Below are 112,345 nucleotides of genomic sequence, written 5' to 3'. Positions count from 1 at the left end.
TTTCCGTTCAACCAGCAGCACATCGCCGACGCGCTGGGGCTGTCGCTGGTGCACACCAACAAGACGATGCGGCGCTTGCAGCGCCTGGGCCTGTACAAGCTCGACGGCGGCTGGCTGCGCATCCTGGAGCCGCACGCGCTCGAAACACTGGGCGACTACTTCGAGCGCCCTTTGCGCCCGGTGCCGATGATCTGAGGGGGCGGTCGCCTCAGCGCGCCGCCACCAGCTGCCGCAGGTCGCCCTGGTAGGCCTGCAGCCGCCGCACCGCCTGCTCGCGCTGCGTGGCGCTGGTGGTGTTGTGCAGCGCCGCCAGGTTGCGGCAGCCTTCCTGCAGCAGCGCCTGCTGCTGCTCGCGCCAGGGGCCGGGCGGCGGATCGGCGATGCGCTGGATGTAGGCATGCAGCGCGGCGCGGGCCTCGGCCGGCGAGGCCCGCGGTCCGCCGTTGCTGCCCTGGAAGCCGCGCAGCAGCACCAGCGCCTCCTGCTGGCGCTGGCGCCGCTCCTCGTACGCCAGCTTCGGGCTGAACACCGACTGCGCCACCTGCTGGCGCAGCAGCGCGCGCTGCTCGGCCGTGAGGCGGCCGTAGAAGTCTTCCTGGCGCTCGAGGAACTGGTCGTAGCGCTTCTCCTGCACCTGCGCGGGGCTGCGGTCGAGCCAGTCCTTGCGGTAGTCGGTGTTGTTCTTGGCGTACTTGCGCTCGAGCTGCTGCAGCTGCGCGTCGCTCAGGCTCAGCGCGAGTTCGGCGCTGGCGGCCTCGGCGCGCTCGGTGACGGCGAGCAGGCGCTCGCGGACGCGGTCGGCCAGCTGGCAGGCCTGGGCCGGCGTCACCTCGGCGCTCGCCAGGCCCTGGGCCTCCTGCAGCAGGCCGATGATGCGCGGCAGCTCGTTCTGGCGGTGCCAGGCCAGCAGCTGGGCGAGCTCGTCGCGCACCTTGGGGGTCTGGGCACCGTCGAAGTCGAAGTAGCCGTCGAGCCACCAGTAGCTCAGCTCGGGCAGGTTGTTGTAGGCGAGCTTGACCGCGCTGCAAGCCCCCAGGGCAGCGGCCAGCAGCAGCACACCGATAATTCGGGCCAGTCCAGCACAACGAATCCGGGAAGAAAAGCGCATGAATCAGACTCCGCAGCAGAGCAACCAGGGACCGGTCGACGTCGTCATCATGGCGGCCGGCAAGGGCACGCGCATGAAGAGCAAGCTGCCCAAAGTGTTGCATCGTTTGGCCGGCCGCGCCTTGCTGGCCCACGTGACCGACACCGCCGCGCGCATCGGCGCGCGCCACGTCGTGGTCGTGACGGGCCACGGCGCCGAGCAGGTCGAAGCCGCGATCAAGGCCACGGCCGTGAACGCCGCCGCCCTCGGCTTCGCGCGCCAGGAGCCCCAGTTGGGCACCGGCCATGCCGTGCAGCAGGCCACGCCGCAATTGCCGGACGACGGCACCGTGGTGATCCTGTCGGGCGACGTGCCCCTGATCGCCGAAGACACGCTGCGCACCCTCATCGCCGCCAGCGGCGGCGAGCGGCTCGCGCTGCTGACCATCGAACTCGACGACCCCACGGGCTACGGCCGCATCATCCGCACCCAGGCTGGCGGCGAGGTGACGGCCATCGTCGAGCACAAGGACGCCACCGAGGCGCAGCGCGCCGTGCGCGAGATCAACAGCGGCGTGATGGCCGCGCCCGCGCGGCTGCTCAAAGGCTGGCTCGCGCGCCTGGACAACAAGAACGCTCAGGGCGAGTACTACCTGACCGACATCGTGAAGTTCGCGGCCGACGACCGCGTGCCGGTGGTGGCGCATGTCACGACCGACGCGCTGCAGGTGGCGGGCATCAACAGCCCGGCCCAGCTCGCGGCGCTGGAGCGCGCCTGGCAGCTGCGCCAGGCCAACGCGCTGATGGAACAGGGCGTGCGCCTGGCCGACCCGGCGCGCTTCGACCTGCGCGGCACGCTGAGCTGCGGCGCCGACGTCGACATCGACGTCAACTGCGTGTTCGAAGGCACGGTGTCGCTGGGCGAAGGCGTGCGCATCGGCGCGAACTGCGTCATCGCCAACGTGCGCATCGAGGCCGGCGCGGTGATCCACCCCTTCACCCACATCGATGGCGAGAAGGCCGGCGTGACGGTGGGCGCAGGCGCGCTGGTCGGGCCGTTTGCGCGGCTGCGGCCCGGTGCCCAGCTGGGCGCCGAAGTGCACATCGGCAACTTCGTCGAGGTCAAGAACTCCACGCTGGCGGCGGGCGCCAAGGCCAACCACCTGGCCTACCTGGGCGACGCCACGGTGGGCGAGCGCGTGAACTACGGCGCGGGCAGCATCACGGCCAACTACGACGGCGCCAACAAGCACCGCACCGTGATCGAGGCCGACGTGCACGTGGGCAGCAACTGCGTGCTCGTGGCCCCCGTGACCATCGGCGCGGGCGGCACCATCGGCGGCGGCTCGACGGTGAACAAGTCGACCGAGCCCGGCGCGCTGACCGTGGCGCGGGGCAAGCAGGTCAGCTTCGCGAACTGGAAGCGGCCGCAGAAGTTGCCGAAGAACTGACGGCGGCTTCGGGCTCTGGTTCGGGGCAGACGCCCTGCCCCGGACCTCACCACCCCGTCAGCAGGCGCACGAAGCGCATCACCGGCCGCGCCGCCACCGGCGCCGTGGCCCGGGCCGCGCGCTGGGGCGCATGCACCCGCAGGTGCACCGCCGTCACCGCCGACACCTCGATCCACCCGCCCTGCGGCACGCAGTGCATGTCGCCCTCGCCGAGCAGCGTCTCGGTCATGAACACCGTCTCGCCCAGCCAGCCCGGCGGCGACACCACGCGGGCGCGGCCCTCGGCCAGCTGCAGCCAGGCGCCCGCATCGACGGCGGTGCGCAGCGACTGGCCGGGTTCGAGGACGATGGAATCGGGGGCTTCGGACAGGGTGGTGATCATGGCGGACCTCGGGTGGATGTGGGCTTCATCGTAGGAATTCCGTCGCCCGAAAAACAGGCACACCCGATGGCTATTGCGACCGGAACAGCCGGGCCGCCACGCCATCTGTTATGGTCTTTTTCCCAGTCAACTGCATCTGTTTTCGGATGCCCGATGCGGGGAACATCGACCCATGGACTCGCTACCGCTCTACCGCCAGCTCGCGGCGCACTACGTGGACGCGATCCACGCCGGTTCGCTCAAGGCCGGCGACAAGCTCCCCTCGCTGCGCAGCCTGATGCGGCTGCACGACATCAGCCTCTCGACCGCGCTGCAGGTGTGCCGCGCCATGGAAAGCGAAGGCTGGGTCGAGGCGCGCGACCGCTCGGGCTACTTCGTGCGCCGCCCGCAGCGCCTGGCCATCGCGGCCATGGAAGAACCCGTGTCCGGCCTGCCGCCCGACCCGGCGCAGTTCGTCAACATGCGCACGCGCATGGCCAACTTCATGGCGCGCGGGCGCCTCAACGACGTGAAGCTCAACTTCGCGATCTCGCGCGCCGCCCCCGAGCTCTACCCGGCCGAGGCGCTGCGCAACGCCATGACGCGCGCGCTGCGCCAGCGCCCCGAGTTGCTGACCACGGCCTCCTCGCAAAAAGGCCACGAGCAGTTCCGCCAGGTGGTGGCCCAGCGCAACCTGCGCGTGGGCATGACGGTGGCGCCCGACGACGTGCTGGTCACCAACGGCTGCATCGAGGCGCTGAACCTCGCCCTGCGCGCCATCGCCAAGCCCGGTGACACCGTCGCCGTCGAATCGCCCACCTTCTACGGCCTGCTGCAGGTGCTCGAGAGCCTGGGCCTGCGCGGGCTGGAGATTCCCACCAGCCCGCAGACCGGCATTTCGCTGGAGGCGCTCGACCTGGCCATCCACACCTACGACGACATCAAGGCCGTGGTGGTGGTGCCGCACCTGCAGAACCCCATCGGCAGCGTGATGCCCGACGCCCACAAGCAGCGGCTGGTGCAGCTGTGCGAGAGCCACGGCATCGCGCTGGTCGAGGACGACACCTACAGCGACCTGGTGGAAACCGAGGTGCCGCCGCGCGCCATCAAGTCCTGGGACCGCACGGGCAACGTGGTGTATTGCGCCTCGCTGCACAAGGTACTGGCGCCGGGCCTGCGGCTGGGCTGGATCACGGCCGGGCGCTGGCACGCGCAGGTCGAGATGCTCAAGTACGCGCAGACGCGCAACAACGAGGCGCTGGCGCAGATCGCCGCGGGCGAGATCATTGCCAGCGGCGGCTACGACCGCCACCTGCGCCGGCTGCGCGAACGCCTGCACACGCAGCGCGACCAGACGGCCGACGCCATCGCCCGCTACTTTCCGGCCGGCACGCGGCTCAACCTGCCGCGCGGCGGCTTCCAGCTGTGGGTGGAGCTGCCCGATCGGTTGTCGTCGGTGGCCGTGTTCGAGGCGGCCCTGCGCGAGCACATGCTGGTGGCGCCGGGCGCGCAGTTCTCGAACGCCTCGCGCTTCGACCACTACCTGCGCATCAACTGCGGCTGGCCCTTCAGCGAAGCGGTCGATGCGGGGCTGCGGCGGCTCGGGCGGATCGTCGAGGAAGGCTGCGCCGCGCAGAAGAACCAGCCAGCCACACTGGTCCGGTCGCCGCGCGCTGCAACTCAGTCCAGCAGCGCCAGGGCCGCGTAGTCGCCCACCTTGTCGCCGAGCCCGGCGGGCACCAGCAGCACGCCGCGCGTGAGCGGCGGCAGCTTGCCATCGACCTGCGCCTGCAGCCGCGGCAGCACGAAGTCGCGGTGGTGCCAGAACACGCTGCCGCCCAGGCTGATGCGCTGCAGGTCGAGCGTGATGACCAGGTTGTAGAGCATGCGGCCGATCACGCGGCACAGCGCGTCGGCCTTCTCGAGGGCCGCGGCGTCACCGGCCGCGGCGGCCGTGAACAGATCGGCCGCGGGCTGGCCGAAGCGGTGCGCGATCGAATTGCCGCCCGCCAGCGCTTCCACGTCGCCCAGGTTGCCGCAGCCGCACAGCGCGCCGCTGTCGTCGTCGACCACGAAGCTGTGGCCCGCGTGGCCGGCGTTGCCGTTCTTGCCGCGCAGCGCCTTGCCGTCGACGCACAGGCCCACACCCACGCCGGTGCTCCAGGTGGCGTAGGCGCAGTTGTCGAGCCCCTTCAGCGCGCCCCAGTGGCGCTCGGCCTCGAGCGCGGCCACGGCGTCGTTCTCGACGCGCACGCGGGCGAAGCGGCGCGCCAGCGGCGCCTCGACGATGGCCGTCATCCAGTTGTTGGGCAGCCCGCGCGAGGGGCCTGCGATGCCGCCGCAGATGTTGGGCGTGGCCAGCTCGACCATGCCGTCGTGCAGTTCGAAGGGCCCGGTCGACGACACGCCCACGCGGTCGATGCTCGCCGGATCGATGCCCTGCTCCGCGCACACCTCGTCGATGAGCCGCAGGATCTGCACCGCCACGGCGTCGTTGTTGCCGATCTTGGCGGTGGGCTCGCTGCGGCGGCCGATCAGCGGCGCGTCGCTCGAAGCGGAAAGGCTCACGGCGACCTTGGTGCCGCCGATGTCTACGCAGGCTCTCATTGCGGGGTTCTCTTCTTTCTCAGGCGTTTCTCAGAGCAGCCGCGCCACCAGCGCCGCGATCATGCTGAGCACCACCGTGCTCGCGATCGGCAGCTGCCAGTCGCGGCCGAAGGCGCGAAACTCGAAATCGCCGGGCAGCCGTCCGAAGCCGAAGCGGCGCAGCCAGGCGGTCAGGCCGCTCATGAGCACCAGCGCCAGGACAACGACGATCAGCCAGCGGAACATGCCGACAGTCTAGGCCGCGAGCACGGCCAGGGCTTGTCGGTGAAGTTCGGGTGTGGCTGCAGCAATCACGCGCTGGTCGGGATTCAGCCCCAGCGGCCGGCCCTCCCAGTCGGTGACGACGCCGCCCGCGGCCTCGATCAGGCCGGCCGGGCCCAGGAAGTCGTAGGGCTGCAGCCCCGTCTCGACCACGAGGTCGATGGTGCCGCCCGCGAGCTGCGCGTAGCCGTAGCAGTCGCCGCCGAAACGGCGCATCGCGCACTGGCGGCTCAGGCGGTCGAAGGCGCTCCAGTCGGCCGGCGAGAAGATGTCGGGCGAGGTGGTCACGATGCGGGCCTTGGCGATCTCGGTGCAGCCGCTCACGCGCACGGGCTGGCCGTCGCGCGTGGCGCCCTTGCCGGTCTCGCCGATCCAACGTTCCTTCAGCACCGGCATGTCGACCATGCCCAGCACCACGCGACCGCCCTGCAGCACGCCGATGAGCGTGCCCCACAGCGGCGAGCCGGTGATGAAGCTGCGCGTGCCGTCGATCGGGTCGAGCACCCAGATGCGGTCGGCGTCGAGCCGCTCGGGGCCGTGCTCCTCGCCGAAGATGCCGTCGGTGGGCACGCGTGCGCCGAGGATCTCGCGCATCGCCGTTTCGGCGGCGCGGTCGGCCAGCGTGACCGGGCTTTCGTCGGCCTTGGTGATGATGTCCAGCGGCGTGCGGAAGTAGCGCATCGACTGGGCGGCGGCGGCATCGGCCAGCGCGCCGGCGATCGCGGAAAGGTCGGGGGCGGAAGAGCTCATGGGAAGGAGAACGCGTGCCAAAAGCTGCGATTAGACCCGAGCCCGCGCCCGTTTCGCCATCGCCGGGGCATTCGTCCGCCCCACCCCTTCCAACCGCCTGCTAGCGCTGCTGGCCCCAGCGCCGCACCGTGAGCCGCTCCAGCGTGCGAAAGCCCAGGCTTTCCACCAGCAGGCCGATCAGCACCACCAGCGCCAGGCCCGCGAACACGCGGTCGGTGTACAGCTCGTTGCGGTTCTGGAAGATGTACCAGCCCAGCCCGCCCTTGCCCGACGAGGCGCCAAACACCAGCTCGGCCGCGATCAGCGTGCGCCAGGCAAAGGCCCAGCCGATCTTCAGCCCCGACAGGATCGACGGCAGCGCGGCCGGCACCAGGATCTGCAGCACGTAGCGCAGCCCCTTCAGCCCGTAGTTGCGCCCCGCCATGCGCAGCGTCTCGGGCACGCCCTGGAAGCCTGCATAGGTGTTGAGTGCCAGCGGCCACAGCACCGAGTGGATCAGCACGAACACCAGGCTGCCCCGGCCCAGCCCGAACCACAGCAGCGCCAGCGGCAGCAGCGCGATCGCGGGCAGCGGGTTGAACATCGAGGTCAGCGTGTCCAGCAGGTCGCGCCCGATGCGCGTGGACACCGCCAGCGTCGTGAGCCCGAAGGCCAGCAGCACGCCCGCCAGGTAGCCCTGCAGCAGCACGGCCAGCGAGATGCGCACCTTCTCGACCAGCTCGCCGCTGGCCAGCCCCTCGGCCAGCGCGCGGGCGGTGGCGGTGAAGGTGGGCAGCAGCAGGTCGTTGTCTTGCCAGCGCGCCGCCAGCTCCCACAGCACGGCGATGACGGCGAGGATCAGCCCCTTGCGCAGCCAGGTGTGCGAGGTGAGGCGCGTGGCCAGCGGCAGCGCGCGCTCCACCGGCAGTTCGGTGAAGGGTTCGAGCGTGCGTTCGTATTCGGGGCGGATGGGTGGCGTCAGGGTGCTCATGGGGTGCCCTGTTCTTCCTCGAACAGCATGTCGTGGATGCGCCGCGCCGTCGCCTGGAAGTCGGCGCCGCCCAGGCTGTCCAGCGAGTAACCGTGGCTGTTGAGCTCGGCGCGCATGCGCCCCGGATGCGGCGACAGCAGCGCCACGCGGTTGCCGACCACCAGCGCTTCTTCGATCGAGTGCGTGACGAACAGCAGCGTGAAGCGCACCTCATCCCACAGTTCGAGCAGCTCCTGCTGCATGCGGCGGCGCGTGAGTGCGTCGAGCGCGGCAAAGGGCTCGTCCATCAGCAGCACGCGCGGCTGCATCGCCAGCGCACGCGCGATCGCCACACGCTGCTTCATGCCGCCCGAGAGCTGGTGCGGGTGCACATCGGCGAATTTCGAAAGGCCCACCTTGTCCAGGTAGTGCAGCGCGCGCTCGGCCGCTTCCTTGCGCCCCAGCGTGCGCGACGCGAGCAGCGGGAACATCACGTTCTGCTTCACCGTCTTCCACGGCGGCAGCTGGTCGAACTCCTGGAACACGACGATGCGGTCGGGGCCCGGCTGCGACACGCGCCGGCCGTCGAGCCGGATCTCGCCCTCAACCGGCGGGATGAACCCGGCCACGGCCTTGAGCAGCGTGGACTTGCCGCAGCCCGAAGGCCCGAGCAGCACGAAGCGGTCGGCGGCATGCACGTCGAAGCTCACGCGGTGCGTGGCGCGCACCACGCGCTCGGGCGTGCGGTACTCGAGGCTGACGCCCTCGACCTGCAGCAGCGCCTCGTGCACGTACGGCGGTGCCGCGTCGCCCGTGGCCACCACGCCGCGCCGCCGGGCCGGCCGCTGCGGCGCCACCGCGCCGCCGAGGAAGGCCGCGGCGGGCGGCCCCGCCAGGCGCTCGAGCCGGGACAGCATCGCGTCAGTTCCCCGAGGCCGTGTGCGCGTCGTCGAAGAAATAGTCCTTCACCGACGCCGGCTTGTTCTTGATCGCGCCCACGCGGTGCATGAACTCCGCGAACACGTAGGTGTTCTGCGGCGCGGTCTTGAACTGCACCTCGGGGTTCTTGATGATCTTCAGCAGCAGCTCGCGGTCGAGCTTGGCGTTGCTCACCTTCAGGTAGATGTCGGCCGCCTTCTCGGGGTTGGCCGTGACGAACTTCGCCGCCTCGTCGAGCGCATCGACGAAGGCCTTGTAGGTCTTGGGGTTCTCGTTGCGGAATTTCTCGGTGGCGTACAGCACCGTGGCCGACGACGGCCCGCCCAGCACCTGGTACGAGTTGAGCACGATGCGCGCATTCGGGTTGCCCGCGAGCTCCTGCTCCTGGAACGGCGGATTGCCGAAGTGCCCCGTGATCTCCGTGCCGCCCTTGATGATCGCCGCCGCCGCATCGGGGTGCGGCAGCGCCACGCTGATCTTGTCGAGCTTGTTGAACTCCTTGTCGCCCCACAGCTTGGCCGACGCGATCTGCAGCACCCGCGACTGCACCGACACGCCCACGGCGGGCAGCGCGATGCGGTCCTTGTCCGTGAAGTCGGCGATCGACTTCACGTTCGGGTTGTTACTCACCAGGTAGTACGGGAAGTTGCCCAGCGAGGCCACGCCCTTCACGTTCTGCTTGCCCTTCGTGCGGTCCCACAGCGTGAGCAGCGGCCCCACGCCCGCACCCGCGATCTCGATGTTGCCCGACAGCAGCGCGTCATTCACCGCCGAGCCGCCCGAGAGCTTGACCCACTCCACCTTCGCATCGACCCCTGCGGCCTTCGCGTGCTTCTCGATCAGCTTCTGCTCCTGCGCCACGTTGAGCAACAGGTAGACGATGCCGAACTGCTCGGCGATGCGAATCTGCCCTTCGGCCTGCGCGGCCAGGCTGCCGGCGAGAAGGCCGAGGCCAGTGACGAGCGCGGCGGCGCGGCGGGTGAAGCGGTTCATTGGAAAGTCCGGAAAAGAGAAAGGAGGAAATCAGAAAGGCGTGTCGCCCACGATGGTGGTGCGGTTGAGCCGGCGGCGCAGGTGGTCGGGCGTGCCTGCCGCGAGGTGCATCAGCGAGCGGTTGTCCCAGAACACCAGGTCGTGCGGCGCCCACATGTGGCGGTACACGAACTCCGGCCGCGTGCTGTGCGCGAACAGCTCGGCCAGCAGCGCATCGCTCTCGCCTTGCGGCAGGCCGACGATGCGTGTCGTGAAGTGCTCGCTGACGAACAGCGCCTTGCGCCCCGTCTCCGGGTGCGTGCGCACCACAGGTTGCACGGCGGGTGCGACCTGATCGATCTGCGCCTGTGAGAGCTTCGGCCGCCACGGGTTCTTCGCGCGCAGTTCCTCGTACTTTGCGAGGTAGCTGTGCTCCGCCTTCAGCGGCAGGATGCGTTGCTGCAGCTCGGCAGGCAGCGCCTCCCATGCCAGGTGCTGGTCGGCGAACAGCGTGTCCCCGCCTTCGCTCGGCAGCTCCTGCGCGTGCAGCAGCGAACCCAGGCTGGGATTGGGCTTGTACGAAATGTCGGAGTGCCAGTACACGCCCGCATCGCCAAGACCGATCGGCTCGCCGTTCTCCTTGATGTTCGAGACGATCAGGATCTCGGGGTGGTTCTTCAGCTGGAACTGGTGCAGCACGTGGATCTCCAGCGGCCCGAAGCGGCGGCTGAAGTCGATGTGTTGCGCGGGCGTGATGCGCTGGTCGCGAAAGACCAGCACGTGGTGGTCCAGGTGCGCGCGGTGGATGCGTTGGAAGTCGGCGGCGTTGATCGGCTCAGCGATGTCGAGCCCGACGATCTCCGCACCGACAGGCGCATCGAAAGGCCGCACCTCGAAGGGCTGCGCGGGCGCCTCTGTGGTGGAGGTAGCGCGGGAAAGAACGGCAGTCATGCCGCGAATGTAGAAGCGCGCCCTCCATTCCCCAACGAAGTCTTTGTTGCTTGCTTATGACCAACTCTTTCCGTTGAAAGCACAAGCCCCAGGCCGAGCGCAGCGACGGCCCGCCCGGCATCCAAGCCCCTCTGGCTGCGCCGAGGAGCGCAGCGTTTCGCGGATCAGGGCTCGCCCTTGTTTGAGCGAAGCGAGTTTGGGCGAGACCCCGCGAAACGCGAGCACCGCAGGTTGCCCGCAGCGAAGCGGAGGGACGCAGACAGTGGGGTCGCCTTTTCTTTGCTTACTTTCTTTTGGCGAAGCAAAAGAAAGTGAGTCGCCCGCCGGGGCGAGACCCGGCCCCGGGAAGCAATCACTCAGCCAAGACCAAAGATCTCAGAGCGTATGACTCCGATCCCCTTCAGAGAACCCGACGGCATCCCAAGGCTCACCCACAGCAAACCCCACCACCTTGAACAACTCCCCCATCTCATGCTCATGAATCAACCGAGCCGCCATCCCCCGCTGCGCCACAGTCCCCCGCTCCATCCGCCCCAAGATCCCGCAATTCAAAAGAAACCGCGCCTGGCTCGTATAGCCAAGAACAGCAAGCCCCGCCTCCTGCCCCGCCACAGCAATCCCCGTGAAGTCGACGTGCGCCGTGATGTCCTTGTACCCCACCTCCGACAGCGGATCGCCATCCGCCTGATGCCCCCGATGGCACATCACCGTCCCCATGTGCCGCTGCGGGTGGTAGTACTCGCCCTCGGGAAACCCGTAGTCGATGAGAAAGGCCGCCCCCTTCCCAAGCCGATCCGCCAGCGTCGCAATAAAAGCCTGAGCCTGCGGATGCACCTCCGTGAGGTAGTCATGCACCCCAGACACCTCGACCGGCGGCCGCAACTCGGTAGCCCGGTCCGCCCACGTCCACCCATCCCCCGCCGGATTCCGCACCACCCCCCGCTCGAACCAGGCCCCCTTCACCCGCGCCAACAACTGCACCGGCATCGCATCGAGCACCTCATTGCCGACCACCACGCCCTGCATCGACTCAGGCAGCTCCCCAAGCCACTCGACCCGCCCCGCATACCCCGCCAGCGCCTGCTGCTGCCGCTCCCGCAAGGTGCCCGACAGGTCGACGATGCGATAGCGCACATCGCCGCGCCCCATCTCGCCCAGCGCATGCAGCAGCTGCACCGCCAGCGCCCCCGAGCCCGCGCCGAACTCCCACACCGTGTCGGTGCCGGTCTTCTCCAGCGCCTCCAGCACCTGCACCGCGAGCGTGTGGCCGAACATCGGCGTCAGCTCGGGCGCGGTCACGAAGTCGCTGCCGGACGAGGGCATGTGGCCGAACTTGGCCGAAGTGTTGGCGTAATAGCCCAGCCCCGGCGCATACAGGGCCAGGGCCATGAAGCGGTCGAAGCCGATCCATCCGCCCGCGCGCTCGACGGAGCGGGCAATCAGATGGTCGAGGGCGATGGGTAAACTGTTTGTCGTTGGCGTCGTCACGGCGCCATTGTCCTCTTCCTGTCTTCTGTCTTCTTCCTCCGAATGAGCGCCATCCCACCCACCTCCCCCGATCGCCGCCGCACCGTCCTCGTCACGGGCGCGGGCCGCCGGCTGGGCCGCGAGATCGCGCTGGCGCTCGCCGCGGGCGGCTGGCAGGTGGCGGTGCACTACCGCAGCTCGCGCGCCGAGGCCGAGCAGACCGTGGCCGACTGCGCCGCGCGCTCGGGCGACTCGGCGCTGTTCGAGGCCGACCTGGCCGACGAGCAGGCCACGCGCGCCCTGCTGCCGCGCGTGGCGGCACGCTTTCGTGCCGTCGATGCCGTGGTGCACAGCGCCGCCCTCTTCGAACACGACGACGCCGCCAGCTTCAGCTACGCGCTCATGGAGCGCCACGCGCGCAGCAACACCGGCGCGGCCATCCTGCTGGCGCAGGCGCTGCACGACCACCTGGCCCGGCGCGACGCGCACGGCGGCGCCGTGGTGCACCTGCTCGACCAGAAGCTGTGGAACCCGAACCCCGACTTCCTGAGCTACACGCTCTCCAAGGCCGCACTCGAAGCCGCCACTCCCATGCTCGCGCTGGCGCTCGCGCCGCGCGTGCGCGTGGTGGGCGTGGCGCCCGGCCTCACGCTGGCGAGCCACATGCTCGACGACGACAAGTTCGCGCAGCTGCACAAGCTGTCGCCGCTGGGCCGCTCGTCCACATCGGACGACGTGGCCGCCACCGTGAAGTTCGCGCTGGAAAACAGCTCGATCACCGGCACCACGCTGCTCGTCGACGGCGGCCAGCACCTCATGAAATTCGAGCGCGACTTCTCGCTCATGTGACGAGCACCACCACCATGTCCACGAACACACCGCACGGCCACCAGACACTCACCCTCCAGGGCCTGCGCTTCGACGCCAACCTGGGCATCCTGGAGCAGGAAAAGACCGCGCCGCAGCCGATCCTGGTGGACGCCGAGCTCAACCTCGGCCCGCAGCCGCTGCTGCCGCAGGACGACGACATCTTCCACGTGCTGGACTACCGCAAGGTGCGCCGCATCATCATCGACGAGTGCACCGCCGAGCACGTCAACCTGCTCGAAAGCCTGATCGGCAAGCTCGCGCAGCGCCTGCTGCAACTGCCCGGCGTGCGGGGCGTGCGCGTGAAGATCGCCAAGCTCGAAATCTTCGACGACTGCGAAGTCGCCATCCGCATCGAAGCCGGGGAATGGTGATCCAAGGCAAAATCGGGGCTCTTTCCCCCGATTTGCCCGAAGTAGCCCCCCAATGAACGCCGTCTGGATCGACGATACGCCCGAAGCCGGTGCGCCCTCCAACTCGCTGAAGATCGAACGCGAGACGCACAAGCTCGAAAAGCGCCTGTGCCGCCAGGTCGGCCAGGCCATCGTCGACTACAACATGATCGAAGAGGGCGACAAGGTCATGGTGTGCGTCTCGGGCGGAAAAGACAGCTACGCGCTGCTCGACATCCTGCTCAAGATGAAGGCGCGTGCGCCCATCCACTTCGACATCGTCGCGGTCAACCTCGACCAGAAGCAGCCCGGCTTCCCCGAAGAGGTGCTGCCCAAGTACCTGAGCGAGCTCGGCGTGGCCTTCCACATCGAGAACCAGGACACCTACAGCATCGTCAAGCGCGTCATCCCCGAGGGCAAGACCACCTGCGGCCTGTGCAGCCGGCTGCGCCGCGGCATCCTGTACCGCGTGGCCGACGAGCTGGGCGCCACCAAGGTCGCGCTGGGCCACCACCGCGACGACATGCTGCAGACCTTCTTCCTCAACATGTTCTTCGGCGGCAAGCTCAAGAGCATGCCGCCCAAGCTGGTGAGCGACGACGGCAAGCACATCGTGATCCGTCCGCTGGCCTACGTGGCCGAAAAGGACACGGTGCGCTGGGCGCAGCACCGCGAGTTCCCGATCATTCCCTGCACGCTGTGCGGCAGCCAGGAGAACCTGCAGCGCAAGCAGGTCGGCGAGATGCTGCGCGAGTGGGACAAGAAGTACCCCGGCCGCGTGGAAAACATGTTCACCGCGCTGCAGAACGTCGTGCCTTCGCACCTGCTGGACGGAACGCTGCACGACTTCCAGGGTCTGAAGGCGACGGGCGTGGCCGACGAGAACGGCGACAAGGCCTTCGACACGCCCGCTTTCGACCTGCTCTCCCAGGCACCCTCGGCCCTGCGCATCGTCCAGGGCTAAGAAGGTGTAAACGAACCCGACATGTCCGCTCATCCCGCCCAGACACGCCCCCTCTTCGTTGCAAATGCTCGCCATAGCTTGAGCTATGGCTGCGCTTTGCGCCTCGATGAGACGCGCCTGGACGGGCTGCTCGGCCACGCCGGATTCATTTACACCTTCTGACGGGCAACCCAGGGGACTTTGAGGGCCGCAGGCCCGGAGACCCTTATGTATCGTGCGTTTTCAGCTCTATTTTTGGTAGCAACCCTGAGCGGCTGCGCCACCTCCTGGGTGGTCGACAGCAACGTCAAGAGCTTTGCCACGCCGGGCACGACCGTGCCGCCCGGCGCCACCTACCGCTTCGAGCGCCTGCCTTCGCAGCAGGCCGACACGGCGCGCCAGGAAGGCCTGGAGGCCATGGCCGCGGCCGCGCTCGACAAGGTCGGCCTGCGCCGCGACGACACAAGGCCGCAGTACACGGCGCAGATCGGCGCGCGCGTCACGGCGGCGCTGTCGCCCTGGGCCGATCCGTGGCTGTACGGGCCCGGCCCCTGGGGCTACGGCTATGGCGGCTACTACGGCCACCGCTGGTATGGCAGCGGCTGGTACGGCGGCCCGATGTTCACGCCGCCGGCCAACCCCTGGTACCAGCGCGAGGTGAGCCTCGTGCTGCGCGAGGCGGGCGGCAGCCACCGCGTGGTGTACGAGACCCGCGCGCGCAACGACGGCCCCTACAGCTCGAGCGCGGCGATCCTGCCGGTGATGTTCGAGGCCGCGCTGCAGGGCTTTCCGAACCCGCCGCCGGGCGAGCGCCGCGTGAACATCGAGCTCACGCCGGCTGCCAAGAAATGACGCACTTCTAGAATTCGGACGGATGGAAGCCAATCTCACCCGCCTGATCGCCGTGCGCCACGGCGAAACCGCCTGGAACGTCGACACCCGCATCCAGGGCCACCTCGACATCGGCCTCAATGCCACCGGCCTCTGGCAGGCGCAGCGCGCCGGACAGGCGCTGGCCGACGAGCCGATCGCGGCGGTCTACGCCAGCGACCTCTCGCGCGCCTGGCAGACCGCCCAGGCCATCGCCGAGCCCCACGGCCTCGCCGTGCAGCCCGACCTGGGCCTGCGCGAGCGCGCCTTCGGCCGCTTCGAGGGCATGAGCTTCGCCGAGATCGAGGCCACGCTGCCCGAGGACGCGCGCCGCTGGCGCGAGCGCGACCCCGAGTTCGAGCCCGAAGGCGGTGGTGAGAGCCTGCTGACCTTTCGCGACCGCGTGACCGGCACCGCCTCGGCCATCGCCGCGCGCCACCCGGGCCAGCTGGTGGTGCTGGTGGCCCACGGCGGCGTGATGGACGTGCTCTACCGCGCTGCCACGCGCCAGGAGCTGCAGGCGCCGCGCACCTGGCAGCTCGGCAACGCGGCCATCAACCGCATGCTGTGGACGCCCGAGGGCTTCAGCCTCGTCGGCTGGAGCGACATCGCGCACCTCGCGACGGACGCGCCGCTGGACGAGACCACGACCTAGTGGGGTGAGCCGCTTGCCTCTCTTCGCCCCGGGCAAGACGCTCCCATGAGAAAAACGAATCCCACGCCCTCGGCCTACGCCAGCTGGGATGCCTCCCAGTCGCTGTCCGCGCCGTGGATCGACGCCACGCACCTGGGAAGCTTCGTCACCCTGGAGGCCGGCGACACCATTGCGCGTGAAGGCGAACGGCACGACTACTTCTATCTCTTGCGGTCGGGCTTCGTGCATTCCACGATCCACCGGAGCAACGGCTCGGAGTTCCTGCTCGAGATCTTCGGGCCGGGTGCGATCTTCGGCGAAGGCCCGGCGTTTGCCGACAGCCCCCGGCCCACGACGACCCGGGCGGTCGCGCCGGCCGTTCTCAGCCGCTACCGCCCGGCGGATGTCGCGCAGCAGTTCTCGGCGCTGCCCGAACTCGCGACCTCGTTGATCCAGCTGCTCGGCTTCAAGAACCACATGATCGTTGCCAAGCTCGCCGGCGTGGCCTCGGCGGCGCCCAAGGAGCGGGTCATCGACTTGCTGCTGCGGGTGGCACGCCCGCCATCGGCGCAGGCACCGAAACAACTCACCGTGGATCTGACGCACGAGCAGATCGGCGCCATGACGGCCCTGAGCCGCGTCACCGTCACGCGCACGTTGAATGCGCTGGCGAGAGAAGGGCTCATTGAAACGCGGGCCCGGCAGGTCAGCATTCCGAATGCGCCAGCCCTGCATCGTTTCCGCGACGCGACACCGTAAGGAAAAAGCCCGCTTCCTGTATCGCTGGATACCGTCGACACCCTCTCCCCCTCGCGATCATTCATCCCGTCACACACATGGGAAGAGCAGCGGCGGAGGGAATGGAGAGAGCCGTTGAGGAGAGAGGCCGGAGCGCCTTCAATGGGCGATGGTCCGGGTGTGGCTTAGCGCTGGACTGCACAAGTCCTTCCTGGCCGGGTGGCTCACGCTCATGGCCATCCGGCATCTTTTGAATCGCCGTCAGGCGTGCGAGGCCGCGTGCCCCGCCGCAGCCTCGGCCTTCGCCTCGCCCGGCAGCTCCACCATCGGCCCGCTGCCGCTGTAGCGGTCGAGCGCCAGGTAGATCGCGGGCGTGATGTACAGCGTGATCACCTGCGAGAAGATCAACCCGCCCACCACCGCCACGCCCAGCGGCTGACGCAGCTCGGCGCCGGCACCCAGGCCCAGCGCGAGCGGCAGCGCACCCATCAGCGCGGCCAGCGTGGTCATCAGGATCGGGCGGAAACGCAGCCGGCAGGCCTCGCGGATCGCGTCGACCGGCTGCATGCCTTCGGTACGCTGCGCGTCGAGGGCGAAGTCGATCATCATGATCGCGTTCTTCTTCACGATGCCGATCAGAAGCAGGATGCCGATGGTCGCGATCAGCGTGAGGTCGAAGCCGAAGAGCTTCAGCGAAATGAGCGCCCCCACCGCCGCCGAGGGCAGGCCCGCCAGGATGGTGAGGGGGTGGATGTAGCTCTCGTACAGCACGCCCAGCAGCACATAGATGACCAGCACCGCAAGCACCAGCAGCACGGCCTGGCTGCCCTGCGAACTCTGGAACACCGCCGCGTCGCCGCCGTAGGTCGTGATGATCGACTGCGGCATCTTCAGCTCGTCCTTGAAGCGGTCGATCTTCGCGGTCGCGTTGCCCAGCGGCACATCGGGGCCGAGGTTGAACGACACCGTCACCGCCTGCAGCTGGCCCTGGTGGTTGACCGAGGTCGGCCCCACGGTGCGCTTGACGGTCGAGAACGCCGACAGCGGCACCAGCTTGCCGGTGGTGCTGCGCACCGACAGGCGCGCCACGTCTTCCTCGAACTGGCGGTCGCTGTCGGCCGCCGACAGGATCACCTGGTAGGTGTTGCTGGCGCCGTAGATGCTGCCGATCTGGCGGTCGCCGTACGCGTTGTACAGCGCGGTGCGCAGGTCGCCCACGGCCACGCCGAGCACGCCGGCCTTGTCGCGGTCGATCTCCAGCGTGGCCTGCAGGCCGCGGTTCTGCGAGTCGCTGGTCACGTCGCGGAAGTCGGGATCGGCGCGCATGCGCTCCATGAGTTTGGTCGACCACGGCACCATCTCGCCGGCGTTCACGCTCTGCAGCGTGTACTGGAAACGCGCCTTGCTCTGGCGTCCGCCCAGGCGCAGGTTCTGCACCGGCTGCATGTACACGGCAATGCCCGGGATCTCGCGGAAGCGCTGGCGCAGCGACTCGAGCACCTTGGCCATCTTGGGGCGCTCGCTGCGCGGCTTGAGCACCGCGAACAGCCGGCCCGAGTTCTGCGTGGCGGTCGGGCCGCCCACGCCGACGAAGGAGCTCACGTAGTCCACGCTCGGGTCGGCCTTGAGCGCGGCGGCCACGCGGTCCTGCAGCGCCTTCATGGCGGTGAACGAAATGTCCTCGGCCGCCTCGGTGGTGATCTGGATCTGGCCGATGTCTTCCTCGGGGAAGAAGCCCTTGGGGATGCTGATGAAGAGCCAGGCCGTGACCACGAAGGTCAGCCCCGCCATGACCAGCATCAGCGCGCGGTGCCCGAGCGTCCAGTCGAGCGTGCGCATGTAGCCGCCGTGCACGGCGCGGTAGCCGCGCTCGAAGGCACGGCCGATCGCCGTGCCGGGCTCGGGGTGCTCTTCTTCGTGGTCGAGCGCGCCGGCCTTGCGCGGCACGTGCTTGAGCAGCCGGCTCGCGAGCATGGGCACGAGCGTGAGCGACACCACGGCCGACACCAGCACGGCCAGCGCCACCACCACGGCGAACTCGTGGAACAAAAGGCCGATCACGCCGGGCATGAAGAAGATCGGGATGAACACGGCCACCAGCGAGATCGAGATCGACACGATGGTGAAGCCCACCTCGCGCGCGCCGCGCAGCGCGGCGGCCATCGGCTCCATGCCCTTCTCGACGTAGCGCATGATGTTTTCGAGCACCACGATGGCGTCGTCCACCACAAGGCCCACGGCCAGCGTGATGCCCAGCAGCGAGACGTTGTCCAGGCTGTAGCCGAAGGCGTACAGCAGCGCCACGGCGCCGATCAGCGAGATCGGGATGGTGGCCGCCGGGATCAGCGTGGCCACCAGCCGGTGCAGGAACAGGAAGATCACCAGCACCACCAGCGCGATGGTGCCCAGCAGCGTGAGCTGCACGTCGTGCACCGCCTCGCGGATCGAGATCGAGCGGTCGTTGACCATCTGGATCTCGACCGACTGCGGCAGCTCGGCCTTGAAGCGCGGGATGAGCGCGCGCACCGCGTCCACCACCTGCACGGTGTTGGCGTTGGGCTGGCGCTGCACGGCCAGCGAGATGGAGTCTTGCCCGTTGAAGCTGCTGGCGGTCTTGACCGACTCGAAGCTGTCTTCGAGCGTGGCCACTTCGTCCAGCCGCACCGGCGCGCCGTTGCGCTGCGCGATGATCAGCTTGGCGAAGTCGGCCGCCTTCATGAGCTGGCGGTTGGCCTGGATGGTGAGCGTCTGGCGCGGGCCGTCGAGCGTGCCGACCGGGGTGTTGGCGTTGGCCGAGTTCACCGCCTTGGCCAGCTCGTCGAGCGTGATGTTGCGCGCGTTGAGCAGGTCGGCGTTGGCCTTGATGCGCACCGCGAAGGCCTTGCGCCCGTACACGCCCACCTGCGCCACGCCGTCGATGGTCGAGAGCGTGGGCGAAATGAGGTTCTCGGCGTAGTCGTTGAGCTCCGACGGGTTCATCGACGGCGAGATCAGCGCGATGAACAGCACCGGCGCATCGGCCGGGTTCACCTTGCGGTACGAGGGCAGCTGCGTGAGTTCCTGCGGCAGCTGGCGCTGGGCGCGCAGCAGCGCGGCCTGCACATCGACGGCAGCGGCGTCGATGTCGCGGCTGCTGACGAATTCGAGTGTGAGCGAGGTCACGCCCTGCGTGTTCACCGAGCTGATGGTCTGCAGGCCGGGGATGGTCGAGAACTGCTTTTCGAGCGGCAGCGCGACCGAGCTCGCCATGGTGTCGGGGCTGGCGCCCGGCAGCTGCGCGTTGACGTTGATGACCGGCGTGTTGTAGCTCGGCAGCGCCGCGACCGGGATGCTGAAGTACGCAAAGATGCCGATGACCACGACGGCCGCCGACAGCAGCACCGTCATCGCCGGACGGCGGATGCAGAGCTCTGAAATGTTCATGCGCGTTCTCGTGCCGGCTGAACATCCGACGAAGCGGCGCTGCCGGGCGTGACGCCCGTGGTGCCGTTGGCAGGCGCACCGCCCGGTCCGGCCGGTGCCTTCACGTCGATGCGCACCTTGCCGCCCGGGCGCACGTTCTGGCTGCCTTCGATCACGACCTGCTCGCCGGGCGTCACGCCGCTCACGGCCACCTTGGTGCCGAAGGTGTGCAGCACCTTGACCTGGCGACGTGCCGCATTGCGCTCGGCATCGACCACGTACAGCGTGGCGCCATCGGACAGCATCATGAGCGCCGCGGCCGGCACCACGGTGACGCCGTTGAGCATGCGCACCGTGATGCGCGTGTTGACGAACTGGCCGGGCCACAGGCTCTGGTCGGCGTTGGCGAACACGGCCTTGGCGCGCACGGTGCCGATCTGCGGGTCGACCGTGTTGTCGACGAAGTCGAGCGTGCCGAACAGCGGCTCGCGCCGGCCCGTGACCAGCGCCTCGACCTTGGCGCGCGTGCGCGCCGCGGCCAGCAGGTCCTGCAGGTTGCCTTCGGGCACCGGGAAGCTCACGGCGATGGGGTCGAGCTGGGTGATCGTGACCAGCGACAGCGTGGGCTGCACCAGCGTGCCCGGGTAGATGTTCACGGCGCCGATGCGCCCCGCGATGGGCGCGCGCAGCGTGGCGTAGCCCAGCGCCACCTGCGCCGACTGCACGGCGGCGCGGTCGGCCGCGACGGCGGCGCGCTGCGCCTGGAGCTGCGACAGCGTGGCGTCGGCCGCGCTCTTGGCAATGAAGTTCTGTGCCACCAGGTCCTGGCTGCGCTTGTACTGGCGCTCCAGGTCGGCCATGGTGGCCTCGTCCTTCTGCTGCTGGGCCCGGGCGCGCGCGAGGTTGGCCTGGTCGTTGCGGTCGTCCAGCGTGAAGAGCAGTTGCCCTTCCTTCACGAACTGGCCTTCCTTGACGTGCACCGCGCTCACGGTGTTGGTGACCTGCGGGCGCAGGTCGACGCTGTTGAGCGAAACCACGCTGCCGTTGACCTGCACCGTCACCGGCACGTCCTGCTTCTCGGCCGTGGCCAGCGTGACCAGCGCGGCGGGAGGCCCGGCGTTCGCGGACTTGGCATCTTTCGCGGCCGGCCGATCGCCCGACATGCGCCACCAGCCGCCTGCGACGGCTACGATCAACACGCCCGCGAGGGCGAAGGCGGCAGATTTCTTCATGGGTTCTTGTGCACTTTGGGCTGACAGCAGCTATTGGAGCAGTGGCCGACGCACGGTGTTCACGGGCGCCGTAAAGAAATGTAAAGCAGGCCGACGCAAAGCCCCCGCACCACCCGCTGCACCCGGTATGAGGGAAAACACCCCCTCGCTAAAATCGCCGGTCCACAGCCTCTGGATATACCCCATGAACCGCTGCAAGACACCCACGAAAACGCTCACTTCCCTTGCCTTCTGCGCCGCCCTTGCCGGCGCCGCAGGTCTTTTCTCCCTCCAGGCCAGCGCCCAGGACGAGGTGCCCCGTCCGCAGACCCAGAACGAGTCGCTCAATGGCGGGCGCAACTTCCCGATCGGCACGCTGCGCGGCAAGTTCATGGTGACCAGCGCCCCCGACGTCGAACTCGACGGCCGGGCCGACCGCCTGGGCGCCGGCGCGCGCATCCGCAGCCCGCAGAACATGCTGGTGATGCCCGGCGCCATCATCGGCCAGAAGTACCTCGTGAACTACACGCGCGACGCCGCCGGGCTGCTGCGCGAGGTCTGGATCCTGACGCCCGACGAGGCCATGGCCAGCCGCGAATCGCTGAACAAGCCGTTCCTGAACATCTGGCCGTTCACCTCGAACGACACGCTGAACACGCAGTAACGCGGCCGGGCCGCAAGCAAGCAAAAATCCGCGGGCGCCACGCGCGCCTCGCAGCCCTTCCTCTTTGCGAAGGGCACAGAGAGCTCCCCATGAAAAAAGTATTCATCAAGACATTCGGCTGCCAGATGAACGAGTACGACTCGGACAAGATGGCCGACGTGCTCCACGCCGCCCAGGGCTACGAGCCCACGCAGAACGTGGACGAGGCCGACCTCATCCTGTTCAACACCTGCTCGGTGCGCGAGAAGGCGCAGGAAAAAGTGTTCTCCGACCTCGGCCGCGTGAAGCACCTGAAGGCCAAGGGCGTGAAGATCGGCGTGGGCGGCTGCGTGGCGAGCCAGGAAGGCCAAGCCATCATCGCGCGCGCGCCGTACGTCGACATCGTGTTCGGCCCGCAGACGCTGCACCGCCTGCCCGAGATGCTGAACGACCGCGAGCGCCTGGACCGCCCGCAGGTGGACATCAGCTTCCCCGAGATCGAGAAGTTCGACCACCTGCCGCCCGCGCGCGTCGAAGGCGCCACCGCCTTCGTGTCGATCATGGAAGGCTGCTCCAAGTACTGCAGCTACTGCGTGGTGCCCTACACCCGCGGCGAGGAAGTGAACCGCCCGCTGGACGACGTGCTGGTCGAAATTGCCGGCCTGGCCGACCAGGGCGTGCGCGAGATCACGCTGCTGGGCCAGAACGTGAACGCCTATCGCGGCAAGATGGGCGACACCGCCGAAATCGCCGACTTCGCGCTGCTCATCGAGTACGTGGCCGAGATCCCCGGCATCGAGCGCATCCGCTACACCACGAGCCACCCGAACGAGTTCACGCCGCGGCTCATCGAGGCCTATGCCAAGGTGCCGCAGCTCGTCTCGCATTTGCACCTGCCGGTGCAGCACGGCAGCGACCGCATCCTCATGGCCATGAAGCGCGGCTACACGGCCATGGAATACAAGAGCACGGTGCGCAAGCTGCGCGCCATCCGCCCCGACCTGGCCCTGTCCAGCGACTTCATCGTCGGCTTCCCCGGCGAGACCGACGCCGACTTCGACAAGATGATGAAGCTCATCGACGACTGCCAGTTCGACAACAGCTTCAGCTTCATCTTCAGCCCGCGCCCCGGCACGCCGGCCGCCGCGCTGCAGGACGACACGCCGCACGAGGTGAAGCTGGCGCGCCTGCAGACGCTGCAGCGCGTGATCGACGGCAACGTGCGCCGCTTCGGCGACGCGCTGGTGGGCAGCACGCAGCGCGTGCTGGTCGAGGGCGCCTCGCGCAAGGACGCGAACGAACTCATGGGCCGCACCGCCTGCAACCGCGTCGTCAACTTCGAAGGCGACGCCCGCCTCGTGGGCCAGATGGCCGACCTGCGCATCACCCGCTCGCTGGCGTACACGCTGCGCGGCGAGGTGGTCACGCGCGAATCGGCCCTGGCTGCCGCCACGGCGCTCGCCCACTGATGGCGAAGCGACCGTCCGTTCGGGGCTCGTTCCAGCAGCTCCTGCTGTTCGCCTTTTTGCTGATCACCGCGCTGCTGGTGGGCGTGGCGCTGCGCTCGGTGCTGCAGTACGACGCGCTCGTCACGCAAAGCCGCGACGCCGCCGCGCGCGCGCTGCGCCTGTCGGGCGCCTCGCAGTCGCTGGCCGAGCGCAGCGCGGCCATGGAACGCGCGGGACGCCAGTCGCTGGTGCTCAACGACGCCGTGCTGCGTCGCCGCTTCGACGAGGCGGCGCGCGAAGCCCACCAGGTGCTGGAGCGTCTGGAACGCAACGGCCTGCCGGCCGCCGGCATCGACATGTGGCGCAGCCAGCTCGGCGTGATCGAAGGGCTGCTCGGCGGCAGCCCCGACAGCGCCCTGGCGCGCGAAAGCACGATGGCGATGCAGTTCCGCGAACTCGACGCCCTGAACACCAACATCGCCCAGCAGGCGCAGTTCCTGATCGAAACGCAGAACGACGCGCTGGCCAAGCGCATCGAGAATGCGCGCCGCCGGCTGATGCGCGAGGTGGTGGCCGCCAGCGTGCTGGCCGTGTCACTGGCGCTGGCCTTCGGCATCTGGCTGGCGCGCCCCTTCAAGCGGCTCGAGAACGCCATCGTCGGCCTGGGCCAGAACCGGCTCGACGAACCGATCGACATCCGCGGCCCGGCCGACGTGCGGCGCGTGTCGCAGCAGCTCGAATGGCTGCGCCTGCGCCTGACCGAGCTCGACGCCGACAAGGCGCGCTTTCTGCGCCACGTGTCGCACGAGCTGAAGACGCCGCTGGCGGCGCTGCGCGAAGGCGTGTCGCTGCTCGAGGACGGCGTGACCGGCCCGCTGAATCCGGCGCAGCTCGAGGTCGCGCAGATCCTGCAGCAGAACACCGTGTCGCTGCAGAACCAGATCGAGGCGCTGCTGCGCTTCAACGCCGCCGCCTTCGAGGCGCGCGAGCTGCGCCGCGAGCGCACCGAGCTGCTGCCGCTGATCGAGGAGCAGATCGAGGCCCAGCGCCTGCAGTGGCAGGCACACGGCCTGCGCGTGCGCGCCGAGGGCGAGCCGATCACGCTCACGGTCGACCGCACCAAGCTCGGCACCGCCATCGCCAACCTGCTGTCGAACGCGATCCGCTTCTCGGCCGCCGGCGGCGTGATCACGCTGGCCGTGTCGGGCACGCCCGAGGCGGTGCACATCGACGTGTGCGACGCCGGCCCCGGCATTGCCGTGAACGACCGCGACCGCATCTTCGAACCCTTCTTCCGCGGCGAGCGCCAGCCCGAGCACACGGTGAAAGGCACCGGCATCGGACTTTCCATCGTGCAGGAGTACATTGCAGCCCATGGGGGCCGCATCGCCCTGCTGCCGGACGGCCCCGGTGCACGCTTTCGCATCGAACTGCCGCGCACGACCTGACCCCGGACACCCCCTCCAACACCGCCCCGCGCTTTTTCGACCCATGTTCCTTTCGTTCGTCCGCAGATCCACCTTCGCCGGGGCCATGGCCGTGCCATGCGCCCTGTTGCTGGCAGCCTGCGCCTCCCAGCCCAAGCCGCCGGCCGAAGCCGACGCGCTGCCGCCGCCCGTGGCCGCGCCGCGCGTGGTGCCGGTCGAGGCCGAGCCCCGCGCGCCGGCCACGCAGCCGGCCTCGCTGTTCACGCAGCTCACGCAGGGCCCCCTCGCGACCATGCTGGCCTATGCCGACAAGGTGCGCCCGCTGGGCGGCGCCGACCTGAGCGCCGAAATTGCGCGCGTCAGCGAACAGGGCGAGACGCCCGCGGCGCAGATGCAGCTGGCGCTCCTGCTCGCGCAGACCCGCGTGCCGGCCGACCTGGCGCGCGCGCTGGGCCTGCTGCAACGCGTGATCGCCAACCCCGCGCCCGAGGCGCAGCCGCTGCATCCGCTCGCGCGGGCACTGGCGGCGCGCTATGTGGAGCAGCGCCGCGTCGAGGACGACCGCGACAAGCAGGTGCAGCAGCTGCGCGACAGCCAGCGCCGCATCGACCAGCTCAACGACCGCATCGAGGCGCTGCGCGCCATCGAGCGCAGCTTCGCCCGGCCCAACACGCCGGCCCCCACGCCATCCAACGGAAGCCGAACGAATCCATGAGTACCACTGGTGCCCGCCTCCTCGTGGTCGATGACGACCCGGACATGCTGCGGCTGCTCTCGATGCGGCTGGTGTCGGCGGGCTACCAGGTCACGGCCGTCACCTCGGCCGAGACCGCGCTCACGCAGCTCGAGATCGAGCACCCGCAGCTGGTGCTCAGCGACGTGCGCCTGCCCGGGCGCGACGGGCTGCAGCTGTTCGACGAGATCCGCAAGCGCCACCCGACGCTGCCGGTGATCCTGCTGACTGCGCACGGCACCATCCCCGACGCGGTCGAGGCCACGGCGCGCGGCGTGTTCACCTACCTCACCAAGCCCTACGACGCGCGCGAGCTGCTCGAGAAGATCGCGCAGGCATTGGCGCTCGGTGCCCCGACCACCACGCCCAGCAAGACCGGCGACGACAGCTGGCGCTCGGAAATCGTGAGCCGCAGCAACCGCATGGCCGAGCTGCTGGCCGAGGCGCGCATGGTCGCCAAGTCGGACGCCTCCGTGCTGCTGCGCGGCGACTCCGGCGCCGGCAAGGAACTGCTGGCGCGCGCCATCCACAAGGCCAGCGCACGCGCCGACAAGCCCTTCGTGGCGGTCAATTGCGGCGCCATTCCCGAGGCGCTGCTCGAATCCGAGCTGTTCGGCCACATGAAGGGCGCCTTCACCGACGCCCACGCGAACCACAAGGGCCTGTTCCAGCAGGCCGACGGCGGCACGCTGCTGCTCGACGAAATCGGGGACATGCCGCCCGCGCTGCAGGTCAAGCTGCTGCGCGTGCTGCAGGAGCGCGCGGTGCGTCCGCTGGGCGCGAGCCAGTCGATCGAGGTCGACGTGCGCATCGTCTCGGCCACCCACCGCGACCTGGACGCCGCGATGGAAGCCGGCCAGTTCCGCGAAGACCTCTATTACCGCCTGAACGTGGTGACGCTCACGCTGCCGCCGCTGTCGGCGCGGCGCGAGGACATTCCGCTGCTGGCCAACCACTTCCTGCAGAAGCTGTCGACCAAGTACGGCAAGCGGCTGTCGGGCTTCGCGCCCGAGGCGCTGAAGGCGCTGACCACCGCCGCGTGGCCGGGCAACGTGCGTCAGCTCTACAACGTGGTGGAGCAGGTCTGCGCGCTGTCGGGCTCGCCGCTGATCCCGCTGGCGCTGGTGCAGCGCGCGCTGCGCGTGCCGAGCGTGGAGGTGCTCACCTACGCCGAAGCCAAGCAGCGTTTCGAGCGCGACTACCTCGTCGGCCTGCTCAAGCTGACCGACGGCAACGTGGCCGACGCCGCCCGCCTGGCCGACCGCAACCGCACCGAGTTCTACCGCCTGCTGCAGAAGCACGAGCTCACGCCGGGCAACTTCAAGGCCGACGTTGTCGCTCCCGGTGGCGACCCTGTCGCCGAGTAGCGACAGGCCTAAGTCGTTGATTTGAAAGGCTGTTTCCCGAGGGCCTCCCCGGCTTGTCGGGATTCGGCGACAAAAACGGGGGTTTCGGGGGCCCGGCAGGCCCCTCCCCCACGGAAAACGGTTTCGAATCGCGCCAAGTCGTTGATTTGAAAGCGTTTTTCCAGGCTGGCACAGGGTTTGCCCCTGTACTGGCATGACAGCACTTACCAGCCCATCTTTCGCACTGCGTCCGCAGCGCGACGGCCTGCGTCAAAAGCAGTTTTCCTCCTCGCGGCCCCGTGCCGCGGGCCATTCGCTGACCGCGCTCTCCGGCGTCGGCGGCGCCGCCACGGATTGCGTCTTCAAGCGCCTTCCGGCCATTGGCGACACCCCCCTCGACAAGCAACGTTGGTGAATGAACCGATGAAGCCGAACGACTTCTCCCACCTCAACGTCCTCGCCGAATCCGATTTCGCACGCCGCAGCGCGCTGCGCGAGGAACGCCACCCCAACGCCGTGACCGCACCGCCGGTCAACCGCGGTTCCATGGCACCGCGCCCCTGGCGTGGTTTCTGGAACAGCATCGGCACCGCACTGCTCGTGCGCCTGGGCGCCGGCCGCAATGCCGACAGCGCCCCCGCCGCCAAGCAGGCCACCCCGGCCCCGCAGGCCTGGGAACGCGCCGCCGGCCAGCGCCGCCTCGCCTTCATGCTGCTCACGCTGCTGAGCACCGTGATCGCGTCGTCGCTGTTCGCCAGCGTGCAACCCGACTACGACAACGTCTGGCTCGAATACGGCCAGATCGGCCTGTACGGCCTGCTCTCGGGCTGGGTCGTGACCGGTTTCGTGACCGCGCTCATGGGCTTCTATGTCTCCGTGCGCGGTGACAAGCACGCCCTCTCGGCGAAACAGGTGGCCCACCACCCGATGAACCCCGAGGCACGCACCGCGATCATCATGCCGATCTGCAACGAGGACGTGGCCACCGTGTTCGCCGGCCTGCGCGCCACCTGCGAATCGGTCGCCTCCACGGGCCACGCCAAGCAGTTCGACGTGTTCGTGCTGTCCGACAGCTACAACCCCGAGACCGCCGCCGCCGAGCGCGCCGCCTGGGAAGACCTGCGCGCCGCGCTGGCCGAAAGCCCCAACCAGCCGCAGGTCGAGGTGTACTACCGCCTGCGCACCCGCCGCACGCACCGCAAGGCCGGCAACGTCGCCGACTTCTGCCGCCGCTGGGGCAAGGACTACCGCTACATGGTCGTGCTCGACGCCGACTCCGTGATGAGCGGCGACTGCCTGGCCTCGATGGTCAAGCTGATGGAAGCCAACCCCACCGCCGGCATCATCCAGACCGCGACGCAGGCCATCGGCCACGTCACGCTGCACGCCCGCGCCCAGCAGTTCGCTTCGCGCGTGACGGGTCGCCTGTTCACGCTGGGCATGCAGTTCTGGCAACTCGGCGAGTCGCACTACTGGGGCCACAACGCGATCATCCGCGTCGAAGCCTTCATGAAGCACTGCGCGCTGGCCCCCATCAAGGGCACCGGCGGCATGTCGGGCGGCATCATGTCGCACGACTTCGTCGAAGCCGCGCTGATGCGCCGCGCCGGCTACCACGTGTGGCTGGTGTCCGACCTGGTCGGCAGCTACGAACAGCAACCGCCGGACCTGCTGGCCGAGCTGCAACGCGACCGCCGCTGGTGCCAGGGCAACCTGCAGAACGCCCGCCTGATGGCCGAGCCCGGCATCCACCCGGTGCACCGCGCGATGTTCGTGACCGGCACCATGGCCTATGTCTCGGCCCCGCTGTGGCTCGCTTTCCTGACGCTGGGCACCGCCCTGTGGCTGAGCGGCTCGAGCCTCGTGTCGAGCTGGAACGTGCTGCCCGCCGAGCTGGCCGGCCTGTGGGTCTGGACCCTGTGCCTGCTGTTCCTGCCGCGCGTGCTGGGCATCGCCGCCGTGCTGATGCGCGGCGAACAACGCCAGTACGGCGGTGTGTGGGGCCTGGTGAAGAGCTCGGTGCTCGAAGCCGGCCTGGCCATCGTGCAGGCCCCCGTGCGCATGCTGGCCCACTCGCTGTTCGTGCTCGTCGCCCTCACCGGCATCAAGCTCGACTGGAAGTCGCCCCCGCGTGAAGCCGCCGCCGTGCCGTGGAAGGTCGCTGCCTCGCAACTGGCCCCCATGACGCTGGTGATCGCCATGCTGGCCGTCGGCGTCGCCATGATCGACCCGAGCGCGCTGATCTGGCTCATGCCCGTCGGCCTGCCGCTGCTGCTGGCGATTCCGCTGACCGTGCTGACCAGCCAGATCGCGCTGGGCACCACGCTGCGCGACCGCGGCTTCCTGCTGATTCCCGAGGAATCGCGTTCGCCCGCCGTGCTGCGTCGTGCGTGGATGCATGCGCTGCGCCTGGCGCGTCCGGCGGCGCTGGCCACGGCCTGATGCGATCGCCGCCCTGCGGCTGATCGCTCCAAAGAAAAAGCCCGCTTCGGCGGGCTTTTTGCTGGGCGGTGCGCCATGCGCATCGAGATCTCAGAAGGGCAGCCAGCGGCGCCAGAACGGCGGACGGGGTGCGTGCGCGCCGCGCGCCACCAGCGCCGTGACGAGCGCCTCGCGGCCGTGATTGCGGGCGGCCTGCAGCGGCGTGAGCCCGTCGAATTCAGACAGCAGGTTCGGATCGGCGCCGTGGTCCAGCAGGTAGCTGGCGATCTCGCCATGCCCCTGGACCAGGCTGGCCACCAGCGGCGTGCACAGGATCTCGGGGTGCTGGTAGTTCGGATTCACGCCCGCACCGATGTGATAGCGCACCAAGTCGAGGTCGCCGGTCAGCGCGCCCTGGTAGAGCTCTTTCCAGTCGCCTGCGGACATCGCGGGGCTGCGCGCCTATATATATGTATGTGCGAGCGGCCGGGCTCAGAACGGCAGCTTGCCGCCGCCTCCGCCCATGCCGGGCATCCCGCCCATGCCCTTCATGCCGCCCATCTTCTTCATCATCTTCATCAGGCCGCCGCCCTTCATCTTCTTCATCATGCCCTGCATCTGCTCGAACTCGTTGAGCAGGCGGTTCACTTCCTGAACCTGCACGCCCGCGCCGGCCGCGATGCGGCGCTTGCGCGTGGCCTTGAGCAGCTCGGGCTTGCGGCGCTCCAGCGGCGTCATGCTCTGGATGATCCCTTCCTTGCGGCGGATGTCTCGCTCGGCGCGGGTCATGTCGGCCTCGGTGGCCTTGGCGGCCATCTGCTGCGGCAGCTTGTCCATCAGGCTGGAGAGGCCGCCCATCTGCTTCATCTGCTGCAGCTGGCCGAGGAAGTCGTTCAGGTCGAAGCCCGCGCCGCTCTTGACCTTGGCCGCGAGCTTCTGCGCCGCTTCGACGTCGACGCCGGCCGTGACCTGCTCGACCAGCGCGACGATGTCGCCCATGCCCAGGATGCGGCCCGCATGACGCTCGGCGTCGAACACCTCGAGGCCGTCGATCTTCTCGCTCACGCCGGCGAACTTGATCGGCACGCCCGTCACCTGGCGCACCGACAGCGCCGCACCGCCGCGCGAATCGCCGTCGGTCTTGGTCAGGATGATGCCGGTGAGGGGCAGCGCCTCCTTGAAGGCCTTGGCGGTGTTGATCGCGTCCTGGCCCTGCATGGCATCGACCACGAACAGGGTTTCGACCGGATCGAGCTCGGCGTGCAGCTGCTTGATTTCGGTCATCAGCACTTCGTCGATCGCGAGGCGGCCGGCCGTGTCGACCAGCAGCACGTCGAAGTAGTGGCGCCTGGCGTGGTCGAGCGCGGCGCGCGCGATGTCCAGAGGCTTCTGGTCGGGCGTGCTCGGGAACCACTCGGCGCCGGCCTGCTTGGTGACGGTCTTGAGCTGCTCGATGGCGGCCGGGCGGTACACGTCGCCCGACACGGTGAGCACCTTCTTCTTGCGCTTCTCGATCAGGTGCTTGGCCAGCTTGGCGGTGGTGGTGGTCTTGCCGGCGCCCTGCAGGCCGGCCATGAGGATCACCGCCGGCGGCTGGGCCGCGAGGTTGATGTCCGACACGCCCTCGCCCATGGTGGCGGCGAGTTCGCGGTTGACGATGCCCACCAGCGCCTGGCCCGGCTTGAGCGAGCCCAGCACTTCCTGGCCGAGCGCCTTCTCCTTCACGCGAGCGACGAAGTCGCGCACCACGGGCAGCGCCACGTCGGCCTCCAGCAGCGCCATGCGCACCTCGCGCAGCATGTCCTGCACGTTGCTTTCGGTGATGCGCGCCTGGCCGCTCATCGTCTTGACGAGGCGGGAGAACTTTTCGGTGAGGGCGGTGGCCATGAAGGAAATACCTTGTTGTCCGCGGCAGCGGACCGATGGAAAGTCGTGAAAACCTGGAAGCGGTATGTGGGCCCGCTCTCTCGCGGGGGGGGCCCCCGGCGGGGGTGGGCGAAGCGACGCGACGTGCGCGAAGCCGGGGGGCGAGCCTATACACTCCACCGATGATTTTAGCGATCCCCTCCCCACTCGGCGTGGCGCTGGGCATCGCCACCGCGGCAGCCTACGGTTTTGCCGCTGCCGCCGGTGCGCGGCTCAGCCGCCAGACCACCCAATGGGCGCTCGGCATCGCATGGCTGCTGCACGCTGCGGTGCTCGGCCACGGGCTGATCGGCGGCGACCCTCGCTTCGGTTTTGCGCCGGCGCTGTCGGTCACGGCGTGGCTGGTGCTCACGGTCTACGCGGTCGAAAGCCGCCTGTACCCGCAACTGAAGGCACGCCGTGCGCTGGCCTGGCTGGGCGCGGCGGCGGTGCTGCTGGCGCTGCTGTTCCCGGGCACGCCGCTGCATGTCAGCGCCTCGCCCTGGCTGCCACTGCACCTGGCGCTGGGCATCGCCTCGTACGGCCTGTTCGGCGCCGCCGTGGTGCACGCCTGGCTGATCACGCGGGCCGAAAAACAGATCCGCCTCGCCAGCGCCGATGCGCAGGCCGGCGTGCCGCTGCTCACATTGGAACGGCTCACCTTCCGCTTCGTCACGGCGGGCTTCGTGCTGCTGTCGGCCACGCTGCTGGCCGGCCTGCTGTTCAGCGAACAGCTCTACGGTGCCGCCGGCCGCGCCTGGAAGTGGGACCACAAGACCATCTTCTCGGTGCTCGCCTGGCTCAGCTTCGCGGTCCTGCTGACCGGGCGCGCGCGCTTCGGCTGGCGCGGACGCACGGCGCGGCGCGTGCTCTACGCGGGCGCAGCGTTGCTGCTGCTGGCCTACGTGGGCTCGCGCTTCGTGCTCGAAGTCGTGCTGACGCGCCTGCCCGCATGAAGTACCTGCTCGTCCTCGCGGTGGTGTGGGTCGCGATCTGGCTCTGGCGCAAGAACCGGCGCGAAGAGATGCGCGACGCACAGCAAGAACGCGCCAAGAAGGCACAGCAGCGCACGCCGGCCGTCGGCCCGCCGCAGGCGATGGTGCGCTGCGCCCACTGCGGGCTGCACCTGCCCGCGGCCGACGCACTCCCCGGGCCGGACGGCGCGGTGTTCTGCAGCGCCGCGCACCGCCAGGCCGGCACCTCCGCATGAGTTCCTTGCGCCGGTCGCGCGGCGAGCCGGCCACCGACTGGGACGTGCTCGACCTGGGCGCCGGCGACAGCACGGCCCTGCTGCGGCTGTGGCGCGGCTTCATGGCGGCGCGCTGTTTCGTGGCGGTGGTGCTGGTGCTGCTGCAGGGCGTGGCCTTCGCCATCGGGCAGGCCGTGCAGCCGCTGCCGATCGTGCTGTCGGGCGGCTACCTCGTGCTGGCTTGGCTGGAGATGCGCTACGCGCACTTCGAGCCGCCGATCCGCGGCTTCTCGACGCTCTGGCTCCTGACCATCGGGGTCGACCTGGGCATCTTCAGCGCCTTGCAGGTGCTGCAGGGCGGCAGCGTCAACTACACGCCGCTGTTCGCGTTGCCGGTGCTGATGAGTGCGGTGCTCGGCACGCTGCTCGTGGGCCTGGGCACCACGGCCACCGTGACGCTGCTGCTGCTGGCCGACGCCGGCTGGCACTGGCTGCAGCAACCCGGCGATCCTTCGGCGCGCTTCGTGCAGGCCGCCCTCACCGGCACCGGCCTGTTCGTGGTGGCGCTGCTCGCGCACGAACTCGCGCGCCGACTGGCGCGCGAGGAAGCGGTGGCGCAGCGCAGCCGCAGCCACGCGCAGATGCAGGCGCAGGTCAACGACCTGGTGATCGAAACCCTGAGCGAAGGCGTGCTGGTGATCGACACCGACGGCCTGGTGCACGCAGCCAACCCGGCGGCCGACGCGATCCTCGGCCAGGGCCTGGCGCAGCTGCCACTGCCGTTCCCGCTGCACACCCAGCCGGCCTGGCACGCGCTGGCCGCGCTGGCGCGCCAGACCTTCGCGCGCCGCGCGCCGCAGACCGAAGAGATCCCGGTGGCGCAGGCCCGCGGCGCGGCGCGCGAGGTGCGCGTGCGCACCCGGCTCACGCCCACCGACGACCGCCGCGCCGACAGCCTGTGCGTGATGTTCCTGCAGGACCTGCGCGAGCTCGAGGCCCGCATCCGCACCGAAAAGCTTGCCGCGATGGGCCGCATGTCGGCCGCGGTGGCGCATGAAATCCGCAACCCGCTGGCCGCCATCGCACAGGCCAGCGCGCTGCTCAGCGAAGACCTGACCGACCCGGCGCACCGCAAGCTGACCGACATGGTCCAGCACAACGCGCAGCGCCTGGCGCGCATCGTGGACGACGTGCTCGACGTCTCGCGCGCGCGCCAGCAGCGCGTGCTCTCGCTGGGCGAACAGCTGGTGCTCGACCCGGCGGCGCAGATCCTGGCCGAGGAATGGATACGCCAGACCCAGCGCAAGGGCGTGCGCGTGGCGCTCGAGGCGCCGGGCAGCGAGGTGCGCTTCGAGGCAGAGCACCTGCGCCGGCTGCTGGTGAACCTGCTGGACAACGCGGCGCGCTACGCGAGCCAGCGCGAGGGCGCGATCCAGGTCATCACCACCTTGCAGCGCGCCGGCGTGCAGCGCGCCGCGTTGCTGGTGTGGAGCGACGGCGCGCCGCTGGAGCCGGCGGTGCAGCGCCACCTGTTCGAACCCTTCTTCTCGTCCGAGAGCCGCTCCAGCGGCCTGGGCCTGTTCCTGTGCCGCGAGCTGTGCCGGCGCCATGGCGCCACCATCGGCTACGAACGGCGCGCGCTGGTGCCGGGCGGCCCTGAGGGCAACGAATTCTTCGTCAGCTTCGCACCGAGCGAAAACCGGCTGACACAATAGCGGCCGTGAGCTCCCTCCCGCCTTCCGCCGCCGCCCCGCGCCCCGCGCAGATCCTCGTCATCGACGACGAACCCGACCTGCGCACGCTCTACGAACTCACGCTGCTGCGCGAAGGCTACCGGGTGGAAGCGGCGGGCAGCGTGTCCGAAGCCTGGCAGCACCTGGAGGCCGGCCGCTTCGACGCCGTGATCACCGACATGCGGCTGCCCGACGGCGAAGGCATGGAGATCATCCACCGCATCCAGAAAGACCAGCGCAGCGAGCGCTGCGTCGTCATGACCGCCTACGGCTCCGCCGAGAACGCGGTCGAGGCGCTGAAGGCCGGCGCCTTCGACTACCTCACGAAGCCGGTCGACCTGAAGCAGTTCCGCGCCGTGGTGGCGTCGGCCGTGCAGGCCAACCGCGCGGCGGTGGTCGTGCCGCAGAAGGCGCCGCCGCAGGCCGCCGGCCAGGGCGGCGAACGCCCCGACGCACTGGCCGTGACGCGCAGCGGCGCCACCGCGCTCGACCGGCTGGTCGGCGACTCCGACCCGATGCGCCTCGTGAAGTCGCGCATCGCCAAGGTGGCGCGCGGCATGGCGCCGGTGCTGGTGCGCGGCGAGTCGGGCACCGGCAAGGAGCTGGTCGCGCGCGCCGTGCACGGCTGCAGCCAGCGCAGCGAAGGCCCCTTCGTCGCGGTGAACTGCGGCGCGATTCCCGAGAACCTGCTCGAGGCCGAGTTCTTCGGCGCCAAGAAGGGCTCGTACACCGGCTCCTCGCAAGACCGCGACGGCTACTTCCAGGCCGCGCGCGACGGCACGCTGTTCCTCGACGAAATCGGCGACCTGCCGCTGGCCATGCAGTCGAAGCTGCTGCGCGCCATCCAGGAACGCAGCGTGCGCGCCATCGGCTCGACGCAGGAAGACGCGGTCGACGTGCGCATCGTGAGCGCCACCCATAAAGATCTGCACGCCGAGGTGCTGGCCGGCCGCTTCCGGCAGGACCTGTTCTACCGCCTCAACGTGATCGAGATCGCCGTGCCCGCGCTGCGCGAGCGCCGCGAAGACCTGCCCGCGCTGTGCACCGCGCTGCTCGCGCGCATCGCGCAAGATGGCGGCCTGCCCGTGCCGCGCCTGTCCGACGCGCTGCTGCAGCGCCTGGCCCAGCACCCGCTCGACGGCAACGTGCGCGAGCTCGAGAACCTGCTGCACCGCGCCGTGGCGCTGAACGACGGCGACGAACTGCACATCGACCTGATGGGCGCGATGACGCCGATGCCGGCCGCGCCGCGCAGCGAATCCGCTGAAGCGCCAGCCGCCGTTGCGGTGGCTGCGGCCCCCGCGCCGGCGGCCGAACCCAAGCCCGCGCCGCCGCCGCTGCCTTCCGATCTGCAAGCCTGGCTCGACCAGCAGGAGCGCGAGATCCTCGTGCGCGCGCTGCACGAAAGCGGCTTCAACCGCACGGCCGCCGCCGCGCGGCTGGGCATGAGCCTGCGCCAGATCCGCTACCGCATCGCGCGCCTGGGCATCTCCACGCCCAACGGCGACGACGGTGCCACCGCGCATGCCGACGACTGACGACCCCGCCACGACACCGGCCGGCGACGACGGACTCTGGCGCGCCGGCTGGTACCGCTTCGCCAAGGCCCTGCCCTCGCCCAACTTCGGCCCGCGCCCCGTCGGCGCGCAGACCGACCTGATCGTGCTGCATTCCATCAGCCTGCCGCCGGGCGAATACGGCGGCGACGCGGTGCAACAGCTCTTCACCAACCGGCTCGACTGGGACGCGCACCCGTACTTCCAGTCGATCCGCGGGCTCGAGGTGTCGTCGCATTTCTATGTGCGACGCAACGGCGAGCTCTGGCAGTTCGTGAGCTGCGAGGACCGCGCCTGGCATGCCGGCGTGTCGTCGTGGCGCGGACGCACCAACTGCAACGACGACTCCGTCGGCATCGAGCTCGAAGGCCTCGAGGGCGAACGCTTCGAGGAGGCGCAGTACGAGACGCTGGCCAGCCTGTGCGCCGCGCTCGCGCAGCACTACGCCATCGCCCACATCGCCGGCCACGAGCACATCGCGCCCGGTCGCAAGCAGGACCCCGGCGCCGGTTTCGACTGGCGCCTGCTGCGCGAACAGCTCGGCTGGAATCCACAGATGTTTCCCGAGCAGGTGGTCGCGCGCTAATTTTTTCAATCGCTCCGTGGCCCGCGATGCGCCGCTCTCGCAGCGCAGCAATCTCGCAAGCGCAGGCACGTGACGTAGCAACCATGCGGCCTGCAGGCCCAAATCGCCTTGCAAGCCGCGCCCCGTGCGGGTTGCGCCACCATGGGCCAGTATTCACGCGGCATCGCTGGCGATGCGCTGGGTGCGGCGCAATTCCTGTAAGGGTTGCGTCCATAGGAAAACACTACCTGTAGTGGCTTGTAGGGCACAGACACCCTAGATATAGTGTCTTCCCGTTCGGCAACAACGCCGACGCAAGGCCCGCGAGGCCTTGCCAACCAACAAGAATTGCACAACCGAGAGGAAGCGAATGCAAACTGCACTGAACACCCCGTCGACCCCCCGCGCCGTCCCCGCGACGCCGCAGCAGCAACAAGACACTGCGGGCTCGCCCACCGGTCAGAACCTCGCGCACTACCAGATCATTCGCCGCAACGGCGCCGTCGTTCCCTTCGAACCGAACAAGATCGCCATCGCGATGATGAAGGCCTTCCTGGCGGTGCACGGCACCCAGGGCGCGGCTTCCGCCAGCGTGCGCGAGACCGTCGACACGCTGACGCAAGGCGTGATCCGCGCCATGGTGCGCTCGCGTCCGGGCGGCGGCACCTTCCACATCGAAGACGTGCAGGACCAGGTCGAGCTCGGCCTGATGCGCGGCGGCCACCATGAAATCGCGCGCGCCTATGTGCTGTACCGCGAACGCCGCACCCAGGAGCGTTCGAAGCAGGGCGAGCAGGACGTGCCCGCCGCACCGGCACTGCACGTGCTCGACAACGGCGAGCGCGTGGCGCTGGACCTGAACGAACTCAAGGGCCTGATCGAATCGGCCTGCCAGGGCCTGGGCGACAGCATCACCGCCGCCCCCATCGTCGCCGAGACGATGCGCAACCTGTACGACGGCGTGCCGCTGGACGAGGTCTACAAGGCCTCCATCCTGGCCGCCCGCACGCTGATCGAGAAGGACCCCGACTACACCTTCGCCACCGCGCGCCTGCTGCTGCACACGATCTTCAAGGAAATCATCGGCCGCGAAGTGATGCCGGTCGAGCGCGCCACCGCCTACGCCGACTACTTCCCGCAGTTCATCAAGAAGGGCGTCGAGAACGAGCTGCTCGACGAGAAGCTGCTGCAGTACGACCTGCCCCGCCTGGGCGCCGCCCTGAAGGCCGAGCGCGACAACCAGTTCGACTACCTGGGCCTGCAGACCCTGTACGACCGCTACTTCCTGCATGTGCGCAAGACCCGCATCGAACTGCCGCAGGCGTTCTTCATGCGCGTGGCCATGGGCCTGTCGCTGAACGAAATCGACCGCGAAGCCCGCGCCATCGAGTTCTACGAAGTGCTGTCGTCGTTCGACTTCATGTCGAGCACGCCCACCCTGTTCAACGCCGGCACGCTGCGCTCGCAGCTGTCCAGCTGCTACCTGACCACCGTGCCCGACGACCTGGACGGCATCTACGAGTCGATCAAGGAAAACGCGCTGCTGTCGAAGTTCGCCGGCGGCCTGGGCAACGACTGGACCCGCGTGCGCGCACTGGGCAGCCACATCAAGGGCACCAACGGCGAATCGCAGGGCGTGGTGCCGTTCCTGAAGGTGGTGAACGACACGGCCGTGGCCGTGAACCAGGGCGGCAAGCGCAAGGGCGCCGTCTGCACGTACCTGGAAACCTGGCACCTCGACATCGAGGAGTTCCTGGAGCTGCGCAAGAACACCGGCGACGACCGCCGCCGCACGCACGACATGAACACCGCCAACTGGATCCCCGACCTGTTCATGCGCCGCGTGATGGAAAAGGGCACCTGGACGCTGTTCTCGCCCTCCAACGTGCCTGACCTGCACGACCTGTTCGGCGCCGACTTCGAGAAGGCCTACGTCGCCTACGAAGAGAAGGCCGCCCGCGGCGAGATCAAGCCCGCGCGCACCATCCAGGCCTCGGACCTGTGGCGCAAGATGCTCACGATGCTGTTCGAGACCGGCCATCCCTGGATCACGTTCAAGGACGCCTGCAACGTGCGCTCGCCGCAGCAGCACGCCGGCGTCGTGCACTCGTCGAACCTGTGCACCGAGATCACGCTGAACACCAGCGACACCGAAACCGCCGTGTGCAACCTGGGTTCCGTGAACCTGCTGCAGCACCTGAAGGACGGCAAGGTCGACCAGGAAAAGCTCAAGCGCACCATCTCGACCGCGATGCGCATGCTCGACAACGTGATCGACATCAACTACTACGCCGTGAAGAAGGCGCGCGACTCGAACCTGCGCCACCGTCCGGTCGGCCTGGGCCTGATGGGCTTCCAGGACGCGCTGTACGAACTGCGCATTCCCTACGCCTCGCAGGAAGCCGTGCAGTTCGCCGACGAGTCGATGGAAGCCATCTGCTACCACGCCTACTGGGCCTCGACCGAGCTGGCCAAGGAACGCGGCAAGTACTCCAGCTACAAGGGCTCGCTGTGGGACAAGGGCATCCTGCCGATCGATTCGCTCGACCTGCTCGAGAAGGCCCGCGGCGGCTACGTCGAAGTGGACCGCTCGGCCACCCTCGACTGGGATTCGCTGCGCGCCAAGATCAAGGCCGACGGCATGCGCAATTCGAACTGCGTGGCCATCGCCCCCACGGCGACCATCTCGAACATCATCGGCGTGGACGCCTCGATCGAACCCTGCTTCGGCAACCTGTCGGTCAAGTCGAACCTGTCGGGCGAGTTCACCGTGATCAACCACTACCTGGTGCGCGACCTGAAGCGCCTGGGCCTGTGGGACGACGTGATGGTCATGGACCTGAAGCACTTCGACGGTTCGCTGCGTCCCATCGACCGCGTGCCGCAGGACGTGAAGGCGCTGTACGCCACCGCGTTCGAAGTCGAGACGACGTGGCTGGTGGAAGCCGCCGCGCGTCGCCAGAAGTGGATCGACCAGGCGCAGTCGCTGAACATCTACATGGCCGGCGCCTCGGGCAAGAAGCTCGACGACACCTACAAGCTCGCCTGGCTGCGCGGCCTGAAGACCACCTACTACCTGCGCACGCAGAGCGCGACGCACGCTGAGAAGTCGACGGTGCAATCGGGCCGTCTCAACGCGGTGTCGTCGGGCAACGACGCACCCTCGGGCATGAGCGCACTCGAAGCCGCCGCCGCTGCAGCGAAGGCACAGATGAGCGCGATGCCCGCCACCGACATCGCGTTCTGCGGTGTCGACGATCCGACCTGCGAAGCCTGCCAGTGATGTGCAAGTGAAGCGTCAACACACAAGACGCTTCGATCGATCAGCGAGGTGCTCGCACAAGTGAAAAGCGCGCGACGTTCAATCAATCAAGGCATTGACTGACGTCGCGCGATGCATGCGAGCAACATAACAACCCCATAAATGGCGCACGATGTGAACGAGCACTTTGCAACTCACATCGTTGCTCCGATAATTGCGCATTGGATTTTTCTATGTTGACCTGGGACGAAGAAGTCAAGCCCTCCTTACCAAAGGATATGCAACAAGGATTGCAGCAGCACCACGCATCGACCGGCGGTCTTTCCGCTGGCCGCGCGGTCGCCGCTCCGACTTCGTCGCTTGCACAACCCGCCACTGCCACCGCACCGGTGGCCGCCGCTGCAGGCCAGCGCGTCAAGGCTTCCGACAAGCGGATCATCAACGGCCAGACCGACGTCAACCAGCTGGTGCCGTTCAAGTACAAGTGGGCCTGGGAAAAGTACCTCGCCACCTGCGCCAACCACTGGATGCCGCAGGAAGTGAACATGACGCGCGACATCGCGTTGTGGAAAGACCCGAACGGCCTGACCGAAGACGAGCGCCGCATCGTCAAGCGCAACCTCGGCTTCTTCGTGACCGCCGACTCGCTGGCCGCCAACAACATCGTGCTGGGCACCTACCGCCACATCACGGCTCCCGAGTGCCGCCAGTTCCTGCTGCGCCAGGCCTTCGAGGAAGCGATCCACACGCACGCGTACCAGTACATCGTCGAGTCGCTCGGCCTGGACGAGAGCGAGATCTTCAACGCCTACAACGAAGTGCCGTCGATCCGCGAGAAGGACCAGTTCCTGATCCCGTTCATCGACGCCATCAGCGACCCGAACTTCAAGACCGGCACGCACGAGACCGACCAGACGCTGCTCAAGTCGCTCATCGTGTTCGCCTGCCTGATGGAAGGCCTCTTCTTCTACGTCGGCTTCACGCAGATCCTTGCGCTGGGCCGCCAGAACAAGATGACCGGTGCTGCCGAGCAGTACCAGTACATCCTGCGCGACGAATCGATGCACTGCAATTTCGGCATCGACCTGATCAACCAGCTCAAGCTCGAGAATCCCGGCCTGTGGACCGCAGAGTTCAAGGCCGAGATCAAGGACCTCTTCATGAAGGCCGTCGAGCTCGAATACAAATACGCCGAAGACACCATGCCGCGTGGCGTGCTCGGCATGAACGCCTCCATGTTCAAGGGCTACCTGCGCTACATCGCCAACCGGCGCGCGCAGCAGATCGGCCTCGAAACGCTCTTCCCGAACGAGGAAAACCCGTTCCCCTGGATGAGCGAAATGATTGACCTGAAGAAAGAGCGCAACTTTTTCGAAACCCGCGTGATCGAGTACCAGTCGGGTGGTGCGCTCTCCTGGGATTGAATTTTTCGATACACAACAATTCATGAATTCAAGAATTGCCCTTGCCACCGACTGCGCCAAAGAGCGCGGCATGGACGAGGGCTCAGGTGTTCATGGTGCTGGGGCTCAGATTCCAACGCCATGAATCGCTTCACGCTCCCAACGCGCGTGGAGTGCTTCAATAGGTTGATTTTTTCAACTTGATCAAGGAGAAATAGAAATGGCAACTGCAAAGAAAGCGCCGGCCAAGAAGGTCGCTGCAAAGAAGGCTCCGGCTAAGAAGGCTGTCGCCGCGAAGAAGGCTCCGGCAAAGAAGGTCGCTGCCAAGAAGGCTCCGGCCAAGAAGGCTGTCGCCAAGAAGGTCGTAGCGAAGAAGGCTCCGGCAAAGAAGGTCGCGGCCAAGAAGGTTGCAGCCAAGAAGGTCGTAGCGAAGAAGGCAGCACCGGCGAAGAAGGCCGCTGCCAAGAAGGCTCCGGCAAAGAAGGCCGCCGCCAAGAAGGCGCCCGCCAAGAAGGCCGTAGCGAAGAAGGCGCCTGCCAAGAAGGCTGCTGCCAAGAAGGCGCCTGCGAAGAAGGCTGCCGCCAAGAAGGCTCCTGCCAAGAAGGCCGCGGCCAAGAAAGCCGCGAAAAAGCCCGCTGCCAAGCCTGCCGCTGCTGCCAAGAAGCCTGCTGCCAAGAAGGCCGCCGCGCCTGCGAAGGCTGCCGTAGCGCCTGCCCCTGCGGCGCAAACGACGCTGAATCCCCAGGCTGCCTGGCCGTTTCCGACGGCCAGCAAGCCCTGAGTGAATTCTCAGCGGCCCTGAAAGGCATGAAGCCCGGCACCGCAAGGTGCCGGGCTTTTTTCATGGGCGCCCGCTGTGGCCGAATCGCCGAAGCGATGCGGGCCAATCAGCGAATCACAGGTCGAGCGTGGCGCGATCGATCTGGTAGTTCTGCGGTCCGCGTTGCGCGATCTTGAGCGCGCCGATGCGGTTGCCGAGGGCTGCGCAGCGGGCCAGCGGCCATTCCTTTTCCAGGCCGTACAGCAGGCCACCGCGCCATGCGTCGCCGCAACCCGTGGGCTCGATCACCGCCGTCGGCGTCACGCCGGGCACGTGCTCGCGTTCACCCTTCGTCCACACCTCGCAGCCTTCGGCGGCCAGCGTGACCACGAGGCCGCGCACGCGCTGCGAGATCTCGGCCAGGCTCCAGCCGGTGCGCTGCGACAGCATCTTGCCTTCGTAATCATTGACCACGACCCAGCTCGCGAGCTCGATGAAGTGACGCAACGCGTCGCCGTCGAACATCGGCAGGCCCTGGCCCGGATCGAACACGAAGGGAATGCCGGCGGCGGCGAATTGCTCGGCGTGCTGCAGCATCGCGTCGCGGCCGTCGGGCGCGATGATGCCGAGCTTGATGTCCTCGCGCGCCACCACCTTCGTGATGTGCGCCTGCTGCATCGCGCCAGGGTGGAACGCCGTGATCTGGTTGTTGTCCGTGTCGTTCATGATCATCGCCTGCGCGGTGAAGGTGTCGTCGAGCTGACGCACGAACTCCGTGCTGATGCCCAGCGTGCGCATGCGCTCGGCGTAGTCGGCGCCGTCGCTGCCCAGCGTGGCCATCGGCAGCGCCGTGCCGCCCAGGGCGTTGAGGCTGTAGGCAATGTTGCCGGCGCAGCCACCGAAGTCGCGGCGCAAGCCCGGCACCAGGAACGACACATTCAGGATGTGCAGCTGGTCCGGCAGGATCTGGTCGGCGAACCGGCCTTCGAAAGTCATGATGGTGTCGAACGCGAGGGAACCGCAAATCACTGCTGCCATGGGTGGACCGTAGGTTGGATGAGAAAGGGAACGAGCGGCGCGCGTGTCGGCGCTCCGCTCAGGGATAGAAAGCTTCGACGCGGTAGCCCGCGATCGGTGGCAGTGCCGCCGCCTCGGTGGCCGACAGGGTCAGCGGCAGCGAGGCCGCGCGGTCGGCACGCGCCGCCAGCACGCCCGGCGCGCCGTAGTCGGCGGGCGTCAGCACGCGCCGCACGACGGCTTGTTCCTGCGTGTCGAGCAGCGACAGCTCGATGGCCGGCATTGCGAGCGGCACGGTCGCCGCGTTGCGCAAGGTGAAGCTCAACCGGTAGTCGTTGCCGCCGCTCTTCTCGCGCGCGAAGGCCGCGCCTTCGATCACGATGTCGCCGATCTGGCGCAGCGCCGCGAGCTCGCAGCCGGTGTACTGGCACAGCGCCGACAGGGTGGGCCGCAGGTTCGGCTGGCGCGCCACGATGCCGTCGCGCTCGTGGCGAACGATCTGCACGATGAGGGCCAACGCCGCGAGCACAGCCAGCAGCACGAGCAGGCGGCGCACGCCCTTGCGCTGCCAGAAGCCGGTGGCCTTTTCGGCCGGCTCGTCTTCTTCGGCGAAGGGATGGTCTTCAGGCGCCTCGAAGGTCGCGGAGAGCGAGAAATCCGGCTCGCCCTCGGCACGGATGCCGGGACCCGGCAGCGGCGCGGACGCCTCTTCGTGCTGCGCGTCACGCGCCTTGGCGTTCGCGATCTTGGCCGACTTGGCGCGCGCGCGGCGCAGCGCCTTCTGGATCAGGAGCCGGTCGTGGTCTTTCTCTTCCTGCTCGCGCTCCGCGGCCGCGCCGTCGTCGTTCTCACCGGTCGCTGCAACCAGCCCGCGCAGCGCTGAGCTGCGCGGCAGGTCGGGCAAGGGCGGCGCAGGCGGCGGCGATGCGGGAGGCGGCGCGCCGAGGTTCAGGTCGATGTTCGGAAACGGCGGCAGCGAACTCGCGGGCGGACGCCATGCGGGCTCGGTGGCGTCGAGGTCGGACCAGGGCTCATCCGCGGCGAGGCCGTGCGCGGGCAGCGTCAGTTCGAAAGGCAGCGGGGACGCAGCCGGCGCGACGTTGGTGGCGGCGGTCGACAGCCCGGCTTCGTCTTGCGGGGCAGGCGGTGGCGCCTGCGGCTCGGACTCGTCGTCGAGAAAGTCGGCCTCCTCGACCGCCGGCCGTGCGGCCGCCAGGTCGAGGCGTGCGTCGTCGAAAGACGCCACCAGTGCGGCCATCGACGACATCGGCGAAGGTGCCGATGTGGGCGCGGGTGCCGGCGCGGCAGGCGCGGACACCACACCGTCGGGCGCCTCCTGCAGGTCGAGCGTGGCATCGAACACATGGCTGCATCGACCGCAGCGCACCCAGCCGTCCGAGATGCGAAGCTGGTCGCGCACCACCTTGAAGGTGGTGGTGCAGGCGGGGCAACGCGTGACGAGGCTCATGACCGGGCGATTGTAGGGTTGGGCCCCAGCCGTGCAGGCAGGTGCCCCGGGGCGCCCGCGGTGCGAGCGCCCGGCCGCGCGCTTCAGCAGCGCGCAGTCATGAGGATCCAGCCGTCCTCGGTGTCGCTGACTTCGAGCGCGGCGTACGGCGCGTAGGCCGCCTTGAGCTCGTCGGCCTGGCGCTCGAGGATGCCGGCCAGCACCAGCGAACCGCCAGCGGCCACATGGCTGCGCAGCAGCGGCGCCAGCACCTTGAGCGGCGTCGCGAGGATGTTGGCGAGCACCGTCTGGTACTCACCCTTCGCTGCTTCGGGCAGGCCGGCGTTCAGCTGCACGCCGTTGGCCTCGGCGTTGAGCCGGGTCGAGGAGACCGCGGCTTCGTCGATGTCGACGGCGTCGATGCTGCGCGCACCGAACTTGGCCGCGCCGATGGCGAGGATGCCGGAGCCGCAGCCGTAGTCGAGCACGCGCTGATCGGCAAAGGCGCCCTCGCCTTGTGTCGCAATCCAGCGCAGACACATGCGCGTGGTCGGGTGCGTGCCGGTGCCGAAAGCCAGGCCCGGGTCGAGCCGGATCACCTGCTTGGCTTGCGCGGGCGGTTCGTGCCAGGTCGGCACGATCCAGAACTCGGGCGTGATTTCGACCGGCGCGAACTGCGATTGCGTGAGCCGCACCCAGTCCTGATCGGGCACCGGCGCCACGCCGAGCACCGCGCAGCCTTCGAAGAAGTCCTGCAGCGCGAGCACCGAGGCGGCCTCATTGGCGGCATCTTCATCGGGAAACAGCGCGATCACGCGCGAACGCTGCCAGCCCTCCTTGGGCGGCGGCATGCCGGGCTCGCCGAACAGGGCCTGCTCGGCATCGGTCTGCGCGTCGGCGTCTTCGACCGACACGCTCAGCGCATCGAGTGCGTCGAGCGCATCGCCGAGCATTTCGACCCGGTCTTCCGGCGCCATGAGGCGGAGTTCAAACATACAGGGCGTTGCGCGTGGACTCAGCGCTTGTGCGCTGCGAGCCACTCTTCCAGGTAGTGGATGTTCGTGCCGCCGCTCATGAACTTGGCGTCGACCATCAACTCGCGGTGCAGCGGCATGTTGGTCTGGATGCCTTCGATCACCGTCTCGTTCAGGGCCGTGCGCATGCGCGCCATGGCCTGTTCGCGGGTGTCGCCGTACACGATGATCTTGCCGATCATCGAGTCGTAGTTCGGGGGCACGAAGTAGTTGGTGTACACGTGCGAGTCGACGCGAACGCCCGGGCCGCCCGGCGGGTGCCACATGGTGATGCGGCCCGGCGACGGCGTGAACTTCCACGGGTCTTCGGCGTTGATGCGCACCTCGATGGCGTGGCCGCGCATCTCGATCTGGCGCTGCGTGAACGGCAGCTTCTCGCCGGCGGCGACCATGATCTGCGTCTTCACGATGTCGATGCCGGTGGTGAACTCCGTGACCGGATGCTCCACCTGCACGCGCGTGTTCATCTCGATGAAGTAGAACTCGCCGTTCTCGTACAGGAACTCGAAGGTGCCGGCGCCGCGGTAGCCGATCTTCTTGCAGGCAGTGGCGCAGCGTTCGCCGATCTTCTCGATCAGCTTGCGCGGAATGCCGGGGGCCGGCGATTCCTCGATCACCTTCTGGTGGCGGCGCTGCATGGAGCAGTCGCGCTCGCCCAGGTAGACCGCGTTCTTGTGCTTGTCCGCGAGGATCTGGATTTCGATGTGGCGCGGGTTCTGGAGAAACTTCTCCATGTACACGGCCGGATTGTTGAAGGCCGCGGCGGCTTCCGCCTTGGTCATCTGGATCGCGTTGACCAGCGCCGCCTCGGTGTGCACCACGCGCATGCCGCGGCCACCGCCGCCGCCTGCCGCCTTGATGATCACCGGGTAGCCGATCGCACGGGCGATGCGCTTGTTGGTGGCGGCGTCGTCGGACAGTTCGCCTTCCGAGCCGGGCACGCAGGGCACGCCGGCCTTGATCATGGCCTGCTTGGCCGAGACCTTGTCACCCATCGTGCGGATGTTGTCGGGCGTCGGGCCGATGAACTGGAAGCCGCTTTGCTCCACGCGTTCGGCGAAATTGGCGTTCTCGCTCAGGAAACCGTAGCCGGGGTGGATGGCTTCGGCGTCCGTCACCTCGGCGGCCGAGATGATGGCCGGCATGTTGAGGTAGCTCAGGCCCGAAGGCGCCGGGCCGATGCACACGGCTTCCTGCGCCAGCTTGACGTACTTGGCTTCGCGATCGGCTTCGGAATAGACCATCACGGCCTTGATGCCCATTTCGCTGCAAGCGCGCTGGATCCGAAGGGCGATCTCCCCCCGGTTTGCAACCAGAATCTTCTTGAACATGCTTACTCGATGATGAACAGCGGCTGGCCGTATTCGACCGCCTGGCCGTTTTCGCCGAGGATCTGCGTGACCGTGCCGGCCTTGTCGGCCTCGATTTCGTTGAGGATCTTCATCGCCTCGATGATGCAGAGCGTGTCGCCCTCGTTCACCTTGCTGCCGACTTCGACGAAAGCCGCGGCGCCCGGGCTGGACGAACGGTAGAAGGTGCCGACCATCGGCGACTTCACGGCATGGCCGCTCGGTGCGGCTTCGACGGCGGGGGCCGCGGCAGCCGGAGCGGCAGCACCGGCCACGGCGGGCGCTGCCACGGCGGGCGCGGCGGCCAGGGTCTGCACGTACTGGACGGGGGCGGCACCGCCACCCTTGACGATGCGGACCTTGCCTTCGGTCTCGGTGATTTCCAGTTCGGAAATATTCGATTCGGACACCAGATCGATCAGTGTCTTGAGTTTGCGCAGATCCATGGGACTCCAGTGCCAGCTTTGCCGGTCTTTAGGAAAGAACTTGACCGAAAACCGTCGATTTTCGGCGTTTGGCGTCTAACGCCAGCTTGTGTATTTAAATTCTAACCGTGAACAAGTTGGCGTCGCCAAGCGTCCAGGTCGGTCGTTTCAAGCTTGCCCATTTTACGAGCCAGCACCGAACCGTCGGCATGGAGCACCAAGGTGAACGGCAGGCCGCCCCCCGTGTTGCCCAGATTCTTCACCAGTTCCATGCCCTGCAAGCCGGCCAGCGCGGTCGGGTAGGTGACCGGCGTGCGCTGCAGGAACTTGCGCACGGCGCTGGGTTGGTCGATGGCCAATCCCACCACTTGCCAGCCGTTGGCGCCATGTTCGCGGAAAAAGGCGTCGATCATCGGCATTTCTTCGACGCAGGGCGGGCACCACGTGGCCCAGAAGTTGAGCAGCACGGGCTTGCCGCGCAGGCTCGACAGGGCCAGCTCGCCGCCCTCGGGGCGCTCGAAGCGCTGGTCCCAGAACATGGCGGCATCGAGCTTTTCGCCGCCGGTGGCCGCGACGCCGCTGTCATTGCGCTCCCGCCACCAGGCGCCGGCAATGCCGGCCGCGGCAGCGACTGCCGCCACGCCGGCATACAGCATGCCGCGTCGTGTGGGCGTTGAAGTCATTACTGGTCCTTTTCTTGTTCAATGCGTCGGCGCAGCGCGTTCAGGTCGCCGCGCGGCGCGCGCCCCTGGGCGTCGGGCTTGAGGGCGCCGCGCAGGTCGTCGAGGTCGTACACCAGCAGGTGGACCCCGATTTCCTCGCCCAGCGCCCGGCTCGGCGCGTGGACGCTGAGGGCTTCGACCTGCTCGCCATGGAAGCCGGTCACCATGCGCGGCTCGTAGTCCACGTGGTGATCGATCAGGGCGATTTCGGCCGACTTGGAATCATCGCAGAACAATTGAATATAAATGTCTGACAAACGTGTGGCCGTGCCGTGCCAGACGGCGCCGCCCACATGCGGCCGGAACACGGCCATGCGCTCCATCCACTCGAGCGCGAGCAGGCGCAGTGCGTGCAATTCCTGGGGCTGGGTGTCGGCGCAGAAGACCGCGATGTAGTCGCGCACCTCGGCCTCGACCTCGTCGTTGTTGGGCAGCGCGGTGCGCGTCGGGAGGCCGAGTTCGCGCAGCGCCCGGCGCTTGGCCGGGCCGTACTCGAGCCCCTCCTCGACGACGAGTCGGGCGGCAACGGCGGCGATTTCACGCTTGGACGTGTCCATCGGGGCATTTTGCCCGCTGCGGACGTCCCTCACATGAACATCAGTACGGCGCCCGGGGCGAAGCCGTCGGGGCACCCGCAGCGCCTCCCTAGAATTGGCCGATGCACATTCATATTCTGGGTATCTGCGGCACGTTCATGGGTGGTGTGGCCGCCCTCGCACGCGAAGCAGGCCACCGGGTCACGGGCTGCGACGCCGGCGTGTACCCCCCGATGAGCGACCAGCTGCGCGCGCTCGGCATCGATCTCATCGAAGGCTTCGGCGCCGACCAGCTGGCCCTCGCCCCCGACATGTTCGTGGTCGGCAACGTGGTCTCGCGCGCCCGGCTGCCCGACGGCAGCCCCAAGTTCCCGCTGATGGAAGCCATCCTGGACGCCGGCAAGCCCTACACCAGCGGCCCGCAGTGGCTGGCCGAGCACGTGCTGCAGGGCCGCCATGTGCTAGCGGTGGCCGGCACGCACGGCAAGACGACCACCACCTCGATGCTGGCCTGGGTGCTCGAACAGGGCGGCAAGGCGCCCGGCTTCCTGGTCGGCGGCGTACCGCTGGACTTCGGTGTGTCGGCCCGCTTGGGCGACGGCCCGGCCTTCGTGATCGAGGCCGACGAGTACGACACGGCCTTCTTCGACAAGCGCAGCAAGTTCGTTCATTACCGGCCGCGCACCGCGGTGCTGAACAACCTGGAGTTCGATCACGCCGACATCTTCGACGATCTGACCGCCATCGAGCGCCAGTTCCATCACCTCGTGCGCACCGTGCCCGGCACCGGGCGCCTGGTGGTGAACGCCACCGAAGAGAGCCTGCAGCGCGTGCTGGCCCAGGGCTGCTGGAGCGAACTCGCCCGCTTCGGCGACGGCGGCCCGGCCACGGAATGGCAGGCGCGCGGCACGCACGACGCCTTCGACGTGCTGCACCGCGGCGAGGTGGTCGGCCGGGTCGAGTGGGAACTCTCGGGCCTGCACAACCAGATGAACGCGCTGGCCGCCATCGCGGCAGCCGACCACGTGGGCGTGCCGCCGGCCGATGCGGCCCGCGCACTCGGGCGCTTTCGCAACGTGCGCCGCCGCATGGAGCTGCGCGGCACGGTCGAGGGCCAAGGCGGCGCGATCACCGTCTACGACGACTTCGCGCACCACCCGACCGCGATCCGCACCACGCTCGATGGGCTGCGCAAGAAGCTCGACGACGCCGGCAAGCAAAGTGAGCGCATCCTCGCGGCCTTCGAGCCACGCAGCAACACGATGAAGCTGGGCGTGATGGCCGCGCAGCTGCCGTGGAGCCTGGAATCGGCCGACCTGTCGTTCTGCCACACAGCCGGCCTCGACTGGGACGCGGCCGCCGCGCTGGCACCGATGGGCGCACGCGCCCAGGTCGCCGGCGCCATCGAGCCGCTGGTGCAGCAGGTCGTAGCCGCGGCGCGGCCCGGCGATCACATCGTCTGCATGAGCAACGGCGGCTTCGGCGGCGTGCACGAGAAACTGCTGGACGCCCTGCGCGCCGCCCACGGATCATGAACGGCATGCGCGCGCGTGAACTGATCGACACCCTGAAGCTCCAGCCCCACCCCGAGGGCGGCTGGTACAGCGAGGTGTTCCGGTCGGCCGCAAGCGTGGCGCCCGCCGACGGCCGCGCGCCCCGCAGCGCGCTGACCAGCATCTATTTCCTGCTCGAAGTCCACCAGCATTCGCGCTGGCACCGGGTGCTGTCGGACGAAGTCTGGGTGCACCTGGAAGGCGTGCCGCTGGCGCTGTGGACCTGCGATGCCGCGATGCGGACCGCGCCGGCCCACGTGAAGCTGGGCCCAGTCGACGTGCACGGCACCCGGCCACAGCACGTGGTGCCCGCCGGCCAGTGGCAGGCCGCGCGCCCGATCCAGGGCCACGCGGCGGGCGACTACACGCTGGTCGCCTGCATGGTCGGGCCGGGCTTCGACTTCGCCGATTTCTCGCTGGTGCCGCAGGGCAGCGACGAGGCGGCGTCGATGCGGCACCACTGGCCCGACCTGGCCAGCATGCTCTAACTAACTACGCTTCAGCCCCGGCGCTGCTTGACGGCCTGGGACAAGGTCTCGAGCACCTGCACCGAATCGTCCCAGCCGATGCACGCATCGGTGATGCTCTTGCCGTACTCCAGGCCCGACAGCTGGTCCTTGCCCGGCGTGAACTTCTGGGCGCCCGCCTGCAGGTGGCTTTCGATCATCACGCCGAACACGCGCTTCGAACCGCCGGCGATCTGGCCGGCGATGTCCTTGGCCACGTCGATCTGCTTCTGGTGCTGCTTGGAGCTGTTGGCGTGGCTGCAGTCGACCATCAGCGTGGGCGGCAGCTTGGCGGCTTCGAGGTCCTTGCAGGCCGCTTCGACGCTGGCGGCGTCGTAGTTCGGCGTCTTGCCGCCGCGCAGGATCACGTGGCAGTCGCGGTTGCCGTTGGTCTGCACGATCGCGACCTGGCCGTTCTTGTGCACCGACAGGAAGTGGTGGCCGCGCGCCGCCGCCTGGATGGCGTCGGTGGCGATGCGGATGTTGCCGTCGGTGCCGTTCTTGAAGCCGATGGGCGCCGACAGGCCCGAGGCCAGTTCGCGGTGCACCTGGCTTTCGGTGGTACGCGCGCCGATGGCGCCCCAGGCGATCAGGTCGCCGATGTACTGCGGCGAGATCACGTCGAGGAACTCGCTGCCCGCCGGCAGGCCCAGGCGGTTGATGTCGATCAGCAGCTGGCGCGCGATGCGCAGGCCTTCGTCGATGCGATAGCTCTCGTCCAGGTACGGGTCGTTGATGAGCCCCTTCCAGCCGACCGTGGTGCGCGGCTTCTCGAAGTACACGCGCATCACGATCTCCAGCGTGCCGGCGTACTTGTCGCGCTCGGCCTTGAGGCGGCGGGCGTACTCGAGGGCCGCGGCCGGGTCGTGGATCGAACACGGGCCCATGATCACCAGCAGCCGGTCGTCCTTGCCGGCCATGATGTTGTGGATGCCGCGGCGGGTGCCGGTGATCAGCGTTTCGATCGGCGTGCCGCGGATCGGGAAGAAGCGGATCAGATGTTCAGGAGGGGGGAGCACGTTGATGTCCTTGATGCGTTCGTCGTCGGTCTTGCTGGTTTTTTCGACGCTCGCATACCAGCTGTCGCCGGCGGGAGGGGTGTTCGTGCTCATGGTTCTCTTCCTTGTTGGTGTGAATGAAAAATCGTCAGGGCATAAAAAAACCGCCGGGGGCTGGAAGCCACCGGCGGTTCTGGGAGGGTGTTCGTTTGCTTTACGCGCTCGCCTCTCGTCCGCCGGAAACCGGGAACCAAAAGTAGGCAAAAAAGTAAGCGCGGAGGGCGGACATGTGGGCGGAATGTAGCACGGAAAACAAAAACCCGGCCAGGCGGCCGGGTCGGTGTTGTTTTTACCTGTAGCCCGATTCGTTGGCGTTGTGAATGATCCAGATCAGGTTGCCGCTGCTGAAATCGCCCATGCCGCCGCCCGCGAAGATCAGGCGGCCCTGGCCCTTGTAGGTCATCTCGAAGCGATGGCGATCGCTGCCGAAGTAGAAGGGAATCCAGGCCTTGCCGGTGATGTAGGCGCCCTGGTCAGTGGGCTGGCCGGCGAGGTCGGTGACCTGCTTGGTGCTCATGCCGATCTGCAGGCGCGTGAACTTGCTGTTGCGCGCCGGGTTACCGGTGATCTCGCCCTCGAAACCGTTCAGGCCCTTGACGGTGCGGCCGCTGCCGGCCTCGACCTTGGACGAATCCACCACGTTGCCGCGTGCGTCCATGCCGGCCTTCGAACCGCTGGGCGCCGCAGGCGCGGCGGCGGCCGGGGCGGGTGCCGGTGCGGCGGCGGGCTGGCTGCCCGAACCACCGCGCGATGCGCAACCGGCTGTGGCCAGCGCGACCACGGCGGTCACGGCCCACAGCACGGCGGGCGAATTGATCCTGTTCCCCATTGAAATGCTCCTTGATTCGTCGTTCGCAAAAAGGAGCGCAGCTTAGCAACCGAATGAAACAGCCGGCAAGTGCCGAAAGTCCTAAGCCGTTCCACCTACCGTCAGGCCGTCGATGCGAAGGGTCGGCTGGCCGACGCCCACGGGCACGCTCTGGCCTTCCTTGCCGCAGGTGCCGACGCCCGAATCGAGCGCCATGTCGTTGCCGATCATGGTCACGCGGGTGAGCGCGTCGGGGCCGTTGCCCACGATGGTCGCGCCCTTCACCGGGTACTGGATCTTGCCGTTCTCGACCCAGAAGGCCTCGCTGGCCGAGAACACGAACTTGCCGCTCGTGATGTCGACCTGGCCGCCGCCGAAGTTGGTGGCGTACAGGCCCTTCTTGATGCTGGCGACGATTTCCTGCGGGTCCTTGTCGCCGCCGAGCATGTAGGTGTTGGTCATGCGCGGCATCGGCACGTGGGCGTAGCTCTCGCGGCGGCCATTGCCCGTGGGCTTGACCTTCATGAGGCGCGCGTTCATCGAATCCTGGATGTAGCCCTTGAGGATGCCGTCCTCGATCAGCACGTTGCGCTGGCTGGCGTGGCCTTCGTCGTCCACGTTGAGCGAGCCGCGGCGGTCGGCGATGGTGCCGTCGTCGAGCACCGTGACGCCCTTGGCCGCCACGCGCTGGCCGATGCGGCCCGAGAACGCGCTCGAGCCCTTGCGGTTGAAGTCGCCCTCCAGGCCGTGGCCGATGGCTTCGTGCAACAGGATGCCGGGCCAGCCCGAACCGAGCACCACCGTCATCTCGCCGGCCGGGGCCGGACGGGCGTCGAGGTTGGTCAGCGCGGCCTTCACGGCGTGGTCGACGTACTCGGCGATCTGCGCGTCGGTGAAGTAGGCCAGGCCGAAACGCCCGCCGCCGCCGCCCGAGCCGACCTCGCGGCGCCCGTTCTGCTCTGCGATCACGGTGACCGACAGCCGCACCAGCGGCCGCACGTCGGCGGCCAGCGTGCCGTCGGCGCGCGCCACCATCACCACGTCGTACTCGCTGGCCAGGCCGGCCATGACCTGCGCCACGCGCGGATCGCGCGAGCGGGCGAGCTGCTCGACCTTCTCGAGCAGCTTCACCTTGGCCGTGCTGTCGAGCGTGGCAATGGGGTCGATGCCGCCGTAGAGCGAGCGGCTGGAGGCGATCTTGCGCGGCACGGTCTTCACGCGCGCGGTGCGACCGGCGGAGGAAATGGAGCGGACCGTGCGCGCCGCGTCGAGCAGCGAGGCCTCGGAGATGTCGTCCGAATAGGCAAAGGCGGTTTTCTCGCCGCTCACGGCACGCACGCCGACGCCCTGGTCGATGCTGAAGCTGCCGGTCTTGACGATGCCTTCCTCGAGGCTCCAGCCCTCGCTGCGGGTGTACTGGAAGTACAGGTCGGCATCGTCCACGCGGTGCGCGGTGATCTCGGCCAGGGCCTTGCTCAGGTGCGATTCGTCCAGGCCGAACGGCGTGAGCAGGAGCTGTTGCGCCGTGGCGAGGCGCTCGATGGTGGGTTCGCGGGAGATCATGACTGCCATTCTAGGCAGCCGCCCCCGTCCGTGCCGCCCCGGGGGACTCTAGTTCTGGGCGAGTTTGCGGGCCCGCGCGATCGACATCAGGATGCCCAGCCCCAGCCCCAGCGTGACCATGGCGGTGCCGCCGTAGCTGATGAACGGCAGCGGCACGCCCACCACCGGCAGGATGCCGCTGACCATGCCCATGTTCACGAAGGCGTAGGTGAAGAAGATCATGGTCACCGCCCCGGCCAGCAGGCGCGAGAACAGCGTGGGCGCGTTCAGCGCGATGGTCAGCCCGCGGAAGATCAGCAGGATGAAGGCCGCGATCAGCGCCAGGTTGCCGATCAGGCCGAATTCCTCGGAGTACGCCGCGAAGATGAAGTCGGTGGTGCGCTCGGGAATGAATTCGAGGTGCGTCTGCGTGCCCTGCATGAAGCCCTTGCCGCCCACGCCGCCCGAGCCGATGGCGATCATCCCCTGGATGATGTGGAAGCCCTTGCCCAGCGGGTCCTTGCTGGGGTCGAGCAGCGTGCACACGCGCTGCTTCTGGTAGTCGTGCAGCACGCGCCAGTCGACGCCGTCGACGCACAGCTGCGACTCGAAACCCACGATCAGCGTGATGGCCACCGCGCCGAGCACCACCGGCGGCACGATCAGCTTCCACGGCAGCCCGGCAAAGAAGATCACCGCCAGCCCGGCCGCCAGCACCAGCAGCGAGGTGCCCAGGTCGGGCTGCTTCATGATGAGCCCGACCGGCACCGCCAGCAGCAGCGTCGCCACCACGAAGTCGAGCGGGCGCAGCTGGCCTTCGCGGCGCTGGAACCACCAGGCCAGCATGAGCGGCATCGCGATCTTGAGGATTTCGCTGGGCTGGATCACCACGCCCACGTTGATCCAGCGCTGGGCGCCCTTCTTGGTGATGCCGAACAGCGCCACCGCGATCAGCAGCGCCACCCCGGCCGCATACAGCGGCACGGCGAACGCCATGAGCCGCTGCGGCGGCACCTGCGCCACCACGAACATGATGCCGCCGGCCAGCAGCATGTTGCGGCCATGGTCGAGAAAGCGCGTGCCATGGTCGTAGCCGGAGGAATACATGGTGAGCAGCCCGGCAAAGGCGAGCAGCATCACGGCAAAGGCCAGGAAGCCGTCGAAGCCCTGGAAGATGGGCGCAATGCGACGCGCCAGGGAGGGCTGGTTAAACACGGCAGACATGATGGGGGCGGATTATCCCCGCCCCGCCCACCCCTTCAGTCGAAAACGAGCTGAACGACCGTGCGCCCCGGTCGGCTTTCGATCGCCAGCCGGGCCCCGATGGCCGCGGCACGCTTCGACAGCGCCTCCGGCACCTCGACGGCGTCGAAGCCCACGCCGTTGTCGATCACCCGCAGGCGCACGGCGCCGTCGCGCGCGTCGGCCTCGATGCGCAGCGCGCTCGCGTGGGCATGCTGCAGCACGTTCGAGATGGCCTCGAACAGCAGGAACTGCAGCTGCCGCGTGGCGTGGGCGTCGAGCTGCGTCACCGGGGGCAGTTCGTCCACGCCCCATTCGAAGGCGATGTCCGCAGCGGCCAGCCGGGGTTCCAGCCGGTAGCGCAGCGCCGCCAGCAGCGCGCCGATGTCGCCGGGCGGCAGGTGGATGGAGTCGATCGACAGCTTGAGCTGATCGAGCGAGTCGCGCAGGGTGCGCAGCAGTTCCTCGGGGCTGGTCTGGCCCGACTGCAACTGGCGGATCGCCGAGCTGATGTGCGAGCCCACGCCGTCGTGCATGTCGCGCAGGATGCGCTCGCGCTCGTGGGTGCGCGCCTGGTCGCGGGCCACCTCCTCCAGCTCGGCGTAGGTGGAGGCCAGTTCGCGTTCGCGCTGCGCCACCCGGTCGGCCAGCGTCTTGACCCAGCCGCGCGCCTGCACGCTCGCGAAGTGGAAACGCCGCAGCACGATCAGCAGCAGCGCCACCCCGAACATCACCGAGGAATAGCGCACCCAGGTGGTCTCGCCGTAGGCGTCGCTCAGGCGGATCACCAGCCAGTCGCGCGTGCCGAAGGCCACCGTGACCAGCGCGGCGCCGGCCACCAGCAGCCGCTCGACGCTGGGTCGGCGCACCGTGGCGACGGCAAAGGCGATCACGAAGCCGACGACGATCGTGATCTCGACCGCCAGCCAGGCCGTGAGCCAGCGCGGCTCCTCGCGGTTCAGCGCCAGCCAGGTGAACACCACGGTGCCGGCCACCACGGCCGCCGTCGGCCAACGCACCCAGCGCGTGCGCGGGCTCTGGGCCCAGTCGGCGAGGTGGTAGCAAAACATCATGGCGGAGGCGGCCCAGCCCGCGTAGCAGCCGGCCATCAGCACGCCCCACAGCTGCCACGGCAGCGGCGGCTCGGGAATCATGGCGTCGGCCACCCGCAGCGCCCAGCAGAACTCGGCGACCGCGGCCCAGAAGTAGAGAGCGTCGCGCTGGCGGCGGCCGGTCGCGCCGGTGTCGACCTGGGTGAACCACAGCGCCAGCGCGATGCTGCCGACGATGAGGCTGAACGCCGTCAGCAGCACCGACCCCGTGAAGCGCCAGGCGTAGGCGCCTTCGAACAACGCGGTGCGCACCGGCGTCGCCGGCCCGATGGTGACGCGCGACAGGCCGGCGCGCCGTTCGCTGTCGGCGCGGATGCGGATCTGCAGCAGGTTCTCGCCCTCTTTCAGCAGCCGCCCGGGCACCGGCACGTAGACGGGGGCCTTGGCGTAGTCGGCGCGGTTGCCTTGGCCGAGGTCACCATAGGACTGCAGCAGCGCGCCATTGAGCTGCACCTCGAAGACGCTGCCGGCGCGGGGAATGAAGACGCCCCAGGGCACCTCGGGCAGGGTCTCGACCCGGAACGGCAGCTCGAAGCTCGCGAAGCCGGTGCGCCCGCGGTGCCGGCGGTCCCAGTGGTAGGACAGGTCGACCGCTTCGGTCTGCACGACACCGTCGATGGTGGTGGTCACCCTGGCGTGGCGCAGCTCGATCGGCCCCTGCGTCTCCCCTGCGGCGGCGCCCCCCGCGGCAAGCAGCGCCGCCAGCCCGAGCAGGCACAGGAACGCCAGCCGCCGCAGCATCCGCCCTCAGCCCGGGTGGGACAGCAGGCCGAGGCGCGTGGCCTCGAACACCGCTTCGCTCTTGGAATGCACCGCGAGCTTGCCGTAGAGGTTCTTGATGTGGGTCTGCACCGTGTGCACGCTCAGGCCCTTGAGGCGCGCGATCTCGGCGTACGAGAAGCCGCGCGCGATCAGCGTCAGCACCTCGTGCTCGCGCGCCGAGAGCAGGCCGCGGTCGACCTCGTCGAGCGCCGTCTCTGCCGGCGCCGCGCCTGCGGTCCCCGGCACGGCCGCCTGCAGGCTGCGGTACTTGGCGAGCACGCGGCGCGCGATCATGGGCGAGATCGGCGAGGCGCCGGCCTTCATCTCGACGATGGTCTGCGCGATGTCTTCCGGTGCGGCGTCCTTGTGGATGTAGCCGACAGCGCCGGCCTCGATGCTGGCCAGCACGTTCTCCTCGTCGCCGAAGACCGACACCACCAGCGGCTCGCAGCCGGGAAAGCGCGCGACGGCGTCACGGATCACGTCCAGGCCGGTGCCGTCGGGCATGCCGAGGTCGACCAGCAGCACGTCGGGGATGGTCGCGGTCGCGGCCAGCCAGCTGCGCGCTTCCTGCACCGTACCGGCGCTGCCCAGCCAGAACAGGCGCGGGCTGCGCTGCACGCTGGCCTCGAAGAAGGCGCGTGCGCGGCTGTCGTCCTCGACCACGAGCACGCCCCAGCGGCGTGGCATCCCGTCATCCTGTACCTCGGTATTCATGGGATGAAGCATAAGCCTGGGCACCCACCGCCACGCGGGGCCTGCCTCCCTCGTTCATGGGATGCCCCCTGCCAGATGCGTCACGAAACTTGTCTCTTCTTTCTGCCCTTGCGCCGCACCGCCGCCCCCTGCGCGGCCGCACCGTGAATACTTTCGAATTCCAGCCACGCCCTCGCGGCCTTTTCAGGGGCCGATTCGCAGGGATTTGTGGGGTCACCGCGCCGTGAGCGGTGCGGACCTCATGCAAAATTGTCTGAATCCGGCCACGGGGCGCGACCAGCGCACCCCCAGTCACCTCCTCCCATGGAACCGCAAACCACCCATCTGTTGTATCTGCACGGCTTCCGTTCGTCGCCCCGCTCGACCAAGGCGCGGCTGGTGGCGAAGCACGTGGCGCGCGAGCACCCGAACCTGGAGTGGTGGTGCCCGCAGCTGCCGCCGTCGCCGCACGATGCGATCGACATGGTGATGAAGGGCATCGCGCACTGGCCGCGCAAGTCGATGGCGGTGATCGGTTCGTCGCTGGGCGGTTTCTACGCCACCTACGTCGCTGGCATGACCCGCTGCCGCGCCGTGCTGCTCAACCCCGCGGTGCACCCGGCGCGCGACCTCACGCGCTACATCGGCAGCCAGACCGCCTGGCACGATCCGGCCGAGCACTTCTATTTCCAGCCCGAATTCATCCAGGAGCTACGCGCGATGGAAATCGGCGCGCTCACGCGGCCCGAGCGCCTGTTCGCGATCATCGCCAAGGGCGACGAGGCGCTCGACTGGCACGAGATGTCGGCGCGTTACCCCGACAGCCGCATCAAGCTGCTCGAGGGCGGCGACCATGCGCTGTCCGATTTCGAAAAAGCGCACCTCGACGACGTGATGGCGTTCATCAACCCCGTCTAGCGTTCGCCCCGGGCCCGGAAGCGCGCCCGATCCCGCGTGGGAGAATCGCCGGATGTTTGTATTGTTTGAAGAAGCCGGCAAATACCTCGGCGGCCGCATCCTGTCGGAAGCCGAAGCCTCGGCACAGGTCGAGCTCGAGACCGGCAAGCGCGTCAAGGTCAAGGGCGCCAACATCGTTCTGCGTTTCGAGAAGCCGGCCCCGGCCGAGCTGATGGCCGAGGCGCGCACGCTCGCCGCCGCCATGGACCTCGACCTCGCCTGGGAATTCGCGGCCGAAGGCGAGTTCGGCTTTGCCGACCTGGCGGCCGACTATTTCAGCGACAAGCCCTCGCTGGCGCAGCAGGCCGCCGCGCTGTTCGCGCTGTTCGAGGCGCCGCACTACTTCCGCCGCGCGGGCAAGGGGCGCTTCAAGAAGGCCCCGGCCGAGATCGTGCAGCAGGCGCTGGCCGCCATCGAGAAGAAGAAGGCCATCCAGGCGCAGATCGTCGAATGGGCCGGCCAGCTGGCCGAAGGCGTGTGCCCGCCGCCGATCCGCGAGCAGCTCTACAAGATCCTGTTCAAGCCCGACAAGAACGCGCCCGAGTACAAGGCCGTGGTCGACGCCGCGCGCGCCACGCAGCGCCCGCCGCTCGACCTGCTGGAGCGCGCTGGCGCCATCGATTCGCCCTACCAGTTCCACTGGCGGCGCTTCCTGTTCGAGAACTTCCCCAAGGGCACCGGCTTTCCCGCGCTCGCGGCGCCGGCCGTCGCCGACGACCTGCCGCTGGCCGAAGGCGTGCGGGCCTTCTCGATCGACGACTCGCAGACCACCGAAATCGACGACGCGCTGTCGGTGCAGGGCATGGGCAGCGGCACCATCACGGTCGGCATCCACATCGCCGCGCCGGGCCTGGCGCTCACGCCGGGCAGCGCCATCGACGCCGTGGCGCGCGCGCGCATGTCCACCGTGTACATGCCGGGCTACAAGATCACCATGCTGCCCGATGAGGTGGTCGACACCTACACGCTGCTCGAAGGCGGCGACCGTCCGGCCGTGTCGCTCTATGCGCGCTTCGACGAAGCCACGCTCGAGCTGCAGGCCACCGAGACCAAGCTCGAACGCGTGCCGATCGTCGCCAACCTGCGCCACGACCAGCTCGACGCCGTCGTCACGCAGCCCTGGCTCGAAGACGCCACCTTCACCTCCGACAACACCCCCGACGCCGCCGCGAAGCTGCGCGCGCCGCTCTCCTTCCTGTTCCGCCTGGCCAAGCACCTGAAGGCGCAGCGCGAAGTGGTGCGCGGCAAGCCCGAGAACTTCAGCCGGCCCGACTACAACTTCCGCCTCGTCGGCAACGACGGCGCGGAGCCCACCGGCAACGAGCAGGTGCAGATCAGCACGCGCCAGCGCGGCGCACCGCTCGACCTGATCGTGTCCGAGGCCATGATCCTGGCCAACAGCAGCTGGGGCGGCTGGCTGGGCGAGCTCGGCGTGCCGGGCCTGTACCGCAGCCAGGCCAGCCTGGCGCCCGGCATCAAGGTGCGCATGGGCACGCGCGCGCTGCCGCATGCGGGCCTGGGCGTGAAGAGCTACGCCTGGAGCACCTCGCCGCTGCGCCGCTACACCGACCTCGTGAACCAGTGGCAGATCATCGCGGCCGCGCGCCACGGCAAGACCGCAGCGCTGGCCGCGCCCTTCAAGCCGAAGGACGCCGACCTGTTCTCGATCCTGTCGGGCTTCGACGCGGCCTACGCCACGTACAACGCCTACCAGGGCGGCATGGAGCGCTTCTGGACGCTGAAGTACCTGCAGCAGCAGGGCATCACCGAGCTCGAGGCCACGGTCATCAAGGACATTCCCAACGGCGCGCTGGTGCGTGCCGACACGCTGCCGCTGGTGTTCCCGGTGGCCGGCCAGCAGGAGCGCGGCGCGCGCGTGCGCGTGAAGCTCGGCGAGATCGACGAGATCGCGCTCGACGTGAGCGGCACCGTGCTCGAACGCTTCGACGTGCCGCAGGCCGATGCCGCAACCGCTGAGGGCGGCGAGGACGACGAGGAAGAAGTCGCCGGCCCGATCGCCATCGCGGTCGACCTGAGCGACACCGAGGCCGCACCCGACCCGGCGACGACCACGCCTGCATGACCCCCGGTCGAACGACCGGAGACACGCGACCCCTGGAGGAGTTTCGAGAATGAATCTCAAGGACCTCAGCACGCTGCAGATCGCTCTGGGCGTGTCGGTCATCGCGCATGCCGCGTTGCTCGCGGTGCGCTTCGTCGATCCCGAATCGTTCAACCGGGTCTTCAGCGAAACCCCGCTCGAGGTGATCCTGGTCAACAGCAAGACCAACGACAAGCCCGACCCCGCGGCCCGCGTGATGGCGCAGACCACGCTCGCGGGCGGCGGCGACCTCGACAAGGGCCGGGCCACCAGCCCGCTGCCGCCGTCGAGCTTCACCACCATGGGCGACTCGTTCGAGGAGTCGCGCCGCCAGGTCGAGGCCATGCAGGCTCAGCAGATGCAGATGCTGGCGCAGCTCAAGCGCGAGCTGGCCGCCATGCCCGTGCCCGATCCGCGCCAGGCCGGCGACCCGACCGAGGCCGCCGCGCGCGAGGAAAAGCGCCGCCAGATGGTCGCGCTGCTCGCCGAGATCGAGCGCCGCGTGAACGAGGAAAACGCGCGCCCCAAGAAGCGCTACCTGAGCCCCGCCACGCGCGAGGCCGCCTACGCGCTGTACGTCGACACGCTGCGCCGGCGCATCGAGGTCAAGGGCACCGAGAACTTCCCGACCGCGGCCGGCAAGAAGCTCTACGGCGAACTCAAGATGACGGTCACCATCAACCACGACGGGCGCGTGCTCGACACCGTGGTCGACGAGAGCTCGGGCAACACCACGCTCGACCGCCGTGCCCAGGCCATCGTGCGCAGCGTCGGCAACTTCGGCACCTTCACCGACGCCATGCGCAAGCAGACCGACCAGATCGTGCTGCAGTCGCGCTTCAAGTTCACGCGCGACGAGACCATCGAGCTGTCGTCCCAATAGCAACAGCACCCCAGCAGAACACGGAGCATCGGCCATGGATCAGTACTGCGTCATGGGCAACCCCGTCGAGCACAGCCGCTCGCCCCGCATCCACGCGCGCTTTGCCGAACTCTGCGGCCAGCCCATGGCCTACGGCCGGCGCCTGGTGCCGATCGGCGCGTTTGCCGAAGGCATCGCCGCCTTCCGCAGTGAAGCGGCCGCGCAGGGCGACACCGCACGCGGCTGCAACGTCACCGTGCCCTTCAAGTTCGACGCCGCCGCGCTCGCGCAGCACACCAGCGAGCGCGCCACGCTGGCGCAGGCCGTGAACACGCTGCGCTTCGAGGCCGACGGCAGCATCCACGCCGACAACACCGACGGCATCGGCCTGGTCAACGACATCGTGCGCAACGCCGGCGTGCCGCTGGCGGGCCGGTCGCTGCTGCTGATCGGCGCCGGCGGCGCGGCGGCTGGCGTGCTCGGGCCGCTGCTCGACGCGGGCGCCGCGCACGTCGTGGTGGCCAACCGCACGCTCGACAAGGCCATCGCGCTGGTGCAGCGCCACGCCGCGCTCGCGCTGCGCCACGGCGCCACGCTCGAGGCCTGGGCGCTCGACGAGGTGCCGGGCGACTTCGACGTGGTGGTCAACGCCACCGCCTCCAGCCTCGCGGGCGACGCCGTGCCCGTGCGCGCGCAGGTGCTGCGCCCGGGCGCGCTGGCCGTCGACATGATGTACGGCCCCGCCGCCGCAGGCTTCATGGCCTGGGCCGAAGCGCACGGCGCGGTCGCGCGCGACGGCCTCGGCATGCTGGTGGAACAGGCCGCCGAAGCCTTCGAATTCTGGCGCGGCGTGCGCCCGCCGTCGGCCCAGGTGCTGGCCGAGCTGCGCGCCTCGCTCGCCGCCGGCGCATGAAGGGCCTGCTGCGCCTGATCGCCTGCCTCGTGGTGGCGGGCCTGGCGCTCGAACTGTTCTTCGTGGTGCGCATCGCGGCCATGGCGGTGATCGATCCGCAGAGCACGGCCTTCCAGCGCTCCGAAGCCTGGCGCGTCGCCCTCTCGCAGGGCCGCGACGGCGGATGGCGCCAGGACTGGGTGCCGTACACGCAGATCAACGACACCCTCAAGCGCGCCGTGATCGCGAGTGAAGACGCCGGCTTCGTCGACCACAACGGCGTCGAGTGGGAAGCCATCGAGCGTGCGCGGCAGCGCAACGCCCGCGCCGAACAGCTGGCCGCCAAGCGCATGGCGCGCGCGGCTGCACGCGGCAAACCGGTGCAGCCGGCCCCGCTGCGCGGCGGCTCCACCATCACGCAGCAACTCGCGAAGAACCTGCTGCTGTCGGGCGAGCGCACCATGCTGCGCAAGGGCCAGGAGCTGGTGCTCGCCACGCTGCTCGAGGTGCTGCTCGACAAGCGGCGCATCCTCGAGATCTACCTGAACAACGTCGAATGGGGCGAAGGCGTGTTCGGCGCCGAGGCCGCGGCGCAGTACTACTTCAGGAAACCGGCCGCACGCTTGACTTCATACGAAGCCGCGCGCCTGGCCGTGATGCTGCCGAGCCCGAAGTTCTTCGAGCGGCGGCCCAACTCCTCGTACATCAACGGACGGGCATCGACGATCGTGGCGCGGATGCCGGCGGTCGACCTGCCCTGAGCCTGCGCACCGCGCCTTCCACCGCCAGCACGGCGACGAAGCCGATCGCGTAGGCCAGCACGTCCCACCAGTCGGCGGTGGCGCCGAGCACGATGCGCAGCGCGCGGTTCGGAATGTGCAGGTGCCAGGTCGACGCAAGGAACTGCCCGAGTTCCACCAGCAGCCCCACGCCGAAGGCCGCCAGCGCGAGCGGCAGCACGCGCGCGCCGACGAAGGTCTTGAACACCACGTACACCCACGCCACGGCGAGCACGTCGCCGAAGAAGCTTCGCACCCAGCCCCAGCGCGCGCCGACGGTGGCCAGCAGCACGAGCAACACGAAGAGGGCCACCGCCCACGCCAGGGAAAGAAGATCGAATCGCCATCGCATGGCCCGTATCATCGCCTCCATATGCTGGCAAAGCTCACAGGTTGGTTGCTGCTGGGAATCGTCCGATTGCTCACCGGCGCGCAGGCGCGCTGGTACGGCTGTCCGCCGAAAGCCGAGCAGCGCATCTACTTCGCGAATCACCAGAGCCATGCGGACCTCGTGATGATCTGGGCCGCACTGCCCGAAGAGCTGCGCAGCATCACGCGGCCCATCGCGGCGCGCGACTACTGGGCCAACACGCCGGTCAAGCGCTGGATCACGACGGAGGTGTTCAACGCGGTGTATGTGGAGCGGGCGGCCACGGGGGCTGCTCCGGTTGCGCCGCCGCCGGAAACACCGCCTCAGGCACCGCCGCCCGCGGCGCCCATCGCCCCGGACGAGCGCATCGAGCCGTCGATGGAGCCGCTGCTGCCGATCGAAACGGTGGTTCACGCACCGGCCGCCGAAGGCCCGCAGGAGATTCAGGGACAGCTCGATCTTCCCGCGCCCCCGCCGCCTCCACCACCGGTCGCACCGCCGCCGGTCATCGAACCCGAAGCACCGGTCGCCGCGCCCGAGCCGCCCGCCGCCGACCCGCTCGCCCCGCTCATCGACGCGCTGCGCAGCGGCGACTCGATCATCATCTTTCCCGAAGGCACGCGCGGCCACACCGGCGAGCCGCAGAAATTCAAGTCGGGCCTGTACGCCCTGGCGACGATGTTCCCCGACGTGGTGCTCGTGCCGGCCTGGATCGACAACGTGCAGCGCGTCATGCCCAAGGGCGAGATCGTGCCCGTGCCCATCCTGTGCTCCGTCACCTTCGGCGCGCCGATCCGCGTCGAAGCAGGCGAAGAGCGCCGCCCTTTCCTCGACCGTGCGCGTGCCGCCGTGATCGCATTGCGCGACGTCTGAAGGTATGAACCAGTTCCTGCGCAGCCTCAGCCCGACCCAGCAGGTCGCGGCCCTTTTCCTGATCGTCTTCGGCCTGCTCTTCATCGTGAGCACCGCCGTCTTCTTCCTGAGCTTCAAGGAGCGGCGCAACCCGGTGCACGACGAGTCGTGGCAGGCCGAGCTGGCGCATTTCCGCGCGCTGCTGGGCACCACCTGGTTCATGGTGATCGTGTTCTGGATCGGCTGGGCGCTGGGCGAAACGGTGGCCACGGTGCTGTTCGCGCTGATCGCGTTTTTTGCGCTGCGAGAATTCATCACGCTCTCGCCGACGCGGCGCGGCGACCACCGCAGCCTGATCCTCGCGTTCTTTGTGGTGCTGCCGATCCAGTTCTGGCTGGTGGCCACGGCGCGCTTCGACCTGTTCACGGTGTTCATCCCGGTCTACGTGTTCCTCGCCATTCCGGTGGCGAGTGCGCTGGCGAACGACCCGAGCCACTTTCTCGAACGCAACGCCAAGCTGCAGTGGGGCATCATGGTCTGCGTCTACGGCATGAGCCACGTGCCCGCGCTGCTGCTGCTGACCTTCCCGGGCTACGAAGGCAAGAGCGCCTTCCTCGTGTTCTTCCTGGTGTTCGTGGTGCAGACCTCGGTGCTGGTGCAGCACCTGATCTCGCGGCGCATGCAGCGCACGCCGTTCGCGCCGAACGTGAGCCGCAGCTTCAACTGGACCAGCTGGGGCGTCGGCATCGTCGTGGCCAGCCTGGTGGGCGCGCTGTTCTCGTTCATCACGCCGTTCAAGTTCGGGCAGGCGCTCGCGGTGTCGATCATTGCCTGCGTCGCGGGCTCGATGGGCCACCTCGTGATGAAGGCGCTCAAGCGCGACCGCGGCATTCCGAACTGGGGCCAGAAGGGCGTGGGCGTGACCGGCGCCAACGGCCTGCTCGACCGCGTCGATGCGCTGTGCTTCGCGGCGCCGATCTTCTTCCATTCGATCCGCTGGTACTTCAACGTCTGAAGCACCGGGCGGGCGGTGGGCGATCAGACCTTGCGCCGCACCACCCGGTCGAAGGCCTGCTTCGCACGCCGCCCTAGAGCCCTCGTCTTCAGCGCCTGAAGCTCGCGCTTGAGCCGCGTGCGCTGCTCGGCCGAGAGCGCCGTGCCGAAACGCCCGAGTGCCAGCTCCAGCGCCTCGCGCTGCGCCGCCACCCGCCCCTGCCGCCCTTCGGCCTCGGCCAGCCATTCGCACGCATTGGCGACGCGCTCGCGCAAGGCCGTGTCGCCCGACTCGCCGAAGCGCGCGATGAGCACGCGGTAGGCCTTGGCCTGGCCCGGCAGGTCGTCCATCTTGTCGAAGGCCTTGGCCTTGTTGATCATCGACTTGGCGGCCCACAGCTGCAGGGCGCTGTCCCGCGCCATCGCCGTGCGCGCAATCACCTCGTCGTAGCTGGCCACGGCCTCGGCGAAGCGGCCCGCGCGGCGCAGCACGGCGCCCTTGCGGAACAGCGCGCCGGCCACGCGCGCACGCAGGTCGGGCAGTTCGGAATTGCCCCAGCGCGCAACGATCTCGTCGTGCACGCGCATCTCGTCCGCGGGCCGCGCGAGGCGGTCGAGCGCGGTGCTCTTGTATTGCAGGCACAGCGCCACCTGCGACTGCATCTCGGTGGAGGCATCGGCGCCGTAGCGCGCGTCCATCGCGTCGGCCGCCTCGACGACCTCGGCGAAGTGCTCGAGCGCCAGCAGGCAGAAGGTCTTGTGCGACAGGGCGCGGGCGCACTGGCGGCACATCAGCGGGTGCGGCGACGCGGCATGCGCCGCGAGCACCTCGTCGAACAGCGCGATGGCCTCGCGCGATGCGCCCGCGTCGCCGAGCTTGCGGCCTTCGCGGACGGTGTCGCACGCCGCATCGAAGAGCTCGGCCGGCAGCTCGCCGACGTCAAGGCCACCGGTCTTGCGCAGGCGCTTCAGGCAGGCCTCGCGCCCGGCCATGGCCTTCACGCGCAGCTCGCGCAGTTCAGGCGTGGCGCCGTCGCGCGACGCCGCCACGAGCGGCTCGTACACCGCAAGCGCCGCCTCGGGCCGACCCAGCAGGTCGAGCAGCACGAAGCCCTTGTGCAGCAAGGTGGTGGCCACGGTGCGCTGCACCATGGCGTCGCTGTCGCGCGCGAAAGTGCCGAGCAGGCGCTCGCAGGCGGCCAGTGCGGCCTCGCCGTCGCCCTGGTCGCGCAGCCCCACGGCCCATTCGTGGGCGCGCACGGCCGCGAGGCGACGCACCTGCGCGGAGGCGTCGTGGCCGTAGCGGTCGAGCAGCCAGCCGACCAGCTCGGCACGGCGCGCGACCTCGTCGAGCCCGAGGCCGTCGAAGAACAGGGCCAGCGCGCGCACGCCCTCCAGCCGCAGCTCGGGCGCGGCCTCGGCCAGGCCGGTCTCGATCTGGTCGGCCACCTGCAGGCACAGCACCTGCGCCTGCGTGTGCTGCGCCAGTTCGCGCAGGTTGAGCACCGCGGCCAGCCGCGCCCGCGCCACGCGCAGCACCACGCCGGCGTCGGCGCCGCCCTCGAAGCGTTCGATGGCCGCTTCGAGCGTGGCCAATGCGTCCTGCGGCAGGCCACGGTGGTGTTCGATCTCGGCTTTCAGCAGGCGCGCATCGAGCCGCCACGCATCGAGCGCGGCATCGGCCTGTGCGTCGAGCTGCTCGCTCATGAAGTCGCAGGCCTCGCAGCGCGCCGCCGCATCGTCGATGAGCCAGGTGCGCTGGTACAGCGCGTGGGCGATGTGCGCGCGGATCTCGGGCTCGCTGCGCCCGCCGTGCGCAGCCACGAGGCGGTCGAGTGTGGCCAGCGCGTCGGCCGGGCGGTGCAGTTGGCGCAGCACGTGCGCGAGCAGCCGCAGCGCCTGGCAACAGGGCACGACCACGCCGGCGTCGGGCAGCGCACCGAACTCGGCGATCAGCCGGCTGCAGGCGGCGATCGCCTCGCGGCGGCGGCCGAGGTCGCTCAACAGCTCCGCCTGGCGAAAGCTCGCGGCGGCGCGTTCGGCGGGAGATTGCTGCAGGTGCGCGGGCAGGGCCGGGGCGTCGTTCAATGGCTTCGGTTGCTGCTGCGCGGAGGACTCGACTACATTCACCTTCGCTTCCTTGTGTGGCGCGCCCCGCGCGGAGCGGGGCGGAATGCAAGAACGGCGGATTCTGCCCGCGATCCCCCACGCATCGCGCGCGAATTCGCACCTTCTTCAACCTTCCTCACCCAGGCTTAGGCCTTTACGCTTCCTTTTCATGCGGATCCTCGGCATCGACCCCGGTTTGCAGACCACCGGCTTCGGCGTGGTCGATGCGGACGGCCATGCGCTGCGCTACGTGGCCAGCGGCACCATCAGCACCCGACACCTGGGCAGCGGCAACCTGCCGGCGCGCCTGAAGGTGCTGTTCGACGGCATCGGCGAGATCACGGCGCGCTACCAGCCCGAGGCGTCGGCGGTCGAAATCATCTTCGTCAACGTCAACCCGCAGTCGACGCTGCTGCTGGGCCAGGCGCGCGGCGCCTGCGTGACGGCGCTGGTGAGCCACAACCTCTCGGTGGCCGAGTACACGGCGCTGCAGATGAAGAAGGCCGTGGCCGGCCACGGCCAGGCCGCGAAGGCGCAGGTGCAGGAGATGGTGAAGCGCCTGCTCGACCTGCCCGGCCTGCCGGGCGCCGACGCGGCGGATGCGCTGGGCATCGCCATCACGCACGCGCAGGTCGGCCGTTCGATGGCGCGGCTCGCGGAGGCGGCCGAGCTGTCGAAGACCCACGCCGGCACCTACCGGCAAGGGCGTTCGCGCTGAGGCTTCAGCGCACGATGTAGCGCAGGTCGCCCAGGCGCCGGCGGCGTTCGCGCACCTCGGCGGCCACCGACATCGCATCGCCAGCCAACGCCCGCGCGATCCAGCCGGCCAGCTGCGGCATGTCCTCGGGCGTGAAGCCCAGCCGCACGATCTCGGGCACGCCCAGGCGCAGGCCGTTGATGTCGCCGTCGACCGGCGCGATCGGCAGGCCGATGCCGCAGGCCAGCAGGCCGCCCTGGGCCAGCTGCTTCGCGGCGCGTTGCCCGCCGCCCCAGCGCGCAGCCTCGAGCGCGAACTGGTGCGACTGCGTGAAGCCGCGTGCCTTGGCGAACACCGGCAGGCCTTGCGCATCGAGCGCGCGTGCGAGCGCCTGCGCGGTGTCGCGCATCGCCGCCGCATAGGCCGCGCCGTGCACCTTCCAGTCGAGCAGGCCGCGCGCCAGCGCCGCGGTGCGGCCCGCGTCCGAGTTGGCCGTGAGGCCGGGGTAGGCGATGGCGTCGATGCGCGCCATCAGCGCCGCGTCGTTCGACACGATCAGCCCGCCGGCCGGGCCGCCCAGGCTCTTGTAGGTGCTCATCGTGATCGCGTGCGCGCCCTCTTCGAGTGGCTGCGGCCAGGCCTTGCCGGCCACCATGCCCGAGAGGTGCGCGGCATCGAAGAGCACCTTGGCGCCCACGCTGTCGGCCACCTCGCGGATCGCGGGCACCGGGTGCGGGAACAGGTTCAGGCTGCCGCCGATGGTGATGAGCTTGGGCTTCACCTCGCGCGCGAGCTTGGCCAGCGCCATCACGTCGACCGAGTAGCCGTCGGCATCGACCGGCGCCGGCACGGTCTTCAGGCCGTAGAGCCCGGCCGCGCCCGCCGCGTGGTGCGTCACATGGCCGCCGATGGCGGGCGGCGGCGCGATGATCGTGTCGCCGGGCTGGCAGGTCGCCATGAACACGTACAGGTTCGACAGCGCGCCCGAGCTCACGCGCACCTCGGCGAAGCGCGCGCCGAACACCTCGGCCGCCAGCTCGGCGGCAACGACCTCGATGCGCTCGATGGCTTCCAGCCCCATCTCGTACTTGTCGCCCGGGTAGCCCAGCGACGGGCGCGACCCCAGCCCGCGCGACAGCAGCGCCTCGGCGGCGGGGTTCATCACGTTGGTGGCGGGGTTGAGGTTCAGCCCCTCGACGTCGTGGATGCGGTGGCTGTCGGCCACGAGGCGTTCGATCTCGGCGGCCACGCCCGCCGCGTCGCGCGCGGCGGCGTCGGCGGCAATGGCGAGCACGTGGTCCTCGCTGGCGGCGGGAACCCAGGAACGGCGGTGAAGGGCTGCGGGCATGCGGTGTCTCGCTGGGAGTGGTGGAAGGGAATGACCGCATGGTCGCGCCCCGTGCCCCAACGGGCAACACGGATAAACTGGGCCTGAGCCCTAGAAAAACTTGGCCTGCACGGCATTCAGATCATGTCCCTCGCCCCACCCCGCCCTCGCCTGCCGCCGCACACGGCCGTGCGCGCCTTCGAGGCTGCGGCGCGCCACGGCAGCTTCGCGCGCGCGGCCGAGGAACTGTTCGTGACGCCCGCCGCCGTCGCGCAGCAGATCAAGGCGCTCGAGACCTGGGCCGGCGGTGCGCTGTTCGAGCGACACAGCCAGGGCATCCGGCTCAGCGCACACGGGCGGCGCGCGCTGCCTGCACTCAGCGCGGCGGTCGACCAGCTCGGCCTCGCGGTGCAGGCGCTGCGCCAGGAAACCCAGACCGCCGCGCGCCGCAGCACGCTGCAGGTGGCGGCCCTGCCGGCGATGGCGCAGCTGTGGCTGTCGCCGCGGCTCTCGCGGCTGAAGGCCGCGCTGCCCGGCGTGCAGGTGTCGGTGACGGCGCTGGAGCAGCCGCCGAACTTCCGGCGCGAGCCTTTCGATCTCGGGCTGTTCTATGCGCGCGGCGCCGAAGCCGCCGTCGGCGCCACGGGTATCCCGCTCGCGCGCGACCGCCTCGTGCCCGTGTGCAGCCCGCGCGTGCGCGCGTCGCTGGAGAGCGCCCGCCCGCGCCCGCTCGACGACCTCCTCGACGTGCTCGCGCGCTGCGGCGGCCTGCACGACACGGTGTGGCGCGACGACTGGTCGCGCTGGCTGCAGGCCGTGCGCCCCGGCACCACGGCGACCGAGGCCGATGCGCTGGCCGCGGGCCCGGATTTCTCGCTCTACAGCCTCGCGCTGCAGGCCGCGCTCGATGGCGAAGGAGTGCTGATGGGTCGCGAGCGGCTGGTGGCGCCGTTGCTGGAGAAAGGCCGGCTGCACGCGCCCTGGGGGCGGCCGAAGGCGCTGGGGGACACGCTGATGCTGCTGGTGCCCGCACACCGCAAGGGGCCGCTGCTTGCGCAGCAGGTGCAGGCCTTGCAGGCCCTGGTCGATTGAGGGTAGCTGGTTAAGCGACGCGCTCGGCGATCAGTACGGCGAAGAAGCCGAGCGCCGCCAGCACCGTCCACTTGAACACGATCCAGCCGAAGCGGCGGTACTTGACCTGCCCCGTGCCCGCATAGAACGCGAAGGACACGCCCGCCACCAGCAGAAGCAGCAGGATGGCCCAGCGAAAGAGAAGCATCTGAAGGAAAAGGCGTGCGCCGGGCTTACCAGGCCCGCGCCACTTCGCCGAAGCCGCGCGGTGCGCGCTTCTCGTCCTCGAAGGTCACGACCTCGTAGGCGTCGCTGTGCGAGAGCAGCTCGCGCAGCAGCTTGTTGTTGAGCGCATGGCCCGAGCGGAACGCGGTGTACGCGGCCAGCAGCGGCTTGCCGATGATGTACAGGTCGCCCATGGCGTCGAGGATCTTGTGCTTCACGAACTCGTCGTCGTAGCGCAGGCCACCGGCATTGAGCACCTTGGTGTCGTCCATGACGATGGCGTTGTCCAGGCCACCGCCGAGCGCCAGGCCCTTGCTGCGCATGTACTCGACTTCCTTGGTGAAGCCGAAGGTGCGTGCGCGTGCGATGTCGCGGCTGTACGAGTCGGTGCCCAGGTCGAACTCCACGCGCTGGCCGGTGGAGTTGACGACGCGGTGGTCGAAGTCGATCTCGAAGCTCAGCTTGAAGCCGTGGTACGGCTCCAGGCTTGCCCACTTCTCGTTGGCGCCCTCGCCTTCGCGCACCTCGACCTTGCGCAGCACGCGGATGAAGCGGCGCGGCGCCTTCTGCAGTTCGATGCCCGCGCTTTGCAGCAGGAACACGAAGGACGAGGCCGACCCGTCGAGGATCGGCACTTCGTCGGCCGTGATGTCGATGTAGAGGTTGTCGATGCCCAGGCCCGCGCAGGCGGACATGATGTGCTCGACGGTCTGCACCTTGGCGCCGCCCGTGGAGACGGTGGACGCCAGGCGTGTGTCGGTGACCGATTCGGCGGTCATGCGGATCTCGACCGGCTCGGGCAGGTCGACGCGGCGGAACACGATGCCCGTGTCGGCCGGGGCCGGTCGCAGGGTCAGCTCCACGCGTTGGCCGCTGTGAAGCCCCACGCCCACGGCGCGGCTGATCGACTTGAGGGTTCGTTGTTGCAGCACGCCCGAGATTTTAGGCGGGCGGCGACCGTGACGCCCTATTCCCTTCGCTATGGCCGCGATAGACATGCACCGGTCAGATAAGAAAAAACAAAAAGCCGGGAGCCCCCGGCGATGGACGCAAGGGGCACGAGGTGGACGCAGCGCCTAGAGCCGGGGGTCAGTCCCTTTCAGGTCTTCCCCGTCCCCTTGCGAACCCTCGTGCCCTCTGCGTTCGGTGGCCTGCGGTCAGTCGGCCTGACGGCGCAGGAATGCGGGGATCTCGAAGTCGTCCATGCCACCCGACGACAGCGCGTCGACCTTGGCAGCGGCCATCGTGCGGTTGGTGCGCCACACGCTGGGCACGGCCATGCCGTCGTAGTTGGGCTGGCTGCCCGAACCACCACCCGCGTGGCCCACGCCGCCGAGCGTCGGCACGGTGAACGGGATGTTGTCGGTTCCGGTGCGGATCACTTCGAGCGTCGGGGCCTGGCGGCGTGCGTCGGCGCGCGACAGGCCCGTGGCCACCACCGTGACGCGCATCTGGTCGCCCAGGCTTTCGTCGTAGGCGGCGCCGTAGATCACGTGCGCGTCCGGCGAGGCGTAGGCGCGGATGGTGTTCATCGCGAGCTTCGACTCGTTCAGCTTCAGCGAACCCTTCGACGCCGTCACCAGCACCAGCACGCCCTTGGCGCCCGAGAGGTCGATGCCTTCGAGCAGCGGGCAGGCCACGGCCTGTTCGGCGGCGATGCGCGCACGGTCGGGGCCTGCTGCGGCAGCGGTGCCCATCATGGCCTTGCCGGGTTCGCCCATCACGGTGCGCACGTCTTCGAAGTCGACGTTCACGCCGCCGTACTCGTTGATGATTTCCGAGATACCGCCCACGGCGTTCTTCAGCACGTCGTTGGCGTGCGCGAAGGCTTCGTCCTGGGTGATGTCTTCACCGAGCACGTCCAGCAGCTTCTCGTTGAGCACGACGATCAGCGAGTCGACGTTGGCTTCGAGCTCGGCCAGGCCGGCGTCGGCGTTGGTCATGCGACGGCCGCCTTCCCAGTCGAAGGGCTTGGTCACCACGCCCACCGTCAGGATGCCCATTTCCTTGGCCACGCGCGCGATCACGGGTGCCGCGCCGGTGCCGGTGCCGCCGCCCATGCCGGCCGTGATGAACAGCATGTGCGCGCCGTCGATGGCAGCGCGGATGTCGTCCACCGCGGCTTCGGCCGCGTCACGGCCCTTCTCGGGCTTGCTGCCGGCGCCCAGGCCGCTGATGCCCAGCTGGATGTTCTTGTGCGCGTTGCTGCGTTGCAGGGCTTGCGCGTCGGTGTTGGCGCAAACGAACTGCACGCCTTGCACACCACGCTCCATCATGTGGGCGACCGCATTGCCACCGCCGCCGCCGACACCGATCACCTTGATCTGCGTGCCCTGGTTGAATTCTTCGACTTCGATCATTTCGATGGTCATTTCTAACTCCTTGAATATTGCAGTTGCCGTTATGTGTCTATGAATATTTCTTTTGCCGTGACGTGATCAACGGGATCGCCGTCGCGATGGTGGACCGGTGCGTCGCCATCGCTCGTTGAAATGCAGCGGAGGGCCCGCGCGTGCGAGCCAGAGTGGGGAGTGGTTCATGGTCAGAAGTTCCCCACGATGAAGTCCTTGAAACGTCCGAACGCAGTCTTTACGGACCCGTTCTTCTGTGCGACCTTGAAGCCACGCATGCGTGCAAAACGTGCCTCCTCGAGCAGGCCCATCACGGTGGCCGCGCGCGGCTGCGCCACCATGTCCGAGAGCGCGCTCGAGTACTTCGGAATGCCGCGGCGCACGGGCTTGAGGAAGATGTCTTCACCGAGTTCGACCATGCCGGGCATGACGGCACTGCCGCCCGTGAGCACCACGCCCGACGACAGCACTTCCTCGTAGCCCGACTCGCGCACCACCTGCTGCACCAGCGAGAAGATTTCTTCGATGCGCGGCTCGATCACGCCGGCAAGCGCCTGCTTGCTCAACATGCGCGGGCCGCGATCGCCAAGGCCGGGGACTTCGACCTGCGATTCAGGGTCGGCCAGCAGCTGCTTGGCATAGCCGTGCTCGACCTTGATGTCCTCCGCGTCCTTGGTGGGCGTGCGCAGGGCCATCGCGATGTCGCTCGTGATGAGGTCGCCCGCGATCGGGATCACGGCCGTGTGGCGGATCGCGCCGTTGGTGAAGATCGCCACGTCGGTGGTGCCCGCGCCGATGTCGACCAGCACCACGCCGAGTTCGCGCTCGTCTTCGGTGAGCACCGCCTGGCTCGAGGCCAGCGGGTTCAGCATCAGCTGGTCGACCTCCAGGCCGCAGCGGCGCACGCACTTGATGATGTTCTCGGCCGCGCTCTGCGCGCCGGTCACGATGTGCACCTTGGCCTCCAGGCGCATGCCGCTCATGCCGATCGGCTCCTTCACGTCCTGGCCGTCGATCACGAACTCCTGCGGCTCCACCAGCAACAGGCGCTGGTCGCTCGAGATGTTGATGGCGCGCGCCGTCTCGACCACGCGGGCCACGTCGGCGGGCGTGACTTCCTTGTCCTTCACCGCCACCATGCCGCTCGAGTTGATGCCGCGGATGTGGCTGCCGGTGATGCCGGTGTAGACGCGGCTGATCTTGCAGTCGGCCATCAGCTCGGCTTCTTTCAGCGCCTGCTGGATGCTCTGCACGGTGGCGTCGATGTTCACCACGACGCCGCGCTTGAGGCCGTTGCTGGGCGCGATGCCCAGGCCGGCCAGCTTGAGCTCGCCGCCTTGCAGCACCTCGGCCACGACCACCATCACCTTGGCGGTTCCGATGTCCAGGCCTACGACCAGGTCTTTGTATTCTTTGGGCATGTAGATGTCCTCGGTATTCGCTACTTGATTTTTCTTGGGGCCTCGGGCGAGACCGTGGTGACGCCGCGCAGCCGCAGGGCATACGCGTCGTTGTGGCGCAGATCGGCGCGTTCGACGTCGGCCACCGTGCGGCGGTACTGGCCCGCGACCTGCGTCACGGTCTTCAGGAACCGCTGCAGGCGCGCCGACACCTCGTCGCTCTGGCCGCGGCCGAGCTCGATCTCGGCCCCGCTGTCCAGCAGCACCTTCCAGCTGCCGCGGCTGGACAGCCGCAGCTCGGCGATGTCGAAGTCGTAGGGCTCGAACATCGGCGCGAGCACGCGGTACATGCCCAGCACCTGCCCGGCCTGCTCGATCGGGCCGTCCAGGCGCGGCAGGTCGGCATCGACCTCGGCCACGTTGGCCTCGAACACGTCGCCGAAACCGTTGATCAGCTTGGAGCCGGCCTCGTCGCCCCACACCGCCACCGGCACCTGCTCGGTCAGCGTCACGCGCAGCTTGTTCGGGAACTCGCGCCGCACCACCGCGCTGCGGACCCACGGCACCGTCTCGAAGGCTGTGCGCGCACGCGCCAGGTCGATGGTGAAGAAGTTGCCCTTGAGCTGCGGCGCCACGTTGGCACGCAGCGTGACCGCGTTGTTGTGCGTGACCTCGCCGTCCACCTTGATGCCCGAGATCGGGAAGAAAGGCTGGCGCAGCACCCACCACGCGCTCGCCGCCAGCAGCATGAGCGCCACCAGCACGAACGCAACGTTCGCGACGATGTTCATCAGCTTGACGTCGAAGGGAGCGGGGATGCTGTCGGCCATGGCTTAGTTCGCGCCTCCCTTGGCATCCAGCGATGCGGACGCGAGCACGCGCACGCACAGCTCTTCGTAGGGAATGCCCGCCGCGCGCGCCGACATCGGCACCAGCGAATGGCTGGTCATGCCGGGCGAGGTGTTCATCTCGAGCAGGAAGGGCTTGCGGTCGCTGGCGCGGATCATCACGTCGGCGCGGCCCCAGCCGCGGCAGCCGAGCGTGTGGTACGCGGCCAGCGTGATGCGCTGGATCTCGCGTTCCTCGGCTTCGGGCAGGCCGCTCGGGCACTGGTACTTCACGTCGTCGGTGAAGTACTTGTTCTGGTAGTCGTAGGCGCCTTCGGGCGCGGCGATGCGCACCACCGGCAGCGCGCGCGCGTCCAGGCCCTGGCCGAGCACGGCGCAGGTGACTTCCTCGCCGTCGATGAACTCCTCGCACAGCACGTCGGCATCGAACTTCGCCGACAGCGCGACGGCATCCTGCATCTGCGAGTAGCCCTCGACCTTGGTCACGCCGATGGACGAGCCCTCGCGCGGCGGCTTCACGATCAGCGGCAGGCCGAGCACGTCGGGCACCACCATGATCTGCTCGCGGCTTTGCTGGTCGAAGGCCAGGCGCACGTACTTGGGCGTGGGCAGGCCGTCGGCCTGCCAGATGCGCTTGGTCATGACCTTGTCCATGGCCACGCTCGAGGCCATCACGCCCGAGCCGGTGTAGGGAATGCCGAGCAGCTCGAGCGCACCCTGCACGGTGCCGTCTTCGCCGTGGCGACCATGCAGCGCGACGAAGCAGCGATCGAAGCCTTCGCGCTTCAGGTCGGTCAGCTCGCGCTCCGAAGGGTCGAAGGCATGCGCGTCGACGCCGCGCGAACGCAGGGCCTGCAGCACGCCGGCGCCGGACATCAGCGACACCTCGCGTTCGGCGGAACTGCCGCCGAACAGCACGGCGACCTTGCCGAAAAGTTGTGGATCCTGAAGGCTCACGCGGCCCTCCCCTTGCGCGCAGTGCGCTCTGAAGTTGTTGATGAGGGTGCGGGCGGCGTGCCAAGTTCGACCACCTTGCCCGGCACCGCGCCGATGGAGCCCGCGCCCATGCACAGCACCACGTCGCCCGCGCGGGCGTTGTCCAGGATGGCCTGCGGCATGGCGACGATGTCGTCCACGAACACCGGCTCGACCTTGCCGGCCACGCGCAGCGCGCGCGCCAGCGTGCGGCCGTCGGCGGCCACGATGGGTGCCTCGCCCGCGGCATAGACCTCGCCCAGCAAGACCGAATCGGCCGTGCCGATGACCTTCACGAAGTCCTCGAAGCAGTCGCGCGTGCGGGTGTAGCGGTGCGGCTGGAAGGCCAGCACCAGCCGGCGCCCCGGGAAGGCGCCGCGCGCGGCCGCGATGGTGGCCGCCATCTCGACCGGGTGGTGGCCGTAGTCGTCGATGACGGTGAAGCGCCCGCCCGCCGTGTCGTTCGGCACGGCCACGTCGCCATAGCTCTGGAAGCGGCGGCCCACGCCCTTGAAGCCGGCCAGGCCGCGCTGCACCGCTTCGTCGGCAATGCCGAGCTCGACCGCCATGGCGATCACCGACAGCGCGTTGCGCACGTTGTGCTCGCCCGGCAGGTTCAGCACGATGGGCAGGTCGGGCAGCGTCACGCCGTTGCGGCGCTGCGCGGTGAAATGCATCTGGCCGCCGACGGCGCGCACGTCGATGGCGCGCACCTGGGCGTCCTCGCCGAAGCCGTAGCTGGTGACCGGGCAGGTTACGTCGGCCACGATCTCGCGCACCGCAGGATCGTCGGTGCAGAGAATGGCCACGCCGTAGAACGGCATGCGGTGCAGGAAATCGACAAAGGCCTTCTTCAGCTTCGCGAAGTCGTGCCCGTAGGTCTCCATGTGGTCGGCGTCGATGTTCGTGACCACCGCCATCACGGGCAGCAGGTTCAGGAACGAGGCGTCCGACTCGTCGGCCTCGACCACGATGTAGTCGCCGCTGCCCAGCTGCGCGTTGGCGCCGGCGCTGTTCAGGCGCCCGCCGATCACGAAGGTCGGGTCGAGCCCGGCGGCCTCGAGCACGCTCGCGGCCAGGCTGGTGGTGGTGGTCTTGCCGTGCGTGCCGGCGATGGCGATGCCCTGCTTCAGGCGCATCAGCTCGGCGAGCATGAGCGCGCGCGGCACGACCGGAATGCGCTTTTCGCGCGCGGCCAGCACCTCGGGGTTGTCCGATTGCACGGCGGTGGAGGTGACGACCGCATCAGCGCCGTCGATGTGCGCGGCGGCATGGCCCACGAAGGTGCCGATGCCCAGGCCCGCGAGCCGGCGCAGCGTGGCGCTGTCGGACAGGTCGGAGCCGGTGATCCGGTAGCCCAGGTTCAGCAGCACCTCGGCGATGCCGCTCATGCCCGAGCCGCCGACGCCGACGAAGTGGATGTGACGGATCGCGTGCTTCATTTCGCAAGCTCCTCGCAGGCGCGGACAACCGCGTCCACTGCTTCGGTCTTCTGCAGGGTCTTGGCCTTGGTGGCCCGGTCGATCAAGGTCGCGCGTTCGGTTTTCTGTAGCAAATCAGCCAGCAATTCAGGGGTGAGGTCGGTCTGTTGCACCAGCCAGCCGCCGCCCGCGTCCACGAGGAAGCGCGCGTTGGTGGTCTGGTGGTCGTCGACCGCCGAGGGGAAAGGCACGAACAGCGCTGCTGCGCCGACGGCCGCGATTTCGGTGACGGTGCTGGCGCCAGCGCGCGCGACGATGAGGTCGGCCTCGGCGTACGCCTGCGCGGTGTCGTCGATGAAGGGCGTGAGTTCGCCCTCGACGCCGGCCGCCGCATAGTTGGCGCGCAGTTCGTCGATCTGCTTGGCGCCGCTCTGGTGCAGCACCTGCGGGCGTTCGGCGGGCGCGATGCGCGCCAGCGCCTGCGGCACGACGGCGTTGAGCGCACGCGCGCCCAGGCTGCCACCGACCACCAGCAACTTGAGCGGCCCCGTGCGGCCCGCGAAGCGCGTGGCCGGATCGGGCTGCGAGGTGAACGCCGCGCGCAGCGGATTGCCCACCCACTGCGCCTTCTTCAGCACGTTCGGGAAGGCTGTGAACACGCGGTCGGCCACACCCGCCAGCACCTTGTTGGCGAGGCCGGCCACCGAGTTCTGTTCGTGCAGCACCAGCGGCTTGCCCATCAGCACGCCCATCATCCCGCCCGGGAAAGTGATGTAGCCGCCCAGGCCCACGAGCACGTCGGGCTTCACGCGGCGCACCACGGCCAGGCTCTGCCAGAAGGCGCGCAGCAGCTTCAGCGGCAGCAGGAACAGCGTGAGCGGCCCCTTGCCGCGCACGCCGCCGAACTGCACCGGCTCGAAGGCGAAGCCGCGCGGGGGCACGAGCTTTTCTTCCATGCTGCCGGGCGCGCCCAGCCAGTGCACGCGCCAGCCGCGCTCGCGCAGGGCCTCGGCCACTGCGAGACCCGGGAAGATGTGGCCGCCCGTGCCGCCTGCCATGACCAGCGCAGTGCGCGTCATACGCGACCTCCCCGCATGAGCACACGGTTCTCGTAATCGATGCGCAGCACGACGGCGAGCGCCACGAGGTTCATCAAGATCGCCGAGCCGCCGAAGCTCATCAGCGGCAAGGTCAGGCCCTTGGTCGGCAGTGCGCCCAGGTTCACGCCCATGTTGATGAAGGCCTGGAAGCCGATCCACACGCCCACGCCCTGGGCCACGAGGCCCGAGAACACGCGGTCCAGCGCGATCGCCTGGCGGCCGATGTGCATGATGCGGCGCGTGAGCCACAGGAACAGGCCGATGATCAGCAGCACGCCGATGAGGCCGAACTCTTCGCCGATCACGGCCAGCAGGAAGTCGGTGTGCGCCTCGGGCAGCCAGTGCAGCTTCTCGACGCTGCCGCCCAGACCCACGCCGAAGACCTCGCCGCGCCCGATGGCGATCAGCGAGTGCGACAGCTGGTAGCCCTTGCCCAGCGCGTGCTCTTCGCTCCACGGATCGAGGTACGCAAAGATGCGCTCGCGGCGCCACGGGCTGCTCGCCACGATGGAGCCGAAGGCCACCACCACCAGCGTCGCGATCACGAAGAACATGCGCGCGTTCACGCCGCCCAGGAACAGGATGCCCATGGCGATCACGGCGATCACCATGAAGGCGCCCATGTCGGGCTCGGCCATCACCAGCATGCCGACCACCACCACCGCGATGCCCATCGGCAGCACGGCGCGGAAGAACCGCTCCTTGATCTCCATCTTGCGCACCATGTAGCTGGCGGCATAGAGCACCATCGCGAACTTGGCCAGCTCCGACGGCTGGAAGCGCATGAAGCCCATCGGCAGCCAGCGGCGCGCGCCGTTCACGTTGATGCCGATGTGCGGAATGAGCACCGCCACCAGCAGCAGCAGCGAGGCCACGAAGAGCCAGGGCGCGGCGCGCTCCCAGGTCTTCATGGGGACCTGGAAGGTCAGCAGCGCGGCGATGAAGGCGATGACCAGCGACGCCGCATGCCGCGTGAGGAAGTACGAGGCGCTGTAGCCGGCGCGTGCGAAGCGCGGGTTGTCGGGCAGCGCGATCGAGGCCGAATACACCATGATCAGGCCCCAGGTCATCAGCGCGACCGTGACCCAGACCAGCGCCTGGTCGAAGCCCAGCACACGCATCGGCGTGGCCTTGGTCTGCGCAACGCCGGCGCCGCCCAACCGCACGGGCAGGTGCACGGGCAGCGAATCCATGCCGCTGCGGGCGCGCCGGAACCAGCCGCCGAAACGGCTGCCGGTGCTGGTTTCCTGGCCTGCGGCTGCGGAGTTCAAATCGGGTCCTCCATCGATCCGGCGGTGGACAGCGAAGCTTGCGGGGCGTACGACACCACCGCGTCGTCGCCACCCACGGCCTCGCGCGGGCTGTCGGCATAGGCCTCGACGGCCTCGCAGAACACCTCGGCACGGTGCGCGTAGTCCTTGAACATGTCGAAGCTCGCACAGGCCGGTGACAGCAGCACGGCATCGCCGGGGTGGGCGCGCGCGGCGGCGAGCTTCACGGCCTCTTCCATCGAGCCCGCGTGCTTCAGCGAGACGCCCGTGGAAGCCAGCGCGGCCTCGATCAGCGGGGCGTCGCGGCCGATCAGCACGACGGCGCGCGCGTACTGGCGCACGGGGTCGGCCAGCGGCTCGAAGTCCTGGCCCTTGCCTTCGCCGCCGAGGATCACGACCACGCGGCGCTCCTCGCCGAGGCCGCTCAGTGCGGCCACGGTGGCGCCGACGTTGGTGCCCTTGCTGTCGTCGAAGAACTCGACCTCGTCCACGATGGCGATCGGTTCGACACGGTGCGGCTCGCCGCGGTACTCGCGCAGGCCGTAGAGCATCGGGCCCAGCGGGCAGTCAGCAGCACTGGCAAGCGCGAGCGCGGCCAGCGCGTTCATGGCGTTGTGGCGGCCGCGGATGCGCAGCGCGTCGGCGGGCATCAGGCGCTGGAAGAAGAGCTCTTCTTCCACCACCGCGCCGCGCTTGCGCTTCTGCGTTTCGTCGGCTTCCAGCGCGCGCACCAGCCAGGCCACGCCGTTGATGCGCTCGATGCCGTAGTCGCCGGGGCGCAGCGGCATCGCGCCGCCGAAGGTGACGTGGGTGCGGATCTGCGGACGCTGCAGCCGCACCTTGACCGGCGGCGGCAGCATGGCCATCACGCCGGCGTCGTCGCGGTTCAGGATCATCAGGCCCTTGGCGCCGAAGATGCGCGCCTTCGCGGCCGCGTAGGCCGGCATGTCGCCATGCCAGTCGAGGTGGTCCTGCGTGAGGTTGAGCACGGTCGCGGCCGTGGGCTCGAAGCCCTGCACGCCGTCGAGCTGGAAGCTCGAGAGTTCGAGCACCCACACGTCGGGCAGCGTGCCGGCGTCGAGGTGCCCGGCCAGCGTGTCGAGCAGCGTCGGGCCGATGTTGCCGGCCACGGCCACGGTCTTGCCCGCGCGTTCGACCAGCTGGCCGGTGAGCGAGGTGACGGTGGTCTTGCCGTTGGTGCCGGTGATGGCGAGCACGGCGGGCGTGTAGCCCTTGGGCGCTTCAGGCTCGGGTTCGGGCACGAGTTCAAGCTGCGGCGTGGCCTCTTCCTCGACCGCGGCCGACGCCGGGTTGGTGGCGGACAGCTCGGCGATCTTGGCGACGAACTCGGCGGCCTCGCGCGCCGCGGTGGGCACGTAGGGCTTGCCGGGGGTCGGGAGCCGGGAGACGGTGGCGGCAGGGGCGGGCGACACGGCAGGCGTATCAGCGGTGGCCGGCGCTGCGCCGTCTTCCGTGGTGGCGTCTTCCGTCATGGCGCCTTCGGCGACGACGTCTTCGGTGGGCGGCGTCACCGGCACGCTCAGCGATGCATCGCGCGGCATGGCTTCGGCCATAGCGGGCGGTGTGGGTTCGGCGGCTTCGGTCTGTTCGACGGGGGCGGCGGGTTCGGCTTCTGCGGCAGTCGCATCGACTGACAGTGCGGCTTCGGTCGACTCAGCGGCTACGGCCTCCGTGGGTGCAACCGCCTCGGTCGCCTCAACAGCTTCGATGGGCGCGGCCGTTTCGAGCTCGCCTTCGACAACCGCAGCAGCCTCCGGCGCAGGCACTTCCGGCGTCTCGACCACCGCAGCCTCCGCCACAGGGGCTTCTTCGCTCAGGGCCAGCTCGGCCTGGGCCGGCGTTTCAACGACAGGCTCGACCACGGCGGTTTCGACCGGCACTTCCGCCTCGGCTTCCACCACCGGCACCTCGACCGTCTGCAGATCGAGCAGCGCACGCGCGAACAGGTCCAGCTCACCGCCGACCACGAGGCCCACGGCCTTGGCGGCATCGACGACCGGTGCCAGCGTCGCGGGCGACAGGCCCGGTGAGCGGTAGACGGCGCGGATCGGCGTGCCTTCGACCAGCGCGGCCGTGAACGGCCCGCCGATGAAGGTGGCGTCGGGCAGTTCGGCCTGCAGCGTCGCCAGCGAAGCCGGCGCCTCGCGCGTGTCGGCCACGGTCACGACCGCGCCGTGGCGCGCGCACCAGCGCGCCATCGCCAGCCCGGACGCGCCGAGGCCGAGGATGAGAACGGGGAGGTCTTTCAGGTGCCGCATGGTTGTGTGGTTACCGCAGCTTCAGCGTCGACAGGCCGATGAGGCACAGCAGCATCGTGATGATCCAGAAGCGCACGACGACCTGCGTCTCGCGCCAGCCGCTCTTCTCGAAGTGGTGGTGCAGCGGCGCCATCTTGAGCACGCGGCGCCCCTCGCCGTAGCGCTTCTTCGTGTACTTGAAGTACATGACCTGCGCCATCACCGAGATCGCCTCGACCACGAAGATGCCGCCCATGATGAAGAACACGATCTCCTGGCGCACGATGACCGCGATGGTGCCCAGCGCGCCGCCCAGTGCGAGCGCGCCCACGTCGCCCATGAAGACCTGCGCCGGATGGGTGTTGAACCAGAGGAACGCGAGGCCCGCGCCGGCCATGGCCGAGCAGAACACCAGCAGCTCGCCCGAACCCGGGATGTTGGGGAACAGCAGGTACTTGGAGTACACCGCGCTGCCCGTGACGTAGGCGAACACGCCCAGCGCCGAGCCCACCATCACCACCGGCATGATCGCCAGGCCGTCGAGGCCGTCGGTCAGGTTGACGGCGTTGCTCGCGCCCACGATCACGAGGTACGTGAGGATCACGAAGCCGATGCCGCCCAGCGGGTAGCTCACTTCCTTGAAGAAGGGCACCAGCAGGTTGATCTTGGGCGGAAAGTCGAGGTCGAAGCCCGAGCGCACCCAGGCGTAGAACAGCTCGAGCACGCGCCAGTTGGAGCTCTCGGAAATGCTGAACAGCAGGTAGAAGCCCGCGAGCAGGCCGACCAGCGATTGCCAGAAGTACTTCTCGCGCGAGCGCATGCCTTCGGGGTCCTTGCGCACCACCTTGCGCCAGTCGTCCACCCAGCCGATGGCGCCGAAGCCCATCGTGACCCACAGCACGATCCACACGAAGCGGTTCGAGATGTCGAACCACAGCAAGGTGGCGAAGGCGATGGCGAACAGCACGAGCACGCCGCCCATGGTCGGCGTGCCGCTCTTGGTCAGGTGCGTTTCCATGCCGTAGCCGCGGATCGGCTGGCCGATCTTGAGTGCGGCGAGGCGACGAATCACATAGGGGCCGGCCACCAGGCCGACCACGAGCGCGGTCAGCGCGGCCATGAGCGCGCGGAACGTGAGGTAGTTGAAAACGCGCAAGAACCCGAACTCGGGCGACAGCGTCTGCAGCCATTGGGCCAGGGACATCAGCATGGTGTGTTGCGCGGCTCATGCGTCATGACCGGCCTCCTTTTGTTGTTGTGCTTCGATCGCCTGCACCACGCGCTCCATCTTCATGAAGCGCGACCCCTTGACCAGCACGCTGCCCAGCTGCGGCAGGCGGGCGAGCACGGCCGCGCGGAGCGTGTCGAAATCGTCGAAATGGCGTCCATCGACACCATCGTTGTTGTTGTTGAAAGCCGTCGCCGCATGCACGGTCTCGCCGCCCAGCGTGTAGACGGCGTCGAGCCCGCGCTGGCGCGCCCAGGCGCCGACCTCGGCGTGGAATTCCGGCGAGCGGTCGCCGACCTCGCCCATCTCGCCGAGCACCAGCAGGCGCGGCGCGGGCAGACCGGTGAGCACGTCGATGGCGGCGATCACGGAATCGGGGTTGGCGTTGTAGCTGTCGTCGACCAGCGTGAGCGCGTGCCCGCCGGGCAGCACGACCTCGCTGGCGCGCGAACGGCCCTTGACCGGCTCGAAGGCCGACAGGCCCGCGGCGATGGTGTCGAGCGACACGCCGGCCGCCAGCGCGCAGGCGGTGGCGGCGAGCGCGTTGCCCACGTTGTGGCGGCCCGCGATGTGCAGACGCGCATCGAAGGCGCCCAGCGGCGTGCGTACGCGCACGCGCCAGGCGCCCTGCTGCCATTCGGCGCTGTCGAGCGAGATGTCGGCGTCGGCGTGCTCGCCGAAGGTCAGGCAGCGGCGCGAACCGCTCTGGCGCGCCAAGTCGGTCCACAGCGAGGTGAAGGTGTCGCCGTAGGGGAACACGGCGGTGCCGTCGTCGGGCAGTTCGGCGAACACGGCGGCGTTCTCGATGGCGACCGCCTCGACGCTGGCCATGAACTCCTGGTGCTCGCGCTGCGCGTTGTTGACCAGCGCGATGGTCGGTTGCGACATGGCGGCCAGCCGCGCGATCTCGCCCGGATGGTTCATGCCGAGTTCGAGCACCGCCAGCTGGTGCTGCGCGCGCAGGCGCATCAGCGTGAGCGGCACGCCGATCTCGTTGTTGAAGTTGCCGGCCGTGGCCAGCGCGCGGTCGGCGCGGAAGGCGGCGAGCACGGACGCGATCATCTGCGTGACCGTGGTCTTGCCGTTGCTGCCGGTGACGGCGATCAGCGGCAGGCTGAACTGCGCGCGCCAGCCGGCGCCCAGCGCGCCGAGCGCGATGAGCGAATCGGGCACCTCGAGGCCGGCAAGCCCTGCGGCTTCGAGGCCGCCGTGCGCGATGGCGGCGACGGCGCCCTGCTTCTTCGCGTCGGCCAGGAAGTCGTTGGCGTCGAAGCGCTCGCCCTTGAGCGCAACGAACAGGTCGCCCGCGGCCAGGGTGCGGGTGTCGGTGTGGACGCGGGCGATCACGGTGGCCGGATCACCCACGAGTCGCGAACCCGGCACCCATTGCTGCGCCTGCGCCAGTGTGAGGTTGAGCGGCGTGGAGACGGGCGTGGCCATGGCGGTCATGCGGCACCCCGCTTCGCGAGCGCTTCAAGCGCGTGGGTCTTGTCGGAGAACGGCAGGCGCTGGCCGGCGATCTCCTGCCACTCTTCGTGGCCCTTGCCGGCGATCAGCACCACGTCTTGCGGTGCCGCCTGAGCGATGGTTTCGGCGATGGCGCGCGCACGGTCGACCTGCACGCGGGCCGCTTCGACGCGCGTGAAGCCGCGCAGCGCCTGGCTGATGATGGCGTCGGGGTTCTCGTTGCGCGGGTTATCGCTGGTGAGCACGACATGGTCGGCCTGCCGTTCGGCGACGGCCGCCATCAGCGGGCGCTTGATCGGGTCGCGGTTGCCGCCGCAGCCGAACACGCACCACAGTGCGCCGCCGCGTTGCCTGGCCAGCGGGCGCAGGCCGGCGAGGGCCTTGTCGAGGGCGTCGGGCGTGTGGGCGTAGTCGACCACGGCCAGCGGTGCACCGTCGGTCGGCTGCACGCGGTCCATGCGGCCCGGCACGCTGCTGAGGTGGGCGCAGGCGGCCACGGCCTGGGCGAGCGTGAGGCCCAGCGCGCGCAAGGTGCCGAGCACGCCGAGCAGGTTGGCGACGTTGTACTGGCCGATCAGCCCGGTGGCGAGCCGCTCGGCCGGCGCCGTGCTGCCGTGCTCGGCCACGGTGAACTGCAGGCCCTGGGCGTCGTAGCCGATGTCGCGCGCCATGAGCCGTGCAGGCTTGCCGGCGGCCGAGACGGTCCAGACGTCGAGCGCGCCGATGCCGGCGTCCAGCAGATTGGCGCACAGGCTGGCGCCATGCATGTCGTCGATGTTGATCACCGCGGCGCGCAGGCCGGGCCAGCGGAACAGTTCGGCCTTGGCCTGCCAGTAGGCGTCCATGCTGCCGTGGTAGTCGAGGTGGTCCTGCGTGAAATTGGTGAACACGGCGACCGCGATGCGGCAGCCGTCGAGCCGGCGCTCGGCAATGCCGATCGACGAAGCCTCGATGGCGCAGGCGCCGAAGCCTTCGGTGACGAAGTCGCGCAGCGCGCGCTGCAGCATCACGGGATCGGGCGTGGTCAGGCCGGTGTAGGTGAGCTCGGGCGGCACGCCGATGCCCAGCGTGCCGACCACGGCGCAGGGCGACGGGGCGCCGCGCTCGGTGGTGCCGTCGGGACGCATCGCGCGCACGCCGCCGGCCGCGCGCAGCGTGGACAGCGATTCGGCCAGCCACCACGCGGTGGAGGTCTTGCCGTTGGTGCCGGTCACGGCCAGCAGGTCGAGCTGCGCCGAGGGGTTGTCGTAGAAGGCGGCGGCGATCGGGCCGGTGGCGGCCTTGAGGCCGGGGTAGCTCACGATGCGCTCGTCGCCGTCGAAGCCGAAGGCGTCCACGCCCTCGTGCTCGACCAGGCAGGCCACGGCGCCCTGCGCCAGCGCGGCCGCCACGTGCTGGCGGCCGTCGGTCGCGGCACCGGGCCAGGCGATGAAGGCATCGCCCGGGCCGACCGCGCGACTGTCGGCGAGCAGCGCGCCCTGCACGCGCTCTTTCAGCCAGAACGCGGCGGTGGTGGGGGAAGTGAGTGTCAGCATGTCAGAAGCTCTCGGGGACGTCTTGCGTCTGCACGAGGGGTTTGACCGCCAGATCGGGCGGGACGTTCATCATGCGCAGCGTCTGCTGCACGACTTCGCTGAACACCGGCGCCGCGGCGAGGCCGCCGAAGTACTGGCCGTCGGTCGGCTCGTCGATCATCACCGCGACGATGATGCGCGGCTTCTCGATGGGCGCCATGCCGGTGAACCAGGCACGGTACTTGTTGCTGGCGTAGCCCTTGCCGACCTGCTTGTGGGCCGTGCCCGACTTGCCGCCGACCGAGTAGCCCACCGTTTGCGCGCGCGTGCCGGTGCCGCCCGGGCCGGCGGCCATCTGCAGCATCTTGCGCACCGCAAGCGCGTTGGAGGGCGAGAACACGCGCACGCCGACCGGCGGCTCGGTGTTCTTCAGGATGGTGACCGGGATGATGGAGCCGTCGTGCGCGAACGAGGTGTACGAATGCGCCATCTGGAACAGCGAGGCCGACAGGCCGTAACCGTAGGCCATGGTGGCCTGCTCGACCGGCTTCCAGGTCTTCCACGGACGCAGCCGGCCCGTCACGGCGCCGGGGAACTGGATCTGCGGCTTCTGGCCGTAGCCCAGCGCGGTGTAGGTGTCCCACATCTCGTGGGGCGTCATCTTCTGGGCGATCTTGAGCGCGCCCACGTTGCTCGACTTCTGGATCACGCCCTCGACCGTCAGCGAGCCGTAGTTGTGGGTGTCGCTGATGGTGAAGCCGCCCAGCTGGTAGCGCCCGGGCGCGGTGTCGATGATGGTGGAGGGCTTGACGCGGCCGGCCTCCAGCGCCATCGCCACGGTGATGGGCTTCATGGTCGAGCCGGGCTCGAAGGTGTCGGTGAGCGCGCGGTTGCGCAGCTGCTCGCCGGTGAGGTTCTGGCGCTTGTCGGGCACGTAGCTCGGGTAGTTGGCCAACGCCAGCACCTCGCCGGTGGTGCTGTCGAGCACCACCACGCTGCCGGCCTTGGCGCGGCGCGCGGTGACAGCGTCGCGCAGCTTCTGGTAGGCGAAGAACTGCACCTTGCTGTCGACGCTGAGCTGGATGTCGCGGCCCTCGACCGGCGGCACCTGCTCGCCCACGCCCTCGACCACGCGGCCCAGCCGGTCCTTGATGACGCGACGCGAACCGGCCTTGCCGGCCAGTTCCTTGTTGAACGCCAGTTCGATGCCTTCCTGGCCGTTGTCTTCCACGTTGGTGAAGCCCACCACGTGCGCGGCCGCCTCGCCCTCGGGGTACTGGCGCTTGTATTCCTTGCGCTGGTAGATGCCCTTGAGGTTGAGCGCGGCGATCTGCTTGGCGATGGGCTCGTCGACCTGGCGCTTGATCCAGACGAAGGTCTTGTCTTCGTCTTCGAGCTTCTTGTCGAAGTCCTTCTGCGGCATGCCGAGCAGCTTGGCCACCTGCTTGAGCTTGGCGCGCACCTCGGGGTCGTCGCGCTCCACGTCTTCGGGAATGGCCCAGATGCTGGGCGCCACCACGCTGGACGCCAGGATGAGCCCGTTGCGGTCGAGGATGCGCCCGCGGTTGGCCGGCAGCTCCAGCGTGCGGGCGAAGCGCACTTCGCCTTGGCGCTGGAAGAAGCTGTTGTTGAAGACCTGCACGTACGCGGCCCGCCCCGCCAGCATGACGAAGCCGAAGGCGATGCCGGCGACGATGAACTTGCTGCGCCACACCGGCGTCTTGCTCGCGAGCAAGGGGCTGGTGGTGTAGCGCACGCTGCGGTTGCCGCGGCTCATCGGGCGGGCCTCGCGGTGGCGGTGCCGGGCTTGGCCGGCGTGGTCGGCGGCAGCGGCGCGACGGCCGGGATCACCGAGCCGTCGGGGCGCACGTACTGCGTGATGGCCGGCGAGGCCGTGCGCATCTGCAGCTGTTCCTTGGCCAGCTTCTCCACGCGCAGCGGCGTGGCCTGGGCGCGCTTCTCGACCTGCAGGCGGTCATGCTCGGTTTCGAGCTTGCGCGTTTCCTGCAGGGCGCGGTCGAACTCCGTGTAGAGCTGGCGCGACTGGTACTGGGTGTGCACAAGGTACAAAGCCGTCGCAATGACGGCCAGCAGAAGAAGCAGGTTGATGCGCGCCATGGCTACCCGGCCTCCGTGCGTTCGGCCACCCGAAGGATGGCGCTGCGCGAGCGCGGGTTGCCGCGCACCTCTTCTTCGGACGGCTTGATGCGCTCGAGCGCGTGCAGCTTCATCACCTTGGGCGCGGCGAAGGGTGCGCGGCGGTCGTAGACCTCCTTCGAGTGCTTGGCGATGAACTGCTTGACGATGCGGTCTTCGAGCGAATGGAAGCTGATCACCGCGAGCCGGCCGCCGGGCGCGAGCACCGACAGGCTGGCTTCTAGCGCTTGTTGCAGCTCCTCAAGCTCGGCGTTGATGAAAATCCGAAAAGCCTGAAATGTGCGCGTTGCAGGGTTCTGGCCCTGCTCGCGGGTTTTGACCGTGCCAGCCACGAGCTCGGCCAGTTCGGTGGTGGTTGAAATTGCGCCCCGTTCTTGTCTGCGAGCAACAATCGCCTTTGCAATCTGAACAGCAAACCGTTCTTCGCCATAGTCACGGATCACCTCTGCAATTTGTTGAAGTTCGGCCGTTGCCAGCCATTCGGCCACGCTCTCGCCGCGCGTGGTGTCCATGCGCATGTCGAGCGGGCCGTCGAAACGAAAACTGAAGCCGCGCACCGGGTTGTCGATCTGCGGCGAACTCACGCCCAGGTCCATCAGCAAGCCGTTGACGCTGGCGTCGGGCAACTCGCCCAGCGAGCGGAATCCCTGGTGGCGGATAGAAAAACGCGCATCCGAGATGCGCGCTGCTTCGGCCACCGCTTCTGCATCCTTGTCGAATGCGATGAGCCTGCCTTCCGGCGCCAGCCGCGCGAGGATGGCGCGCGCATGTCCTCCGCGGCCGAAGGTGGCGTCCACGTACGTGCCCGCGGCTGCCGCGCTGCCGGAAAGAAGGGCTTCCACCGCCTCGTTCAACAAGACGGTCGTGTGGGTCAGAGGGGTGTTCACGGGGCTCCTCAGAACGCGAAGTCCTGAAACACATCCGGCATCTCGCCCTGGGTGGCCTCGGCCTCCTTGGCCTCGTAGGTCGCCTTGTCCCAGAGTTCGAAGTGGTTGCCCATGCCCAGCAACAGCGTCTCGCGGTTGATGCCGGTGGCGGCGCGCAGCTCGGGCGACACCAGCACGCGGCCGGTGCCGTCCATCTCGACGTCCATCGCGTTACCGAGGAAGACGCGCTTCCACCACTGCGCCGACATCGGCAGCGCAGCAATGCGTTCGCGGAATTTTTCCCATTCAGGACGGGGGAACACCATCAGGCATCCGTGCGGATGCTTGGTGATCGTGAGCTGGCCGCCTGCCGTGGCGCTCAGGACGTCGCGATGCCGGGTCGGCACGGAGAGCCGCCCCTTGGCATCCAGACTGAGCGATGAAGCGCCTTGAAACACGACCACGAAACCCCTGTGGTGGGAGGTGCCGCGACACCCGGAAGGGGCGTTGCCCGCACTTTTTCCCACTTAACTGCACTTTTTTCCACTGTAGCAGGAAACACTTGCGACGCAACTGGGGCCCGGGGGTATTTTTTGTAATGGAATCAACGACTTAGCGCCGATTTCCAAACCTTGAAATCGGCGAATTGTGTTGAAAATGAAGTACTTAGCTCACGCAGTGAAAGTGATGCGTGAAGGACGACCCCGTTACAGGGGCCGAGGGAGGCGGCTTCAGAGGATGAAGCGCGAAAGGTCTTCGTCGTGACTTAGTGCCGCGAGGCGCTCGTCGACATAAGCGGCATCGATGCGGACCGTCTGGCCCTCGATGCGGGTGGCATCGAAGCTTACCTCATCGAGCAGGCGCTCCATCACGGTCGACAAACGGCGTGCGCCGATGTTCTCGGTGCGCTCGTTCACCTCGAAGGCGATGGCCGCCAGCCGCGTGATGCCGTCGGGCGCGAAGTCGAGCGTCACGCCTTCGGTGGCCAGCAGCGCCTGGTACTGCTTCACGAGCGAAGCGCGGGTCTGCGTGAGGATGCTCTCGAAGTCCGACACCGAGAGCGACTGCAGCTCGACGCGGATCGGAAAGCGCCCCTGCAGCTCGGGAATGAGGTCGCTCGGCTTGCTCAGGTGGAACGCGCCGCTCGCGATGAACAGCATGTGGTCGGTGCGCACCACGCCGTACTTGGTCGACACGGCCGTGCCCTCCACGAGCGGCAGCAGGTCGCGCTGCACGCCCTGGCGCGAGACATCGGAGCCCTGCGCTTCGCTGCGCGTGGCAACCTTGTCGATCTCGTCGATGAAGACGATGCCGTTCTGCTCGGCATTGGCAATGGCCTGCGCGCGGATCTCGTCCTCGTTGACCAGCTTGGCGGCCTCCTCGTCGATCAAGAGGCGCATCGCCTCGGCGATCTTGAGCTTGCGCGTCTTGCGCTTGCCGCCGCCGAGCTGGCCGAACATGCCGCGCAGTTGCTCGGTCATTTCCTCCATGCCGGCCGGGCCCATGATCTCCAGCGGTGCGCGGGTTTCGGCGAGGTCGAGCTCGATTTCCTTGTCGTCGAGCTGGTGCTCGCGCAGCTTCTTGCGGAAGGCCTGGCGCGTCGGGTTGGGGCTGTCGAGTGCGGGCGCAGCGCCATCGGCGCCGCGCGCCGGGGGCAGCAGCGCGTCGAGGATGCGCTCCTCGGCCGCGTCTTCGGCGCGGGCGCGCACCTTCACGCTTTCGGATTCGCGCGTCTGCTTGACGGCGATCTCGGCGAGGTCGCGAATGATGGAGTCGACGTCCTTGCCCACGTAGCCCACCTCGGTGAACTTGGTGGCCTCGACCTTGATGAACGGCGCATCGGCCAGCCGGGCCAGGCGGCGGGCGATTTCGGTCTTGCCGACGCCCGTCGGGCCGATCATGAGGATGTTCTTGGGCGTGATCTCGTGGCGCAGCTTCTCGTCGACCTTCTGGCGGCGCCAGCGGTTGCGCAGCGCGATGGCCACGGCTCGCTTGGCGGCGGGCTGGCCGACGATGTGGTTGTCCAGCTCGGAGACGATTTCCTGGGGAGTCATGGACATGGTCAGAGCGCTTCCACCGTGTGGTTCATGTTCGTGTAAATGCAGATTTCTCCGGCGATCGCCAGCGATTTGCGCACGATCTGCTCGGCCGAGAGCTCGGTGTTGTCGATCAGCGCCTTGGCCGCCGACTGGGCGTAGGCGCCGCCCGAACCGATGGCGATCACGCCGTCTTCAGGCTCCAACACGTCGCCATTGCCGGTGATGATGAGCGAAGTCGTGGCGTCGGCCACGGCCAGCATGGCTTCGAGCTTGCGCAGCACGCGGTCGGTGCGCCAGTCCTTGGTGAGCTCGACCGCCGCGCGGGTCAGGTGGCCCTGGTGCTTCTCGAGCTTGGCCTCGAAGCGCTCGAAGAGCGTGAAGGCATCGGCCGTAGCGCCGGCGAAACCCGCCAGGACCTTGCCGTGATAGAGCCGCCGCACCTTGCGCGCCGTGCCCTTGATGACGATGTTGCCGAGAGTGACCTGCCCGTCCCCGCCGATGGCGACCTGATCGCCTTGGGGGGTCTTGCGGCGCACGCTCACGATGGTGGTGCCGTGAAACTGTTCCATCGCAGCCATCTGGGGATGGGCCCCGCCAATGCAACCCTTGCGGTCGGACAAACTGCTGGCGGAAAACACGGCCCCGCCGGGGCCGCGGAACCCCTGTGACGGGGTCAGTTCTTGCGGACCGCGACCGTGGCGTGGTCGGTGATGCCGATCAGCCCGAACAGCGCGGCAATCAGCCGGTGGGCGTCGACGAACTGCACCCGCTCGCCGTTCGCATCGCGCTCGCGGACCCAGCTCAGCAGCGTGCCAGCCGCCGTCAGGTCCATGCGCAGCAGGGCCGCGCACGAGATGACCGGCGCCGTCGTGTGGCGCAGGTCGTGATCCAGTCGCTGCCAGCACGACAGCGAATCGCCGCGCAGGTCGCCCGCCAGCGCGGCAAAGCCGCTGTCGGTGGACGGGAAGCTCTCGGAATCGCCCCCGACCGACAGCAGCGACCACACCGAGCTCGGCCGACTCGCCGACGGCGCGGCCAGCGAGGTGCACTCGCCCTTCGGGTCCTGCCAGGACGGCGGTGACACCTCGTAGGTGATGCAGTAGTTGAGCGCCACCAACTCGAAGTCGTCGGGCAGGTGCATCATGCGCAGCGCTGCGAGGCGCAGCTGCCACCAGGCGTCGTCGGGATGGCGCTCGTTGTTGGGCGTGGCCGCGGCCAGCACGGCCATGAGCTGCGAGGCGCCGAAGAAGCGCAGCTGCACCGGCGAATCGGACCAGTGCGCGAACAGGATGCGCAGCGGCGCGGCGGCCGACGGATCGATCTCGGTGAGCGCGCGCCAGTCGAGCGTCCAGACCATGCCGGCCTGCGAGAGCGCGCGTGTGAGCGCCATGAGCCCCTCGCGCGTCAGGTGCGCGGGGCTGGCCCAGTCGGCGGCGCCCGTCGTGTCAGAGGCCGCTTCGGCGTCCTCGCTGGCGGTGACGGCCTTCACGCTGCGCGCGAGTTCGTCGAGCGAGACCCAGTCGGGTCCCATGCGCTTCATGCGCTGCGCATAGCGCATGCGGGCGGCCGCGAACTTGGCGGCGTCGCCGGTGGCGCGGTACAGGTCGAACAGCGCACGCCAGCGGGCGTCGTCGCGCTCCAGCGTGACGGCTGCGGTCGCGTCGTCGGCGGAGAACACACTTTCGGCGGCCAGTGCCTGCAGCAGGATGGCCTCGGCGCCGATGTCGTCGCCGTGCGCGAAGCGGATCACCGCCTCTTCGAGCGCGCCGTCGTGCGCGAGCCGGGACGGCTGCGGCGCGGGAACGGCTGCCGCAGCGGCAACCGCCGGCGCTGCGGCCACGGGTTCGGAAGCGGCCGGTGCGCCCTGCCCGACCGGCAGCTGGTCGCCGCCGCTGTCGACCGGCGGCAGCGTTTCAGCGCCCGCGTCGGGCGGCGGATTGACCAGCGTCTCGCCGTTCGGCCCGCGGCCCTTCCACCACTGCTGCGACATCTGCTCTTCGATCTCGTCGATCTTCTTGAGCGTGAGTGCGCGGCCTTCGGATTTTTCGGAAGTGCTGTTGAGGTTGAACGACGACGGCGTGACCGTCGCCTCGAAGGCATGGGCCGCCGCCTCGCGCTGGCGCAGCTTGCGCAGCATGTCGAACTCGCGGCGGCGCACGAAGTCGTTGCGCTGGCGCCGCTCGATCATTTCCTTCAGCATCTCGCGGCTGTAGGTCTGCTCGGGCAGCGACGAGTCGGAGGACGGCGTGTCCAGCTCCGACCAGTCTTTCAGGGGATTTCGAACGAACTTGGCCACCTTCGAGAAAAGGCGGCCTGACTCTTCCTTTGGCATTCAGAGAAGGTTATCGAAAGCGCGGGTTCCGTTCTACCTTGCTGCCGTTCAATCCCCGAACATTTTCTGCTTCAGCTCGCGGCGCTGCTGCGCTTCGAGCGAGAGCGTGGCGGTCGGGCGGGCCAGCAGGCGGCCGACGCCGATGGGCTCGCCGGTCTCGTCGCAGTAGCCGTAGTCGCCGGCGTCGATGCGCTGGATCGACTGCTCGATCTTCTTGAGCAGCTTGCGTTCGCGGTCGCGCGTGCGCAGTTCGAGCGCGTGCTCTTCCTCGATGGTGGCGCGGTCGGCCGGGTCGGGCACGACCACGGTGTCTTCGCGCAGGTGCTCGGTGGTCTCACCGGCGTTCTCGAGGATGCCGCGCTTGAGTTCTTCGAGCTTCAGGCGGAAGAACGCCATCTGCTTGTCGTTCATGTACTCGTCGTCGGGCATCGCGATGACCTCGGCGTCGCTCAGCTCGGCGGGCGTCTTGGTCTTCCAGTTGTTGGCCAGCTTCGGGTCTTTCTTGACGGCCAGGGGCGGCGGCGGCACCAGCGCGGTGGAAGGTGCCTGCGAGAAGCTGGATTTGGCGGCGGTCGAGGCCACGGATTGCGGCATCGAGGGCACGGTCAGTTGCGACAGCCGGGACACGCGGCCACCACGCGCAGCGGGAGCGGGCGTAGCGGGGATCGAGGGTGTCGCCGGGGCGGAAGAAGAGGCGGCAGCCGTTTTTTTCATGGGGGTCGGGGGAGCAGAAAGGACGGCCGCAGGACGGCCGACCGGTTGGGATGACGTAGGCGCCGCGCCCGCGGACTTGGTTGCGGGCTTGGCGGACTTCTTGGCAGCCGCGGTCCCGGTCTTGGCCGGGGTTGCCGCAGGCTTCTTGGCAGCGCTTTTCTCTTTCGCGGCAGAGGCAGCAGCAGCGGTGGCAGAAACCTTCTTCGTCGCGGGTACAGCCTTCACAGCCGTCGCCTTCTTTGCGGCGGGCTTGGTGGCTGGCGTGGCCTTGGCGGCGGGTTTCTTCACGGTGACTGGCTCCTTGTACGAACTGGAACGCGCTTTCACTGGGTGTCTCCTCCCAAGGGAACCGTTGCGGGTGTCAGGCCGCGTCGGCTCACGTTGTCGGGGGCGTCCTCAAGTGGTGAACCCCGGGGTTATACCCCCGAAAGCCCGCCAAAAACCCTTGGCGCCCCGTGCCGTAAGTCATATCTCGCCCCTGTGGACGAAGCATGGCTCCCGGAACAGGCGCGCGATTGTATAGAGAACTCGAAACGCAAGGCCATCGGGTGACGCACTGCCCTGCTCCGTTAGCATCGCCCGGCGCCGCCACAGGGGGTGGCGCAGGCACGCCGCGGGTCGGGGAGACACCGCGGCGGCCCTTCAAACAACCGATCGGAAAATAATCTTGAGCAAAAAAGCAGTATTGGGAGTCCTGGCCGCGGCCATCGCCGTCGCCTACGGCGGCAGCACCTGGTGGGCCGGCACGCAAATCAAATCGAGCTACGACGTCGCCCTGGGCGAACTGCCCAAGCAGACCGCGCTGGTGCGCGTGATCGAGCGCAGCTACGAACGCAACTTCTTCGGCGCGGTGAGCACCGTGACGCTCGAACTGGGTTGCCCGGCCGAGGCCGAAGCCGCCACCGCCCCTGCCGCGTCGGCACCCGCCGCCGCGCCGGCAGCCGCCACGACCGACGTCGCCGAGGCCGCGACCGAAGGCGACGAAGAAGAACCCGCCGAAGACGACAGCGACGCCGCGGCCACCCCGCCCAAGCCCGTGCGCATCACCATCCGCGACACCATCCGCCACGGCCCGATCGCCGGCGCCGCGCTGGCCGCGGCCGTCATCGACAGCGAACTGGTGCTCGACGCCAAGGCGCAGGCCGAGGCCGAGAAGCTGTTCGGCAAGGCCAAGCCGCTGACCGCGCGCACCCAGGTCGGCTTCGGCGGCGGCTTCACCAGCGACTTCACCGTCGCGCCCGCCAAGCTGGCCGAAGAAGGCAAGGGCGAGTTCGCCTGGCAAGGTGCACAAGCCCGCTTGGACATGAACGCGGCCCGCACCCACGTGCGCTATGACATGACGATGCCCGGCCTGGACGTCAGCACCGCCTCCAAGGGCGTGCAGCTGAAGATGGGCAAGTTCACCGCCAAGGCCGACATGGACGGCAGCGCCGGCTGGATGCTTGCCACCGGCAAGTCCGAAGGCCGCCTCGACAGCTTCGAGCTGAACGCGCCCAAGGGACTGGGCCTGGGCGCGGGCACCGAGGCCGCCCCCGCCAAGGCGATCAAGGTGCTGCTGCAAAGCATCGACCTGACCGGCGAAGCCACCATCAAGGACGGCCTGTACGCCTCCGAGGGCGCCTTCAAGGGCAAGGGCAAGGTCAACGAGACCGCCATCGACAAGTTCGAGATCGCCAGCAGCGCGCGCCGCATCCAGGCGGCCGGCTACAAGAAGCTGGCCGACGCCTGGCTGCAGTCGACCGCCGGCGCCGGCTGCGGCCAGCGCAGCAAGGCCCAGAAGGACGCGATGCAGGCGCTCATCGAACAGCTCGCGCCCGACCTCAAGGCCATGGCCAAGCACAGCCCCGAAGCCGGCCTGGACCGCCTGCTGGTCGAGATCGGCGGCCACAGCGCCGAGCTCAGCTACTCGGTGGCCCTCGCCGGCGTGACCGACGAAGACCTGCAGCTGCCCGGCAACGCACTGGTGCTCAAGCGCGGCGTGCTCAAGGCCAACGCGCGCGTGCCCGTGAAGTGGATCGAGAAGCTGGCCGAAACCGGCGCCGAGAGCGGCCGCACGCCGCCGCCTGAAATGCTCGCGGGCCTGATCGAACAGGGCGAAGCCAACGGCTACGTGAAGCGCACGGGCGACGACCTGGCCAGCCAGGTCGAGTTCAGCGAAGGCCAGCTCAAGCTCCTGGGCAAGCCGATGGGGAATTTCGGCAAGTAAGCACGACCCGTCCCATGAAAAACGGCGCTGACCGCGAGGCCAGCGCCGTTTTTATTTGTTCGCCTCAGGCGCGCGTGCTCAGACCAGGCACTGCTCCAGCCCCTGCTCCAGGATCTCGCGCGGCAGCTCGATGCCGATGAACACCATGCGGCTCTGGCGCGCCTCGTCCTTGCCCCACTCCGGGCCCAGGTCGCTGCCCATCAGCTGGTGCACGCCCTGGAAGATCACCTTGCGCTCGGTGCCCTTCATGTTCAGCACGCCCTTGTAGCGCAGCATGCGCGGGCCGTAGATGTTCACGATGGCGCCCAGGAAGTCTTCGAGCTTGGCCGGGTCGAAGGCGCGGTCGGCCTTGTAGACGAAGCTCTTCACGTCGTCATCGGTGTGGTGATGGTGACCGTGCCCTTCGTGCTTGTGCGAGGGGTGGTCGCACGCCTCGCCATGCGCGTGGTCATGGTCGTGATGGTCGTGGTCGTCTTCCTTCAGGAAGTCGGGGTCGATGTCCAGCTTGGCGTTCAGGTTGAAGCCGCGCAGGTCGAAGATGTCCTTCAGCGGCACGTCGCCGAAGTGCGCCTTCTGCTGCGGCGCGCGCGGGTTCATGTGCTTCAGGCGGTGAATGAGCGCATCGGTCTCTTCGGCCGACACCAGCTCGCTCTTGCTGATGAAGATCTGGTCGGCAAAGCCCACCTGGCGGCGCGCTTCCTGGCGGTCGTTGAGCTGCTGCGGCGCGTGCTTGGCATCGACCAGCGTCAGGATCGAGTCGAGCAGGTAGCTCTCGGCGATCTCGTCGTCCATGAAGAAGGTCTGCGCCACGGGGCCGGGGTCGGCCAGGCCGGTGGTCTCGATCACCACGCGGTCGAAATCGAGCAGGCCCTGGCGCTTCTTGGCGGCCAGCAGTTGCAGTGCTTCGCGCAGGTCTTCGCGGATGGTGCAGCACACGCAGCCGTTGCTCATCTGCACGATCTGCTCCTTCGACTCGGTCACAAGGATGTCGCTGTCGATGTTCTCTTCACCGAACTCGTTCTCGATGACCGCGATCTTCTGGCCGTGGGCCTCGGTCAGGATGCGCTTGAGCAGCGTGGTTTTGCCCGAGCCGAGAAAGCCGGTCAGGATGGTCGCGGGAATGAGGGCCATGGAAAAGTGCTCCGGAAACGGAAAACAGAAAAAGGCGGGGGATTGGCGGGCAGTTTAGCCAATGCCACTGAGTTGCGTTGCCGACGGGGTCAAGCCCTCGTTCACAGGGGCTTTCTCACCACCACCAGCCCCTTCAGGTACTCCCCTTCCGGAAACTCGATGGTCATCGGGTGGTCGGGCGCGGCGCCCAGGCGTTCGGCGATGTAACCGTCCACGCCCGCGTCGAGCCCGGCCGAGGCCACGATCTTGTGGAACAGGTCGGCGCTGATGCCGCCCGAGCAGGAGAACGTGAGCAGCACGCCGCCCGGCTCCAGCAACTTGAGCGCCAGGCGGTTGATGTCCTTGTAGGCCCGCGCGGCGCGCTCGGCGTGCGCCACCGTGGGCGCGAACTTGGGCGGGTCGAGCACGATCGCGTCGAAGGTGCGGCCCTGGTCGATGAACTCGCGCAGCACCGTGTTCACGTTGGCATCGAGAAACTCCGTGGCGATGCCCTGCCCCTCGAAGCCGTTCAGCGCGAGGTGCGCGCGGGCCCGCTCGAGCGCGGGCTGCGACGAATCGACCGACACCAGCGAGGCACCCTCGAGCGCCCCGGCCGCCTTCAGGCCCGCGAGCGCGGCCACGGTGAAGCCGCCCGTGTAGCAGAAGCAGTTGAGCACGCGCCGAAAGCGCCGGTGCTGCGCCAGCTCGGCAAAGCGCTGGCGGCTGTCGCGCTGGTCGAGGTAGAAGCCGGTCTTGTGGCCGGTCGCGATGTCCAGCGACAGCTGCCAGCCGTGCTCGCGGATGGTGATCTGGGTCGGGCCTTCGCCGCGCAGCCAGCCCGTGACGGGCTTCAGGCCCTCGCGCTCGCGGCCGCTGGCGTCGGAGCGTTCATAGAGCTTGGTGAGCCCCGTGGCCTTGAGCAGCGCGTCGGCCAGCACGTCTTTCCAGCGCTCCACGCCGGCCGACAGGAACTGCGCCACCAGCGTGTCGCCATAGCGGTCGACGATCAGCCCCGGCAGGCCGTCGGCCTCGCCGTGCACCAGCCGCACGCCGTCGCTCTGCAGGTCGAAGAGGCCCCGCGCATGCACCGCGCGCGCACAGACCGTGGAAAAAAAAGCAGCGTCGATGCGCTGCTTCTCGTCAAAGCTCCAGGCCCGTGCCCGGATCTTGGAGGTGGGGCCGAAGGCCGCCCACGCGAGAAAGTGGCCGTCGTGCGACTCCACGCGCACCGTTTCCCCCGAGTCCGCGCCGCCGCGCGCAATGGCGGATTCGAAGACCCAGGGATGGCGGCGTTGGAGCGAGCGCTCCTTGCCCGGCTTGAGGCGGAGGGTTTTCATGGGAGATGAATGAAAGAAGAAATGAAAGACGAAAGAAAACGATGCAGGCGACGGGCCGTGGCTACCTGCCGTCCTTGTCCGACCGGGCCTTGGCGCGCGGATGCGCCGCGTCGTAGACCTTGGCCAGGTGCTGGAAATCCAGCCGCGTGTAGACCTGCGTGGTCGCGATGTTGGCATGGCCCAGCAGCTCCTGCACCGCGCGCAGGTCGCTGCTCGACTGCAGCACGTGGCTCGCGAACGAGTGGCGCAGCATGTGCGGATGCACCGGCGCGGCCAGGCCGGCCTTCAGGCTGCGCTCGCGCAGCAGCTTCCACACGGCCTGCGACGACATGCGCGCGCCGCGCGCACTGACGAACAGCGCCGGCTCCTGGCGCTCGCCGCGCACCGCGAGCCAGTCGCGCAGCGCCTCGGCCGCCTTGCTGCCCACCGGCACGCTGCGCCGCTTGCTGCCCTTGCCGAGCACGTGGGCTTCCATGGCGTCGAGGTCGACCCAGCCGAGCGCCGAGGCGCTGGCCTGGGCGTCGAGCCCCGTGAGCTCGCTCACTCGCAAGCCGCAGCCATAGAGCATTTCGACGATGGCGCCGTCGCGCGCTTCGGTCCAGGGATCGGCCTCGGGGTCGTACAGCTCGGCCAGGCGCACCGCGTCGTCCACGCCCAGCGCCTTCGGCAGCGGCCGGCCCGCCTTGGGCGCGTGCACGTCCTGCACCGGGTTGAAGCCGATCAGCCCTTCATGGCCGAGCCAGCGGTAGAAGCTGCGCCAGCACGACAGCACCAGCGCAATGCCGCGCGGCTCGCGCCCGGCGCTGTGCAGCTGCGCCATCCAGCGGCGGATGTGGGCCGTCTGCACACGGTCCAGCGGCAGGCTGGCCTCGGCGGCGTGGTCGGTCAGCGCGCGCAGATGGAAGGCATACAGCTCGACCGTGCGCGGCGCGAGCCGACGCTCCACGCGCACGTGTTCGAGGTATTTGTCGATCCATTCCATGTCGTCGTGCTCCGTGCGGCGCCCGGGCCCGCTAGCTGGAACTAGAACAGATAGCCCAGCGACGCATTGTTCACGATGGCCGCCGGCTCACGCAATGCGCCCTTGAACAGCATGCCCCAACGGCGCCAGCACGAGGTGGGCGCGGCGGCGTACTGCACGTCGAAGGCCTGGTCGAAGCCGCTGGCACGCACCAGGCGTTCGATGCGCCACAGGTGGTACGGCTCCGACACGATGATCACGCTGCGCACGCCGTTGGCCTCCAGCACCGTGCGCGACAGCGACAGGTTGGCGCGCGTGGACGACGACACCGACTCCAGCACCATCGGCCCCGTGTAGCCCTCGGCCGTGGCGTGGTCGCGCATCACCTCGGCCTCGATGCGGCCGTCTTCCACGTCGACACCGCCCGAGAACACCAGCGTCTGCACGCGACCGGCGCGCGCCAGCACGATGCCCTGGTCGACCCGGCCTGTGAGGCAGGGGTTGGGCTTGCCGTCGAGGTAGGCGCGGTTGCCCAGCACCAGCGCCACGTCGGCCGCGCGCGGCATCGGGCCGGCCAGTGCGGCCTCGGCACGCTGCCAGATCACGCCCGCGATGGCGACATACGTCAGCACGCCGGCCAGCAAGACCACGCACAGGCCGGTCAGCCAAGGCCGGCGGCGCCACCCGCTTCGCGCGGAACGGCTCAAGGGCGCAGCCGCGACAGCGCGCCCGACGACAGCTCGGCGATGCGCTCGAGAAAGTCCGTGCCCATTTCGGCGTTGAAGCGCTGCGCGTCCGGCGAGGCCAGCACCAGCAGGCCGAAGGCCGGCGACTCGGCGTCGGGGCGCAGCGGAATCAGCGCGATCGAGGCGGCACCCTGCGGCTCGGGCAGCCAGTTGGCCGCCTCGAAGCCCGCGTTGAGCCCGCAGTACGGCGAAGTGAGCGAAGTGGCCAGCGCCTTCACGTCGTCGCTCACCCACTGGGCATAGGCTTCGTTCAGGTACTCGGTGCCGCAGTCCCACACCTTGATGGCCGTTTGCGGCACCAGGAACAGCGACTGCAGGTCGACCGCGATGCGGTACGGCAGGCTGCGCGGGTCGCGCGTGGTCAGCAGGCCCTTGGTCCAGCGCTGCAGGCGGTCGGCGATGACCACGTTTTCGGTGCCGTGGCGCACCATGTCCATCAGGCGGTGCTCCAGCGCCTTGATCTTCTCGCGCAGCATCTCGGCCTGGCGCTCCTGCAGGCTCACGGCGCGGTTGCCGTGCGGGCTGGTGAGCTGCACCTGCGCCAGCAGCTGGGCGTGGCGCTCGAAGAAGTCGGGGGTGTTCGACAGGTAGTTCGCGATGTCGTCTTCGGTGATCGGGTTCATGGCGTTGTTGTCGTGGGTGAATTGGGTCATGGCTGTTCCGAAATGTCGGGCACGTCGATCTCGCCCTCGAACACCGTCGTGGCCGGTCCTGTCATGAGCACCGGCCGGCCGTCGCCCTGCCACTCGATCGTGAGAATGCCGCCGTGCGTCTGCACGTCGACGCGGGAATCCAGCAGCCCCAGGCGAATGCCTGCCACCACGGCCGCGCAGGCGCCCGTGCCGCAGGCCAGCGTTTCGCCGGCGCCGCGCTCGAACACCCGCAGCTTGATGTGGGTGCGGTCGACCACCTGCATGAAACCGGCGTTCACGCGCTGCGGAAAACGCGGGTGGTGCTCGATCTGCGGGCCCTGCTCGGCCACCGGCGCGGTGTCGACGTTGTCGACCACCTGCACCGCGTGCGGGTTGCCCATCGACAGCACCGCTACCGAAACGATAGCGCTGCCGGCCCGGGTGCCCAGCGCCAGGTGCCAGGTCTGCCACGCGCCTTCGTGCTGCGGGTCGAGCCCGGCCGTGTCGAAGGGCACGCGCGCCGGTTCGAAGACCGGGGCGCCCATGTCGACCGTCACGCGGCCGTCGTCGCCCATGCGGGGTTCGATCACGCCGGCCAGCGTCTGCACGCGCACGTCTTTCTTCTCGGTCAGGCCGTGCTCGCTCACGAAGCGCATGAAGCAGCGCGCCCCGTTGCCGCACTGCTCCACCTCGCCGCCGTCGGCGTTGTGGATCACGTACTGGAAGTCGATGCCTGCAGCGGGCGACGGGCGCACCGTGAGGATCTGGTCGGCGCCGACGCCGAAATGACGGTCGGCCAGGAAGCGGTACTGCGCGGCGCTGAGGCCCAGCGTGCCGCGCGTTTCGTCCAGCACGACGAAATCGTTGCCGGCTCCCTGCATCTTGGTAAAGCGGATTCGCATCGCCGGATTATCGCCACCGGCGCCGCCCTTCGCGCCGGAAGGGCCGCCGGACGCGGCCCTTTCGACACACCCGGCCTCAGCCCTGGATGAACGCCAGCAGGTCGGCGTTGACCTGCGCCACGTGCGTGGTGCAGGTGGCGTGCGGCGCGCCGGCGTACAGCTTGAGCTGGCTGCCCTGGATCATTTCGGCCGCCAGCTTGCCCGTGGCCTCGAAGGGAACGACCTGGTCGTCGTCGCCATGGATCACCAGCGTGGGCACGTCGATCTTCGCCATGTCGGGGCGGAAGTCGGTCTCGGAGAACGCCGTCACGCAGTCGATGGTGGCCTTGATCGAGGCCTGCAGCGCGATCTGCAGCGTCTGCTTGAACACGCCCTGCGACACCTTCGCGCCCGGGCGGTTGGTGCCGTAGAACAGCGTGCTGAAGTCGTCGATGAACTGCGCCCGGTCGGCGGCCAGCCCGGCGCGGATGCCCGCGAAGAGCGACGCCTCGGGGCCCACGGGATGGTCGGGCGTCTTCATGAACAGCGGCGTCACCGCGCTGATGAGCGCCAGCTTGGCCACGCGCGCGCTGCCCTTGCGCGCGATGTAGCGCGTGACGTCGCCGCCGCCCATCGAGAAGCCCGCCAGGATCACGTTTTTCAGGTCGAGCTTTTCGATCAGCTCGGCGATGTCATCGGCGAAGGTGTCGTAGTCGTAGCCGGTCCAGGGCTGGCTGGAGCGGCCGAAACCGCGGCGGTCGAACGCGATGACGCGGTAGCCGCGCTCGGCGAAGAACAGCATCTGGGCGTCCCACATGTCGGCGCTCAGCGGCCAGCCGTGGCTGAAGACGATGGGCTGGCCGCTGCCCCAGTCCTTGTAATAGAGCTCGGTGCCGTCGCGAAGGGTCAGTGTGGTCATGGTTTTTCCTTGAGATGGACGAAAGGGTGAAAGGGAAAGAGAAAGAATCCGGCCGCTCAGAGCGCCAGGAAGTGATGCACCTCGGGCTTGCCCGGGCCGATGTGAAAGCGCAGCGCCTCGGCCTGCAGGTCGGCATCGGCGTGCGACACGCGGTGGTGCTGGCGCAGGTGCTCGGCCCACGACTCCACGAGGAACCACTCCATCACGCGCTCGGCGTCGGCCGTGTGCTCGTGCACGCCCCAGGCGTAGGCGCCGTCGCGGCGGCGCTCGAGCGACAGGCGCTTCATCGCATCGAGGAACGCCGGCCGGTCTTCCTTGCGGATGCGGTACTCGACCTGGATCATCACGGGCCCGCGGTCGTGCGCCACCGGCTCGGCCAGCAGCGGCTCGGGCCAGTGGTTCGAGGCCTGCAGGTCGGCCTCGCCGGCGGGCAGCCGCACGCGGTGGAACACCAGCCCCATCACCACCAGCCCCACGGCGCCCGCCACCAGCGTGGCCGGCACGCCGATCTGCTGCGCCACCAGGCCCCAGCCCAGGCTGCCGGCGGCCATGGCGCCGTTGAACACCGTGAGGTACACGGCCAGCCCACGCCCACGCACCCAGTTCGGCAGGATCGACTGCGCCACCCCGTTGAGCGTGGTCAGCGCAATGATCCAGCCCAGGCCGAGCACGCCCAGCATCGGCACCGCCAGCCACTGCGGCGGCGCGAACACCAGGGCGCCCATCACCGCGGCCGTGAGCAGCGAGGCCAGCAGCAGCATGCCGTCGGCATCGAGCCGCGCACGCAGCCGCGGCATCACCAGCGCGCCGCCGATGGCGCCCGCGCCCACGGCGCCCAGCAGGATGCCGTAGAAGCTCGCCGTGCCGCCGAGCATCTGGCGCGCCACCAGCGGCAGCAGCGCCCACACCGAGCTGGCGAACAGGAAGAACACCGCCGCACGCAGCAGCACCACATGCAGCTCCTTGCTGGCCCGCGTGTAGCGCAGGCCCGCGCGGAAGGCGCCGAAGAAGTTCTCGGACAGCCCGCTGTCGACCGCCGCCGGGCGCTTCCACCACAAGAGCGCCGCGATCACGAACACGTAGCTCAGCACGTCCAGCCCGTAGGTGGCGGCCGCGCCGAAGCTCGCCAGGATCAGCCCGCCCGCCGCCGGCCCGATGGAGCGCGCGATGTTGATGCCCAGCGAGTTCAGCGCCACCGCGCCCTTGAGCTCGCTGCGCGGCACCAGCTCCGGCACGATCGACTGCCAGGTCGGCCCCATGAGCGCCGCGCCGATGCCGCCCACGAAGGTCAGCGCGATCAGGTACTCGACCGTGAGCGTGCCCGTGTGCGAGAGCACCAGCAGCGTGCCGCTCACCGCGGCCAGCAGCACCTGCACGAAGATCAGGAAGCGCCGGCGGTCGAGGATGTCCGACAGCACCCCCGCCGGAATCGCCAGCAGGAAGATCGGCAGCGTCGCCGCCGTCTGGATCAGCGCCACCGCCGTCGGGCTGGCCGACAGGTCGGTCACCAGCCACGAGCTGGCCACGTCGCGCATGAAGCTGCCGATGTTGCCCAGCACCGTGGCGGCCCACAGCACGGCGAAGACCGGCTGGCGCAGCGGCGCGAAGGCGCCGGCGGCTTTGGCTTGGGGCTCAGTCATCGTGGCGCTCCTTGAGGTCGAGCCAGGCGACGAGCAGGAAGCCGCCGACCAGGCCCAGGTGTTCGAAGAAGGCGTTGGCCGCCATGAAGCGTTCCTGCCCCAGCGGCATCTCCCAGAAACGCAGCGCGACGAAAGTCGCCATGAGCGTGAAGCCGCCCAGCGCGAGCGCGCCGAGCCAGCGCCAGAAGCCGATGAGGATGAGCGCCGCGGCGCCCAGCTCCAGCACGATCACCGCCACGGCCAGCGGGCCGGCCGGCGCCAGGCCGAAGTGGTTCATCTCGGCGATGGCGGCGTTGAAGTCCAGCGCCTTGTTCAGGCCGCCCTGCAGGTAGGCCGCGCACAGCAGCAGCAAGGCGATCCAGCGCACGGCGGGCGACAGGGTCCAGTGCATGGCCTTCATCACACCGCCCAGCAGGCGCAACCCAGCGCGCCCCAGAAGCTCTTCAGGTCGGCGATGGGCAGCTTGCTGCTCCAGGCCGTCGCGTGGCTGTGGCCGTGCACGTTGCAGTCGTTGGCGCAGGCGCACGACATCGCGGCGTTGCGCATCACCTTCTGCAGCGGCGCGCCCTCGGCCGTGTCGGCCCAGCCCGCATAGCCGCCGAAGGTGCGCGCGGGCGACCAGTCGGGCATGGCGGGCGGCAGGCCGCCTTCGTCGTGCGCGGCGAACGGGCCGGCGCCGTAGACCACCTTGCCGCCCACCATCGTGAGCAGCGCCGTGGTGTCGGCAATCTCCGATTCGGCGCAGGCGAAGAAGTCGCGGTCGGGCACCACCAGGTCGGCCAGCTGGCCTTCCTGGATGCGGCCCTTCTTGCCCTCCTCGTTCGAGAACCAGGTGACGTTCTCGGTCCACATGCGCAGCGCGGCCTCGCGGTCCAGGCAGTTGCGCTGCGGGTACAGCTGCATGCCGCCCACCGTCTTGCCCGTGACCAGCCACGACAGCGACACCCACGGGTTGTACGAGGCCACGCGCGTCGCGTCGGTGCCGGCCGACACCTTCAGGCCGCGCTCCAGCATCTTCTTGACCGGCGGCGTGGCCTCGGCCGCGCCGGGGCCGTAGCGCTCCACGAAATACTCGCCCTGGTAGGCCATGCGGTGCTGCACCGCCACGCCGCCGCCGAGCGCGGCGATGCGGTCCATCGACTTCTCGGAAATCGTCTCGGCATGGTCGAAAAACCAGTTCAGGCCGGCCAGCGGCGTGTCCTTGTTGACCTTCTCGAACACGTCGAGCGAACGGCTGATGGTTTCGTCGTAGGTCGCGTGCATGCGCCACGGCCAGCGGTTCTGCGCCAGGATGCGCACCACGCCTTCGAGGTCGCCCTCCATCTCGGGCGCCATGTCGGGGCGCGGCTGGCGGAAGTCTTCGAAGTCGGCCGCCGAGAACACCAGCATCTCGCCCGCGCCGTTGTGGCGGAAGTAGTCGTCGCCCTGCTTGTACTTGGACGTCGCGGTCCAGTTCAGGAAGTCGTCCTTCTCGGCCTTGGGCTTCTGCGTGAAGAGGTTGTAGGCCAGGCGGATCGTGAGCTGCCCGTCGTCGTGCAGCTTCTGGATCACCTCGTAGTCGTCGGGGTAGTTCTGGTTGCCGCCGCCCGCGTCGATGGCGCCGGTCACGCCCAGGCGGTTGAGCTCGCGCATGAAGTGGCGCGTGGAATTGAGCTGGTAGTCGAAGGGCAGCTTCGGCCCCTTGGCCAGCGTGGCGTACAGGATGGCCGCGTTCGGCTTGGCCAGCAGCAGGCCCGTGGGGTTGCCGGCGCTGTCGCGCACGATCTCGCCGCCGGGCGGCGCGGGCGTGTCCTTGGTGTAGCCCACGGCGCGCAGCGCGGCGCCGTTGAGCAGCGCGCGGTCGTACAGGTGCAGGATGAACACCGGCGTGTCGGGCGCCACCGCGTTCAGCTCGGCCAGGGTCGGCAGGCGCTTCTCGACGAACTGGTGCTCGGTGAAGCCGCCCACCACGCGCACCCACTGCGGCGCGGGCGTGATCGCCACCTGGCGCTTGAGCATGCCCATGGCATCGGCCAGGCTCTTCACGCCGTCCCAGCGCAGCTCCATGTTGTAGTTCAGGCCCCCGCGAATGATGTGCAGGTGGTTGTCGATGAGGCCCGGCAGCACGCGCTGGCCTTGCAGGTCGATCACGCGGGTCTGGCTGCCGGCCAGCGGCAGCACGTCTTCGGCGCGGCCCACGCGGGTGAAGCGGCCGTCCTTGATGGCCACCGCGTCGGCCGTGGGGTTGGCACGGTCCAGCGTGGTGAAGCGGCCGTTGCGCAGGATGAGGTCGGGGGTCTGGGTGGTGGCCATGGTGGATGCGGGTGCGAGGGAGGTGGCTGCAAAGGCGCCGAGGGCGCCCAGGAAGTGGCGGCGTTGCGGGTCGGGGGCGTTCATGCGTCGCTCCGCTCGGACGGGCGGCTGCCGGCGGCGGCGGACTTCACCGCCCCGGGCTGCGCGCAGGTCGGCAGCGCGCCGAACACATGCGGCTTGACCTGGTCATGCAGCCACGAGGTGGCGGCCGGCCGGTCGAACACCTGCCGCACCAGCGGCGGGATCTGCTCGCCGAGCAGGATGCCCAAGAGGCCCACCAGGGCGATCACCGGCGGCGCCGGCGAGCGCACCTGGAAGAGCGCGTAGATCACGCCGACCAGCAGGCCGAGCGCGAGGGAAACGACATAGGTCTTCATGGTCGGTCGGCCTTCCGGGTGCTCTGCGCTCAACCCTCGTGGGCGCCGAACATCGTCTTGGCGTACGTCACGCCCAGACCGTAGGCGCCGCCCACCTTCTTCGCAATACCGGTCGTCAACTCGTAGGTGTCGCCACGCGCCCAGTCGCGCTGCAGCTCCAGCAGGTACTGCAGCGAGGTCATCGGCTGCGCGCCGGCCTGCACCATGCGCTCCATCGCGCGGTTGTGCGCCTCGGTGGACACGTCGCCGCAGGCGTCGGCAATCACGTACACCTCGAAGCCCTGGTCCAGCGCCGACAGCGCCGGGCCCACGATGCACACGCTGGTCCACAGGCCGGCCAGCACGATGCGCGGCTTGCCGATGGCGTTCACGCGCTCGATCACGGCGGCGTCTTCCCAGGTGTTCATCGAGGTGCGGTCCAGCATCTTCTGGCCGGGGAAGGCGTCGGTGATCTCGCTGAACATCGGGCCCGAAAAGCTCTTCTCGGCCACCGTCGTGAGGATGGTCGACACCTTGAAGCCGGCCGCCGCCTGCGCCACCAGCGCGGCGTTGTTGCGCAGGTTGACGGCGTCGATCGAGTGCGTGGCAAAGGCCATCTGCGACTGGAAGTCGATCATCACCAGCGTGTGGTCGGTGGGGGTGAGCAGCTTGGCGCCGGCGGTGGGGGTGGCTTGGACGGTCATGAAAGGCTCCTTCGGCAAAGTTGGGTGCGTGGACATTCGATTCGGTTCACAATCGCTTTCAGAGGGAATCTCCTTGGCGTGGGCTGAATCATCCGGTGCGCGCAGGGCCCCATCGACGAAACTTTTCACCATCAATGATCGAAGTTTTCGATCATTCCTTTTTTCCTGCGAGGAACGCCCCGTGCTCAAGCTCACCCTGGAAGCCATCGAGGTCGTCGACGCCATCGCGCGCCACGGCTCCTTTGCCGCCGCCGCCGCGCGGCTGAACAAGGTGCCCTCCACCATCTCCTACGCCGTGGGCAAGCTCGAAGAGCAGCTGGGCATGCTGCTGTTCGAGCGCAACGGCCCGCGCGTGACCCTCACCGCCGCCGGCGAAGAAATGCTCAAGGAAGGCCGCTGGCTGCTCGGCGCCGCGAGCGACCTCGAATCGCGCATGCGGCAGATTGCCACCGGCTATGAATCAGAGCTGCGGCTGGTGCACGACTCGCTCATTCCCACGCAGGCCTTCATGGACGACATCCGCGCCTTCGAAGACCTGCGCTGCGGCACGCGGCTGCGCATCGGCTGCGAGGCGCTCACCGGCAGCTGGGAGGCGCTGCGCGAGGGCCGCGCCGACATCGTCGTGGCCGCAGGCGAAGGCCCGGCCGGCGGCGGCCACCAGGCCGTGGCCGTGGGCAGCCTGGCGTTCGCCTTCTGCGTCGCGCCCACCCACCCGCTCACGCGGCTGAAGCGCCCCGTGCAGCGCGGCGACCTCATCGACTGCAACGCCATCGTCGTCGGCGACACCGCGCGCACCCTGTCGGACCGCACCGTCGGCCTCATGGCCGGCCAGCCGCGCATCACCGTGCCGTCGATGGCCGCCAAGGTCGCCTGCCAGGTCGCCGGGCTGGGCCACGGCTTCCTGCCGCGCGCCTGCATCACCGACGAGCTGGCGCGCGGCACGCTGGTCGAACTGCCGACCGAGGAACCGCGCGCACCCGAGGCCTTCTGGCTCGCGTGGAAAACCGGCGCGCAGGGCCAGGCGCTGCGCTGGTGGCGCGAGCGGCTGCACCGCACGCTCGTGCCCGCGCTGCTGCCGCGCTCGTTCCTCTGAAGAAAAAAGAGAGCTTGTCGCTCAGCCGCCGGCGCGCAGCTTGTCGAGCGCCCGGTCGAGAAACGCCAACCGGTCTTGTCCCCAGAAGCGCTCGCCGTTCAGGATGAACGTGGGCGCGCCGAACACGCCCGCGTCCACCGCGTCGGCGCTGTTGGCGCGATACACGGCCAGCACCTCGGCCGACTGCTCCAGCGCCTGCAGCGCCGCGCCGTCGTAGCCGTTTTCATCGGCGATCGCGATGCGCACCGCGGCCTGCGCCGTGTCGCGCTCCTCGGCCCACAGCGCGCGCAGCAGCGCGTGCGACAGCGGCTGCGCGTCGAGGCCCTGCAGCTGGGCGGCGATCACCATCCAGCCGGGGTACTTGTTCCAGTTCGGGTCGGTCGGCGCGCCCTTCGGGTAGTGCGCGGGCTCCAGGTTCATCGGCATGCCGAGGTATTCGCGCCAGCGCGACAGCTCCAGCGCGTGGTACGTGCGGCGCGGCTCGGGGCGCGTCTTCAGCGGAATGCCGCCAGTCTGCGGCACCACCGCCTGGAAGTCGTAGGGCTTGAGCGTGAGCTGCACATGGTGGCGGCGCACGATGTCTTGCAGTTGCGGGCCGCCGAGGTAGGCCCAGGGCGAGGAAAGGCTGTAGTAGCAGTCGATGGCGATCATGCGGGGATTATCTTCAGCCCCCGGCCGGCGCGCCGCGCGCCACGGCCATACACCTCGCAACGCACCGCCTCGCGAACGCGGTGAAACTACGCCCCTTGCGCGTTGTGCATCGGCCGGGCCCTGCCCTTGCGATGCCACGCCGCCACTTTCTCGGGAGCCCTGATTTGCAGAAGAACACCCAAGCCAAGATTGCCCGCATTGCCCTGTCGGCCTCGGCCGCCGCCATCGGCAGCCTGGCCGCCTACTGGACCCTGCTCGCCACGCGCCAGGGCCACATTCTTTTCAACGCCCGCAAGCTGCCCGTGGTGCATCTGTCGGACGACTTCTCGACCTACTCGCACCCCGTGCCCGGCGGCATGGTGCGCGGCTACGTGTACCACCCGCAGGGCGAAGACGCGCTGCAGGACCTGTTCATCTACTTCGCCGGCCGCGGCGAAGACGTGCGCGCCACCGCGCAGATGCTGCACTGGCTGCCCGAGGGCTTCGGCTTTGCGGCACTCAACTACCGGGGCGTGGCCGACTCGCAAGGCGCGCCTTCGGAAATCGCCTCCGTGGCCGACGCCGCCCAGTTCGCCAGCCACCTGCGCCGCGCCTTTCCGCAGGCGCGCCTGCACGTGGTGGGCCGCAGCCTGGGCACCGGCGTGGCCATCCAGCTCGTGGCGCGACAAGAGTTTGCGAGCCTGCAGCTCATCACCCCCTACGACTCGCTGCTCGAAGTCGCCAAGAAGCGCTTTCCGCTCGTGCCGCTGTCGCTGTTGCTGCGCCACCGCTTCAACTCCATCGAGCACAGCAAGGAAGTCGCCGCCAAGACGCAGGTGCTGCTCGCCGCGAAGGACGACGTGGTGCCCCACGAACGCTCCGAAAAACTCATCGCCGCCTGGCCCACGCCCGTGAGCGTGCAGACCGTGTCGAACTCGGACCACCACAACATCACCGGGCTCGAAGAGACCTGGCTGATGCTGGTGGACTTTGCGTTGACGGCGGTGTTGCCGGAGACGAAGGCGGCTTGAGGGGTGCGGGCCGGTCGTGAGGCAAAGGCTTCACGCCGGTCGCTGGGCGCTAGGCCGGCTTGAGCGAGGGGTGCGCTTGCAGCGCATCGCGTACGGCGCCGGCTGTCGCGTTGACGGTGGCGATGCGGGTCATCAACGCTTCGTTGAGCAGGCGCAGCAAGGCGCTCAGTTCGGTGCGGGTGGGGGCGAGCTCTTCGCTGTCGTTCAGGGCGCTGGTGTCTACGAGCTTTTCTAGAGCGGTGTAGGCGCGCATTACTTCATTGAGCTTGTTGACGTCGTCGCAGGTTTGGGTGGCGAGATCGTCAAGCTCGGAAGACGGAGAAGTGGGACGGGCGCTAGATCGCGCCGAGGCGGATGGAGATTCAGCCATGTGCGGCCTCCGAAGGGATTTTGGTTTGCCACAACCGACGCCCCCGCTTCCAAACGATGGCGGCAGCTCGAACGGGTTGGAAGACCGGAAAACCCCTTGTAGAGAAACCGGCAGGGCTCGCGCCCTCCCGTCCGAGCCGCCTAAAAAGCAGCGCGAACGAAAAAGCCGCAGACCATGTGCGGGTCCTGCGGCTTTCGTCGCAGGGGTTTTAGCGGGCTTCCAAACCCGATCGCGTTTCTTGCGCGACGGCGGCAGTATATCCAGGAGGCTTCGCCAACTGCAGACCTGAGCGCATCAATATGAGCGGCCTAGGTCCAACCCGAATGTGTTGCATCGAAGATACGCAAAGATTGGCGGTGTTTGACCGCGCTCCTCGGCTCGCGTCAATCATGTAACATTTCGCTTCGGGGGGACGGGTTCACGCAGCTGTCCTAGACGGCGAATCTGATGACAAACGGGAATTTCCTGTTGAGGTGAAAGCCTCTGGTCCTGCAAAGGGCGATTTACTTACTTTCCAATTCTCGTCCCTCCACCATATGAATTTAGACGACATTTGGTTTACGTTCAAGGCGCGGATCGCTGCCGAGCTACGCCTCAAGAATAACGATCTTCACTCCCAAATATTGCTTGTTTGGTACGCGATAATTTCATCAGCTGCCAGCATCGTTGCGCTGCGCTACGAAAAATTTGCCGGCCCTGACACAGATATTTATACAGCTGTCTTGTCCGTTGGACTCTTATCCATTTCACTACTTGTTGCAAGCCGTGATTATCGGGGAAGAGCTCTCCAAATGCGGGCCAATCATATCGCACTGAAAAAATTCCACGACGAATTAAAATTGGGAATTATTGACCCCAACCAGAAGCCAGAGCTCTACGCAAAACTCTTGTCAGAGTGCGAAAATCATACTTCTTATGATGATCGTTATTTTCGGGTCTTCAATCGTGCAGGCTTGACATCTAGAAAACCAACTTGGTGGGATTGGGCACTGGCACTCTTGACATGCTCAGCAAGAGTTGGGGGGGTTCTTTTCCTCTACCTTCTCCCGCTCTCTGTTTTTTGGAATCAAATTGGCTAAGATCAGCGCCGCAAAAAAATTCCGGGATTTTTTTTCCGAGGCGGCCATTGAAGCCGTCTACAGCACCAAAGTTCTGGGAACTAGAGCAATAGGGCTTGATCGAGTTGATTCAAATAACTTTGCCGCAAAAA

105 protein-coding genes (2 of these 105 only partly in view) are annotated in these 112,345 nt (G+C 68.6%); 40 read left to right on the top strand and 65 right to left on the bottom strand.

From position 1 onward, the window contains the following. Positions 1-195 carry the end of a Crp/Fnr family transcriptional regulator gene (locus tag AC1RGU_RS22135; protein WP_174254419.1) on the top strand. It extends 576 nt beyond the left edge of the window, so only the last 195 of its 771 coding nucleotides appear in the window; its start codon lies beyond the left edge, outside the window; the stop codon is at positions 193-195. Between the two features lie 13 nt (positions 196-208). On the opposite strand, the gene AC1RGU_RS22130 is transcribed toward AC1RGU_RS22135, so the two are convergent. Next, positions 209-1,057 (bottom strand): DUF6279 family lipoprotein, encoded by an 849-nt coding sequence (locus AC1RGU_RS22130; protein WP_492698013.1) that lies wholly within the window; start codon positions 1,055-1,057, stop codon positions 209-211. A gap of 49 nt (positions 1,058-1,106) precedes the next feature. On the opposite strand from AC1RGU_RS22130, the gene glmU reads away from it, so the two are divergent. Beyond that, positions 1,107-2,537, top strand: a complete 1,431-nt coding sequence (gene glmU / locus AC1RGU_RS22125; RefSeq protein WP_492698015.1) for a bifunctional UDP-N-acetylglucosamine diphosphorylase/glucosamine-1-phosphate N-acetyltransferase GlmU — start codon at positions 1,107-1,109, stop codon at positions 2,535-2,537. Between the two features lie 46 nt (positions 2,538-2,583). Here the strand turns inward: glmU and AC1RGU_RS22120 are convergent, their stop codons facing one another. Beyond that, positions 2,584-2,919: a hypothetical protein gene (locus AC1RGU_RS22120; protein ID WP_062477921.1), complete on the bottom strand. Its 336-nt coding sequence runs from the start codon at positions 2,917-2,919 to the stop codon at positions 2,584-2,586. Positions 2,920-3,091: 172 nt separating this feature from the next. On the opposite strand from AC1RGU_RS22120, the gene AC1RGU_RS22115 reads away from it, so the two are divergent. Then, entirely contained in the window at positions 3,092-4,606 is a 1,515-nt protein-coding gene (locus tag AC1RGU_RS22115; protein WP_492698016.1) for an aminotransferase-like domain-containing protein, read from the top strand. On the opposite strand, the gene AC1RGU_RS22110 is transcribed toward AC1RGU_RS22115, so the two are convergent. From AC1RGU_RS22110 to AC1RGU_RS22075, 8 genes are all read right to left on the bottom strand, one after another. Next, entirely contained in the window at positions 4,579-5,505 is a 927-nt protein-coding gene (locus AC1RGU_RS22110) for an ROK family protein (RefSeq protein WP_492698018.1), read from the bottom strand. The two genes, AC1RGU_RS22115 and AC1RGU_RS22110, sit on opposite strands and share 28 nt — an antisense overlap. A gap of 30 nt (positions 5,506-5,535) precedes the next feature. Beyond that, on the bottom strand, positions 5,536-5,730 hold the full coding sequence (locus tag AC1RGU_RS22105; protein WP_056575522.1) for a DUF2905 domain-containing protein: 195 nt from the start codon (positions 5,728-5,730) through the stop codon (positions 5,536-5,538). 9 nt (positions 5,731-5,739) lie between these two features. After that, on the bottom strand, positions 5,740-6,516 hold the full coding sequence (gene hisN, locus AC1RGU_RS22100) for a histidinol-phosphatase (protein WP_492698019.1): 777 nt from the start codon (positions 6,514-6,516) through the stop codon (positions 5,740-5,742). Positions 6,517-6,616: 100 nt separating this feature from the next. After that, entirely contained in the window at positions 6,617-7,486 is an 870-nt protein-coding gene (locus tag AC1RGU_RS22095) for an ABC transporter permease (RefSeq protein WP_492698021.1), read from the bottom strand. Next, entirely contained in the window at positions 7,483-8,382 is a 900-nt protein-coding gene (locus AC1RGU_RS22090; protein WP_492698023.1) for an ABC transporter ATP-binding protein, read from the bottom strand. Before AC1RGU_RS22090 ends, AC1RGU_RS22095 begins: the two co-directional genes overlap by 4 nt. Before the next feature lie 4 nt (positions 8,383-8,386). Then, entirely contained in the window at positions 8,387-9,397 is a 1,011-nt protein-coding gene (locus tag AC1RGU_RS22085; protein ID WP_492698024.1) for an ABC transporter substrate-binding protein, read from the bottom strand. Positions 9,398-9,427: 30 nt separating this feature from the next. Next, positions 9,428-10,327, bottom strand: a complete 900-nt coding sequence (locus tag AC1RGU_RS22080; protein ID WP_492698025.1) for a TauD/TfdA dioxygenase family protein — start codon at positions 10,325-10,327, stop codon at positions 9,428-9,430. Positions 10,328-10,702: 375 nt separating this feature from the next. Continuing rightward, positions 10,703-11,815 carry a class I SAM-dependent methyltransferase gene (locus tag AC1RGU_RS22075; RefSeq protein ID WP_492698027.1) on the bottom strand — a complete coding sequence of 371 codons (1,113 nt, stop codon included), beginning with the start codon at positions 11,813-11,815 and terminating at the stop codon, positions 10,703-10,705. A gap of 42 nt (positions 11,816-11,857) precedes the next feature. Here AC1RGU_RS22075 and AC1RGU_RS22070 point away from each other — a divergent pair, with 42 nt between their 5' ends. The 6 genes from AC1RGU_RS22070 to AC1RGU_RS22045 all read left to right on the top strand — a co-directional run bounded on the left by AC1RGU_RS22070 (position 11,858) and on the right by AC1RGU_RS22045 (position 16,259). Further along, complete coding sequence (locus AC1RGU_RS22070; protein ID WP_369644733.1) at positions 11,858-12,643, top strand: SDR family oxidoreductase; 786 nt, start codon at positions 11,858-11,860, stop codon at positions 12,641-12,643. Positions 12,644-12,657: 14 nt separating this feature from the next. After that, complete coding sequence (locus tag AC1RGU_RS22065) at positions 12,658-13,035, top strand: dihydroneopterin aldolase (RefSeq protein WP_056576172.1); 378 nt, start codon at positions 12,658-12,660, stop codon at positions 13,033-13,035. Between the two features lie 52 nt (positions 13,036-13,087). After that, positions 13,088-14,017: a tRNA 2-thiocytidine(32) synthetase TtcA gene (ttcA, locus tag AC1RGU_RS22060; protein ID WP_062477895.1), complete on the top strand. Its 930-nt coding sequence runs from the start codon at positions 13,088-13,090 to the stop codon at positions 14,015-14,017. Positions 14,018-14,251: 234 nt separating this feature from the next. After that, positions 14,252-14,848: a DUF4136 domain-containing protein gene (locus tag AC1RGU_RS22055; RefSeq protein WP_390346616.1), complete on the top strand. Its 597-nt coding sequence runs from the start codon at positions 14,252-14,254 to the stop codon at positions 14,846-14,848. 22 nt (positions 14,849-14,870) lie between these two features. Beyond that, positions 14,871-15,521 carry a histidine phosphatase family protein gene (locus AC1RGU_RS22050; protein WP_492698028.1) on the top strand — a complete coding sequence of 217 codons (651 nt, stop codon included), beginning with the start codon at positions 14,871-14,873 and terminating at the stop codon, positions 15,519-15,521. A gap of 45 nt (positions 15,522-15,566) precedes the next feature. Beyond that, entirely contained in the window at positions 15,567-16,259 is a 693-nt protein-coding gene (locus AC1RGU_RS22045) for a Crp/Fnr family transcriptional regulator (protein WP_492698029.1), read from the top strand. Between the two features lie 240 nt (positions 16,260-16,499). Here the strand turns inward: AC1RGU_RS22045 and AC1RGU_RS22040 are convergent, their stop codons facing one another. Continuing rightward, positions 16,500-19,661 (bottom strand): efflux RND transporter permease subunit, encoded by a 3,162-nt coding sequence (locus AC1RGU_RS22040; protein WP_354345664.1) that lies wholly within the window; start codon positions 19,659-19,661, stop codon positions 16,500-16,502. Further along, on the bottom strand, positions 19,658-20,803 hold the full coding sequence (locus tag AC1RGU_RS22035) for an efflux RND transporter periplasmic adaptor subunit (RefSeq protein WP_492698281.1): 1,146 nt from the start codon (positions 20,801-20,803) through the stop codon (positions 19,658-19,660). The genes AC1RGU_RS22040 and AC1RGU_RS22035 overlap by 4 nt, the downstream gene beginning before the upstream one ends. A 253-nt stretch (positions 20,804-21,056) precedes the next feature. Between AC1RGU_RS22035 and AC1RGU_RS22030 the strand changes: the two genes are divergently transcribed. From AC1RGU_RS22030 to mdoH, 7 genes are all read left to right on the top strand, one after another. Next, positions 21,057-21,515: a hypothetical protein gene (locus AC1RGU_RS22030; RefSeq protein ID WP_307583084.1), complete on the top strand. Its 459-nt coding sequence runs from the start codon at positions 21,057-21,059 to the stop codon at positions 21,513-21,515. 89 nt (positions 21,516-21,604) lie between these two features. Continuing rightward, on the top strand, positions 21,605-22,963 hold the full coding sequence (miaB, locus tag AC1RGU_RS22025; RefSeq protein WP_369631269.1) for a tRNA (N6-isopentenyl adenosine(37)-C2)-methylthiotransferase MiaB: 1,359 nt from the start codon (positions 21,605-21,607) through the stop codon (positions 22,961-22,963). Next, positions 22,963-24,390 (top strand): sensor histidine kinase, encoded by a 1,428-nt coding sequence (locus AC1RGU_RS22020; protein WP_492698031.1) that lies wholly within the window; start codon positions 22,963-22,965, stop codon positions 24,388-24,390. The genes miaB and AC1RGU_RS22020 overlap by 1 nt, the downstream gene beginning before the upstream one ends. 85 nt (positions 24,391-24,475) lie before the next feature. Beyond that, complete coding sequence (locus AC1RGU_RS22015) at positions 24,476-25,084, top strand: hypothetical protein (RefSeq protein WP_492679301.1); 609 nt, start codon at positions 24,476-24,478, stop codon at positions 25,082-25,084. Next, the gene (locus tag AC1RGU_RS22010) at positions 25,081-26,469 is read left to right on the top strand and encodes a sigma 54-interacting transcriptional regulator (protein WP_095948204.1); all 1,389 of its coding nucleotides are present in this window, start codon (positions 25,081-25,083) and stop codon (positions 26,467-26,469) included. Before AC1RGU_RS22015 ends, AC1RGU_RS22010 begins: the two co-directional genes overlap by 4 nt. Before the next feature lie 193 nt (positions 26,470-26,662). Continuing rightward, on the top strand, positions 26,663-26,863 hold the full coding sequence (locus AC1RGU_RS22005; protein ID WP_082818265.1) for a hypothetical protein: 201 nt from the start codon (positions 26,663-26,665) through the stop codon (positions 26,861-26,863). A gap of 8 nt (positions 26,864-26,871) precedes the next feature. Beyond that, entirely contained in the window at positions 26,872-28,890 is a 2,019-nt protein-coding gene (gene mdoH, locus AC1RGU_RS22000; protein ID WP_492698032.1) for a glucans biosynthesis glucosyltransferase MdoH, read from the top strand. Between the two features lie 90 nt (positions 28,891-28,980). Here mdoH and AC1RGU_RS21995 read toward each other — a convergent pair whose 3' ends face one another. Next, a complete protein-coding gene (locus AC1RGU_RS21995) occupies positions 28,981-29,316 on the bottom strand; it encodes an ankyrin repeat domain-containing protein (protein WP_492698033.1) in 336 nt (111 codons plus the stop codon). Positions 29,317-29,361: 45 nt separating this feature from the next. Next, on the bottom strand, positions 29,362-30,756 hold the full coding sequence (gene ffh, locus AC1RGU_RS21990; RefSeq protein ID WP_070060104.1) for a signal recognition particle protein: 1,395 nt from the start codon (positions 30,754-30,756) through the stop codon (positions 29,362-29,364). A gap of 161 nt (positions 30,757-30,917) precedes the next feature. Here ffh and AC1RGU_RS21985 point away from each other — a divergent pair, with 161 nt between their 5' ends. The 8 genes from AC1RGU_RS21985 to AC1RGU_RS21950 all read left to right on the top strand — a co-directional run bounded on the left by AC1RGU_RS21985 (position 30,918) and on the right by AC1RGU_RS21950 (position 41,263). Then, entirely contained in the window at positions 30,918-31,730 is an 813-nt protein-coding gene (locus AC1RGU_RS21985) for a cytochrome C assembly family protein (RefSeq protein WP_056575582.1), read from the top strand. Further along, a complete protein-coding gene (locus AC1RGU_RS21980) occupies positions 31,727-31,984 on the top strand; it encodes a PP0621 family protein (protein ID WP_062480350.1) in 258 nt (85 codons plus the stop codon). The genes AC1RGU_RS21985 and AC1RGU_RS21980 overlap by 4 nt, the downstream gene beginning before the upstream one ends. Then, on the top strand, positions 31,981-33,678 hold the full coding sequence (locus tag AC1RGU_RS21975) for a two-component system sensor histidine kinase NtrB (RefSeq protein WP_159278541.1): 1,698 nt from the start codon (positions 31,981-31,983) through the stop codon (positions 33,676-33,678). Before AC1RGU_RS21980 ends, AC1RGU_RS21975 begins: the two co-directional genes overlap by 4 nt. A 5-nt stretch (positions 33,679-33,683) precedes the next feature. Further along, a complete protein-coding gene (locus AC1RGU_RS21970) occupies positions 33,684-35,234 on the top strand; it encodes a sigma-54-dependent transcriptional regulator (protein WP_492698036.1) in 1,551 nt (516 codons plus the stop codon). Further along, positions 35,221-35,838, top strand: a complete 618-nt coding sequence (gene ampD, locus AC1RGU_RS21965; RefSeq protein ID WP_354345683.1) for a 1,6-anhydro-N-acetylmuramyl-L-alanine amidase AmpD — start codon at positions 35,221-35,223, stop codon at positions 35,836-35,838. The genes AC1RGU_RS21970 and ampD overlap by 14 nt, the downstream gene beginning before the upstream one ends. A 349-nt stretch (positions 35,839-36,187) precedes the next feature. Next, a complete protein-coding gene (locus tag AC1RGU_RS21960; protein ID WP_447741149.1) occupies positions 36,188-39,100 on the top strand; it encodes a ribonucleoside-diphosphate reductase subunit alpha in 2,913 nt (970 codons plus the stop codon). Positions 39,101-39,312: 212 nt separating this feature from the next. Further along, the gene (locus AC1RGU_RS21955; protein WP_062480340.1) at positions 39,313-40,503 is read left to right on the top strand and encodes a ribonucleotide-diphosphate reductase subunit beta; all 1,191 of its coding nucleotides are present in this window, start codon (positions 39,313-39,315) and stop codon (positions 40,501-40,503) included. A gap of 199 nt (positions 40,504-40,702) precedes the next feature. Further along, on the top strand, positions 40,703-41,263 hold the full coding sequence (locus AC1RGU_RS21950; RefSeq protein ID WP_489059292.1) for a histone H1-like DNA-binding protein: 561 nt from the start codon (positions 40,703-40,705) through the stop codon (positions 41,261-41,263). Between the two features lie 114 nt (positions 41,264-41,377). On the opposite strand, the gene AC1RGU_RS21945 is transcribed toward AC1RGU_RS21950, so the two are convergent. The 7 genes from AC1RGU_RS21945 to AC1RGU_RS21915 all read right to left on the bottom strand — a co-directional run bounded on the left by AC1RGU_RS21945 (position 41,378) and on the right by AC1RGU_RS21915 (position 47,793). Beyond that, positions 41,378-42,280, bottom strand: coding sequence for a carbohydrate kinase family protein (locus tag AC1RGU_RS21945; protein WP_492698039.1), 903 nt, complete (start codon positions 42,278-42,280; stop codon positions 41,378-41,380). Positions 42,281-42,338: 58 nt separating this feature from the next. Then, complete coding sequence (locus tag AC1RGU_RS21940; protein WP_492698041.1) at positions 42,339-43,727, bottom strand: zinc-ribbon and DUF3426 domain-containing protein; 1,389 nt, start codon at positions 43,725-43,727, stop codon at positions 42,339-42,341. Between the two features lie 83 nt (positions 43,728-43,810). Then, positions 43,811-44,701 (bottom strand): 50S ribosomal protein L11 methyltransferase, encoded by an 891-nt coding sequence (gene prmA, locus AC1RGU_RS21935; protein ID WP_492698043.1) that lies wholly within the window; start codon positions 44,699-44,701, stop codon positions 43,811-43,813. Positions 44,702-44,721: 20 nt separating this feature from the next. Further along, positions 44,722-46,071 (bottom strand): acetyl-CoA carboxylase biotin carboxylase subunit, encoded by a 1,350-nt coding sequence (gene accC, locus AC1RGU_RS21930; protein ID WP_062480332.1) that lies wholly within the window; start codon positions 46,069-46,071, stop codon positions 44,722-44,724. Positions 46,072-46,073: 2 nt separating this feature from the next. Further along, the gene (accB, locus tag AC1RGU_RS21925; protein WP_070060113.1) at positions 46,074-46,535 is read right to left on the bottom strand and encodes an acetyl-CoA carboxylase biotin carboxyl carrier protein; all 462 of its coding nucleotides are present in this window, start codon (positions 46,533-46,535) and stop codon (positions 46,074-46,076) included. Positions 46,536-46,636: 101 nt separating this feature from the next. After that, entirely contained in the window at positions 46,637-47,197 is a 561-nt protein-coding gene (locus tag AC1RGU_RS21920; protein WP_062481237.1) for a TlpA family protein disulfide reductase, read from the bottom strand. Continuing rightward, a complete protein-coding gene (locus tag AC1RGU_RS21915; RefSeq protein WP_062481235.1) occupies positions 47,197-47,793 on the bottom strand; it encodes a hypothetical protein in 597 nt (198 codons plus the stop codon). The genes AC1RGU_RS21920 and AC1RGU_RS21915 overlap by 1 nt, the downstream gene beginning before the upstream one ends. A gap of 101 nt (positions 47,794-47,894) precedes the next feature. Between AC1RGU_RS21915 and mpl the strand changes: the two genes are divergently transcribed. Together mpl and AC1RGU_RS21905 are read left to right on the top strand one after the other, a co-directional pair. After that, positions 47,895-49,307 carry a UDP-N-acetylmuramate:L-alanyl-gamma-D-glutamyl-meso-diaminopimelate ligase gene (mpl, locus tag AC1RGU_RS21910; protein ID WP_492698045.1) on the top strand — a complete coding sequence of 471 codons (1,413 nt, stop codon included), beginning with the start codon at positions 47,895-47,897 and terminating at the stop codon, positions 49,305-49,307. Further along, entirely contained in the window at positions 49,304-49,813 is a 510-nt protein-coding gene (locus AC1RGU_RS21905; RefSeq protein WP_492698047.1) for a cupin domain-containing protein, read from the top strand. The genes mpl and AC1RGU_RS21905 overlap by 4 nt, the downstream gene beginning before the upstream one ends. An 11-nt stretch (positions 49,814-49,824) precedes the next feature. Here the strand turns inward: AC1RGU_RS21905 and AC1RGU_RS21900 are convergent, their stop codons facing one another. The 6 genes from AC1RGU_RS21900 to AC1RGU_RS21875 all read right to left on the bottom strand — a co-directional run bounded on the left by AC1RGU_RS21900 (position 49,825) and on the right by AC1RGU_RS21875 (position 57,084). Next, positions 49,825-50,943, bottom strand: coding sequence for a 3-deoxy-7-phosphoheptulonate synthase (locus AC1RGU_RS21900; RefSeq protein WP_062481230.1), 1,119 nt, complete (start codon positions 50,941-50,943; stop codon positions 49,825-49,827). A 235-nt stretch (positions 50,944-51,178) separates the two neighbouring features. Continuing rightward, positions 51,179-51,718, bottom strand: a complete 540-nt coding sequence (locus AC1RGU_RS21895) for a hypothetical protein (RefSeq protein WP_159278550.1) — start codon at positions 51,716-51,718, stop codon at positions 51,179-51,181. A gap of 81 nt (positions 51,719-51,799) precedes the next feature. Beyond that, a complete protein-coding gene (gene tldD, locus AC1RGU_RS21890; RefSeq protein ID WP_095743620.1) occupies positions 51,800-53,260 on the bottom strand; it encodes a metalloprotease TldD in 1,461 nt (486 codons plus the stop codon). Between the two features lie 48 nt (positions 53,261-53,308). Then, positions 53,309-54,463, bottom strand: a complete 1,155-nt coding sequence (rodA, locus tag AC1RGU_RS21885) for a rod shape-determining protein RodA (RefSeq protein WP_062481224.1) — start codon at positions 54,461-54,463, stop codon at positions 53,309-53,311. A 35-nt stretch (positions 54,464-54,498) separates the two neighbouring features. Further along, entirely contained in the window at positions 54,499-56,334 is a 1,836-nt protein-coding gene (locus AC1RGU_RS21880; protein WP_492698050.1) for a sensor histidine kinase, read from the bottom strand. A 6-nt stretch (positions 56,335-56,340) separates the two neighbouring features. Continuing rightward, positions 56,341-57,084, bottom strand: coding sequence for a response regulator (locus tag AC1RGU_RS21875; RefSeq protein WP_492698052.1), 744 nt, complete (start codon positions 57,082-57,084; stop codon positions 56,341-56,343). Between the two features lie 291 nt (positions 57,085-57,375). Here AC1RGU_RS21875 and AC1RGU_RS21870 point away from each other — a divergent pair, with 291 nt between their 5' ends. Genes AC1RGU_RS21870 through mtgA form a run of 5 tightly spaced genes read left to right on the top strand, consistent with a single transcriptional unit; the run spans position 57,376 to position 62,624 of the window. After that, positions 57,376-57,969, top strand: coding sequence for a YqiA/YcfP family alpha/beta fold hydrolase (locus AC1RGU_RS21870; RefSeq protein WP_095743618.1), 594 nt, complete (start codon positions 57,376-57,378; stop codon positions 57,967-57,969). A gap of 52 nt (positions 57,970-58,021) precedes the next feature. Continuing rightward, positions 58,022-60,091 carry a ribonuclease catalytic domain-containing protein gene (locus AC1RGU_RS21865; RefSeq protein WP_492698054.1) on the top strand — a complete coding sequence of 690 codons (2,070 nt, stop codon included), beginning with the start codon at positions 58,022-58,024 and terminating at the stop codon, positions 60,089-60,091. A 49-nt stretch (positions 60,092-60,140) separates the two neighbouring features. Further along, positions 60,141-60,992 (top strand): energy transducer TonB, encoded by an 852-nt coding sequence (locus AC1RGU_RS21860; RefSeq protein ID WP_492679253.1) that lies wholly within the window; start codon positions 60,141-60,143, stop codon positions 60,990-60,992. A gap of 34 nt (positions 60,993-61,026) precedes the next feature. Further along, positions 61,027-61,884, top strand: a complete 858-nt coding sequence (gene aroE, locus AC1RGU_RS21855; RefSeq protein WP_307583035.1) for a shikimate dehydrogenase — start codon at positions 61,027-61,029, stop codon at positions 61,882-61,884. After that, a complete protein-coding gene (gene mtgA / locus AC1RGU_RS21850; RefSeq protein ID WP_307583033.1) occupies positions 61,881-62,624 on the top strand; it encodes a monofunctional biosynthetic peptidoglycan transglycosylase in 744 nt (247 codons plus the stop codon). The genes aroE and mtgA overlap by 4 nt, the downstream gene beginning before the upstream one ends. Here the strand turns inward: mtgA and AC1RGU_RS21845 are convergent. Further along, positions 62,569-63,006, bottom strand: coding sequence for a ribosomal maturation YjgA family protein (locus AC1RGU_RS21845; protein WP_492698283.1), 438 nt, complete (start codon positions 63,004-63,006; stop codon positions 62,569-62,571). The two genes, mtgA and AC1RGU_RS21845, sit on opposite strands and share 56 nt — an antisense overlap. Positions 63,007-63,015: 9 nt before the next feature. Here AC1RGU_RS21845 and AC1RGU_RS21840 point away from each other — a divergent pair, with 9 nt between their 5' ends. Together AC1RGU_RS21840 and AC1RGU_RS21835 are read left to right on the top strand one after the other, a co-directional pair. Continuing rightward, complete coding sequence (locus tag AC1RGU_RS21840) at positions 63,016-63,885, top strand: lysophospholipid acyltransferase family protein (protein WP_492698056.1); 870 nt, start codon at positions 63,016-63,018, stop codon at positions 63,883-63,885. 4 nt (positions 63,886-63,889) lie between these two features. Next, a complete protein-coding gene (locus AC1RGU_RS21835; protein WP_095948182.1) occupies positions 63,890-64,879 on the top strand; it encodes a phosphatidate cytidylyltransferase in 990 nt (329 codons plus the stop codon). 23 nt (positions 64,880-64,902) lie between these two features. Here the strand turns inward: AC1RGU_RS21835 and AC1RGU_RS21830 are convergent, their stop codons facing one another. Then, on the bottom strand, positions 64,903-66,987 hold the full coding sequence (locus AC1RGU_RS21830) for a tetratricopeptide repeat protein (protein WP_492698058.1): 2,085 nt from the start codon (positions 66,985-66,987) through the stop codon (positions 64,903-64,905). Between the two features lie 148 nt (positions 66,988-67,135). Here AC1RGU_RS21830 and ruvC point away from each other — a divergent pair, with 148 nt between their 5' ends. After that, positions 67,136-67,684, top strand: coding sequence for a crossover junction endodeoxyribonuclease RuvC (gene ruvC / locus AC1RGU_RS21825; RefSeq protein WP_062474210.1), 549 nt, complete (start codon positions 67,136-67,138; stop codon positions 67,682-67,684). A gap of 4 nt (positions 67,685-67,688) precedes the next feature. On the opposite strand, the gene AC1RGU_RS21820 is transcribed toward ruvC, so the two are convergent. Further along, a complete protein-coding gene (locus AC1RGU_RS21820; protein WP_492698060.1) occupies positions 67,689-69,011 on the bottom strand; it encodes an alpha-methylserine aldolase in 1,323 nt (440 codons plus the stop codon). 123 nt (positions 69,012-69,134) lie between these two features. Between AC1RGU_RS21820 and AC1RGU_RS21815 the strand changes: the two genes are divergently transcribed. Then, positions 69,135-70,082 carry a LysR family transcriptional regulator gene (locus tag AC1RGU_RS21815; protein WP_492698062.1) on the top strand — a complete coding sequence of 316 codons (948 nt, stop codon included), beginning with the start codon at positions 69,135-69,137 and terminating at the stop codon, positions 70,080-70,082. A 10-nt stretch (positions 70,083-70,092) separates the two neighbouring features. Here AC1RGU_RS21815 and AC1RGU_RS21810 read toward each other — a convergent pair whose 3' ends face one another. From AC1RGU_RS21810 to dksA, 21 genes are all read right to left on the bottom strand, one after another. Beyond that, complete coding sequence (locus AC1RGU_RS21810; protein WP_167394968.1) at positions 70,093-70,269, bottom strand: hypothetical protein; 177 nt, start codon at positions 70,267-70,269, stop codon at positions 70,093-70,095. A 25-nt stretch (positions 70,270-70,294) separates the two neighbouring features. Then, the gene (lpxC, locus tag AC1RGU_RS21805) at positions 70,295-71,218 is read right to left on the bottom strand and encodes a UDP-3-O-acyl-N-acetylglucosamine deacetylase (RefSeq protein WP_056575680.1); all 924 of its coding nucleotides are present in this window, start codon (positions 71,216-71,218) and stop codon (positions 70,295-70,297) included. 225 nt (positions 71,219-71,443) lie between these two features. After that, positions 71,444-72,658, bottom strand: coding sequence for a cell division protein FtsZ (ftsZ, locus tag AC1RGU_RS21800; RefSeq protein WP_062474218.1), 1,215 nt, complete (start codon positions 72,656-72,658; stop codon positions 71,444-71,446). A gap of 170 nt (positions 72,659-72,828) precedes the next feature. After that, on the bottom strand, positions 72,829-74,058 hold the full coding sequence (gene ftsA / locus AC1RGU_RS21795) for a cell division protein FtsA (protein WP_056575685.1): 1,230 nt from the start codon (positions 74,056-74,058) through the stop codon (positions 72,829-72,831). Positions 74,059-74,078: 20 nt separating this feature from the next. Then, a complete protein-coding gene (locus AC1RGU_RS21790; RefSeq protein ID WP_062474220.1) occupies positions 74,079-74,867 on the bottom strand; it encodes a cell division protein FtsQ/DivIB in 789 nt (262 codons plus the stop codon). Between the two features lie 3 nt (positions 74,868-74,870). Next, a complete protein-coding gene (locus AC1RGU_RS21785; protein WP_492698064.1) occupies positions 74,871-75,842 on the bottom strand; it encodes a D-alanine--D-alanine ligase in 972 nt (323 codons plus the stop codon). Continuing rightward, positions 75,839-77,302, bottom strand: a complete 1,464-nt coding sequence (gene murC / locus AC1RGU_RS21780; protein ID WP_307695604.1) for a UDP-N-acetylmuramate--L-alanine ligase — start codon at positions 77,300-77,302, stop codon at positions 75,839-75,841. Before murC ends, AC1RGU_RS21785 begins: the two co-directional genes overlap by 4 nt. Further along, positions 77,299-78,360, bottom strand: a complete 1,062-nt coding sequence (gene murG / locus AC1RGU_RS21775; RefSeq protein ID WP_492698066.1) for an undecaprenyldiphospho-muramoylpentapeptide beta-N-acetylglucosaminyltransferase — start codon at positions 78,358-78,360, stop codon at positions 77,299-77,301. Before murG ends, murC begins: the two co-directional genes overlap by 4 nt. Continuing rightward, complete coding sequence (gene ftsW / locus AC1RGU_RS21770) at positions 78,357-79,652, bottom strand: putative lipid II flippase FtsW (RefSeq protein ID WP_062474228.1); 1,296 nt, start codon at positions 79,650-79,652, stop codon at positions 78,357-78,359. Before ftsW ends, murG begins: the two co-directional genes overlap by 4 nt. After that, the gene (murD, locus tag AC1RGU_RS21765; protein WP_492698067.1) at positions 79,649-81,931 is read right to left on the bottom strand and encodes a UDP-N-acetylmuramoyl-L-alanine--D-glutamate ligase; all 2,283 of its coding nucleotides are present in this window, start codon (positions 81,929-81,931) and stop codon (positions 79,649-79,651) included. Before murD ends, ftsW begins: the two co-directional genes overlap by 4 nt. A 10-nt stretch (positions 81,932-81,941) precedes the next feature. Beyond that, positions 81,942-83,120, bottom strand: a complete 1,179-nt coding sequence (gene mraY, locus AC1RGU_RS21760) for a phospho-N-acetylmuramoyl-pentapeptide-transferase (RefSeq protein WP_099795073.1) — start codon at positions 83,118-83,120, stop codon at positions 81,942-81,944. Between the two features lie 15 nt (positions 83,121-83,135). Next, positions 83,136-84,578 (bottom strand): UDP-N-acetylmuramoyl-tripeptide--D-alanyl-D-alanine ligase, encoded by a 1,443-nt coding sequence (locus AC1RGU_RS21755; RefSeq protein WP_492698285.1) that lies wholly within the window; start codon positions 84,576-84,578, stop codon positions 83,136-83,138. 5 nt (positions 84,579-84,583) lie between these two features. Continuing rightward, positions 84,584-86,140: a UDP-N-acetylmuramoyl-L-alanyl-D-glutamate--2,6-diaminopimelate ligase gene (locus tag AC1RGU_RS21750; protein WP_492698069.1), complete on the bottom strand. Its 1,557-nt coding sequence runs from the start codon at positions 86,138-86,140 to the stop codon at positions 84,584-84,586. 1 nt (position 86,141) lies between these two features. Next, the gene (locus tag AC1RGU_RS21745) at positions 86,142-87,896 is read right to left on the bottom strand and encodes a peptidoglycan D,D-transpeptidase FtsI family protein (protein ID WP_095743607.1); all 1,755 of its coding nucleotides are present in this window, start codon (positions 87,894-87,896) and stop codon (positions 86,142-86,144) included. Then, entirely contained in the window at positions 87,893-88,237 is a 345-nt protein-coding gene (gene ftsL, locus AC1RGU_RS21740) for a cell division protein FtsL (RefSeq protein ID WP_159273867.1), read from the bottom strand. Before ftsL ends, AC1RGU_RS21745 begins: the two co-directional genes overlap by 4 nt. A gap of 2 nt (positions 88,238-88,239) precedes the next feature. Continuing rightward, positions 88,240-89,163, bottom strand: coding sequence for a 16S rRNA (cytosine(1402)-N(4))-methyltransferase RsmH (gene rsmH, locus AC1RGU_RS21735; RefSeq protein ID WP_447772398.1), 924 nt, complete (start codon positions 89,161-89,163; stop codon positions 88,240-88,242). 8 nt (positions 89,164-89,171) lie between these two features. Then, on the bottom strand, positions 89,172-89,600 hold the full coding sequence (gene mraZ / locus AC1RGU_RS21730) for a division/cell wall cluster transcriptional repressor MraZ (RefSeq protein WP_056576192.1): 429 nt from the start codon (positions 89,598-89,600) through the stop codon (positions 89,172-89,174). 273 nt (positions 89,601-89,873) lie between these two features. Next, positions 89,874-91,202 carry an ATP-dependent protease ATPase subunit HslU gene (gene hslU, locus AC1RGU_RS21725; RefSeq protein ID WP_492686301.1) on the bottom strand — a complete coding sequence of 443 codons (1,329 nt, stop codon included), beginning with the start codon at positions 91,200-91,202 and terminating at the stop codon, positions 89,874-89,876. Between the two features lie 2 nt (positions 91,203-91,204). Further along, entirely contained in the window at positions 91,205-91,750 is a 546-nt protein-coding gene (gene hslV / locus AC1RGU_RS21720) for an ATP-dependent protease subunit HslV (RefSeq protein WP_056508874.1), read from the bottom strand. Positions 91,751-91,854: 104 nt separating this feature from the next. Continuing rightward, positions 91,855-93,513, bottom strand: a complete 1,659-nt coding sequence (locus AC1RGU_RS21715) for an STAS domain-containing protein (RefSeq protein ID WP_492698071.1) — start codon at positions 93,511-93,513, stop codon at positions 91,855-91,857. A 48-nt stretch (positions 93,514-93,561) separates the two neighbouring features. After that, the gene (dksA, locus tag AC1RGU_RS21710) at positions 93,562-94,515 is read right to left on the bottom strand and encodes an RNA polymerase-binding protein DksA (protein WP_253252425.1); all 954 of its coding nucleotides are present in this window, start codon (positions 94,513-94,515) and stop codon (positions 93,562-93,564) included. A 379-nt stretch (positions 94,516-94,894) separates the two neighbouring features. Between dksA and AC1RGU_RS21705 the strand changes: the two genes are divergently transcribed. After that, the gene (locus AC1RGU_RS21705; RefSeq protein ID WP_492698073.1) at positions 94,895-96,433 is read left to right on the top strand and encodes a YdgA family protein; all 1,539 of its coding nucleotides are present in this window, start codon (positions 94,895-94,897) and stop codon (positions 96,431-96,433) included. 78 nt (positions 96,434-96,511) lie between these two features. Here AC1RGU_RS21705 and AC1RGU_RS21700 read toward each other — a convergent pair whose 3' ends face one another. From AC1RGU_RS21700 to AC1RGU_RS21645, 12 genes are all read right to left on the bottom strand, one after another. Beyond that, the gene (locus AC1RGU_RS21700) at positions 96,512-97,564 is read right to left on the bottom strand and encodes a CobW family GTP-binding protein (RefSeq protein WP_062474247.1); all 1,053 of its coding nucleotides are present in this window, start codon (positions 97,562-97,564) and stop codon (positions 96,512-96,514) included. A gap of 101 nt (positions 97,565-97,665) precedes the next feature. Then, positions 97,666-98,880 (bottom strand): class I SAM-dependent rRNA methyltransferase, encoded by a 1,215-nt coding sequence (locus tag AC1RGU_RS21695; protein WP_139702994.1) that lies wholly within the window; start codon positions 98,878-98,880, stop codon positions 97,666-97,668. Between the two features lie 61 nt (positions 98,881-98,941). Then, positions 98,942-99,862 carry a tyrosine recombinase XerC gene (locus AC1RGU_RS21690; RefSeq protein WP_492698076.1) on the bottom strand — a complete coding sequence of 307 codons (921 nt, stop codon included), beginning with the start codon at positions 99,860-99,862 and terminating at the stop codon, positions 98,942-98,944. 41 nt (positions 99,863-99,903) lie between these two features. Continuing rightward, positions 99,904-100,548, bottom strand: coding sequence for a YdcF family protein (locus tag AC1RGU_RS21685; protein WP_223301294.1), 645 nt, complete (start codon positions 100,546-100,548; stop codon positions 99,904-99,906). After that, positions 100,545-101,240: a DUF484 family protein gene (locus tag AC1RGU_RS21680; RefSeq protein WP_062474254.1), complete on the bottom strand. Its 696-nt coding sequence runs from the start codon at positions 101,238-101,240 to the stop codon at positions 100,545-100,547. Before AC1RGU_RS21680 ends, AC1RGU_RS21685 begins: the two co-directional genes overlap by 4 nt. Then, positions 101,237-102,121 (bottom strand): diaminopimelate epimerase, encoded by an 885-nt coding sequence (dapF, locus tag AC1RGU_RS21675; protein ID WP_492698079.1) that lies wholly within the window; start codon positions 102,119-102,121, stop codon positions 101,237-101,239. The genes AC1RGU_RS21680 and dapF overlap by 4 nt, the downstream gene beginning before the upstream one ends. A 76-nt stretch (positions 102,122-102,197) precedes the next feature. Then, positions 102,198-103,019: an alpha/beta fold hydrolase gene (locus tag AC1RGU_RS21670; RefSeq protein WP_492698081.1), complete on the bottom strand. Its 822-nt coding sequence runs from the start codon at positions 103,017-103,019 to the stop codon at positions 102,198-102,200. 56 nt (positions 103,020-103,075) lie between these two features. Then, positions 103,076-104,659, bottom strand: a complete 1,584-nt coding sequence (locus AC1RGU_RS21665) for an MFS transporter (RefSeq protein ID WP_070060141.1) — start codon at positions 104,657-104,659, stop codon at positions 103,076-103,078. Further along, positions 104,652-105,050 (bottom strand): DoxX family protein, encoded by a 399-nt coding sequence (locus tag AC1RGU_RS21660; protein ID WP_492698083.1) that lies wholly within the window; start codon positions 105,048-105,050, stop codon positions 104,652-104,654. Before AC1RGU_RS21660 ends, AC1RGU_RS21665 begins: the two co-directional genes overlap by 8 nt. An 8-nt stretch (positions 105,051-105,058) precedes the next feature. Then, the gene (locus tag AC1RGU_RS21655) at positions 105,059-106,951 is read right to left on the bottom strand and encodes an amidohydrolase (protein WP_492698288.1); all 1,893 of its coding nucleotides are present in this window, start codon (positions 106,949-106,951) and stop codon (positions 105,059-105,061) included. Between the two features lie 80 nt (positions 106,952-107,031). Then, positions 107,032-107,328 (bottom strand): DUF1427 family protein, encoded by a 297-nt coding sequence (locus AC1RGU_RS21650; RefSeq protein ID WP_492679211.1) that lies wholly within the window; start codon positions 107,326-107,328, stop codon positions 107,032-107,034. A gap of 29 nt (positions 107,329-107,357) precedes the next feature. Then, positions 107,358-108,011, bottom strand: coding sequence for a hydrolase (locus AC1RGU_RS21645; RefSeq protein ID WP_062474264.1), 654 nt, complete (start codon positions 108,009-108,011; stop codon positions 107,358-107,360). 181 nt (positions 108,012-108,192) lie between these two features. On the opposite strand from AC1RGU_RS21645, the gene AC1RGU_RS21640 reads away from it, so the two are divergent. Next, a complete protein-coding gene (locus AC1RGU_RS21640; protein WP_056575757.1) occupies positions 108,193-109,104 on the top strand; it encodes a LysR family transcriptional regulator in 912 nt (303 codons plus the stop codon). A 21-nt stretch (positions 109,105-109,125) separates the two neighbouring features. Here the strand turns inward: AC1RGU_RS21640 and AC1RGU_RS21635 are convergent, their stop codons facing one another. Next, the gene (locus AC1RGU_RS21635) at positions 109,126-109,755 is read right to left on the bottom strand and encodes a 2-hydroxychromene-2-carboxylate isomerase (RefSeq protein WP_492698085.1); all 630 of its coding nucleotides are present in this window, start codon (positions 109,753-109,755) and stop codon (positions 109,126-109,128) included. 164 nt (positions 109,756-109,919) lie between these two features. Here AC1RGU_RS21635 and AC1RGU_RS21630 point away from each other — a divergent pair, with 164 nt between their 5' ends. Continuing rightward, positions 109,920-110,765 (top strand): alpha/beta hydrolase, encoded by an 846-nt coding sequence (locus AC1RGU_RS21630; RefSeq protein WP_235944225.1) that lies wholly within the window; start codon positions 109,920-109,922, stop codon positions 110,763-110,765. Positions 110,766-110,814: 49 nt separating this feature from the next. On the opposite strand, the gene AC1RGU_RS21625 is transcribed toward AC1RGU_RS21630, so the two are convergent. After that, the gene (locus AC1RGU_RS21625; protein ID WP_492698087.1) at positions 110,815-111,135 is read right to left on the bottom strand and encodes a hypothetical protein; all 321 of its coding nucleotides are present in this window, start codon (positions 111,133-111,135) and stop codon (positions 110,815-110,817) included. Between the two features lie 536 nt (positions 111,136-111,671). Between AC1RGU_RS21625 and AC1RGU_RS21620 the strand changes: the two genes are divergently transcribed. Together AC1RGU_RS21620 and AC1RGU_RS21615 are read left to right on the top strand one after the other, a co-directional pair. Next, positions 111,672-112,214 (top strand): SLATT domain-containing protein, encoded by a 543-nt coding sequence (locus AC1RGU_RS21620; RefSeq protein WP_492698089.1) that lies wholly within the window; start codon positions 111,672-111,674, stop codon positions 112,212-112,214. Further along, positions 112,207-112,345, top strand: the 5' end (the start) of a protein-coding gene (locus AC1RGU_RS21615; protein WP_492698091.1) for a reverse transcriptase domain-containing protein. It continues 1,226 nt past the right edge of the window; only the first 139 of its 1,365 coding nucleotides appear in the window; it begins with the start codon at positions 112,207-112,209; its stop codon lies off the right edge, out of view. The genes AC1RGU_RS21620 and AC1RGU_RS21615 overlap by 8 nt, the downstream gene beginning before the upstream one ends.

The sequence above is a fragment of the Variovorax sp. GW823-FHT02B07 genome (assembly GCF_058797695.1).
Note: the sequence above shows the minus strand (reverse complement) of the source record. Positions and strands in the feature narration are given on the sequence as shown.

Coding starts and splice junctions, on each gene's coding strand:
- glmU (WP_492698015.1), top strand. CDS start 1,107: ATGAATCAGACTCCGCAGCAGAGCAACCAGGGACCGGTCGACGTCGTC.
- AC1RGU_RS22110 (WP_492698018.1), bottom strand. CDS start 5,505: ATGAGAGCCTGCGTAGACATCGGCGGCACCAAGGTCGCCGTGAGCCTT.
- AC1RGU_RS21695 (WP_139702994.1), bottom strand. CDS start 98,880: ATGAAAACCCTCCGCCTCAAGCCGGGCAAGGAGCGCTCGCTCCAACGC.
- AC1RGU_RS21620 (WP_492698089.1), top strand. CDS start 111,672: ATGAATTTAGACGACATTTGGTTTACGTTCAAGGCGCGGATCGCTGCC.
- ftsL (WP_159273867.1), bottom strand. CDS start 88,237: ATGGCGCGCATCAACCTGCTTCTTCTGCTGGCCGTCATTGCGACGGCT.
- AC1RGU_RS22085 (WP_492698024.1), bottom strand. CDS start 9,397: ATGAACCGCTTCACCCGCCGCGCCGCCGCGCTCGTCACTGGCCTCGGC.
- ftsZ (WP_062474218.1), bottom strand. CDS start 72,658: ATGACCATCGAAATGATCGAAGTCGAAGAATTCAACCAGGGCACGCAG.
- prmA (WP_492698043.1), bottom strand. CDS start 44,701: ATGTTTGAACTCCGCCTCATGGCGCCGGAAGACCGGGTCGAAATGCTC.
- AC1RGU_RS21955 (WP_062480340.1), top strand. CDS start 39,313: ATGTTGACCTGGGACGAAGAAGTCAAGCCCTCCTTACCAAAGGATATG.
- AC1RGU_RS21670 (WP_492698081.1), bottom strand. CDS start 103,019: ATGACCACACTGACCCTTCGCGACGGCACCGAGCTCTATTACAAGGAC.
- tldD (WP_095743620.1), bottom strand. CDS start 53,260: ATGATCTCCCGCGAACCCACCATCGAGCGCCTCGCCACGGCGCAACAG.
- mpl (WP_492698045.1), top strand. CDS start 47,895: ATGCACATTCATATTCTGGGTATCTGCGGCACGTTCATGGGTGGTGTG.
- AC1RGU_RS22120 (WP_062477921.1), bottom strand. CDS start 2,919: ATGATCACCACCCTGTCCGAAGCCCCCGATTCCATCGTCCTCGAACCC.
- AC1RGU_RS21915 (WP_062481235.1), bottom strand. CDS start 47,793: ATGGACACGTCCAAGCGTGAAATCGCCGCCGTTGCCGCCCGACTCGTC.
- AC1RGU_RS21880 (WP_492698050.1), bottom strand. CDS start 56,334: ATGCTGCGGCGGCTGGCGTTCCTGTGCCTGCTCGGGCTGGCGGCGCTG.
- AC1RGU_RS21625 (WP_492698087.1), bottom strand. CDS start 111,135: ATGGCTGAATCTCCATCCGCCTCGGCGCGATCTAGCGCCCGTCCCACT.
- AC1RGU_RS22045 (WP_492698029.1), top strand. CDS start 15,567: ATGAGAAAAACGAATCCCACGCCCTCGGCCTACGCCAGCTGGGATGCC.
- AC1RGU_RS21985 (WP_056575582.1), top strand. CDS start 30,918: ATGATTTTAGCGATCCCCTCCCCACTCGGCGTGGCGCTGGGCATCGCC.
- AC1RGU_RS22010 (WP_095948204.1), top strand. CDS start 25,081: ATGAGTACCACTGGTGCCCGCCTCCTCGTGGTCGATGACGACCCGGAC.
- AC1RGU_RS21750 (WP_492698069.1), bottom strand. CDS start 86,140: ATGCTGACACTCACTTCCCCCACCACCGCCGCGTTCTGGCTGAAAGAG.
- AC1RGU_RS22020 (WP_492698031.1), top strand. CDS start 22,963: ATGGCGAAGCGACCGTCCGTTCGGGGCTCGTTCCAGCAGCTCCTGCTG.
- rodA (WP_062481224.1), bottom strand. CDS start 54,463: ATGTCTGCCGTGTTTAACCAGCCCTCCCTGGCGCGTCGCATTGCGCCC.
- AC1RGU_RS21875 (WP_492698052.1), bottom strand. CDS start 57,084: ATGCTTCATCCCATGAATACCGAGGTACAGGATGACGGGATGCCACGC.
- ruvC (WP_062474210.1), top strand. CDS start 67,136: ATGCGGATCCTCGGCATCGACCCCGGTTTGCAGACCACCGGCTTCGGC.
- AC1RGU_RS21975 (WP_159278541.1), top strand. CDS start 31,981: ATGAGTTCCTTGCGCCGGTCGCGCGGCGAGCCGGCCACCGACTGGGAC.
- AC1RGU_RS21845 (WP_492698283.1), bottom strand. CDS start 63,006: ATGATACGGGCCATGCGATGGCGATTCGATCTTCTTTCCCTGGCGTGG.
- dapF (WP_492698079.1), bottom strand. CDS start 102,121: ATGCGAATCCGCTTTACCAAGATGCAGGGAGCCGGCAACGATTTCGTC.
- AC1RGU_RS22015 (WP_492679301.1), top strand. CDS start 24,476: ATGGCCGTGCCATGCGCCCTGTTGCTGGCAGCCTGCGCCTCCCAGCCC.
- miaB (WP_369631269.1), top strand. CDS start 21,605: ATGAAAAAAGTATTCATCAAGACATTCGGCTGCCAGATGAACGAGTAC.
- AC1RGU_RS21895 (WP_159278550.1), bottom strand. CDS start 51,718: ATGGGGAACAGGATCAATTCGCCCGCCGTGCTGTGGGCCGTGACCGCC.
- AC1RGU_RS21790 (WP_062474220.1), bottom strand. CDS start 74,867: ATGGCCGACAGCATCCCCGCTCCCTTCGACGTCAAGCTGATGAACATC.
- AC1RGU_RS21715 (WP_492698071.1), bottom strand. CDS start 93,513: ATGCCAAAGGAAGAGTCAGGCCGCCTTTTCTCGAAGGTGGCCAAGTTC.
- ftsA (WP_056575685.1), bottom strand. CDS start 74,058: ATGCCCAAAGAATACAAAGACCTGGTCGTAGGCCTGGACATCGGAACC.
- AC1RGU_RS21745 (WP_095743607.1), bottom strand. CDS start 87,896: ATGAGCCGCGGCAACCGCAGCGTGCGCTACACCACCAGCCCCTTGCTC.
- AC1RGU_RS21950 (WP_489059292.1), top strand. CDS start 40,703: ATGGCAACTGCAAAGAAAGCGCCGGCCAAGAAGGTCGCTGCAAAGAAG.
- AC1RGU_RS21900 (WP_062481230.1), bottom strand. CDS start 50,943: ATGAGCACGAACACCCCTCCCGCCGGCGACAGCTGGTATGCGAGCGTC.
- AC1RGU_RS21840 (WP_492698056.1), top strand. CDS start 63,016: ATGCTGGCAAAGCTCACAGGTTGGTTGCTGCTGGGAATCGTCCGATTG.
- AC1RGU_RS21960 (WP_447741149.1), top strand. CDS start 36,188: ATGCAAACTGCACTGAACACCCCGTCGACCCCCCGCGCCGTCCCCGCG.
- murC (WP_307695604.1), bottom strand. CDS start 77,302: ATGAAGCACGCGATCCGTCACATCCACTTCGTCGGCGTCGGCGGCTCG.
- AC1RGU_RS21645 (WP_062474264.1), bottom strand. CDS start 108,011: ATGACCGTCCAAGCCACCCCCACCGCCGGCGCCAAGCTGCTCACCCCC.
- AC1RGU_RS21690 (WP_492698076.1), bottom strand. CDS start 99,862: ATGGAATGGATCGACAAATACCTCGAACACGTGCGCGTGGAGCGTCGG.
- AC1RGU_RS21665 (WP_070060141.1), bottom strand. CDS start 104,659: ATGACTGAGCCCCAAGCCAAAGCCGCCGGCGCCTTCGCGCCGCTGCGC.
- AC1RGU_RS21835 (WP_095948182.1), top strand. CDS start 63,890: ATGAACCAGTTCCTGCGCAGCCTCAGCCCGACCCAGCAGGTCGCGGCC.
- AC1RGU_RS22070 (WP_369644733.1), top strand. CDS start 11,858: ATGAGCGCCATCCCACCCACCTCCCCCGATCGCCGCCGCACCGTCCTC.
- ffh (WP_070060104.1), bottom strand. CDS start 30,756: ATGGCCACCGCCCTCACCGAAAAGTTCTCCCGCCTCGTCAAGACGATG.
- AC1RGU_RS22035 (WP_492698281.1), bottom strand. CDS start 20,803: ATGTCGGGCGATCGGCCGGCCGCGAAAGATGCCAAGTCCGCGAACGCC.
- AC1RGU_RS22095 (WP_492698021.1), bottom strand. CDS start 7,486: ATGAGCACCCTGACGCCACCCATCCGCCCCGAATACGAACGCACGCTC.
- AC1RGU_RS22050 (WP_492698028.1), top strand. CDS start 14,871: ATGGAAGCCAATCTCACCCGCCTGATCGCCGTGCGCCACGGCGAAACC.
- AC1RGU_RS22040 (WP_354345664.1), bottom strand. CDS start 19,661: ATGAACATTTCAGAGCTCTGCATCCGCCGTCCGGCGATGACGGTGCTG.
- AC1RGU_RS22030 (WP_307583084.1), top strand. CDS start 21,057: ATGAACCGCTGCAAGACACCCACGAAAACGCTCACTTCCCTTGCCTTC.
- AC1RGU_RS21920 (WP_062481237.1), bottom strand. CDS start 47,197: ATGACTTCAACGCCCACACGACGCGGCATGCTGTATGCCGGCGTGGCG.
- AC1RGU_RS21815 (WP_492698062.1), top strand. CDS start 69,135: ATGTCCCTCGCCCCACCCCGCCCTCGCCTGCCGCCGCACACGGCCGTG.
- AC1RGU_RS22090 (WP_492698023.1), bottom strand. CDS start 8,382: ATGCTGTCCCGGCTCGAGCGCCTGGCGGGGCCGCCCGCCGCGGCCTTC.
- murD (WP_492698067.1), bottom strand. CDS start 81,931: ATGCGGCACCTGAAAGACCTCCCCGTTCTCATCCTCGGCCTCGGCGCG.
- aroE (WP_307583035.1), top strand. CDS start 61,027: ATGGATCAGTACTGCGTCATGGGCAACCCCGTCGAGCACAGCCGCTCG.
- AC1RGU_RS21980 (WP_062480350.1), top strand. CDS start 31,727: ATGAAGTACCTGCTCGTCCTCGCGGTGGTGTGGGTCGCGATCTGGCTC.
- AC1RGU_RS22115 (WP_492698016.1), top strand. CDS start 3,092: ATGGACTCGCTACCGCTCTACCGCCAGCTCGCGGCGCACTACGTGGAC.
- AC1RGU_RS22005 (WP_082818265.1), top strand. CDS start 26,663: ATGACAGCACTTACCAGCCCATCTTTCGCACTGCGTCCGCAGCGCGAC.
- AC1RGU_RS21655 (WP_492698288.1), bottom strand. CDS start 106,951: ATGGCCACCACCCAGACCCCCGACCTCATCCTGCGCAACGGCCGCTTC.
- accC (WP_062480332.1), bottom strand. CDS start 46,071: ATGTTCAAGAAGATTCTGGTTGCAAACCGGGGGGAGATCGCCCTTCGG.
- AC1RGU_RS21870 (WP_095743618.1), top strand. CDS start 57,376: ATGGAACCGCAAACCACCCATCTGTTGTATCTGCACGGCTTCCGTTCG.
- accB (WP_070060113.1), bottom strand. CDS start 46,535: ATGGATCTGCGCAAACTCAAGACACTGATCGATCTGGTGTCCGAATCG.
- AC1RGU_RS21810 (WP_167394968.1), bottom strand. CDS start 70,269: ATGCTTCTCTTTCGCTGGGCCATCCTGCTGCTTCTGCTGGTGGCGGGC.
- AC1RGU_RS21860 (WP_492679253.1), top strand. CDS start 60,141: ATGAATCTCAAGGACCTCAGCACGCTGCAGATCGCTCTGGGCGTGTCG.
- hslV (WP_056508874.1), bottom strand. CDS start 91,750: ATGGAACAGTTTCACGGCACCACCATCGTGAGCGTGCGCCGCAAGACC.
- AC1RGU_RS21905 (WP_492698047.1), top strand. CDS start 49,304: ATGAACGGCATGCGCGCGCGTGAACTGATCGACACCCTGAAGCTCCAG.
- AC1RGU_RS21755 (WP_492698285.1), bottom strand. CDS start 84,578: ATGGCCACGCCCGTCTCCACGCCGCTCAACCTCACACTGGCGCAGGCG.
- AC1RGU_RS21945 (WP_492698039.1), bottom strand. CDS start 42,280: ATGGCAGCAGTGATTTGCGGTTCCCTCGCGTTCGACACCATCATGACT.
- AC1RGU_RS21995 (WP_492698033.1), bottom strand. CDS start 29,316: ATGTCCGCAGGCGACTGGAAAGAGCTCTACCAGGGCGCGCTGACCGGC.
- AC1RGU_RS21650 (WP_492679211.1), bottom strand. CDS start 107,328: ATGAAGACCTATGTCGTTTCCCTCGCGCTCGGCCTGCTGGTCGGCGTG.
- AC1RGU_RS21680 (WP_062474254.1), bottom strand. CDS start 101,240: ATGACCCAATTCACCCACGACAACAACGCCATGAACCCGATCACCGAA.
- murG (WP_492698066.1), bottom strand. CDS start 78,360: ATGACGCGCACTGCGCTGGTCATGGCAGGCGGCACGGGCGGCCACATC.
- AC1RGU_RS21660 (WP_492698083.1), bottom strand. CDS start 105,050: ATGCACTGGACCCTGTCGCCCGCCGTGCGCTGGATCGCCTTGCTGCTG.
- mraY (WP_099795073.1), bottom strand. CDS start 83,120: ATGCTGATGTCCCTGGCCCAATGGCTGCAGACGCTGTCGCCCGAGTTC.
- AC1RGU_RS22080 (WP_492698025.1), bottom strand. CDS start 10,327: ATGACTGCCGTTCTTTCCCGCGCTACCTCCACCACAGAGGCGCCCGCG.
- mtgA (WP_307583033.1), top strand. CDS start 61,881: ATGAAGGGCCTGCTGCGCCTGATCGCCTGCCTCGTGGTGGCGGGCCTG.
- hslU (WP_492686301.1), bottom strand. CDS start 91,202: ATGTCCATGACTCCCCAGGAAATCGTCTCCGAGCTGGACAACCACATC.
- ampD (WP_354345683.1), top strand. CDS start 35,221: ATGCCGACGACTGACGACCCCGCCACGACACCGGCCGGCGACGACGGA.
- AC1RGU_RS21820 (WP_492698060.1), bottom strand. CDS start 69,011: ATGCCCGCAGCCCTTCACCGCCGTTCCTGGGTTCCCGCCGCCAGCGAG.
- AC1RGU_RS21940 (WP_492698041.1), bottom strand. CDS start 43,727: ATGAGCCTCGTCACGCGTTGCCCCGCCTGCACCACCACCTTCAAGGTG.
- ttcA (WP_062477895.1), top strand. CDS start 13,088: ATGAACGCCGTCTGGATCGACGATACGCCCGAAGCCGGTGCGCCCTCC.
- AC1RGU_RS22105 (WP_056575522.1), bottom strand. CDS start 5,730: ATGTTCCGCTGGCTGATCGTCGTTGTCCTGGCGCTGGTGCTCATGAGC.
- AC1RGU_RS21700 (WP_062474247.1), bottom strand. CDS start 97,564: ATGGCCCTCATTCCCGCGACCATCCTGACCGGCTTTCTCGGCTCGGGC.
- mdoH (WP_492698032.1), top strand. CDS start 26,872: ATGAAGCCGAACGACTTCTCCCACCTCAACGTCCTCGCCGAATCCGAT.
- AC1RGU_RS22065 (WP_056576172.1), top strand. CDS start 12,658: ATGTCCACGAACACACCGCACGGCCACCAGACACTCACCCTCCAGGGC.
- hisN (WP_492698019.1), bottom strand. CDS start 6,516: ATGAGCTCTTCCGCCCCCGACCTTTCCGCGATCGCCGGCGCGCTGGCC.
- AC1RGU_RS21635 (WP_492698085.1), bottom strand. CDS start 109,755: ATGATCGCCATCGACTGCTACTACAGCCTTTCCTCGCCCTGGGCCTAC.
- AC1RGU_RS21865 (WP_492698054.1), top strand. CDS start 58,022: ATGTTTGTATTGTTTGAAGAAGCCGGCAAATACCTCGGCGGCCGCATC.